This is a genomic window from Aeromonas eucrenophila, assembly GCF_000819865.1.
Taxonomy (GTDB): Bacteria; Pseudomonadota; Gammaproteobacteria; order Enterobacterales; family Aeromonadaceae; genus Aeromonas; species Aeromonas eucrenophila.
The window spans coordinates 728-116070 of the sequence record NZ_CDDF01000012.1; the positions used below are offsets into that span (position 1 = coordinate 728).

The 115343-nt window shown below is 61.5% G+C and carries 95 protein-coding genes, 3 tRNA genes and 1 riboswitch (1 of these 99 cut by a window edge); of the genes, 33 read left to right on the forward strand and 65 right to left on the reverse strand.

Annotated features, from left to right (window positions below; all coding sequences use genetic code 11):
- From BN1124_RS12535 to hypA, 6 genes are all read left to right on the forward strand, one after another.
- Positions 1-981 (forward strand): SelB domain-containing protein (locus BN1124_RS12535; protein ID WP_197066214.1); only part of this gene is annotated, 981 nt, incomplete at its 5' end.
- Positions 978-3377 (forward strand): carbamoyltransferase HypF, encoded by a 2400-nt coding sequence (hypF, locus tag BN1124_RS12540; protein WP_042642397.1) that lies wholly within the window; start codon positions 978-980, stop codon positions 3375-3377. The genes BN1124_RS12535 and hypF, both read left to right, overlap by 4 nt.
- A gap of 4 nt (positions 3378-3381) precedes the next feature.
- Positions 3382-3633, forward strand: coding sequence for a HypC/HybG/HupF family hydrogenase formation chaperone (locus BN1124_RS12545; protein WP_033130236.1), 252 nt, complete (start codon positions 3382-3384; stop codon positions 3631-3633).
- Positions 3627-4745, forward strand: coding sequence for a hydrogenase formation protein HypD (hypD, locus tag BN1124_RS12550; protein WP_042642399.1), 1119 nt, complete (start codon positions 3627-3629; stop codon positions 4743-4745). Before BN1124_RS12545 ends, hypD begins: the two co-directional genes overlap by 7 nt.
- An 85-nt stretch (positions 4746-4830) precedes the next feature.
- Positions 4831-5835: a hydrogenase expression/formation protein HypE gene (hypE, locus tag BN1124_RS12555; RefSeq protein ID WP_042642400.1), complete on the forward strand. Its 1005-nt coding sequence runs from the start codon at positions 4831-4833 to the stop codon at positions 5833-5835.
- Between the two features lie 32 nt (positions 5836-5867).
- Entirely contained in the window at positions 5868-6209 is a 342-nt protein-coding gene (gene hypA / locus BN1124_RS12560) for a hydrogenase maturation nickel metallochaperone HypA (RefSeq protein ID WP_042642402.1), read from the forward strand.
- On the opposite strand, the gene BN1124_RS21800 is transcribed toward hypA, so the two are convergent.
- Positions 6187-6474, reverse strand: a complete 288-nt coding sequence (locus tag BN1124_RS21800; RefSeq protein WP_331415507.1) for a hypothetical protein — start codon at positions 6472-6474, stop codon at positions 6187-6189. The genes hypA and BN1124_RS21800 overlap by 23 nt on opposite strands.
- A gap of 15 nt (positions 6475-6489) precedes the next feature.
- Here BN1124_RS21800 and hypB point away from each other — a divergent pair, with 15 nt between their 5' ends.
- Positions 6490-7467, forward strand: a complete 978-nt coding sequence (gene hypB / locus BN1124_RS21715; protein ID WP_331415509.1) for a hydrogenase nickel incorporation protein HypB — start codon at positions 6490-6492, stop codon at positions 7465-7467.
- Positions 7468-7815: 348 nt separating this feature from the next.
- On the opposite strand, the gene BN1124_RS12570 is transcribed toward hypB, so the two are convergent.
- On the reverse strand, positions 7816-8463 hold the full coding sequence (locus BN1124_RS12570) for an ATP-binding cassette domain-containing protein (protein ID WP_042642405.1): 648 nt from the start codon (positions 8461-8463) through the stop codon (positions 7816-7818).
- A 32-nt stretch (positions 8464-8495) separates the two neighbouring features.
- Between BN1124_RS12570 and BN1124_RS21760 the strand changes: the two genes are divergently transcribed.
- The gene (locus tag BN1124_RS21760; protein ID WP_269429050.1) at positions 8496-8624 is read left to right on the forward strand and encodes a hypothetical protein; all 129 of its coding nucleotides are present in this window, start codon (positions 8496-8498) and stop codon (positions 8622-8624) included.
- Between the two features lie 43 nt (positions 8625-8667).
- Here the strand turns inward: BN1124_RS21760 and BN1124_RS12575 are convergent, their stop codons facing one another.
- The 37 genes from BN1124_RS12575 to hcp1 form a co-directional block, all read right to left on the reverse strand.
- Positions 8668-9456, reverse strand: coding sequence for an ATP-binding cassette domain-containing protein (locus tag BN1124_RS12575; protein WP_042642407.1), 789 nt, complete (start codon positions 9454-9456; stop codon positions 8668-8670).
- A gap of 103 nt (positions 9457-9559) precedes the next feature.
- Complete coding sequence (locus BN1124_RS12580; RefSeq protein ID WP_042642408.1) at positions 9560-10372, reverse strand: ABC transporter permease; 813 nt, start codon at positions 10370-10372, stop codon at positions 9560-9562.
- Positions 10362-11372 (reverse strand): ABC transporter permease, encoded by a 1011-nt coding sequence (locus BN1124_RS12585; RefSeq protein WP_042642591.1) that lies wholly within the window; start codon positions 11370-11372, stop codon positions 10362-10364. The genes BN1124_RS12580 and BN1124_RS12585 overlap by 11 nt, the downstream gene beginning before the upstream one ends.
- Positions 11357-12952, reverse strand: coding sequence for an ABC transporter substrate-binding protein (locus BN1124_RS12590; RefSeq protein WP_042642593.1), 1596 nt, complete (start codon positions 12950-12952; stop codon positions 11357-11359). Before BN1124_RS12590 ends, BN1124_RS12585 begins: the two co-directional genes overlap by 16 nt.
- A 116-nt stretch (positions 12953-13068) precedes the next feature.
- Positions 13069-13587: a hydrogenase-2 assembly chaperone gene (gene hybE, locus BN1124_RS12595; RefSeq protein ID WP_156128336.1), complete on the reverse strand. Its 519-nt coding sequence runs from the start codon at positions 13585-13587 to the stop codon at positions 13069-13071.
- Positions 13584-14114, reverse strand: coding sequence for a HyaD/HybD family hydrogenase maturation endopeptidase (locus BN1124_RS12600; RefSeq protein ID WP_042642410.1), 531 nt, complete (start codon positions 14112-14114; stop codon positions 13584-13586). The genes hybE and BN1124_RS12600 overlap by 4 nt, the downstream gene beginning before the upstream one ends.
- The gene (gene hybC / locus BN1124_RS12605) at positions 14114-15817 is read right to left on the reverse strand and encodes a hydrogenase 2 large subunit (protein WP_042642412.1); all 1704 of its coding nucleotides are present in this window, start codon (positions 15815-15817) and stop codon (positions 14114-14116) included. The genes BN1124_RS12600 and hybC overlap by 1 nt, the downstream gene beginning before the upstream one ends.
- Positions 15814-17001 carry a Ni/Fe-hydrogenase cytochrome b subunit gene (gene hybB / locus BN1124_RS12610; RefSeq protein ID WP_042642414.1) on the reverse strand — a complete coding sequence of 396 codons (1188 nt, stop codon included), beginning with the start codon at positions 16999-17001 and terminating at the stop codon, positions 15814-15816. The genes hybC and hybB overlap by 4 nt, the downstream gene beginning before the upstream one ends.
- Positions 16994-18013, reverse strand: coding sequence for a hydrogenase 2 operon protein HybA (hybA, locus tag BN1124_RS12615; RefSeq protein ID WP_042642416.1), 1020 nt, complete (start codon positions 18011-18013; stop codon positions 16994-16996). The genes hybB and hybA overlap by 8 nt, the downstream gene beginning before the upstream one ends.
- A 2-nt stretch (positions 18014-18015) precedes the next feature.
- Positions 18016-19149 carry a hydrogenase 2 small subunit gene (hybO, locus tag BN1124_RS12620; protein WP_042642418.1) on the reverse strand — a complete coding sequence of 378 codons (1134 nt, stop codon included), beginning with the start codon at positions 19147-19149 and terminating at the stop codon, positions 18016-18018.
- 665 nt (positions 19150-19814) lie between these two features.
- Positions 19815-20576 (reverse strand): hypothetical protein, encoded by a 762-nt coding sequence (locus tag BN1124_RS21325; protein ID WP_156128338.1) that lies wholly within the window; start codon positions 20574-20576, stop codon positions 19815-19817.
- A gap of 171 nt (positions 20577-20747) precedes the next feature.
- Positions 20748-21197 carry a hypothetical protein gene (locus tag BN1124_RS21330; protein ID WP_156128340.1) on the reverse strand — a complete coding sequence of 150 codons (450 nt, stop codon included), beginning with the start codon at positions 21195-21197 and terminating at the stop codon, positions 20748-20750.
- On the reverse strand, positions 21187-23676 hold the full coding sequence (locus BN1124_RS21580; RefSeq protein WP_042642420.1) for an N-acetylmuramidase domain-containing protein: 2490 nt from the start codon (positions 23674-23676) through the stop codon (positions 21187-21189). The genes BN1124_RS21330 and BN1124_RS21580 overlap by 11 nt, the downstream gene beginning before the upstream one ends.
- A gap of 9 nt (positions 23677-23685) precedes the next feature.
- Positions 23686-25731, reverse strand: coding sequence for a type VI secretion system Vgr family protein (gene tssI, locus BN1124_RS12630; RefSeq protein ID WP_042642422.1), 2046 nt, complete (start codon positions 25729-25731; stop codon positions 23686-23688).
- A gap of 10 nt (positions 25732-25741) precedes the next feature.
- Positions 25742-26029 carry a type VI secretion system PAAR protein gene (locus tag BN1124_RS12635; RefSeq protein ID WP_042642424.1) on the reverse strand — a complete coding sequence of 96 codons (288 nt, stop codon included), beginning with the start codon at positions 26027-26029 and terminating at the stop codon, positions 25742-25744.
- Between the two features lie 300 nt (positions 26030-26329).
- Positions 26330-27751: a VasL domain-containing protein gene (locus BN1124_RS12640; protein WP_042642425.1), complete on the reverse strand. Its 1422-nt coding sequence runs from the start codon at positions 27749-27751 to the stop codon at positions 26330-26332.
- A gap of 42 nt (positions 27752-27793) precedes the next feature.
- Positions 27794-31285, reverse strand: coding sequence for a type VI secretion system membrane subunit TssM (gene tssM / locus BN1124_RS12645; RefSeq protein WP_042642426.1), 3492 nt, complete (start codon positions 31283-31285; stop codon positions 27794-27796).
- A 41-nt stretch (positions 31286-31326) separates the two neighbouring features.
- Positions 31327-32751, reverse strand: a complete 1425-nt coding sequence (gene tssA, locus BN1124_RS12650; RefSeq protein WP_042642597.1) for a type VI secretion system protein TssA — start codon at positions 32749-32751, stop codon at positions 31327-31329.
- Positions 32752-32759: 8 nt separating this feature from the next.
- Positions 32760-33374, reverse strand: coding sequence for a type VI secretion system-associated protein VasI (gene vasI / locus BN1124_RS12655; protein WP_042642428.1), 615 nt, complete (start codon positions 33372-33374; stop codon positions 32760-32762).
- Positions 33374-34912, reverse strand: coding sequence for a sigma-54 interaction domain-containing protein (locus tag BN1124_RS12660; protein WP_042642430.1), 1539 nt, complete (start codon positions 34910-34912; stop codon positions 33374-33376). Before BN1124_RS12660 ends, vasI begins: the two co-directional genes overlap by 1 nt.
- A gap of 2 nt (positions 34913-34914) precedes the next feature.
- Positions 34915-37557, reverse strand: coding sequence for a type VI secretion system ATPase TssH (gene tssH / locus BN1124_RS12665; protein ID WP_042642432.1), 2643 nt, complete (start codon positions 37555-37557; stop codon positions 34915-34917).
- 20 nt (positions 37558-37577) lie between these two features.
- Positions 37578-38357: a type IVB secretion system protein IcmH/DotU gene (gene icmH / locus BN1124_RS12670; protein WP_042642434.1), complete on the reverse strand. Its 780-nt coding sequence runs from the start codon at positions 38355-38357 to the stop codon at positions 37578-37580.
- A gap of 22 nt (positions 38358-38379) precedes the next feature.
- Positions 38380-39714, reverse strand: coding sequence for a type VI secretion system baseplate subunit TssK (tssK, locus tag BN1124_RS12675; RefSeq protein ID WP_042642436.1), 1335 nt, complete (start codon positions 39712-39714; stop codon positions 38380-38382).
- 2 nt (positions 39715-39716) lie between these two features.
- Positions 39717-40232, reverse strand: a complete 516-nt coding sequence (tssJ, locus tag BN1124_RS12680) for a type VI secretion system lipoprotein TssJ (protein ID WP_042642438.1) — start codon at positions 40230-40232, stop codon at positions 39717-39719.
- On the reverse strand, positions 40232-41467 hold the full coding sequence (gene tagH, locus BN1124_RS12685) for a type VI secretion system-associated FHA domain protein TagH (protein ID WP_042642599.1): 1236 nt from the start codon (positions 41465-41467) through the stop codon (positions 40232-40234). Before tagH ends, tssJ begins: the two co-directional genes overlap by 1 nt.
- 26 nt (positions 41468-41493) lie before the next feature.
- Entirely contained in the window at positions 41494-42492 is a 999-nt protein-coding gene (gene tssG, locus BN1124_RS12690) for a type VI secretion system baseplate subunit TssG (RefSeq protein WP_042642440.1), read from the reverse strand.
- The gene (gene tssF, locus BN1124_RS12695; RefSeq protein ID WP_042642442.1) at positions 42456-44222 is read right to left on the reverse strand and encodes a type VI secretion system baseplate subunit TssF; all 1767 of its coding nucleotides are present in this window, start codon (positions 44220-44222) and stop codon (positions 42456-42458) included. The genes tssG and tssF overlap by 37 nt, the downstream gene beginning before the upstream one ends.
- Positions 44223-44225: 3 nt before the next feature.
- On the reverse strand, positions 44226-44657 hold the full coding sequence (tssE, locus tag BN1124_RS12700) for a type VI secretion system baseplate subunit TssE (protein WP_042642444.1): 432 nt from the start codon (positions 44655-44657) through the stop codon (positions 44226-44228).
- Positions 44658-44663: 6 nt separating this feature from the next.
- The gene (gene tssC / locus BN1124_RS12705; RefSeq protein WP_042642446.1) at positions 44664-46145 is read right to left on the reverse strand and encodes a type VI secretion system contractile sheath large subunit; all 1482 of its coding nucleotides are present in this window, start codon (positions 46143-46145) and stop codon (positions 44664-44666) included.
- Between the two features lie 36 nt (positions 46146-46181).
- Positions 46182-46685, reverse strand: a complete 504-nt coding sequence (tssB, locus tag BN1124_RS12710; protein ID WP_025326628.1) for a type VI secretion system contractile sheath small subunit — start codon at positions 46683-46685, stop codon at positions 46182-46184.
- A gap of 659 nt (positions 46686-47344) precedes the next feature.
- Positions 47345-48730 carry a tetratricopeptide repeat protein gene (locus tag BN1124_RS12715; protein ID WP_042642451.1) on the reverse strand — a complete coding sequence of 462 codons (1386 nt, stop codon included), beginning with the start codon at positions 48728-48730 and terminating at the stop codon, positions 47345-47347.
- A gap of 583 nt (positions 48731-49313) precedes the next feature.
- A complete protein-coding gene (locus BN1124_RS21335) occupies positions 49314-49664 on the reverse strand; it encodes a hypothetical protein (RefSeq protein ID WP_156128342.1) in 351 nt (116 codons plus the stop codon).
- Complete coding sequence (locus BN1124_RS12720; protein ID WP_082041607.1) at positions 49661-54340, reverse strand: RHS repeat-associated core domain-containing protein; 4680 nt, start codon at positions 54338-54340, stop codon at positions 49661-49663. Before BN1124_RS12720 ends, BN1124_RS21335 begins: the two co-directional genes overlap by 4 nt.
- Positions 54337-55068 (reverse strand): DUF4123 domain-containing protein, encoded by a 732-nt coding sequence (locus BN1124_RS12725; protein WP_042642454.1) that lies wholly within the window; start codon positions 55066-55068, stop codon positions 54337-54339. Before BN1124_RS12725 ends, BN1124_RS12720 begins: the two co-directional genes overlap by 4 nt.
- Complete coding sequence (gene tssI, locus BN1124_RS12730) at positions 55058-57103, reverse strand: type VI secretion system Vgr family protein (protein WP_042642455.1); 2046 nt, start codon at positions 57101-57103, stop codon at positions 55058-55060. The genes BN1124_RS12725 and tssI (BN1124_RS12730) overlap by 11 nt, the downstream gene beginning before the upstream one ends.
- A 231-nt stretch (positions 57104-57334) precedes the next feature.
- Positions 57335-57553, reverse strand: a complete 219-nt coding sequence (locus BN1124_RS12735; protein ID WP_033130164.1) for a hypothetical protein — start codon at positions 57551-57553, stop codon at positions 57335-57337.
- Between the two features lie 59 nt (positions 57554-57612).
- Entirely contained in the window at positions 57613-58131 is a 519-nt protein-coding gene (gene hcp1, locus BN1124_RS12740; protein WP_042642458.1) for a type VI secretion system effector Hcp1, read from the reverse strand.
- Positions 58132-58784: 653 nt separating this feature from the next.
- Here hcp1 and BN1124_RS12745 point away from each other — a divergent pair.
- Positions 58785-59999 carry a hypothetical protein gene (locus BN1124_RS12745; protein WP_042642460.1) on the forward strand — a complete coding sequence of 405 codons (1215 nt, stop codon included), beginning with the start codon at positions 58785-58787 and terminating at the stop codon, positions 59997-59999.
- A 258-nt stretch (positions 60000-60257) separates the two neighbouring features.
- On the opposite strand, the gene BN1124_RS12750 is transcribed toward BN1124_RS12745, so the two are convergent.
- A tRNA-Ser gene (locus BN1124_RS12750) sits at positions 60258-60345 on the reverse strand.
- A gap of 181 nt (positions 60346-60526) precedes the next feature.
- Positions 60527-62263 (reverse strand): C4-dicarboxylic acid transporter DauA, encoded by a 1737-nt coding sequence (gene dauA, locus BN1124_RS12755; RefSeq protein WP_042642462.1) that lies wholly within the window; start codon positions 62261-62263, stop codon positions 60527-60529.
- A 576-nt stretch (positions 62264-62839) separates the two neighbouring features.
- Between dauA and BN1124_RS12760 the strand changes: the two genes are divergently transcribed.
- Positions 62840-62915 (forward strand) — tRNA-Asn (locus tag BN1124_RS12760).
- Between the two features lie 2 nt (positions 62916-62917).
- Positions 62918-62993 (forward strand) — tRNA-Asn (locus tag BN1124_RS12765).
- 39 nt (positions 62994-63032) lie between these two features.
- Here the strand turns inward: BN1124_RS12765 and BN1124_RS12770 are convergent.
- The 5 genes from BN1124_RS12770 to BN1124_RS12790 all read right to left on the reverse strand — a co-directional run bounded on the left by BN1124_RS12770 (position 63033) and on the right by BN1124_RS12790 (position 67977).
- A complete protein-coding gene (locus tag BN1124_RS12770; RefSeq protein WP_042642467.1) occupies positions 63033-63752 on the reverse strand; it encodes an ABC transporter ATP-binding protein in 720 nt (239 codons plus the stop codon).
- On the reverse strand, positions 63749-64639 hold the full coding sequence (locus BN1124_RS12775) for an ABC transporter ATP-binding protein (RefSeq protein WP_042642469.1): 891 nt from the start codon (positions 64637-64639) through the stop codon (positions 63749-63751). The genes BN1124_RS12770 and BN1124_RS12775 overlap by 4 nt, the downstream gene beginning before the upstream one ends.
- On the reverse strand, positions 64636-65928 hold the full coding sequence (livM, locus tag BN1124_RS12780; RefSeq protein WP_042642471.1) for a high-affinity branched-chain amino acid ABC transporter permease LivM: 1293 nt from the start codon (positions 65926-65928) through the stop codon (positions 64636-64638). The genes BN1124_RS12775 and livM overlap by 4 nt, the downstream gene beginning before the upstream one ends.
- A 9-nt stretch (positions 65929-65937) precedes the next feature.
- Positions 65938-66852, reverse strand: coding sequence for an ABC transporter permease subunit (locus tag BN1124_RS12785; RefSeq protein ID WP_042642474.1), 915 nt, complete (start codon positions 66850-66852; stop codon positions 65938-65940).
- 96 nt (positions 66853-66948) lie between these two features.
- Positions 66949-67977: a branched-chain amino acid ABC transporter substrate-binding protein gene (locus BN1124_RS12790; protein ID WP_231553643.1), complete on the reverse strand. Its 1029-nt coding sequence runs from the start codon at positions 67975-67977 to the stop codon at positions 66949-66951.
- A 688-nt stretch (positions 67978-68665) separates the two neighbouring features.
- Between BN1124_RS12790 and BN1124_RS12800 the strand changes: the two genes are divergently transcribed.
- From BN1124_RS12800 to BN1124_RS12840, 9 genes are all read left to right on the forward strand, one after another.
- On the forward strand, positions 68666-69151 hold the full coding sequence (locus tag BN1124_RS12800; RefSeq protein WP_042642480.1) for a YqhA family protein: 486 nt from the start codon (positions 68666-68668) through the stop codon (positions 69149-69151).
- A 115-nt stretch (positions 69152-69266) separates the two neighbouring features.
- Complete coding sequence (locus BN1124_RS12805) at positions 69267-69716, forward strand: hypothetical protein (RefSeq protein ID WP_042642482.1); 450 nt, start codon at positions 69267-69269, stop codon at positions 69714-69716.
- Between the two features lie 4 nt (positions 69717-69720).
- Complete coding sequence (locus BN1124_RS12810; RefSeq protein WP_042642484.1) at positions 69721-72696, forward strand: YncE family protein; 2976 nt, start codon at positions 69721-69723, stop codon at positions 72694-72696.
- Positions 72696-73532: an FTR1 family iron permease gene (locus tag BN1124_RS12815; protein ID WP_042642486.1), complete on the forward strand. Its 837-nt coding sequence runs from the start codon at positions 72696-72698 to the stop codon at positions 73530-73532. The genes BN1124_RS12810 and BN1124_RS12815 overlap by 1 nt, the downstream gene beginning before the upstream one ends.
- 76 nt (positions 73533-73608) lie before the next feature.
- Positions 73609-75033 (forward strand): FAD-dependent oxidoreductase, encoded by a 1425-nt coding sequence (locus BN1124_RS12820; RefSeq protein WP_042642488.1) that lies wholly within the window; start codon positions 73609-73611, stop codon positions 75031-75033.
- 114 nt (positions 75034-75147) lie between these two features.
- Positions 75148-75705, forward strand: coding sequence for a hypothetical protein (locus BN1124_RS12825; protein ID WP_042642489.1), 558 nt, complete (start codon positions 75148-75150; stop codon positions 75703-75705).
- Positions 75706-75808: 103 nt separating this feature from the next.
- Complete coding sequence (locus BN1124_RS12830) at positions 75809-77110, forward strand: hypothetical protein (RefSeq protein ID WP_042642491.1); 1302 nt, start codon at positions 75809-75811, stop codon at positions 77108-77110.
- A gap of 99 nt (positions 77111-77209) precedes the next feature.
- Positions 77210-78895, forward strand: coding sequence for a hypothetical protein (locus BN1124_RS12835; protein ID WP_042642493.1), 1686 nt, complete (start codon positions 77210-77212; stop codon positions 78893-78895).
- Positions 78896-78974: 79 nt separating this feature from the next.
- The gene (locus BN1124_RS12840; protein WP_042642495.1) at positions 78975-80168 is read left to right on the forward strand and encodes a Bcr/CflA family multidrug efflux MFS transporter; all 1194 of its coding nucleotides are present in this window, start codon (positions 78975-78977) and stop codon (positions 80166-80168) included.
- Between the two features lie 203 nt (positions 80169-80371).
- Here BN1124_RS12840 and BN1124_RS12845 read toward each other — a convergent pair whose 3' ends face one another.
- Positions 80372-80839 (reverse strand): DUF4357 domain-containing protein, encoded by a 468-nt coding sequence (locus BN1124_RS12845; protein ID WP_042642497.1) that lies wholly within the window; start codon positions 80837-80839, stop codon positions 80372-80374.
- A gap of 140 nt (positions 80840-80979) precedes the next feature.
- Between BN1124_RS12845 and BN1124_RS12850 the strand changes: the two genes are divergently transcribed.
- The 4 genes from BN1124_RS12850 (at position 80980) to BN1124_RS21340 (ending at position 86616) form a co-directional block, all read left to right on the forward strand.
- Entirely contained in the window at positions 80980-81660 is a 681-nt protein-coding gene (locus BN1124_RS12850) for an ABC transporter ATP-binding protein (RefSeq protein ID WP_042642499.1), read from the forward strand.
- Positions 81661-81684: 24 nt separating this feature from the next.
- Entirely contained in the window at positions 81685-84093 is a 2409-nt protein-coding gene (locus tag BN1124_RS12855; protein ID WP_042642501.1) for an ABC transporter permease, read from the forward strand.
- The gene (locus BN1124_RS12860) at positions 84090-85184 is read left to right on the forward strand and encodes a lipocalin-like domain-containing protein (RefSeq protein WP_042642503.1); all 1095 of its coding nucleotides are present in this window, start codon (positions 84090-84092) and stop codon (positions 85182-85184) included. The genes BN1124_RS12855 and BN1124_RS12860 overlap by 4 nt, the downstream gene beginning before the upstream one ends.
- 142 nt (positions 85185-85326) lie before the next feature.
- Positions 85327-86616, forward strand: coding sequence for a HEPN domain-containing protein (locus BN1124_RS21340; RefSeq protein WP_231553644.1), 1290 nt, complete (start codon positions 85327-85329; stop codon positions 86614-86616).
- A 161-nt stretch (positions 86617-86777) separates the two neighbouring features.
- Here BN1124_RS21340 and BN1124_RS12870 read toward each other — a convergent pair whose 3' ends face one another.
- Positions 86778-87584 (reverse strand): alpha/beta fold hydrolase, encoded by an 807-nt coding sequence (locus tag BN1124_RS12870; RefSeq protein WP_042642507.1) that lies wholly within the window; start codon positions 87582-87584, stop codon positions 86778-86780.
- 108 nt (positions 87585-87692) lie between these two features.
- On the opposite strand from BN1124_RS12870, the gene BN1124_RS12875 reads away from it, so the two are divergent.
- The 3 genes from BN1124_RS12875 to BN1124_RS12885 are packed head-to-tail and all read left to right on the forward strand — an operon-like array spanning position 87693 to position 89007.
- Positions 87693-88061 (forward strand): MmcQ/YjbR family DNA-binding protein, encoded by a 369-nt coding sequence (locus BN1124_RS12875; protein ID WP_042642508.1) that lies wholly within the window; start codon positions 87693-87695, stop codon positions 88059-88061.
- A complete protein-coding gene (locus BN1124_RS12880) occupies positions 88058-88615 on the forward strand; it encodes a GNAT family N-acetyltransferase (RefSeq protein ID WP_042642510.1) in 558 nt (185 codons plus the stop codon). The genes BN1124_RS12875 and BN1124_RS12880 overlap by 4 nt, the downstream gene beginning before the upstream one ends.
- 56 nt (positions 88616-88671) lie before the next feature.
- Positions 88672-89007, forward strand: coding sequence for a DUF3802 family protein (locus BN1124_RS12885; RefSeq protein ID WP_042642512.1), 336 nt, complete (start codon positions 88672-88674; stop codon positions 89005-89007).
- Positions 89008-89310: 303 nt separating this feature from the next.
- Here BN1124_RS12885 and msrA read toward each other — a convergent pair whose 3' ends face one another.
- Positions 89311-89943 (reverse strand): peptide-methionine (S)-S-oxide reductase MsrA, encoded by a 633-nt coding sequence (msrA, locus tag BN1124_RS12890; protein WP_042642515.1) that lies wholly within the window; start codon positions 89941-89943, stop codon positions 89311-89313.
- A gap of 272 nt (positions 89944-90215) precedes the next feature.
- Here msrA and argA point away from each other — a divergent pair, with 272 nt between their 5' ends.
- Together argA and lysC are read left to right on the forward strand one after the other, a co-directional pair.
- Complete coding sequence (argA, locus tag BN1124_RS12895; protein WP_042642517.1) at positions 90216-91544, forward strand: amino-acid N-acetyltransferase; 1329 nt, start codon at positions 90216-90218, stop codon at positions 91542-91544.
- Between the two features lie 133 nt (positions 91545-91677).
- A riboswitch (Lysine riboswitch) is annotated at positions 91678-91899 on the forward strand.
- An 85-nt stretch (positions 91900-91984) separates the two neighbouring features.
- Positions 91985-93337, forward strand: coding sequence for a lysine-sensitive aspartokinase 3 (gene lysC / locus BN1124_RS12900; RefSeq protein ID WP_042642519.1), 1353 nt, complete (start codon positions 91985-91987; stop codon positions 93335-93337).
- Between the two features lie 91 nt (positions 93338-93428).
- On the opposite strand, the gene BN1124_RS12905 is transcribed toward lysC, so the two are convergent.
- Positions 93429-94541 (reverse strand): protein kinase family protein, encoded by a 1113-nt coding sequence (locus tag BN1124_RS12905; protein WP_042642521.1) that lies wholly within the window; start codon positions 94539-94541, stop codon positions 93429-93431.
- 254 nt (positions 94542-94795) lie between these two features.
- Here BN1124_RS12905 and BN1124_RS12910 point away from each other — a divergent pair, with 254 nt between their 5' ends.
- Complete coding sequence (locus BN1124_RS12910; protein ID WP_042642522.1) at positions 94796-97072, forward strand: LTA synthase family protein; 2277 nt, start codon at positions 94796-94798, stop codon at positions 97070-97072.
- A 118-nt stretch (positions 97073-97190) separates the two neighbouring features.
- Here the strand turns inward: BN1124_RS12910 and BN1124_RS12915 are convergent, their stop codons facing one another.
- From BN1124_RS12915 to ycfP, 4 genes are all read right to left on the reverse strand, one after another.
- Positions 97191-98201 carry a S66 family peptidase gene (locus BN1124_RS12915; RefSeq protein WP_042642524.1) on the reverse strand — a complete coding sequence of 337 codons (1011 nt, stop codon included), beginning with the start codon at positions 98199-98201 and terminating at the stop codon, positions 97191-97193.
- Positions 98202-98560: 359 nt separating this feature from the next.
- Positions 98561-98878, reverse strand: a complete 318-nt coding sequence (locus BN1124_RS12920) for a heavy metal-binding domain-containing protein (protein ID WP_042642526.1) — start codon at positions 98876-98878, stop codon at positions 98561-98563.
- A gap of 274 nt (positions 98879-99152) precedes the next feature.
- Positions 99153-100445 (reverse strand): NAD(P)/FAD-dependent oxidoreductase, encoded by a 1293-nt coding sequence (locus tag BN1124_RS12925; protein WP_042642528.1) that lies wholly within the window; start codon positions 100443-100445, stop codon positions 99153-99155.
- 74 nt (positions 100446-100519) lie between these two features.
- A complete protein-coding gene (gene ycfP, locus BN1124_RS12930) occupies positions 100520-101059 on the reverse strand; it encodes an alpha/beta hydrolase YcfP (RefSeq protein WP_033129817.1) in 540 nt (179 codons plus the stop codon).
- A 443-nt stretch (positions 101060-101502) separates the two neighbouring features.
- Between ycfP and BN1124_RS12940 the strand changes: the two genes are divergently transcribed.
- On the forward strand, positions 101503-102906 hold the full coding sequence (locus BN1124_RS12940) for a nucleobase:cation symporter-2 family protein (protein ID WP_042642533.1): 1404 nt from the start codon (positions 101503-101505) through the stop codon (positions 102904-102906).
- Positions 102907-102962: 56 nt separating this feature from the next.
- Here BN1124_RS12940 and BN1124_RS12945 read toward each other — a convergent pair whose 3' ends face one another.
- The gene (locus BN1124_RS12945) at positions 102963-104771 is read right to left on the reverse strand and encodes a M3 family oligoendopeptidase (protein ID WP_042642535.1); all 1809 of its coding nucleotides are present in this window, start codon (positions 104769-104771) and stop codon (positions 102963-102965) included.
- A gap of 198 nt (positions 104772-104969) precedes the next feature.
- Positions 104970-105881 (reverse strand): DUF808 domain-containing protein, encoded by a 912-nt coding sequence (locus BN1124_RS12950; protein ID WP_042642537.1) that lies wholly within the window; start codon positions 105879-105881, stop codon positions 104970-104972.
- A 259-nt stretch (positions 105882-106140) separates the two neighbouring features.
- On the opposite strand from BN1124_RS12950, the gene BN1124_RS12955 reads away from it, so the two are divergent.
- The gene (locus BN1124_RS12955; RefSeq protein ID WP_042642539.1) at positions 106141-106743 is read left to right on the forward strand and encodes a DUF924 family protein; all 603 of its coding nucleotides are present in this window, start codon (positions 106141-106143) and stop codon (positions 106741-106743) included.
- A gap of 85 nt (positions 106744-106828) precedes the next feature.
- On the opposite strand, the gene secF is transcribed toward BN1124_RS12955, so the two are convergent.
- The 9 genes from secF to hinT all read right to left on the reverse strand — a co-directional run bounded on the left by secF (position 106829) and on the right by hinT (position 115028).
- On the reverse strand, positions 106829-107746 hold the full coding sequence (gene secF, locus BN1124_RS12960; RefSeq protein WP_197066215.1) for a protein translocase subunit SecF: 918 nt from the start codon (positions 107744-107746) through the stop codon (positions 106829-106831).
- A gap of 85 nt (positions 107747-107831) precedes the next feature.
- Positions 107832-109634: a protein translocase subunit SecD gene (gene secD / locus BN1124_RS12965; RefSeq protein ID WP_042642541.1), complete on the reverse strand. Its 1803-nt coding sequence runs from the start codon at positions 109632-109634 to the stop codon at positions 107832-107834.
- Between the two features lie 151 nt (positions 109635-109785).
- Positions 109786-110214 (reverse strand): hypothetical protein, encoded by a 429-nt coding sequence (locus tag BN1124_RS12970; RefSeq protein ID WP_042642543.1) that lies wholly within the window; start codon positions 110212-110214, stop codon positions 109786-109788.
- A gap of 109 nt (positions 110215-110323) precedes the next feature.
- Positions 110324-111184, reverse strand: coding sequence for a DUF6279 family lipoprotein (locus BN1124_RS12975; protein ID WP_042642546.1), 861 nt, complete (start codon positions 111182-111184; stop codon positions 110324-110326).
- 135 nt (positions 111185-111319) lie between these two features.
- The gene (locus tag BN1124_RS12980; protein WP_042642605.1) at positions 111320-112150 is read right to left on the reverse strand and encodes a phosphotransferase; all 831 of its coding nucleotides are present in this window, start codon (positions 112148-112150) and stop codon (positions 111320-111322) included.
- Positions 112151-112193: 43 nt separating this feature from the next.
- Positions 112194-112790: a penicillin-binding protein activator LpoB gene (gene lpoB, locus BN1124_RS12985; protein ID WP_042642547.1), complete on the reverse strand. Its 597-nt coding sequence runs from the start codon at positions 112788-112790 to the stop codon at positions 112194-112196.
- The gene (locus tag BN1124_RS12990; protein ID WP_042642548.1) at positions 112790-113188 is read right to left on the reverse strand and encodes a YcfL family putative periplasmic lipoprotein; all 399 of its coding nucleotides are present in this window, start codon (positions 113186-113188) and stop codon (positions 112790-112792) included. The genes lpoB and BN1124_RS12990 overlap by 1 nt, the downstream gene beginning before the upstream one ends.
- A 68-nt stretch (positions 113189-113256) precedes the next feature.
- A complete protein-coding gene (locus BN1124_RS12995; protein ID WP_042642549.1) occupies positions 113257-114678 on the reverse strand; it encodes a COG3014 family protein in 1422 nt (473 codons plus the stop codon).
- Positions 114678-115028, reverse strand: coding sequence for a purine nucleoside phosphoramidase (gene hinT, locus BN1124_RS13000; RefSeq protein WP_033129807.1), 351 nt, complete (start codon positions 115026-115028; stop codon positions 114678-114680). The genes BN1124_RS12995 and hinT overlap by 1 nt, the downstream gene beginning before the upstream one ends.
- 255 nt (positions 115029-115283) lie before the next feature.
- On the opposite strand from hinT, the gene BN1124_RS13005 reads away from it, so the two are divergent.
- Positions 115284-115343, forward strand: partial view of a methyl-accepting chemotaxis protein gene (locus BN1124_RS13005; protein ID WP_042642550.1) — the 5' portion only. The gene runs 1953 nt beyond the window's last position; the window shows 60 of its 2013 coding nt (coding positions 1-60); the start codon lies at positions 115284-115286; the stop codon falls past the right edge of the window.

Genomic DNA, 115343 nt, shown 5'->3' on the forward strand with positions numbered 1-115343 from the left:
GCACCTATAAAAGAGGTGCCCATCAAGGAGACCCGGCTGGCCAGGCTTATCTTTGCCAGCCCCATCCCCTGCTTCTTCGGCCAGCCGCTCGCCATCATTCGTCACGGCAGCAGCGAGCTGTTGCACGGCGCCCGCATCCTCTGGTGCGGCGACATTCATCCCGCCAGGCGCAAGGCGCTGCACGCCCTGCTGTGCGCGCTGCCATGGGATCTCGCAGGCCTCAATCTCGCCGCCCTGCAGCTCGGGCTCGATGGCTATGCCCTCGCCAGCCACTTTACCGAGCCGCCCCCTAGCACAGTGCAGGATGGAGACTGGCTCCTGCACTCCGCCTGGCTCATGGATACCCGCACCGCGCTGCTGGCCGCCCTGGCGCAGCAGCCGCTCAGTGCCGCCGAGCTGGCCGACAGGCTGCGCCTCCCGCCACCCCTCACCCAGTGTTTGCTGCTGCGGCTCAAGGAGGAGCAGCAGATCCGCCTGCATCACGAGAAGTGGCAGCTTGGCAGCGGCGAGTCGGAAGATGAGCTGGGAGAAGAGGCGCGCCTGGTGCTCAAACTGGTGCGAGATCAAGGCAAGGAGGGATATGAGCCCGGTAAACTGGGCCCCGGCGGCGTGGCCATAGATCCCGTGCTCCAGCTCACCCTGCCTCAGGGGCTGCGGCAAAAAGGCGCGCTGCAAAAGCAGCTACGCAACCTGGCGCGGCTCACCTATCTGGTACAGCTGGAAGGACCCATCTACTACGATGCCGAACTCTATGACCATATGGTACGGGCCGTGCTGGCAGGCCAGCGGGTGGGGGATCTGATCGACATGAGTGCACTCAAAGCCATCACCGGGCTGTCGCGCAAATACGCCATTCCCTTCTGCCTGCGCATGGAGATGGATGGCTGGCTCAGGCGAGAAGAGAACGACCGACGGGTGCTGCACCTGCCCCCTTGTGCGCAGCTGGCAGACAAGCAGTTCGCAGAGAGCGAGGTGGTATGACAGCACAAGCGGCCCCGATGACTCACTCGGCCATCTCTGAGCCTGCCCAACTGCGCCGCGAGTTTCAGCTCAACGGCATAGTGCAGGGGGTCGGCTTTCGTCCCTTCGTCTATGGGCTGGCGCTCTCCCATCGCCTCACCGGCTATGTGCTCAACGATGCCAACGGCGTCACCATTGGGGTGCAAGGCAGCCCGACCCAGTTGGCAGACTTTGCCCGTGAGCTACGGGAGCTGGCGCCACCGCTCAGTCGCATCGACCACTTCGGTGAGCGAGCGCTCCCCCTTGATGACGACCCCGACTTCGATGGCACCTTCCATATCAGGGCCAGCCAGCAGCAGAGCGCGGCCACGGTCGCCATCTCGCCGGATCAGGGCATGTGCGAGGCCTGCGCCCGAGACATCGCCAACCCGGCGGATCGCCACCACCGCTACCCCTTCACCAACTGCACCCACTGCGGCCCGCGCTACAGCATCATCCGCCGCCTCCCCTACGACAGGCCCCACACCGCCATGGCGGGTTTCGCCATGTGCCCGCGCTGCGCTCGCGCCTATGAGGATCCGCTAGACAGGCGTTACCACGCCCAGCCGGTAAGCTGTCCGGATTGCGGGCCTCAGTTGACCTGGCGCGGTGGCGAAGGCCTGGCGCTGGCAAAACGGGAGCAGGCCCTGCAAGCCGCCGCCCGCGCGCTGCAGACAGGCGCACTCATCGTGGTCAAGGGGATGGGGGGCTATCACCTGATGTGTGATGCCCGAAATGAATCAGTGGTAGCGCGGCTGCGCCAGCTTAAACGCCGCGCCCGCAAGCCGCTGGCGGTGATGATGGGATCCCTCGACGAAGCCAAGTTGCATGTGGAGGGCGGCGAGGATGAGTGGAATCTGCTGCGCTCCCAGCCAAGACCCATCACCTTGCTGCGAAAGCGGGCAGCCGATCCCGGCACAATTTCCCTCGCCGAAGGCATAGCCCCCGGCATCCCCTATCTCGGCGTCATGCTGCCCTACACCCCGCTGCATCAGTTGCTGCTGGAGGCTTGCGCCATACCGCTGGTGGCCACCAGCGCCAACGGCCGCGGCAGCCCCATTCTGATCGAGTGTGAGGCTGTGATTACCGAGCTTGGCGCCCAGATAGACGGCATCCTGGATCACGATCGCCCCATCTTGCATCCCTGTGATGACAGCCTGGTGCAGTGGGCGGGCGGGCGGCGCCAGACCCTGCGCCTCGCCCGCGGTTATGCCCCCTGCACCCCCAGCCTGAAGGAAGCGGTCACGCAATCCGTGCTGGCGGTGGGGGCCCAGCAGAAGAATCAGCTGGCGCTCGCCTTCGGTCGCCAACGGATCTACAGCCCCTATATCGGGGACCTGCACAGCCTGCCGATGCAGCAGCACTTCGAGCAGACCCTGGAAACCTTCCGCGCGCTCTACGATCTCAAGCCCAAGACGCTGGTATCGGACCGCCACCCCGGCTATCTCAGCCATCGCTGGGCCAGGGACTATTGCGCGGCAGAGGGGGCGACCCACCTCGAGGTGCAACACCACCACGCCCATTTGCTAGGGGTGATGGCCGAGCACGACATCAAAGGCCCCGTGCTTGGATTTGCCTTCGACGGCACCGGCCTCGGGGATGACGGCACCCTCTGGGGCGGCGAGTTGCTGATCGCCGACGTGAAGGGGTTCGAGCGAGTGGCGCACCTCAAACCATTTCGGCTGATCGGCGGCGAACAGGCCATCCGCGAGCCGGTGCGCCAGCTGCTCGGCCTGCTGTTTGAATCCCACAGCCCTGACGAGCTCAGCGCCCTCGACATTCCGGCGATCAATCAGCTGCCCATCGAGCGTATCCACAACCTGCACCGGCTGTGGCACCTCGGCCGAAACGCTCCCTATACCAGCTCCATGGGCCGGCTGTTCGACGCCGTGGCCGCCCTCTTGAGCCTGGTCGACGAGCCCGATTACGAGGGAGAGGCGGGGCTTTTGCTAGAGGCGGCAGCCCTGCGACTCGCCCCGGATGCCGAGCCCTGGCCGCTGCATTTCGAACTGACCAAGCAAGCGAGCGGCCCCCTGCTGATCGACTGGGCGCCGCTGATTGCCGAGTTGCTCAGGCAGCGCAATGAAGCACCGGTGGCGAACTTGGCCGCCGGCTTTATCCAAGCCATCGCTGAGCTTATCGCCCAACTTGCCGAACGCTTCCCAGACTATCCCGTGGCGCTGGGTGGCGGCGTCTTTCAAAACCGCGTGCTGATGGACCAGCTTGTCCCCCGCCTCGAAGCGGCCGAGCGCGAGACCTTGACCAGTCAGACCCTGCCGCTCAACGACGGCGGCATAGCCGCAGGCCAGCTCTGGTTTGCCATCCATCATCTTGCGGAGCCGGGGTCAACCACCCCGCCCGCCGTGTCGGAGTCCTGAACATATGTGCCTTTCCATTCCCTCCCAGGTGGTGCAACTGCACCCCGAAGATAACTGCGTCACCGTCGACACTCTGGGGGTGCAACGCCGGGTCAGCTGCATGCTGCTCGAAGATCCGCTGGCGCTCGGGGACTATGTGCTGCTTCACATCGGTTTCGTGATGAGCAAGATTGACGAGGAAGAGGCACAGGCGAGCTTGGAGAGCTTCCGCCAGATGGTGGCCCTGATGCCAAAGCAGGACATCTTGCCATGCTGAGTCTGAACGATCTGTTTCAGGGTTTTCGTGAGCCCCAGGTGATCCGCGCCCTCGCCGCCCAGATAAGCGAGCTGGCCGAGCAACTGCCCGAGCCCCTGCGGGTCATGGAGGTGTGCGGCGGCCATACCCACACCATCATGAAATACGGCCTGCCCCAGCTGCTGCCGGACAGCATCGAGTTCGTTCACGGCCCCGGCTGTCCGGTCTGCGTGATGCCGAAAGAGCGCATCGATCAGGCCATGGAGCTGGCGAGAGAGCCGAACGTTATCCTGGTGACCCTGGGTGACATGATCCGGGTGCCGGGCTCCAAGGGTTCCTTGGCCCAGCAGCGGGCCAAGGGCAGCGACATCCGCCCCGTCTATGACCCCCTCGATGCGCTGCGCATAGCCCAGGAAAATCCCGACAAGACGGTGGTGTTCTTCGCCATAGGTTTCGAGACCTCCACCCCCATGACGGCGGCGCTCTTGGCGGCAGCCGACGCCGCCGGGGTGAACAATCTGCTGTTTCATATCAACCATGTGCTGGTACCCCCCGCCATTCATGCAGTGATGGCCGACGGGGTCGCCAAGGTGAACGCCTTTATCGGCCCCTCCCACGTCAGCGTCATCACCGGGGCCGACATCTATCTGCCCATAGTCCAGCGCTATCGGGTGCCCGTGGTGGTGAGCGGCTTCGAGCCGGTGGATGTGATGGAGGCGCTCTTGATGATGGTGCGCCAGAAGGTGGAGGGACGCTGTGCGCTGGAGGTGCAGTACAGCCGCGCCGTCACCGCCCACGGCAACCGCGCCGCCCAGCGCCTGGTGGACAAGTATTTTGAGACCCGCGAGCACTTTCGCTGGCGCGGGCTCGGCGACATCAACGCCTCCGCCCTGCGCCTGCGAGACGCCTTCGCCGCCCGGGATGCGGAGCGCCACTTTGCCCTCAGCCAGACCCCCATCGACGATCACAAGGCCTGTCAGTGCGCCGACATACTGCGCGGGCTCGCCAAGCCGAACCAATGCAAGGTCTTTGGCCGGGGCTGCACCCCGACCCAGCCCATGGGCAGCTGCATGGTGAGCTCGGAGGGGGCCTGCAACGCCTACTACCGCTATATGGGGATCCAGGAGCAATGAGAGAAATTCAGCCAAGCCGCGGAGCCTGGATGGTGCCTGGAGATAAACCTGTCTGCTTCTGCCACATGTCGGAGTCCCAATCCAGATGAGAGAAATACAACTGAGCCACGGTGGTGGCGGTGTGGAGATGAATCAGCTGATCAACCAGCTGTTCTTCCATCACTTCGGCAACGAGATCCTGCTGCGCGGTGAAGATGCCGCCCTGCTGCCGGTCACCGGCCCCATCGCCTTCACCACCGACAGCTTCACCGTCTCGCCGCTCTTCTTCGCCGGCGGCGACATCGGCAAGTTGGCCATCGCCGGCACGGTCAACGATCTCGCCATGATGGGCGCCAAACCCGAGTATTTGAGCTGCAGCTTTATCATCGAGGAGGGTTTCCCCTACGCAGACCTAGCCCGCATCGTCGAGTCCATGGCGGCTGAATTGACCAAGAGCGGCGCCCGCATCGTCTGCGGCGACACCAAGGTGGTGCCGAGGGGGGCGGCGGACAAGATCTTCATCAACACCAGCGGGGTCGGCAGCTTCCCCCTGCCCGAACAGAGCCGGGGCATCTCGGTGCGAAACCTTCAGGCCGGTGACGCCATCCTGGTGTCGCGGGATATCGGCAGCCACGGCGCCTGCATCCTGATGGCCCGCGACGCCCTGCAGCTCGGCTCGACACTCCAAAGCGACTGCACCACCCTCTGGCCCCAGGTGGAAGCGCTGCTCAAGGCGGATATTCGCCCCCACGCCCTGCGCGATGCCACCCGGGGTGGCCTCGCCGCCGTGCTGAACGAATGGAGCACGGCTTCCGGGGTGGCCATCGAGCTGGAAGAGTCCGCCATTCCGGTGTGCGACCCGGTGCGCGGCCTGTGCGAGCTCTACGGCTTCGAGCCCCATGATCTCGCCAACGAGGGCACCATGGTACTGGCCCTGCCCGCGGAACAAGCCGAAGCGGCACTGGCGCTGCTGCAAGGATTCAATCCCAGCGCCTGCCAGATCGGCGTGATCAAGGAGAGCGCCAAACACAAGGTGATCCTCAACAACCCCTGGGGCAGCCGCCGCTATCTGGAGCTGCCACAGGGGGAGCTGCTGCCCCGGATCTGCTGAGCCATGATCCATCACCATAAGGAGTGCTGAACATGCACGAGATGTCCCTCGCCATGGCGGCCATCGATCTGGCGGCCGATCAGGCGGCCCAGCGCGGCTTTAGCAAGGTCACCGCCATCTGGCTGGAGGTCGGCAGCTTCTCCTGCGTCGACCCCGATACCATCGCCTTCTGCTTCGAGGCCGCCGCCAAGGGCACGGCCGTCGAGGGCGCCAATTTGCATTTTCAGCACCAGACCGCCGAGGGCTGGTGCTACGACTGCAGCAAGACGGTCGCTCTTAGCGAGCGCGGCCAGGCCTGCCCCGAGTGTGGCGGATACAAATTACGAGTCGCGCAGGGCGATAGCCTGCGCATCACCGATATCGAGGTAAGTTGATATGTGTAGCGTATGCGGATGCGGCCAGGCGCGAGTTGCCGGCCAGGATCACCACCATCAGCACGACCATGAACACCAGCATGATCATGACCATCATCACGATCACGATCACGATCACGATCACGATCACGATCATCACCATGGTCATAGCCATGGCCACCCTCACGACCATCATCACGCTTATGAGCATCAATCCCATAACGAACAGAGCGCCCCCCGGACCGTGATCATCCATCATCATTACCACCATCAGGGGGATGTGCATCACCACTACCATGGCATGGCCCCCAACAGCCAGTCCGCCCGGCCAGATGCCCACGAGCACGCTCATTCCCATGACCACGAGCAGGGTCACCATCATGCTCATCCTCATCCTCATCAGCACGAGCACGAGCACGAGCATGAGCATGAGCATGAGCATGAGCATGAGCATCATCAGGCTAGCGGCCATTCCCACCATCATGCCCATGATCACAGCCATGAACATAAACATGAGCATGAGCATGAGCATGAGCATGAGCATCATCACGCCCATTCCCATGACCATCAACATCAGCAGGGGGATCTGCACTACGGCAAGGGAGAAGCGGGGCTGTCGGTGCCGGGCCTGGGTCAGCGCCAGCTGATCGCCATCGAAATGGACGTGCTGGACAAGAACAACAAGCTGGCGGCCCACAATCGCGAGCACTTCGAGGCCGCCGGCCAGCTGGTGCTGAACCTGGTGTCGAGCCCGGGGTCGGGCAAGACCACCCTGCTGTGCGAGACCCTTCGCCGACTCGAGGGTAAGCGCCCTTGCGCCGTGATCGAGGGGGATCAGCAGACCAGCGCGGACGCGGATCGCATCCGGGCCACTGGGGTGCCCGCCATCCAGATCAACACCGGCAAGGGCTGCCACCTGGATGCGAAGATGGTGCACGACGCCTGCCACCAGCTGCCCGCGCAGGATGGGGGCATCCTCTTTATCGAGAACGTGGGCAACCTGGTCTGCCCCGCGAGCTTCGATCTCGGGGAGAAGTACAAGGTCGCCATCCTCTCGGTCACCGAGGGGGAGGAGAAGCCGCTGAAATACCCGGACATGTTCGCCGCCGCCCAGCTGATGCTCATCAACAAGACGGACTTGTTGCCCCATGTGAGCTTCGACGTCGAGCGCTGCATCGAGAACGCCAAGCGGGTGAACCCCTATATCCAGGTGATCCAGCTGAGCGCCACCACGGGTGACGGGATGGATGCCTGGCTCAACTGGCTGGCAACCGCCTGAGAAAAGAGGTTAAGCGCGAACGATCTATGAGGCTGCGCCTCATAGAGCTACCGCCACTGGCTGGTGTTGATAAAAATAGAGAGGGAGGCTGATGCCTCCCTCTCTTTTTATCTTCGTCACTTTGGCAGGATCATGACCATCAATGTCACCCCCTCTGATCCCCTCACCCTGGCCCTCTCCCCAGGGAGAGGGAATCCATTCGTGGGTACCGACAGCATGCCCCCGAATCTGTGCAGATCCCGAGAGTCGGTATGGACTCCGAAGCCAGCAGCTCAACGGGAATGGCACATTCCGCCCCCTTCTCCCCTTGCGGGAGAAGGGTTGGGGATGAGGGGGGGACGCACGTTTTCAGGCCGCGCTGCTGACTCTGAACACCTGCTCGCCATGCCCTTCGCCGACGTGGATCACCCGATGACACACCTGCTGCAACAGCGCCTGCTGATGGCTGAACACCAGCATGCCGAGGCCCCGACACTCACACTCCACCATCAGCTCTTGCCAGAGCTGGCGCTGGATGTGGGGATCGAGCTGGGCGGTCACCTCGTCGGCGATCAGCAGCCGGGTGCGGGGATCGAGGGCCCGCAGCAGGGCGATGCGGGCCAACTCGCCGCCGGAGAGCTGAGACGGTTTTCTGGATAGCCACTCAGGTTTGACCAGAAAGCGCGCCAGCATGGCGTCGTCCGGGCGCCAGACATTCCGCAGGGACTGGCCGGTGCTGCGATAGGGATTGAAGCTGAGCTCAGGGTGCTGGGGCACCAGCTGCACCGGGTTATAACCCCGCGTTGGCAAGGGAGCGCCGTCGAGCAGGATCTGACCGCCCTCCCCCGCAAGCGCCCCAGCCGGTTGCCAGCCCGCCAATACCCGCCCCAGGGTGGTCTTGCCATGACCGCTCGGCGCCGAGAGGCCGAGCCGCTCGCCAGCCTGGATCCTCAGATTCAATCCCTGCCATAGAGGGCCTTGCCCCTGGCGGATGGTCAGATCCCTTACCTCGAACATCAGCACACCTCCGGGTTGGCAGGGAACAGCGAATGAAACTCCGGCAGCGCCTGCCACTGAATACCCGCAGCCTGACAAGTGATCCGCTCCAGCGACTCATTCATCAGGAGACCTCCGGCATGGCGAAGAGTGAATTGAACTCCGGCAACGCCCGCCACTGAATACCCGCAGCCTGACAAGCGATCCGTTCCAGCGACTCAATCATCAGGAAACCTCCGGCATCGCGAAGAGTGAATTGAACTCCGGCAACGCCTTCCAGTGGGCACGCAGCATGGCGCTGCCCTGCCCCGCCCGCAGCTGCTGGCAGCTCAGGCTGTCGCTCACCCGCCCCTGATGGAGCGCGACGATACGATCGGCGAAGCGGGCCGCCAGCGCCAGATCGTGGGTGACCCAGAGGATGCCGCTGCCCTCCCGGGCGAGCTCGCGCAGCTGGGTGAGCAACTGGCAGGCCAGGGGTTCATCGAGCCAGGCGGTGATCTCGTCTGCCAGGATATATCGCGCCCCGCTGAGCGCGGCGGCGCAGGCCAGGATGCGTTTCGCCATGCCGCCAGAGAGCTGGCGTGGGTAATGAGTGAGAGTCTGTACCGGCAGCTGGTATCTGAGCAATTGCTGGCTGAGCTGCTCGCGAGAGCCGCTCTGACCACAGAGGCGAGCGGCGCGGCCGAGCTGGCGCTCCACCGTCAACAAGGGATTGAGGGCACTTACCCCCTGCGGCACATGGCAGAGGGTGTGACCGCGCAGCCGGGCCCGGCCCTCGTCACACAGGGGGACGCCGTCGAGGGTGATGGTGCCGCCCATACGCAGATTGTCCGGCAACAGGCTGAGGGCGCTTTGCAGCAGCAGGCTTTTGCCCTCGCCGCTGCCCCCCACCAGCGCCACTATCTCGCCGGGGGCCAGTTGCAGACTGACCTCGCTCAGCAGCGGCTGCCAGCGACGGCGGCCAAGCCAGTTGTAACGGGCCGCCTCCAGGGTGACCTGCTCGAAGCTCAACATCTTTCATTGCTCCCAAACCACAGCCGTTGCAGGGCGCGCGAGTCACCTGATCGAACAGCAGCGCCAGCCAGACTGTGCTGACGCCAGGTGGCGGTTTCAAATATCAGCATCTATCACCCCCAAACCAGAGCTGCTGCAGGGCGCGAGTAGCCTGATCGAACAGCAATACCAGCAACAGCAGCATCAGGCCGGGGAAGAGGGCCAGCCACCAGCCGCCCCCCGCCAGATAGCGCAGGGCATCGGCCAGCAGCAGCCCGAGGGACGCCTCGTGGGCCGCCAGACCAAAACCCAGAAAACTCAAGGCGGCGCTGTGCAGCACCGCATGGGGAAACATCAGCAGGGTGCCGATAAACCACTGGGGCAAGAGGCCGGGCAGCAGGTGAACCCACCAGCGCCGCAGCGGCCCCATGCCCTGGCAGCGGGCCAGCACCACGTGGTCGCTGCAGGCGATGCGCCTCGCCTCGGCCCGCAGGATCAGCGCGAGCTTGGGCCAGTGGGTCAACGCCACCGCCAGGATCACCCCGTGCATGCCGCCCCCCAGGGTGAAGCAGATGAGGATCAACAGCAGCATGTGGGGCAGCGCCAGCATGGCGTCGATGACCAGGCGCACCGCACCGTCGCATCTGGGATGCAGCAGCGAGAGGCTGGCGGCCAGCAGGGCCAGCAGGCCGCTGCACAGCGCCGTGCTGACGCCGAGATCCAGACTGGTGAGGGTGCCCTGGAAGGCGCGCTGCCACAGATCCCGCCCCATCTGATCGGTGCCGAACCAGTGCAACATGGAGGGGGCCTGATGGCGGGCCAGCAGATCCATGGGCACGTCCTGAGCCGACAGGCTCCAGCCATAGCAGGCCAGCAGGATCAGGCAGATCAGTGCAAAGCCGAGTCGCAGCAGCGAAGGCAGCGGATTAAACAGCATGACGCCCCTCCCAGCCCTGATTGATGCGGGCCAGCAACCCGCTGGCCATGCTGTTGCCCAAAAACACCAGCAGGGTGCAGAACAGCACTATGCCCATCAGCAGGGGAATGTCGCCGCGCAGCCCCGCATCCACGGTCGCCTGCCCCAGCCCCGGATAGGCGAACACCTTCTCCGCAAGGAGGGATCCACCGATCAGCTCCCCAAGGGACGCAAATTGCAGGCAGAGCGCCGGGGTCAGGGCGTGGCGCAGCACATGAAAACGCAGCATGGGCCAGCCGCCATCGCCCTGGGCGCGGGCGTAGCGGATAAAGTCGCTGCCCAGCACCTCGGCCACCCGGCCCCGGGTGTGCAGGGCTATGTTGCCCATCCCGAGCAGGGCCAGGGTCGTCACCGGCAGCACCAGATGGCGCGCCCGCATGGCCCAATCCACCTGGTCGGCGCCAAGGCCCGGGGTCCAGGCACAGCAGACCGGTAGCAACGGCCAGTGCACCGCAAAGAGGGCGAGCAGCAGCAGGCCGACCCAGAAGGTCGGCAGGGAGGCGAGCAGGTAAGCTAGGCGACAGATGAGCCTGTCCGGCCAGCGGTTGAGGTAGCGGCCGGCGCAGAGCCCCAACAGCACGCCGAGGCTGCCGGACAGCAGCCAGGCCCCCGCCAGCAGCGCAAAGGAGGCGGTGAAGCGAGTACCTATCACCTCGGTGACGGGGGCGTTGTAGAGCATGGAGTAGCCAAAATCCCCCTGCAGCACCCGGCCGAACCAGTGCCAGTAGCGCAGCCACAGGGGCTGATCCAGCCCCCAGCGGGCGGCGATCCTGGCGTATTGCTCGGGGGGCACGTGCAGCAGATCGTTGCCGATATAGGCCTTGATGGGATCGATGGGGGAGTAGCTCAGCAGCACGAAGGTGGCGAGCGACACCAGGGCGAGCAGCCCTGCCAGACGCAGCAGGGCCTTGCCCAGCGTCTTGCCGGAGCGGCGCAGGGGCGAGCTTAGCGGCACGTCCACCGCCAATCGGACAGGTTGTTCAGCAAGGACCAGCTACCGTGGATCTCCGGCGCCCCCTTGCCGAGATCGACGCAGGCGTTGGCCAGATAGCTGTGCTGCACATTGAGCAGCCAGGCCCAGGCGGCATCCCCCTGCACCCCGGCCCCGGTCTTGCCGTCCCACTCCACCTGTTGCCAGAACGGCACGGCCGCCTGCCAGTTCGGGGCATCCAGCGCCTGCTTGAGGTGGGCATCCACGGTGGCATTGCGATAGTAACCGGGATTGTAGAACTCGACCCCGGCGGCGGCGCTCTGGTAGTGGTGATAGAGCTCCATGGGATCCAGACTCCCCCAGCCCATCAGCACCGGATTGGCATGCATCTCCCGCTCTACCTGCTCCCAGCTGCCGGATTTCAGGCTCACGTCCAGACCGATGGGCTTGAGCATGGCCCGCACCGCTTCGGCCAGATCCCGCCGGGTGCTGTCGCCGCTGGTGTACCAGAGGGTGAAGGCGGCGCGAAGCTCGCCCTTGTGGCGCACCCCGTCGCTGCCCATTTTCCAGCCCGCCTTATCCAGCAGGGCATTGGCATGAGCGGCGTCCCCGTCCTTGAAGGCGCTCGCCGGGTTGTACCAGGGCAGCCCCTGCACCGCGCTGTAGGCGGGAATGGCATGGCCTTCGAGCAGTTGGTCGGCGAGCAGCTTGCGGTCGATGGCGTAGTTGATGGCGCGGCGCACGGCCACGTCCGAGGTGACGTCATTGCCCACCGGGTTGCCCTTGGCGTCTTTGTCACCGGCGGGCGGGATCGGGAAGACGATGCCGCGGTTCTCCACGCTCGGGCGCACCCAGAGTTTCAGCGACGCCGGCACGGCCGGGGCCAGGGCGGGGGCGATGCGCACCACGTCCAGCTGGTTGCTCTGGGCCGCGGCGTAGGCGCTCTCCTCGTCGATGAAGACAAACACCAACCGCTTGAAGTCGTTGCTGTCACCGGCGTAATAGGGGTTGGCCTCCACCACCAGCTGCTGCCCCGGCAGGTAGCTGCGCAGTCGATAGGGGCCGGCGCCGATGGGCTGGCGGGCATAAGACTTGGGATCGTAGTCCCGCGCCGAGACGATGCCGAGGGAGCCCAACACGTTGACGAAGGTGCTCTGGGGAGCGCTTAAGCGAATGGCCACCTCCAGCGGAGACAGGACCCTGGCGTCGACGAAGTTGCCCATGTCGATCTTGCCGCCGCCCTGGGCCGCGTGCTTGTAGGTGAAGGCCACGTCCTCGGCGGTCAGCGGCGCGCCGTTGGAAAACTTGAGATCCGGCTTGAGGCGGATGAGCCAGCCCTTGCCATCCTCGCTCGGCTTGACCGACTGGGTCAGCACTCCCTGCCAGCTCAAGTCGGCATTTTGCTTGAGCAGCGGGCTGTGCAGCAGCAGGTAGCTGCCGTGGCTCCAGCCGAGCAGGGGATCGAAGCCTTCGGTGGGCTCGGCGCCGATGGCGAGCTTGAGCTCGGCGGGCAGCGCCTGAGTGGCGGGGGCGGCCTGCGCCAAGGGGCTGGCGCCGAGCAGCAGGGCCAGCAGGGCGGCGGCGCGGGGCTCACAGGGTCGGATGGTCATCATATTCCTCGTTCATGGGTGGCCAGGTTGCGTGAGAGCGCGAGAAAAGCGGGCACCGATAGAAGCGAATGAGGGGCCGATAAGGGCCCCGTCTCTTTTTTGCCAATGCAGGCAGGCTAACGCCCGCGCGCGCCAAACAGCCGTCGACGGCCGAGATCGACCCTTCCTCCTGCCTGTTGCAGCGGCAGGGAGAGCGACATCCTGAGGGTGCTGGGCACCAGGGCCCTGCCCTCATCGGCCACCAAATGCGGGTCGAGCGGCGACATCAGCGAGCAGGCGAGCAACTGTCCGATCTCCGGCAGCTCACCCACCATGAAGGTCATGTCACCGCAGGGCAGTTGCAGGGCGAGGCGCTCACTACTGGCGCGCACGGGCCAGTGCTGATCCGGCCCCGGCAGCACCACCAGGCTCAGCATCCAGGGGGTGAGCACGCAGCCGAGCCACTGATCTTCAAACAGCAGGCACTCGGCCAGGATGGGCATGCTCGGGTGGTAGAAGGGCAGCTCGCACATCTGCTCGCGGGCGATGCGCTCATACTGGGCCACCAGCAGGGAGGCGGGGTTGGTGGCAAAACCGGCTCCCACCTGCGCTATTTCATGGGTCATTTCCAGCATATCGCTCTGTTTATCACTCATAGGGTGGTGCGCCACGCTGCCTCCCGCCCTCGCTCGGCCCGCTCTTGCGTGGAAAGGGGGATGGCCGGGCAGCCGAGCTCGGCCAGCAGGGTCAAGATCCGCGCCTTCGCCTCCCCCATGGCCGCTTCCACCACGGGGGTGAGACCGATGCGGGGCTCGAGGGACAGAGGCTCGACCCCGATCAGAGTCAGCCGTTTGGGGGACTCTCCCGTCATCAGCAACGCCGAGAGCACGTCCGCCAGCCCCAGCTGATGGGGGGATATCTTGCGGCCAAACAGCGCCGGGATCTCCTCATCCTGCAAGGTGACGACGGTGCCGGGCGGATTGCCGCTGCGCACCGCATCCGCCAGTATGATGTGGTCTCGGCTCGCCATCGCCTCGAGCAGCTCCATGCCGGCGGTGCCGCCGTCCAGCAGCTCGATGCCGGGGGCGAAACGGTATTCGCGCTCCAGCGCCTCGACGAGACGCACCCCGACGGCCTCGTCGCTCAGCAGCAGGTTGCCGACCCCCAGGATCAGGGTATTCATCACAGCACCTTCACCTGGGTCACTTCGCCATTCTGGGTATCCACCACGTGCACCGCGCAGGACATGCAGGGATCGAAGGAGTGGATGGTGCGCACCACCTCCAGCGGCTTGGCGGGATCCGCCACCGGGGTGCCGACCAGGGCCTGCTCATAGGGGCCGGGCTCGTCGTTGAAGTTGCGCGGACCCGAGTTCCAGGTCGAGGGCACCACCGCCTGGTAGTTTTCAATCTTGCCACCCTTGATGACCACCCAGTGGGAGAGCATGCCCCGCGGCGCCTCCTCGAAGCCCACCCCGCGAAACTCCTTGTCCGCCGGGATCTCGGCCTTGATGTAGGCTGTCACATCCCCCTTGCCGATGTTGTCGATGAGCGCCTGCCACTGGTGGGACAAGGTGTCCTTGAGCACGCAGCAACGCACCGAGCGGCCGATGATGCGGCCCAGGGTGGAATGCAGCTGTTCGGTCTTGATGGCCGACCCCGTCAACGCCTTGTAAAGACCGTTAAGCTGCTCGAAGTGCGTCACCGTCTCGGGGTGCTTGGCCGCGAGCTTCACCAGCAAGTCGGCCAGCGGCCCCACTTCCACCACCTTGCCGTAGAAGGTGGGGGATTTGACCCAGGAGTACTTGCCGTCATCCTGCCAGCCGGTGTAGTTCGGCTCCGTCTTCCCTTCCCAGGGCTTGAGGGGCTCGTCATCCTTGTACCAGGCGTGCTTGTTGCTCTCGGCGATGCCGTCCATCAGCCAGGCATCCTGGTGACTCTCGATGGGGCGGTAATTCGCCAGATCGCCGTTCTCGATGTAGCCCCCCGGCATCAGGAAGCTGCCGCCGTCCCCGTCGGTGGGGAGCTCGGGCACGCTCAGATAGTGTTTGGCCCCCTGCCCCAGTGCCAGCCACTCGGGGTAATGAGCGGCGATGATGGCGGCATCCACCTTGTAGACCTGCTCGATGAACTCGCCGAGCCGATCGATGAAGGTCTTCACGTAGAGCAGCCGCTCGAGGTTGAGCACGCTCGGCGCGTCCAGGTTGATGGGGTTGGCTACCCCGCCCACCGCCAGGTTTTGGATGTGGGGGGTCTTGCCCCCCAAAATGGCGACGATGCGGTTCGCATCGCGCTGGCATTCCAGGGCTTGCAGGTAGTGAGCCACGGCGATGAGGTTCACCTCCGGGCTCAGCTTCATCGCCTTGTGACCCCAGTAGCCGTTGGCGAAGATGCCGAGCTGACCGCTCGCCACCAGGGCGCGGATCTTCTCCTGCACCTTGGTGAGCTCCTCGGCGCTGTTGAGGGACCAGGTCGATACCCCCTTGAGGATGTCAGCCGCCTTCTGGGGGCTGGCCTCGAGGGCCGCCGTGATGTCCACCCAGTCCAGCGCGGAGAGCTGGTAGAAGTGGACTATGTGATCGTGGATGTTGTGGGCCGCGATGATGAGGTTGCGGATGTATTGCGCATTGACCGGCACCTTGGCACCGATGGCGTTTTCCACCGCCCGCACCGAGGCGATGGCGTGGATGGAGGTGCAGACCCCGCAGATGCGCTGCACTATCATCCAGGCGTCGCGTGGATCATTGCCCTTGAGGATCTCCTCCATCCCGCGCCACATGGTGCCGGATGACCAGGCCTTGGTGACCACGCCACCCTCGATTTCACAGTCGATACGCAGGTGCCCCTCGATACGGGTGATGGGGTCTATGGTGATACGTTGGCTCATACGTTGGCTTTCCCTCGGGCCTGATAATCTTGGTGAACACGTTCAAGCGATGGCAGCACCGGCAACAGCCGGATCAGCAGCAGATAGGCACAGACCTCGATGGCGACGAAGCCAAGGGAGATCAGCACCTCTTCGGCACTGGGGAAGTAGTGGTAGCCATTGCCAGGATTGAAGGCGAGCAGTGAGTAGTCCAGTCGCCAGAGGGCGGCGCCCAGCAACATGCTGAGGGCTCCCAGGAACAGCATGCGCGAGTCCCGGCGGCTCTTGTCCCAGTGGAACACCAGCAGCGGGAAGATCATCAGCGCTATCTCGCTCCAGAACATGATGGAGAAACGGTTGAGATCGGAGAGGTACTCCGACTTGTCGTTGATGACGATCTCGGCAAAGCGCAGCGCCACGAACAGGATCAGGAAGATGTCGATCACCTGGGTCAGCTTGTAGAACAGCGGCTTCTCGTTGGGGCCGCGCCCCGCGAGCCCGGCCTGCACCAGAGAGCCTTCGAACACCACGATGGAAAAGCCCATGATGAAGGCGGTCAGCAAGGAGAAGACCGGTAGCAGCTCATAGCTCTGCCAGAGCGGATGTATCTTCTCCCCCGCCACTATCATCAGGGAACCCATGGAGGACTGGTGCATGGTGGGCAGCAAGGCCCCGAGCGCCAGCACGAAGAACATGATCTTGTTGAGCCGGATGAGCGAGGCCTTCCAGCCGAGCTTCTCCAGCAGCACGGGGGCGAACTCCAGCGCCATGACACCTATGTAGATGGTCATGCAGACCGCCGTCTCGAACAGCACCGAGGAGGTGTTGAAGTGACCCGGCAGGTAGAAGTAAGGCAGGTTCCAGTAGCGCCCCACGTCTATGGTGATGGAGAGACCGCCCAAGGAATAACCGAACAGGCTGGCCAGCAGCGCCGGTCGCACCAGGGGGTGATACTCGCCCTTGTTGAAGACGTAAACCGCCCAGGCCAGGGCCCAGCCGCCACAGGCGAAGCCGGTGCCGATCAAGAGATCGAACGAGATCCAGAGCCCCCAGGGGTAGCCCCCGTTCAAGTCCGTCACCGAGCCCAATCCGAAGATGAGGCGTTTCAAGATCAGCATGCCGCACAGCAGGGCGAAGGGGGCCAGCACCAGCACAGGCCAGCTGACCAGCTTGCCGCCGAGCGGACGTGCCTTATGTTCACTCATGGTCGTCGCCTCCCTTCTCGTTGCCCTGACCCGGCTCGGGATCATGACCCTTCTCTTGTTTCTTGGCATTGCGCCGGATCAGCACGGAGAGACCGGTCAGCACCACCATGGGCAGCACCATCCCCTTGTAGAGGGTGTGCTGGATGTGCTCGGAGCGGGCGCCGGAGGAGAGCTCCGGCAGGTCAGGCATGTCGAGCTTGGTGTATGGCACCCCGGCCAGCACCAGCACCTGGGTGCCGCCCCCCTCCTTCTCGCCGTACACATAGGGCTGATAGCTCGGCACCTGATGGCGGTAGGGATCATTGGCAGTCAGGGTCTGGCGCGGGTAGGCATATTCGCTGCCGGGGGTCGCCAGCAGACGGCGTTTGGCCTCGGCCATCAGATCCTCTCGGGTACCGAAGATGACTGCACCGGTGGGACAGACCTCGACACAACCGGGCAGCTTGCCCTGATCGATGCGCGCCAGCCCTTTCTGGTTGCACAGCTCGCACTTGTGGATGGCGCCGAACGGGTTGTCGTAGTCGTATTTCGGCACGTCGAACGGGCAGCCCACCATGCAGTATCGACAGCCGGTGCAGACATCCGGGTTGTAGTGGACTATGCCGGTCTTGGGATCCTTCTTGAGGGCCTGCACCGGACAGACGGAGACGCAGTTGGGATCGACGCAGTGCATGCACTGCTTCTTGATGTAGGCGTAGCCATCCACCAGCTGATCCTTGCGCTCACCTGTCCCGCTCTTCCACACCTGAATGATGTTGTTGGTGTAAGGGGTCAGCTTGTCGTTGTTGGACCAGGTCTGCTCGCCAACCGGGCTGACCGGGTTGCCGTTGAGGCGCTGACACTCGGCCACGCAGGCCTGGCAGCCGACGCAGAGGGTGGAGTCATAGAGCATGCCGAGCGACCCGGGAATGGGCGGCTTGTTCTTGGCCGCCGCCAGCGCCGTGCCTGGCACAGTGGTGCCCGCCGCCAGCGCACCGACGGAGGCGAATTTGAGGAAGTTGCGTCTGTTCACGGTTACTCCTCCCGTGATGGGTGCTGCCCGGCTTCGTGGTACTTCTGCTGACGACCGAGTTCACGCACCGTCATCAGGCTGACCCCCGCCAGCGCCCCGAGGGCGCCGCCGATGAGACCGGTGGCCGTGGGCGACACATGGCCCCCCTCTTGGATGGCCACATCCGGTTTCTCAACCCGCGGGGTGGGGTTCTCCACCTTGGCGAGCTGGAAGATCCCCTTGCTGAACCCCACCCCCTGTTCGTTGCAGCCGTAGCAGGGATGGCCGATACCGACCGGCCAGATGCCGCCGCCCACGTCGCAGAACTCCAGGGTCGAGCAGTTGCCGTAGGTTTCTGGCCCCTTGCAACCGAGGTGATAGAGACACCAGCCCTGGCGGTGGCCTTCGTCCCCGAACTCCTTGGCGAAGCGGCCGGCATCGAAGTGCGGGCGACGCTCGCAGTTCTCGTGGATGAGCCGCTCATAGGCAAACAGCGGCCGCTTCTTGGCATCCAGCGCCGGCAGCCTGCCGTAGGTGATGTAGTAGGCAACCGTGGTGAGGAAGTTGTGGGGGTTCGGCGGGCAGCCGGGAATATTGATGAGGGGAGTGCCGATATTGCCGAGGGCCTCTTCCAGGCTGACGGCCCCGGTGGGGTTGCTGCCGCTGGCGGGCACCCCGCCCCAGGCGGAGCAGGAGCCGATGGCGATGACGGCGGCCGCGTCAGCGGCGGCGCGGCGGATATGATCGACGATGGGCTCGCCGGCCACCATGCAATAGACACCGCCATCCTTGAGCGGAATGGAGCCATCCACCACCAGCACATACTTGCCTTTATAACGTTCGATGGCGTTGTGCTTGTTCTCTTCCGCCTGATGCCCGAAGGCCGCCGACAACACCTCGTGATACTCCAGCGAGATGGTGTTGAGGATCAGGTTCTCGATAGTGGGGTGGGTGGCACGCAGCAGCGACTCGGTACAACCGGTACACTCCTGCGCCCCTATCCAGATCACCGGTGGCCGCTGCGGGCTGGTGAGCGCGGTGGCCATCTTGGCCACCGCGTTCTGACTTAACCCCAGGGTTGCGGCCATCCCGGCGCACAGTTTCATAAAATCACGGCGATTAATTCCATGAGCCGATAAAAAATTATCCGCGACCATTCGTCTTATTCCCGTCAGTGAGCATTGTTTGATAAATGCTTAATTGCGGGAATGCTATGCCTCCCCCTCCCCCTCTATGTTGATCTCAATCAAGTCGCGGGACATTAATCACCGATAAAACTCATCAAGCCTCGACAAAAAAACCATATGCAGCAATGAGTTATCGAAAATCATTCTCAAGCAAAAATTACCCATTAGGGGTTATTTTTAGATGATTGTGAATTAACTGCTTATAAACTTCACCGATCTCGGCCATGACTTTTACAAAAATGAAAGCGTTGTCACAGAATCATTCTTTCATGGCTGATATCGGCTATTTTCGAAACGAAGATCACAATTTCTCGCAAAAAAGATGTACGGAGGAAGATGGAATACTGGCAATGCAGGGCCAATTAATTAATCACTCAGGGTTGTTGAACGCCAGAAGTCGACAACACATTCCTGCAACCCCACCTGTGGTGGCATGTCTGGGGTGAGCCTCAAAAAGGCCCCACTCTCTCAGGGCCACTGCAAAACACGAAACAGCCGGGACCAAAACCAGGCTCAGGAGGTAAGAAACCAGGAGAAGCAATGATGTGAGAGCTGCTGTAGCTTACCCGATATAAAAACACCGGCTAAAAGCCGGTGTCGGGGATAACGAGAACTGTACAAATAAGGCACACTTCTCATGTACATGAAATGACAGATAATTGTTTACCATTCTGAATGACTGAGATCTCACCTTTAGCAGGTGATACATTGTAGATAGTATTTTTATTCTTAAAGCTAAATATCTCACCTATCAATGAAAAATCATTAAGGGACAGCTCCTTCCCCTGCTTACCATAATTATATGTTACATCGCCTGAATAAGGAGAGTAGCATAAATTTAAATTTTTCCCTGATTTTGTCTTGCAGTAATAGAATACACTTTCATCATTGTCACAAATTTTATTTCCAGTTCGTTCTGACAATGCATCTATCTCGATATATCGCATTTCATTGTATAAATCCGACACTTCACCATTACTCGCAAGATCATAAGGAACATTAATGATTTTCCTTATGATTGCTGCATCTTCACTTGCCACCCCTTTCAAATTAACGGTAGCAATTTCATTACCTTTATTTATTTCGCCAACACCACTGACTTGCTCCTCACCAGAGCTTGTGGTAATAGATGCACTACCGATATAATTAAGTTTACCCGAAGAATAAAAATAATATACTGCCTTTAATCTCGGCCTATCAGCATTAACAGTGAACTTTATAAGCCTATCATCATTTATTGTCTTACATGAGCTGTTTTCAGCTGTAAATGGAATTGTGAATACTCGTATATCTCCGTTATGCTTTATCGATAAGGTACTAATAGGCTCATCGTCTGAAGTCTTAGTGGTAACATAATAAGATACATCATAGCAGGTGCTATAGGCATATGTGTACATAGGCATTATGCAATAAAATATGATGCATAATCTTCTTAAAAAAACACTCATTAACTTTCACCAAAAAAACATTAAACCAAGTGTCGTTCACATTGATTTTTTATTTTTCAATAAAACAACACTAGAATAAGTTAACACTGCATATATTAAAATAATATTTAATTTAACATGCTATTGATTAGGGTAACATCCTAATGCATCTTCTTTATCACATTGTAGCAAGGGGATAAGATCCATAAGCTTATTTGTAATTATTTTTTCGCAAGGAATATTATATTCTTTTTCAGATATAGTTACTATTATACCCGACATTTCTTCATTTCCTTCGTAGTTACTAAAAATCGAATACTTGTATTTCCCTTTGCTAAAAGAAACCTTTCCATATTCAGTCTGATATCTATAGTAATAATTATGACTAAACCCATTAAAGCCATCCCCCAATGAGTGATAAGAAAGCTCAACCTCACCACCTTTCGAGAACTCATAGTTTAATCTATTGCCATCAACGAATAACTTAACATCACCTTTATCCGTCTCACAAGCAAAATACACTCCTTCGCTTCCATATGATGAGGTAGAAATGAAGATAAACAATGTAAACATATAAAAATTAGAACGCATTATAATTATCCTTCATTCTTTTATCATACCCTTTTTGTCTAGGGCCATTGTACACTAGTGCAAATGCCAACCAATCCTTGGCTCGAATAGCTTTAAGCAATCTGTTATCTGCCTTTATAAAGTTAACAAAGGCTTTAAGATGATTTTTTTCTGAAACACTGAGTGCACTGACGAATTCTTTTACATCCTTATATCCAGCATTCAAATGGTTGGAACCTAAGATTTGAAACTTGCCCCAAGATGCTGCTTTTAGTGCGGCATTCTTATCCAATGAGTAGGCTAGCATAAGTTTTCCATATTGAACTTTATATGTTCCATATCCCCCTCCCACAGGGTTAGATATCTCAGGGTGAGACTCATCATATTTCCCACCGGTCATATTACTAAATTTGTGTCTTTCAAACAAAATAGAAAGCACAGCATCATCCTGATCTGAGAACTTATAATAACTACCAGTGCTACCAGTTTCCGTTAATGCTACTGCCTTTATAGCATTAACCTCACAACCAAGTTCAGAAGCAGCATTGATATAATCCAACTCTTCAACTACCTCATCATTATAGAAAGACAGAAATTCGATTTCATTTAAAGTGTCATATATATATGTCTTAGGGTACCCATTTTGGGCCTTTATAGCTAACGCTATAATTCCAATAAGCGAAAGGTGCCAGATCTCTTTTTCAAGCGTTAACTTGGCAGCACTCTGCATCCACTCCAGTTTATCAATGCGCTGCTTTTCGTGATCCACAAGTTTGTCAAAATCGGGTAGGCTAATTTTAGCCATCAGCTTGTCCAGCCATAGATAACTGCTGGAGGAAGATTTCTCATACCACTCGCTAGGATGCTTGACGATAAGCTTGTTTAGCTGCTCTCTATTACCATTATTTTGCAAGGCTGCCTGGATCTCTTTGCTGTCAAGCTCTCCACTCTTGTCGGTATCGAAGCTATTGACCAGATCGGTGAAGAATGTCGGTGGTGCATCGGGATCCAGATAGCCATCAGAGCCTGATCCATCGACCTTTTTAAAACCGATCTTCAGCCAGTCGTGCTGACTCAGCAGCTCCACTTGCTCTTTCTTGACGCATTTACCAGATGAGGTGCCAACCCACTCCTTATTTACCGCATCGTTCTCTATTTTGGGCGATTCAACCAATTCTTCCAGACTCTTTCCACCGGTCGCCACCCACTGATCTTTACCATCCTGCTTTTTCTTCTCATGCAAGACGAGATCCGCCGGCACCTTGGCATAGATGGTTCCTCCCTTGGTGCCCGCCTTGTTGGCCAGCACGTCGTCGAGACGAGGATCCTGAGTGAAGAGTTCGAGATGCACCTGATGCTTGCTCTCTTTCCCCCCGATGAGGGAGCCCGGCGTTTCCACCAGGCCGAGGTACCCTATTGTCTCGCCCGCGGCGATGGCGACGGGGGATGGCAACACATAGAGCTCGCCGAGATGGGACGGCGCCCGTGCACTCACCTTGATAAATTCGTCTTCGACGCACACCCAGGCGACACCACCGCTGCCTGGCACCCCTTCAATATTTGGCGTCACATATTTGCATCTGGCCATCTTGCGCGCCTTGTCACCAATCCAATGAAACTCCAGTTGGTGCGCATCATACTGCAACTTGGTACCGGCAGGCAGAGAAACACTGCGCTTTCCCGCCACCGGACGACCTGTAGGCCCATCAACTCCAGGATCCGCACGGCCAATCATATTCGTCAGCAGCTCAGCTTCTATTTGATCAAATAGCCAGGTTGGCAGATTGGGCTTAATAACGCCGATGGCATCCGGACTATTGGCTATCCAGACTGAACTCCCTTCATTGGCCAATACCCCCGCCTTCTCGGCCTCGCTCATCTGGGTACTGGAAAGCTTGCTCTTGATGATGACCCTGATGAAGTCATACTCCTTGCCCCCTACACTTCCCTTTTGGGATGGTGTACTGCTGTCCATCTCCAGTTCGGTATCCTTGGGCAGGGCGAAATGAGGCAAGGCAGCATCTGCACGTTTCTGATCCTCATCCGGATTGGCGTGGGGCACCGAATTGCGGGCATTCCAGTTCTTTTTCAGCACCAGCTTCTCGGCGGTCTGATATTGGCTCCATGGCAGCAAATGCATATAGAGCGAATAGAAGGTGAATTCGTTTTTCGCCTTGGTTTCTGCATTGATTTCACAATATTCGTGCTGCACTAGGCAGAAGCAGTTGGAATAGCGCAGGGATTCACCCTGGAATTCGGAGGTCAGGTAATCCTCCATCATCCGAAATGCCACCACCTTGCCATCGGCAATGGCTCTGATGGGATATTTATCCTTGCACCAAGGGGCGCTCTTGTCGCTTATATGGATGCCACCGTGCCACTTGTTGTGATTGCCGAGCAGATAGTGACCTGACTTTTCCCTATTGATCAACGCAGTCAGCGCCTTGACGTCTTTGAACTCTTCCCCTTTGGCCGTGAGGATGGGAAATGCAAACTTCATGCTGCGTCCTTATTCAGAAAAGAGGTAGAAGGCTGCAGGCTTCTGCTCTTTGAGCAGCGCCTCCATCGCCTTCTCGGTGGGAACGGCTTTGAGCAGTTCTACCGCATCGGGAGCCTTGACCACTTCCACGGCCTTGGGAACGATCGGTGCCTTGCCTGCCCAGCCGGAGCCGGAGCCAGCGCTGCCGCCAGCGTTGAGCTTGATGGCGGGCCCCACCAACTTGATGCCGCTCGGGTCGACTTTGACGAAACTGCCGCCCCCCTTGAGGGTGATCTCCGCCCCCGCCTCTAGCACCAGCTTGTCCCCCACCTTGATGTGTACCTCTTGTCCGGCCTGCACCAGCAGGGATTGACCCAGTTTCTGGTGCAGGGACGCATCCACGGTCAGCGACAGGTCGCCCTTGATATGGTCCCGTTTCTCACCATTCACGGTGAGATGGTCATTGGCCTTGATCCGGGTCACCCGTTCATTGTCGATGTCCCTGTGCTCGTCGTGCTTGATGTGCCAGGCAGTGTCGTTCTCGATGAGCAGGTTCAGGTCTTTCTGGCCGTGGATGTAGATCTCTTCCTTGCCCGCCTGGTCTTCGAAGCGCAGCTCGTTGAACCCCTCTCCCTGGTGGGTCTCGGTGCGTAGCACGGTGCGAGTCTTGTTGGCCGGCAACTCGTAAGGAGGACGGTTGGTGGCGTGATAGGTGCGGCCCGTGATGATGGGCTGATCCGGGTCTCCTTCCAGGAAGCTCACTATGACCTCGTGGCCGATACGCGGGATGGTCATCATGCCGTACTGGCCGCCGGCCCAGCCCTGGCTCACCCGCACCCAGCAGGAGCTCTGATCGTTGCTCGAACCGTAACGGTCCCAAGGAAATTGCAGCTTCACCCGGCCGTGCTCGTCGCAGTAGATCTCTTCGCCATCCGGCCCGACCACTATGGCGATCTGCGGGCCGTCCACCATGGGCTTATGGAGCGCCTGTGGGCTGCCAATGCGGGCCCGCCAAGTTGTGCTCGCTTTGACCACCTCGAACTCGTTGTGATAGACGGTCGGGCCGCTGCCCCCTTCCTCTTCCAGCGCCTGGGGCTGCGAGCCTGTGTGGCTGATGCGCACCAGTTGCCAGTCGGCGTTGAGTACCCCGTTCGGGTGTTCGGTGAGAGAAAACGTCTGCCCTGGCAACAGGGCCGCGCAGTTGGATTTGCCCTGGCCGGTGACGGAATCGCTGCGCAAGGCATCGAGCCTGTGTTGGGCGAAAGCCTTGCCGCTCGGGTCCAGCTTGTAGCGGCCCGGATAGTCGAAGTGCTGGTAGGTATCGCGCTGATGTTCGAGCTCGGCGCCGAGCTGCTTGTGGGATAGGCCGTAGGCTGGGGTCTTGAAGCTGTAGTCCTTGAGCTCCACATCGCTCGGGCGCACCGCCTCCCGGTAGTGGAACTGCCTTACATAGGGGCCCTGCTCCAGCGAGCGGTTACCGAGGTTGAAGAACAGCTCGGGGCCGGCGGTCAGGGCCGCGGCATCGTCGGCAAAGACGATACGATGTTTGCCAGCCTCGAACTCATGGAAATAGAAGAGCCCCTCTTCGGCGGCGAGGCGATTGAGGAACGCGAGGTCCGTCTCCCGATATTGCACGCAGTATTCCCGCTGGACGTGCTCGTTTTTGAGCGCAAAGGCGTAGTCGGTGATGCCATGCTCTTGCAAAAGAATACTGAGGATTTCGTCCGGCTTCTGGGCCTGAAAGATGCGCGAATTCTGACGAAGGGAGAGCCGCCACAGGGCCGGCTGCACCAACAACTGGTAGCGGGTGCGGCGAAAGCCACTGTCCCCTTGGGCAAAGTCGCTCACCACACCGCACACCCGCCGCTGCAGCTCGCCGTTGTACCACACCAAGAGCTCACAGGGCTGGTCCAGCACGGCGCCAAAGTCGACGTCCGGCTGGGGGCTCGCCAAGTCGAGTCTCAACTGGAAGGGCCCGTTTAGCGTCTCTTCCATCGCAAACTCGGCCACCACGAAGGTGCTCTCGGGCAGGGCCCCCACCTTGACGGTAAATTGTAATCCTGTGCTGTCTGCCATGGTCGGCTCCTTATCCTGCCTGCCCGCTGCCCGAACCTATCACCACGCCACCGCAACCGATGGCGGTGCCGGTGACGGCGATAGGCTTGCCGTTTACCAGCACTGAGCCGACGCCCCCCGAGATGCTGCGTGGATGGGGGGGATTGCTCGGTTTGACATGGGGTGCCAGGGGATCCCCCTGGCGGGCCACCGGCTTGCCGTCGAGGAACACATTGGGGCTGGCGGCGATCACCGGGGATGGGTGGAAGCCGTCGTGGTCGGTGCCTATGTCACCGAGCAATGCAATCGTGGGGCACATCTGAATTCTCCGTGTGGGCAAAGGGGTTGCCTTGGCGCATCCCCTGCCATGACCCAGACCCACTTAGGTGAGCCTCGGCCGAGGAACAGCTGGAGAGGCTACTCAGCAGCCTCCATGCCAACACCATGATTTAATAAATATCTTTTAAATCATGTCGTTATGAGCCGACTTTCGAGCCTTGGCAGATCAGGCTGCAACAACTTGCCTGCAGCAGCACAAACACAATAAAAATCATGCTTAAGGCAGCTGATCTATCTGCCATTTGCGCAACTTATTGCGCAAGTCGGAAGATTAAACGCCTTAATTGCCCTGCTGCAGCTGATAGAGGCGGATATTGAGCGCCTTGAGGTCATTTTCCAGCCCCTTGAGATCCGCCGCCGTGATGGGTTCCTGGGCCGCCTTGCGCGCCTCCAGTTCATTGAGGCGCAGGCTGAACGGGATGTTCTGCATCAGGTTCTTTTGCACCTCGTAGAGCTGGGACTTGAGGTAGGAGATGGTCACCGTCTTGCGCTGGCGCTCCAGCTCCAGCAGTTGATCGATCAGGGCATCCACCCCGGCGCGGGCATCCAGGTAGGTCGGCACGCTGATGGGATCCCCCTGCTGACCGGCAAGGGCGTTCTGCCACTGCTTGTCCAGCGCCTTCACCGCCAGGGAATCGGGATAGAGCATCAAGAGCGAGCTGCGCAGCCCCTCCCCATAGCGATAGCCATCAAGCGGTGATGCCTGCTCGAGGCGGGCGAGTTGGGACTGATAGCGTGCCACCAGCTCGCTCTCCATCCCCTGCAGGGCCTGCTCACCCAGCACGATGCGTGCCTGGCGGATGTCGTCATAGCTGAGCACTCGCGGCAGCTCGGTGGCCGGCTGCTGCAGGCGCTGGGCGGCCAATACTTTCGCCTCCTGCTGATGCTGCCAACCAAACCAGGCCATCACGGGCAGGGCGCAGCTGAGCAGGCCGCAGCCAAACCAGAACCAGGCCGGGCGCTGCTTGCGGTGCTGCTCTATCTTGAGCACGGTCGGCTTGACCTGACCCTTCTCCCGTCCCACCAGTATGCTGCCCTGGGGCAGATGGGGGGTCGCGGTTCCCGGGGAGGAGACGGTGTCATGCTCCATGTCGGCCTTGAAGAACACCATGGGGGGGATCTGCAGCTCATCCTTGAGGCCTGGCTCGTCGGAGACGATGACGATCTCGGCCTCATCGAACAGGTGGGTGTAACCCTCGATGAAGTGCACCAGGTTCTCGACCCTGGGAATGCGGCTGAGGCCCGCGTTGTGCAACTTCTCGCTGATGAGCTGCAACGCCCGTTCGCAGCGATAGACCAGCCGCTTGTCCTCGTGGCTTATCTGGTACTGGCGAATGACGTCGCTGATGCGGGCGATGAACCAGTCCAGCATCTCGATGCGGGCCCGCTCCTGCTGCACCGGCGGCCAGAAACTGTCCCACTGGGTCACGATGAGGTTGGCCAGAAACTCGCACCCCTCGGTAAAACCGCTCAAGCCCTGCAAGCGCGAGCGCGCCAGGGTGAAGTAGATGGCGGTCTGCAGATCCACCCCGTGTTTTTCGAAGATCTGGCTCGCGAGCTGATGGATCCGAAGCCAGTCCACCTCGGGGCGCGAGGCGTGGCTGAGCTTGTTGATCTCGGCGCGCAGCGCCTCGTATTCCGGCAGCATCCTGGGGTCGCGCCCCACTTTCAGTGCCTGCTGGCCTTGCTGGTTATGTGTCATATGAGCGTCCAACGCGGTGGGGCCTGAGGCCCCACCGGATCATCAATAGAGGGATTCGGGCAACTTGAACTGACTGAACAGGCCGCCGGTGAAGGGGTTCTGCGCGCTGTCGGTATAGACGCGATAGGTCATGGAGCCCTGATCCACCGGGAAGCGCACATCGAAGGTCGCCTCGTTGACCTGAGTCAGCTCCCCCTTGTCCATCAGGCGGAACATGGCCCAGGGCCCGACGAAGCCTTCGCTGCGCGGGGAGCGCTCACGGGCAGCCGGCACCAGGGTTATCTTGCTCTCGGCCCCGTCACGCATGGTGTTGGGCCACACCAATGGGATCTTGGTGCGCCGGCCGTGGGCGTATTCCAGCAACTGACCGTCCAGATTCAACACGCTGCGCCGCTTGTTGGCGGTGAGCTCGATGGGCTCGAGGGCAAATTGCACCTCCAGGTTGCCCTGCTGGCTGAAGAAGATCTGGCGGATGCGGGCGGCGCGGTCCAGCTGTTTTACCAGCTCCGCCTGCACCGGAGAGCCGAGCTCCCCTTCCATCAGACCGCTCTCCACCATGGGCTTGAGGTTGACCTGATAGAAGCTGTCCAGGGTCCCGTTGGGTGCGAAGAAGCGCTCCATCTCAGACAGGGGAACGTCCTTGGAGGAACTAGGCTCGAACGGATAGCGCCCCGCCAGCTGGCTGTTGAAGGGGGCCAGCACCTTGTCCTGCCACTCCTGGTTAAGAGAGGACATGGCGAGATCCACCACCAGTCGCGAGCTCTGCTCGGAGAGTTGCCCGACCCAGCGATCCAGCGGCGCCGGCAAGCCGCGGGCGTACTGCTGCAGCGCAAACACGGGGTCGGCGTACTTGTTGGTCAGGCGCAGCTGTACCGCCTTCAAGGCAGACTGGCCCGGCTCGGTGGCGTTGACGATGAGCTCCAGATAGTGCTGCAGCTCCACCAGCTTCTGGTTCACCTCCTGGATGAGGGGGCCCTGCTCACCGCGACCCGCCAAGGCGGCGTTGGTGGCCATGAAGGGGCGACCGATGCGGGCCGTGATGGCCTGGGCCGGATCCCCTTCCACATCGGACAGTTTGCGAATGCGGGTGTTGTCATCGAGCGCCGCCAAGACGCGCTGGAACGGCTGATCGTTACCCGTGATGGCGGTCAGTACGTCCAGCGCCTGCTCCGGGCTCTCCAGGTTTTGCACGTCCAGGTTGGTCAGCAGGTTCTGCCACTGGTTGACGTAGTCGGTGACGTAACGCTCGTTGACCTGACGGGTGATCTCCTTGCGATCCGCCTCGCTCAGCTGACTCAGCTTGCGCTGGCCCAGCACCCAGGCATCCATGGCAGTGAGATCGATCAGTGCCTTGTCCTGTTTGAGGAAGAAATCGCTGAAACCTGGCCAGGTCAGCAGACGAGGCACCTGCCCCGCCTGTTCGCTGCGCAGGGAAAACACGGTGTCGAAGGTCGGCCCTACCTCGTCGCGCACGTTGAGATCCGGCGGCAACTGATCCCCCGCCTTCACCACCAGGTTCTGGTAGACCCTCTGGTACATGGGCAGCTTGCCAAGCTCGCGCTGGGCACCGTACACCGGCTCCTTGAAGGGGACGAAGGCGGTGATGGCGGCCTGATCCTTGGCCACCCTGGCCCCATACCAGTCGGTGTGAGCCAAGGCATAATCGAGGTGCCCCATCAACTGCTCCTGCACCGGCCCCTGACCCGGGAAGGCCTTCTGCCAGCGGCTCGCCATGTACTGCTCCACCAGCTCCTTGTTGCGGCCGGAAGCGTCGTCCAGCATCCGCATCACCCGCAGGATGGAGAGCTTCTCCTCGCTGCCGGCCGGTGCCCGCTCGAGATCATCCAGCAGCCCCTGCATCTGGGCTGGCAGGAAACGCAGACTCAACAGTTGCAGGTAGGAGCCTTCCACGTAGGGGCCGATCTCGTCCCCCTGATAGAGGCCGAGGTCAGCCACCAGCGGGGTACGCTCCCGGTAGTTGCCAAAGGAGAGGGTCGCCTCGCGAATGAGGTTCAGGCGCGGCAGCTGGCTCACCCCGAAGGCGTGATCGTCGGTCAGCTCGCGGGTACTGGTAAAGGCCTGGGCCTTGGTCAGCACGTTGCGGCCCGCCTCCTCGTTGACCCGGTAGAAATGGTGCCAACCGCCGATGAGGGCCGCCGAGAACAGGGACAGGCAACCCAGCCCTATGGTCATGCGGCGACGGCGATAGAGAGTATGGAGCCGGTTTTCCCCGGCCAGATGGGCCTCGGGGAAGATGATGCCGGAGAAGAGTTTTCGCACGAAGTAGGTGTTGGACTCCCCGCGCAGGGCCGAGTGAATGGGCTCTGGCAGGTTGTATCGGCGGGAGGCCGCCTGGGCAAACGCATCGAACGGCACCCCTTGCTGATAGACGGAGCTGATGTAGACGCCGCGCACCAGCAGCGGCTTGCTCTCCTCTATTGCCAGGGTTTCGTCGAGCAGGCTGGTCACATAGTCCTTGAGGCCCGCCAGTTGGCGCACGAAAGAAAACAGCGCGCTGCGCTGACCGGCATCCAGCCTTGCCAGCATCATTTCTGGCAGGTTCTGGTTGAGGTTGTCCACCCACTGATCCCAGAACCGGGCCAGCTCCTGCTGCCAACCGTTGCCGTCGGTCGGGTTGAAGGTCACCCCCAGCACAGCCTCGCGGGCTTCCCGATCGAGCTGCTCATACACCACATCGAAGCCGCGCAGCAGATCCAGCTTGGTGAAGGTGACATAGAGCGGCAACCGGGTATTCATGGTGGCCGACACCTCCTGCAGGCGTGATCGCATCAGCTGGGCATAGGCCTTGCGCTCGGCCACGCTGGCGTGAGACAGCCAGGCCAGATCCACCGTCAGCACCAGGCCGTTGAGGGGTTGACGGCGACGGTGCTCGCTGAGCCAGTTCAACAGGTGCAGCCAGAGCCGCTCGTGCTTGCGCGCCAGCGGGTCCAGCTCGGGCTCGGATTGGGACAAGAGCTCACCGGCGGGATCCAGCATCACCGCCTGCTCCCCCAGCCAGCAGTCGATCAGCTGATCCTGCGCGAGATCCCTGAGCTCGCTATCGAGCCTGGGATTGAGCTTGTTGGCCGGGTTGGCGCGGTGGATCAGGCTGCTCTTGCCACTGCCGGGCAGGCCCAGCACCAGATACCAGGGCATGGCGTAGAGCGCCCCTTTGCCGAGATGCTCATTGAGGGCCTGCAACCAGCGATTGAGGAACAGCCCCTGCCGATCGAGCAACCCCTTCACCGGATCCTGCTCCAGCACGACCTCGTGCTGGCGCTCGGCCTTGAGCTGCTGCATCTTGCGCCACATCCGCCAGGAGAGTACCCCCAGCAGCAGCCAGAGCCACAGCAGAGTGAACACCACCCGACCCCACAGAGGCTCAAACGGCTTGGCATCCCGGATCGCGAGGCGAGGACCGAGCCACCACACCAGGATCAGGGCGACAACCCAGAGCACGGCACCGAGCAGGGGCCAGGAGGGTTTCAATTTCGGCAGCTGTTGCCGCAGAAAGGTAAAAATGGTTTTGAACATAAAATGTGATCCAGCTCCGACTCAATAACTCATTTCGACACTTATTTCGGCAATGCCGCCTGTTGTTCCAGGCGACTGACCAATCCGGGTTCCCATTGCGCCAATCCAAGGCGACTCGCCTCTTGCCACAAGTGTTGATAGTGCTGGCGTGCCAGCGCTTCCATGCCTTCCTGCACCAGCAACTCCGCCTGCACCAACTGGGCATGGAAGCGGGCTCTGGGCTCCTTCAATTGCGTCATCCGTTCATCCAGCAAGGTCAGGGCCGCGGCCATGCCCTGCTCCCCATGGCGCAGGGCGATCTCTTCGGCCAGGCTGCTGTCACCGTCGCCCCCCGCACCGCCCCTGGCGGGTTGCAGCCAGCGGCTGCACTCCACACCAAGAAAGGGGCTGCCGTCACTGAAGCTGAGATCCCGCAGCGCCGGCAAACGCTGCAAAAAACCATCGAGCTCCTGGGCGATGGCTTGGGCCGGCACACCAAACCCCAGCTTGTCCGCCACCTGAGCCGAGAGCCGGTGGCCCTCGAACCAGTAAGGTGCCAGGGTCAGGCTCTGCTCGATGCGCTGCCAGAGCGCCAGATCCGGCGCGGCCATGGCGGCGCGGTATTCATCCACCATGTCCACCGACATGGGCGCCAGCTGGGTTTTGTTGTCCCGGGCCGTCATCGGCGGGGCCGTGATCCCGGCCCAGATGGCGTGACGGCGCAGGCGATAGCCCACCGCCGCCTCCGGCTGGCGCTCGATGAGCAGCTGCGCCACCTTGAGCTGGGTCTGGCGCCAGGCACGGTCGTTGGAGCTGTCGATCTCGATGCCCTGTGCCTTGGCGCCACCACTGAGCACCATGGCATCCGTGCCCTGACCGACATGGGACGCCGTGTTCAGGGTGCCCGACGCAGCTGAGGAGGCACCATCCGCCTCTGCCTGGGCGGCCTGTTGGCGCTGGGCCCGTCTCAGCCCCATCAGCAGCGGATCGAGCAGCTCGCCCTTGTCCGGGCACTGCACCAGCCAGCAGGCACCGAGCTGCTCGGCCTGAATCAGTAACTGCGCCAACTCGGCCGCCGAGGCGCTTTCGCAAACACGCGTCAGCACCCCTTCGAAACGCTTGACGATCTGCACCATCAGCCGCTGCTTCTGGCTGGCGTTGCCGGGCCAGGCCAGCAGCCAGTAGGCGCGGATCCAGCACTCCAACAGGCTCAGCGCCGCCCCCATGGGGGTCGCCTTGGCCGGATGTTGCAGGCAGCGCAGCAACTGGGCCAGCACCCGCATGTCCTTGGTGCGCGTTTCCAGCAGGCCGAGGCAAGCCTCCGCCACCGCATTAAGATCCACTTGGGCGTGAGCCAGGGAACCCAACTTGACCAGCTCGGTATCCACATAGTCCCAGCGCGGCTCATCGGCCAGCACGGCGCCCCTTATCTGTTCATCCGGCAGGTTGGCGAGCAGGCGGGCACACCAGGGGTGTTGATAGCTCATGGCGCCCCCTACCAGCGACACTGCTGACGCAGTGGGGCCAGCGCTTCTTTCAAGCCACTCAGATCCACCCGCAGCAAGACGCCGTTAGCTGCCCGCACCTGCAACTCGCGATGGCCCAGCCAGCGCTTGAGCTCCTCGATGGCGGGCAGGCCGCGGCCATATTCCAGCAGCAGACCCTGATCCCGGATAAACCAGCTCTGGGCACCGCTACTTGGCTGACCGTCCAGCTCGATCTGTACCCTCTCCCCGACCCAGGGGCTGTCCAACCGCAGCCGGATGTGGGTGATGCTGTCGACGCAGCCGATGGAGAGCGTCGCCCCCCGCAGGGCCGGGCGGGTCAGGATCTCGCTGCCACGAGCGGGATCGCTTTGCAGCAGGAAGGGAGGACTGTCCGGAGTGCGGCTCTGCTCCTGCTCCCAGATAGCCTGCCAGGCGGGGGACTTGGCCGTTCCGCTCACCTCGGCGGGTTCGCTCCCCTTGCCGAGGGCGTCATAACAGGCGAGGCGCACCAGAGGAGAGGCTTCACGCCGGCACTGCTGCCAGCTGGCCATGTCTGGCTGAACGCCTGGTTGAGGCGCTGCGGCGCTCGCCAGCAGCAGGGGTAACAGGGTGAGGACGCTCATCAGTTCACCTCCAGCTTCTGGCACTTGTGATCCAGGGTGCGCTTGGGAATGTTCAGGCTCTCGGCCACCAGCATGCGGTTGCCCTGGAAGTAACGCAGCCGCGCCTCGATGACGGAGGCCTCGTACAACTGCATGGCCCGGCGCAGATCGCGGATGTGGTTGTAATTGTCCAGCATCCCCGGCAGCTCCACGCAGACCCTCTCCTTGAGCTCCGGCGGCAATGCCTCCAACACCACCTCTTCTCCATGACGGGTATGGGCGCAGGCCACCTCCAGGAGGTTACGCAGTTCGCGCACGTTGCCGGGGAAGTCGTAACTCTGCAGTTGCTTCTGGAACTTGCGGTGCAGGCCGCCGAGGGCCTTGCCATCTTGTTCGGCAAACTGAGCCATGAAGTGCTGGCACAGCATGGGTACGTCGTCCATGTGCTCGCGCAACGGGGCTATCAGCAGCAGGCACTGGCAGAGGCGGTGATAGAGATCGGCGCGAAACTGCCCCTCCTCCACCTGACGGGTAAGAGGCTGATGGGTGGCGGCGATGAGGCGAAAATCGGAGTGGCTCTCCTGCTCGGCCCCGAGGGGACGATAGCTGCGCGTCTCCAACACCCGTAGCAGCTTGGCCTGCATGGCGGCGGGCATGTCTCCCACCTCGTCCAGGAACAGGGTGCCGCCGTTGGCCTGAGCCACCAGCCCGGTCTTGTTGGTGAGCGCCCCGGAGAAGGCACCCTTCTGATAACCAAACAGCTCGCTCTCGATGAGGTTCTCCGGGATAGCGGCGCAGTTGATGGCCACGAATGGCTTGCCGGCGCGATCCGAGCATTGGTGCACCAGCCGGGCGACCACCTCCTTGCCGCTGCCGGTTTCCCCCTGGATGAGCACGGTCAGCTTGTGCTGCGCCGCCTGGTGGACCTGCTCACGCAGCCCGCAAATAACAGCAGATTGTCCTACCAGTTGGTCAGCCAGCAGCTTCTCGTGCTGCCTCTTGACCTGTCCCTCCCCTTTTATCTGGCGAAGGGAGTCCCTCAGCACGCTTTGATCCCGGCGGCTACGCCCCAGATCCCGGATGAGGGTGAGCTGGTTGCAAAACACCTGGGAGAGCTGGGCAAGTTCAGGGCCATCTGTCCACTCCTGCAGTTGCTCTGCGCTGTCCATCATGGCCAGTACGGCGAACGGCTTGCCGTTGCCGTCCAGCAAGGGGAAGGCGTGCAGGCCGCACTGCTGGCCGAGATTGGAGAGCAGGCCGCGAAACTCCTTGTGCTCGATGCGCGCCCCCCCGTGCAGGGAGTCCCAGGTGCGAGACTGGGCCTTGTGCAGCACATAGGCAAGGGGGTGAGAGAAGTCATCCACCGCCAGGGAGAGACTCACGGCCTGCCCCTTGACCCAACCGCTGCACGCCAGTTGGCGACCGCTCACCTCCAGCATGCCGAGCAGCATGCCCTTTGGCTGGAAGCTCGCATGCAGCACCTGTGACCACCATTGGCACAGGTGCGGCTCGTCACGCTGCTCGGTCAATTCGAGGGCAAAAGCGAGGGCTTGTTCCATGTTCAAGCCCCCACCTCGGCCACGAACTGCTGATCGGCCACGAAGAAGCGCACCCGGTTGATGGGCTCACCGGCGGCCAGACGTTGCAGCAGCTGCAGGGAAACCGGCGGCAGCAGGGCACCGTCGATGACGGATTCCAGCATGCGGGCGCCGTTCTCGCTGCGATTGGCGCGGCGCAGTATCTCCTCGGCCACCTCGGCATCCAGCTCCACCTCGGCGCCGAAGCGCTCCTTGAGCAGCTTGACCAGACGATTGAGCTTGCCGCCCACGATCTGCACGAGCGTGTCGTGACCGAGCGGCAGATAGGGGATCACCTCCATGCGCGCCAGCAGCGCCGGCTTGAAGAAGGCGGCGAGCTCGGGGTAGAGCGCATCCAGCAGTGCGTCCGGCTGCTCGGCATGATCGACTATGGTCTGGAAGCCGAGGTTGGAGGTGAGGAAGAACACCACGTTCTTGCAGTCGATGATGCGCCCCTCGCCGTCTGCCAGCTCGCCCTTGTCAAACGCCTGATAGAAGAGGTTGAGCACGTCCGGGTGGGCCTTCTCCACCTCGTCCAGCAGCACCACTGAGTAGGGTTTCTGGCGGATGGCCTCGGTCAGCACGCCACCCTCGCCAAAGCCCACATAACCGGGCGGCGAACCAATGAGGCGAGAGACGGTGTGCTTTTCCTGATACTCGGACATGTTGATGGTGGTGAGATACTGGCGGCCGCCGAACATCAACTCGGCAATTTGCAGCACGGTTTCTGTCTTGCCGACCCCGCTCGGCCCCACCAGCAGGAAGGCGCCAAGGGGCCGACCCGGGCGGCGCAGGTCGGCGCGGGCGGTCAGCAAGTGCTTGTGCAGATGGGCCACCGCCACATCCTGCCCCTTGATGAGATCCCCCAGGTACTCCGGCAGCCGGGTCACCACGTCGAGCTCCCCCTGGGAGATGCGATTGAGCGGCACCCCGGTCCACTCGGCGATCACTGCCGCGACCTGAGTCTTGTCCACGTGGGCCGAGACCAATACCGCGTCCTGCTGCAGGGCGGCCAGCTCGCGCTCGAGCCCGGCCAGCGCCTCGGCGGCGGCTTGCGGATCCAACGGCGCATCCGCCAGATCCAGCGCTTCTCTGGTCAGCAACTCATCCTGCTCGTCGGCGAGCAAGGCGGCCCGCAGCGCCACTATCTGCTGCACCAGTCCCTGCTGCTGTTGCCACTGAGCCTCCTGCTCCACCAGCGCCTCGCGGCAGGCGGACTGGGCGGCGTGCAGATCGGCCAGGCGCTCGGTGTTGTTACCCAGGCCTATCAGGCTCTGGCGCGCCAGCTGGCGGATCTCCAGCTCCCGCTGGCGCAGCTCGTTTTGCAGGTGGCTGACGGCGCGCGGCGGCGTGGTGAGATTGATGGCGACCCGGGCGCAGGCGGTGTCGAGCACGTCGATGGCCTTGTCCGGCAGTTGACGACCGGAGATATAGCGAGCAGAGAGCTGGGCCGCGGCCTGCAGCGCCTCCTCGTCGATCAGCACCCCATGCGCTTTCTCGTAGATGCTGCGCAGGCCGCGCAGGATCACGGTGGCCTCCTCGGCATCGGGTTCCCCCACCTTCACCAGCTGGAAGCGACGGGACAGGGCCGCGTCTTTCTCCACGTATTTCTTGTACTCCCCCCAGGTGGTGGCGGCTATGGTACGCAGCTCACCCCGGGCCAGGGCGGGTTTGATGAGGTTGGAGACATCCAGACCACCAGCCTGATTGCCCGCGCCGATCAGGGTGTGAGCCTCGTCGATGAAGAGGATGACCGGGCGCACCGCGTCCTTGACTTCCTGCATCACCCCCTTGAAGCGCTTCTCGAACTCCCCCTTGACCGAGGCCCCGGCCTGCATGGCGCCAAGATCCAGGGTCATCAGCTCCACGCCGCGCAGCTTCTCGGGCACCTGACCCGCCACCATCCGCAGGGCCAGCCCCTCGATGAGGGCGCTTTTGCCGACCCCGGCCTCCCCCACGACGATGGGGTTGTTCTTGCGGCGCCGCGACAGGATGTCGATCATCAAGTCGATCTCGTGATCCCGGCATAAGACGGGATCAAGCGTGCCCTGACGGGCCTGCTCGGTCACGTTGACGGTGAAGCGGGCCAGCAGGCTGGCATCGGCCGGCAGCGCAGCCTGAATGGGGTTGCCGTTGGCGGAGACAGTTACTTGCGTCTCGGCCGATTCCTTCACCCACTCGTCGAACTGCTGGCGCAGCAGCTCGCGATTGACGTTGGCCAGCAGCCGGGTGGCCGAGCCAGGCAAATAGCGCTGGGGAGTAATCAAGAGCACCAGCAGCAACATGCCGCTGCGCAGTTGGACATGCTGCAGCTCGGCGGAGGCCAGTAGCCAGCTGTCTTGCAGCCACTCCACCAGCAGCGGCGAGAAGGAGGGGTAACCCTGGCCGTAACCGCTGTCGGCGGATGAGGGCTGCAGCAGGGTACGCAGCTCGTCCACCTCCACCTCGGCGCGTTTGAGGATCTGGCGTACATCGGACAGGGGGGTGTCCAGCATCTTCAGCAGCAGGTGCTCGATGCGGATCTCGGCCCCCTGGTGGTTGACGCAGAGGGCCGCAGCCTCCTCCAGCATGTGACGACAGATGGGATTGAGTCTTTCCACCAGTACCGGTAGCTCTATACGAATCAAGGCGTGCTCTCCTCAGAATATTATTTTAGTAATTCGCCCAGTTGACGCAGAACGTCCTGGGTCTGGTTATTCAGCTGCTGGTGATAGAGGCCAAAGATGATGGCCAGCACCACTGCCCCCCCCATGAACAGGCTGCGCAGGGAAACTTGCTTGCGCAGTTGGTAGCGAGAGGCCTGCTGGCCGAGGTCCAGGTGAAACACGCTGGGAGCCTCACCATTCACCTCGGGGGACAGCTGTTTGTGCAGCTGTTTGACGATGCGCTCGAACTCGCCTTGGCCCTTGCTCATCACCTTGTAGCGCCCTTCGAAACCAAGGCACAGGCACAGATAGATGAACTCAAGGATGTCGCGATAACGCACCGGATCTTCCTGCAGGCGGGCAAGCAGCACGAACACCTTCTCCCCACCCCAGGTCTCGTTGTGGAAGCGGGTCAGCAGGGAATGTTCCGACCATTCGCTCTGGCTGCCCCAGTCGCGCCCCATCACGGCCTCATCGATGAAGGTGCAGAGGATGTAGCGAAACGAGAGCACCACACCGTTCTCGTAGCCCTGGGCCATCAGCTCCTGCTCGATGGCCTGGATCTCGGTCACCACCCGCTGGTAGAGCTCGGGTACCCGATCATGGCGTGACAGCAGGCGCACTCGCTGCACCAGCCCGAGCAAGGGAGTCACGGCATCGATCATGGGATTGATGCTCTGGCCCCGCAGGCGGAACCAATGGTCCGAGTCCATGTCCAGCTGCTCGGCATGATCGAACAGCAGATCGCTGAGGTGCTCGTTCTTGAGAATGTCCATGGTCATCTGTGCTTATTCCTTGATGGGATCACTGGCTACGAATGGCCCAGAGCTGCATGTCGAGCTCCGGGAAATCGCCGGCAATGTGGAAAGCGAGGGTGTTGCCCACCGCCAGCATCTGCCAGGCCGGGCTCTGCCGGTCGAGCTGGAAGTAGCTGTAACCGGCGTGATAGGGCAGCTGGCGCGGGGCCACCGGCAGCGGCAGCAGCGGGATGCCGGGCAGTTGCAGGCTGATGAGCTCGCGGATCTTGTCGCTGGAGGCCACCTTGGTCTGTTGCAGCAACTGCTTGCGCAACTGTTCCTGAGGCATGCGGGCCCGCACCGCCAGCACGAAGTCGGCGCTTTGCATCAGTTCGCTCTCCCCCACCACGGCCACCATGACACCGTACTGGTGTTTGCGCAGCTGGATGGAGACGGCCCGTGGCGACAGCACTGTGCTGAGGGCCTGGCGCAGGGCCAGCATCACGGGCTCGAAGCTCAGTTGCTGATCGTCGTGACGGTAGGCGGCAAATTCCGGCGGCAGGCGCGACTCATCGGTGAAGGTCATCAGCTCGCCGCAGATCTGCACCAGGGCCTCGTGCAGCCGCTCCGGGTGCAGGGTGCCGAGGCGGGCGAGATGGGAGAGCTGAGGCTGAGCCCGGTTGAGCAGTTGCAACATCATGAACTCGGCCACGTCGGCGACCCCCTGCTGTCCCGGCGCCGCGATGCGCTGGGAGAGGCTGCGGGCCCGCTCGGCCACGAGGCCGGCGGACTCGCCGAGGAAGCGCTTGAGGGTCGGGATGGCGGAGACGCTGATGCTGCAGGGCATGAAGTTGGGGTCCAGCACCAGGCCGCCGTCCGGACGCTTGTCCAGGATGCGGGCGATGGCCAGCGACGCGTAGGCGCTGCGATCGTCGCGCTCCAGCATCAGCCGCAGGCTGACCCGGCCCACCTCGAGGGAGACCACGTCCCCCCCCTCGCTGTGCAGGTCGCGCACATCGTGACGATGGGCCTGCAGCCTGGTGGCCACCTGGCCCCCCTGATTGACCTCGTTGACCCCGCTCACCGACAGTGGCAGCGCCAGATAGACCTTCTGGTTCGCCACCGAGGCGTCGGTGACCTCCAGCGGGGTCGGCAGCACATCGTCGTTCGGAATGTTGAAGACGGTGCCGTCCGGCAGGATGCCGGTCGCCCCCACCAGGGCGATACGACCGAAGCCGAGGTAGTCCTCGTTGATGGCGAGGGACTGCAGCCCGTAGAAATAGTCGGACAGCGCGCTCAGGCGGGCGTGCAGCGCGTACTCCGAATGCCGTTGCTGTTGCTGGAAGTGCTGGGGCTTGATGAAGAGCCCCTCACGCCAGATAACCCGATTTCGACTCGACATGGTCACTCTTCTTCTTGTTGTAGTTCCACTTCATCCAGACGCAGATGAACCAGGATTTGATAGGCGCGGCCCGTGCTCTTGACCTTGATGACCTTGCGCCATTCGGCGCTCTCCGGATCGGCGTAGCGGGCGATCACCCCGATGTAGCGGGTCTTCTCGTCGAGCTTGACGGGCGGCAGGTACTTGAACTGCCCCGGCAGCAAGGTGTAGTCCTGATGATCTAGGTAGTTCTTGCCGAGCGCCTTCTCCACGTCCGCGGTCACCTGGTCATAATCGGTGGCGAGCAGCTTGGAATCTTCCGCCAGTAGCACCACCTGGAACTCGACGGGGGCCGCCTCCCCGCTCTCGTTGGGGTTGACGTCCGGCTCGGCCACCAGGCTCAGGCCCAGGGTGGAGGGCTGGTCATCGTTGCTGCCCACCTGGATGTCCGGGTCCATGGCCACGTCGGCCATCTTGCCCATGGTGGTACAACCCGCCAGGGTCAGCAGAGCTGCCCCCAGCATCAGCGCACGTGTCATCAAATCAGTCCCTGTTGCTGACGCACGGCCTGGTCATAGGCCTGGGCATACACCTGATGGAACAGCTTGTCGAAGCCCTGCTGACGAGCGGAGGTCAGCTCGCGGTAGTAGTGCTGGTACATGTTCCAGGCCCAGCCCTCGTCCGCGGCGCCCGGGGTACCGGTGCGGCGGTAGTGCTCGAAACGGCCGACCAGGGCATCCGGCGAGAAGGCTTGCAGGATGCTGTCGAGCGCTGCGCCTATGGCCTGCTGGTTCGCCACATGGTGGATGCGCACGTTGCGCAGGCTCTCGGCCACCGCCGCCGGCGCGGTCAGATGCACCGGGCTCTTCTGCTCGGCGAACATCACCGCCAGGGTCTCGTCATAACCGAGCCCCAGACGCAGCGGGTTGTCCTCGATGGGACGCAGGTGCTTGTCCGCCAACGCCGCCTGATCGCTTTGCAGCTGCAGCAAGCCTTCCACCATGGCGCGCACCGTCTTGCCCATCTCTTCGAGCATGTCGTGGGCCTGCTGGGTGTCCTGCATCTGCAGCGGCTGGCCCAGGCCACGCATCAGCGGGGTCAATGCCACGTGATCGACCCCCTCCAGTGGCGGCAGGTAATCCGGGTGATTCTCGATGGCGGGCATATCCAGAAATTCTTGGTTCATGGTGTTCTCGATGGCAGAAAAGGGGGACAGGGACGGATGTTCCATATCCGGTTGTGAGGGGAATTCGGCCTGGCGACGGGGATCCACCAGGGGCGTCAGCGCCGAGCGCTCGTGCTGCAGCGCCAGCAGGGGATCGAGCGCCAGGGCATGGGGATCTTCCTCGCGGACGGCGGGCTCGTCGCTCGCCAGCCACTCGTCCAGCTGCTCGGTGGGGCGATTGCCCAGCACCTGCTGCAGGCTCTGCTCCGGGGTGATGGCGCCGAGATAGGCCTTGAGCCGGAACGGACCGACGATGAGCTCATCCCCCTGCTCCAGGTGCACCTTGCGCGCCCGCCCTATGGGGGAAGTCGCACCATTGATATAGGTCTGGCCGCTCAGATCGCACAGGCAGAAACGACCGTCCTGCAGCTCAATCCGGGCGTGAGCCGGCATGACGGCCCCCAGCCTGTCTCGCAGGTGCCAGTCATCCTGCTCGGAGGCCCCGAGAGAGCCGCCCATCTCATCGAAGCGATACTGCACCTGCTGGTTGCCATCGAGCTGCTCACTGTTGAGCACCACCAGGGAAAGTTGCTGGTTTAGGTCGTTCACATTCACTCCTGCTCTCATTCCTGCACCTATTCCTGAACACAAATAGTCACAAACGGGTCACTTGGCGGCGCGCCGAGGAAGGTGCTCCACCCCAGGCGCGCACTCTGCTCCTCCCCCAATCGCAGCCCCCGGGCCTGCTCCTGGCCGAAGCCGAGTCGCAGATCCCAGGCCAGTTGGTCACGCAGGATGAAGGAGACAAAGGTCACCAGGGCGTGGAAATGCTCCCCGTTCGGGAGAAACCCGAGAAACTGCCCAAAACTCAGGTTATTGATCTTCAATAGAAACTTACCCGCACAGTCATTGACCTTGTCGCCGATGACGAAATCGCCCCCCAGGATGGCGCAGGCACGGCCCAGCCGGTTCTGCTGATCCTGATGGATGGGCACCCGGCGCCACTGCCAGGCATTGACCTCCACATCCGCAAGATCGAAGCAGTGAGCCACCAAACCGGCCACCACCTCTGGGGAGCGACTGGGGCTGGCCAACATGCCCGCGTAGGAGAGCATCTTGGCGCGGTTGACCGGCAAGCTGCGGCAGACGGCCTCGTTGCCAAGCCCCACCAGGGCAAACATCAAGCGGGAGAAACCATCCTCGCCGTTATCCTGAAAACGCACGTGGTAGCGATACTTGCGCCAGATCCGGTGTAGCAGGGTCAGCAATCTGTGATGGAAAAAGTCCAGGAACAGGCCGAGTTTCTGCTCCCCCTGGGCGTACTCCCACGCCAGGGAATCGAGGTAGTAACCCGGCATGGGAGACTGACTGCCATGCAGGCCGAGGAAGGCCACCTCCAGCTCGTGGCGCCCCTTGCCATCACGGCCAATCTGCAGCACATCGCTGGTAGGGAAGCCCAGAGAGGCGGTCGCCTTGAAGCGGATCCCCTCGTCGCTTGGCAGGTAGTCGAGCCCCCGCTCCTGATCGGCGCCATCCAGCCGGTTGAGCAGCTCAACCAGCTGGAAGAAATTGAAGCGAGGCGCGTCCCTGGCGGACGTCACATCAGGGAGTGTTGACCGATCTGGACTGGCCACTGGTAACGCTCCTTGTTGTCGAGATTGACCACCTCAAGCAGGTGGAAGGCATTGACGCTGGCATAGAGCGAGAAGAAGTGAGCCAGCACAGTGCTGAACAGATAGAGCTCCCCCTCGCTGCCAAAAGCGGATTGACGGACGTGCAGCACCGACTTGAGCCCGCGCACCGGCATGCCGCGCACCAACCTGTCGACCGGGGTGGTCTCGATCTCCTCGATCCCCGCCAGCCGCTTGCGCGAGGCCTGCTCCGCCTGCTTGTCGTGCAGGGCCGGGAAGTCATAGGTACGCAACACCTGTACCAGGGCATCCCGGCGCAGCAGGGAAACATAGTTGAGCGATAGGTTGGAGATAAGGGTCCAGTGCAGGCTGCCATCCAGTGCCGGGCGCAACGGTCGGGTCGGCCTGATCAGGTTGCGGAAGGTCGCAAACGAGGGAGAGCTGCCGGTCGGCACGCAGATGTTGCCCACCTTGAGGGTGGCGGCCCGGGAGCGGTTGGTGCAGGTCAGGGTGACAGAGATGGATTCATCCAGTTCCACTGTTGTGGTCTCGTCCCCGCGCACGAAGGAGAGGCTGTGCTCGAAACCGTCCCCGCTCACCGATTCGCGCACCCTCACCCGGTAATAGAGCGCCAGCCGCTGTTTGGCCCGCTCTATCTGGTGCTGGAAGCTCTCGAACGGCTGATAGATGCGCGGCGTTCCGCGAGAGCGCCCAAGGTTGCCTTCCACCCAGCCTTCCACCTCGTCGACCGAGAAGATCTCGAAACTGTCCGCGTGGCGGTAGCTCGCCTTGAGGGGGTATTCGGCCTGGCGCCCGTTGAGGTTGACCGGCTCGCTGTCGTGCTTAAACAAATTGATGGCCGGCACGCAGTTGAGCATGAAGGAGTCGGGGCGGATCTTGAGCTCAGCGGGCAGCGGCTTGTCGAAACAGAAATGGATCTTGAATTCGCTGACCGGCAGAGGTTGCCTGGGCCAGTCGCCACCACTGAGCTCGAAGAAGAGGAAGCTCTGCGGGAAGCAGAAATACTCCTGCAGGATACGGTAGCCGGAGTAGACGTTGTTCGGATAGGGCAAGAGCGCATCGTCGCGCTCGAAGCCAATGGGCTTGAGGGCCTTGGCCTCCTGGCGAAAGCGCTTGCCGTCGATCTCCAGCTCCATGTGGGAGAGCTGGTTAGAGAGCCAGAAGTAGAGCTCATAGGCGGTATAACTGTCCCCGCCGAGGAAGAAGCGCAGCTTGTCGAGCTGCAATTCACTGAGCGGCAAGGGAGCATGCAGGGCAATATCCAGGGAGATGGTGGAGAGATCATTGCCACTCTGGGCCGCGATCTGGCGGATATCGGCCGGGTAAATCCAGGCGTCGTGGCTGGTCTGGAAGTGACAAGTCACCTCATCAATGGGCAGGCTGTCGAGCTGACAACCCTGCTTGACCAGCGCAGGTTGAGTGATGGCCCCGGGGATGACCGAGAACTGCATGATGGTCATGCTGGGCACGGGGCGCAGATAGTTGGGCCAGAGCATATTAAGCAGACCGTGGGTCAGCTCGGGGAACTCATCCTCGATCTTGGCGCGCAGGTTGCCGGTGAGGAACGCGAAGCCTTCCAGCAGGCGCTCCACGTCCGGATCTGTGTTCTGCTCGGATAAGAAACGGGTGAGTTCGGGATGGCTATCTGCAAATTCGCGCCCTTGCAGGCGCAAAAAAGCCAGTTCATCCCTGAAGTAATGTTCCAGCGACATTGATCAGACCATGCGGTAGTGACGGTGACTGTCCATGTGGACGTTGAACGAGGTAACCTGTTCGATGTGCTCCAGCCTCACGTGGGCGGTCACCTGAAACGACATCTCGAGCGGGCTCGACTGATGGTCGGGTGAACGAACTTCCACATGAATGATCCGCGGTTCATAGCGACGGATGCATTGCCGGATCGCCTCACGGATCCGTCCCTTGATGTCGGCACTGCCCTGAGTCGCATCATTGAGATCGATGACACCGAGATCCGGGGCACTGCGACAATTGCCGGGACGGGTGTTGAGGATCTGATCGAGCTGCCGTTTGACAGAGTCCACCAGTTCATCAACTTCCGAGCGGGGGGAAGGATGAAGCCCCTCCCCCCGAATCCTGTCAAACAGGCTGGCCGCATTTCCTCTATCCCAAGAAGAGAGAGACGGCATCGGCCATTATTCCTTGTCCAGACGACCCACCAGAGACAGCTCGAAGCTAGCCCCCATGTACTTGAAGTGCGGGCGTACGGCCATGGTAACCTGATACCAGCCCGGCTCACCTTCCACGTCCAGCACCTTGATCTGGGCGGCGCGCAGTGGGCGACGGCTACGCACATCTGCCGGCGGGTTCTCCTGATCGGCCACGTACTGCTTGATCCAGCCGTTCAGCTCACGCTCCAGATCCTGACGCTCCTTCCAGGAGCCGATCTGCTCGCGCTGCAACACCTTGATGTAGTGTGCCAGGCGATTGATGATGAACATGTAGGGCAGCTGGGTACCCAGCTTGTAGTTGGTCTCCGCTTCCTTGCCTTCCTTGGTGTTCGGGAACACCTTGGGTTTTTGTACCGAGTTGGCGGAGAAGAAGGCCGCGTTGTCGCTGTCTTTGCGCATGGTCAGGGTGATGAAACCCTCTTCGGACAGCTCGTATTCACGACGGTCGGTAATTAGCACCTCGGTCGGGATCTTGGCCTGCAGCTGGCCCATGGCCTCGTACACATGTACAGGCAGGTCCTGGATGGCGCCGCCACTCTGCGGACCAATGATGTTCGGGCACCAGCGGTACTTGGCGAAGCTGTCGGTCAGGGAGGTGCCCATCAGATAGGCGGTGTTGCCCCACAGGTAGTGGTCGTGATCCGAACTGATGTCTTCTTGGTAGTTGAAGCCCTTGATGGGATTCTCGGTCGGGTCGTAGGGCAGACGTGCCAGGAAGCGCGGTGCGGTCAGCCCCAGGTAGCGGGCATCTTCCGATTCGCGCAGGGAGCGCCACTTGGTGTAGGCCGGGCCTTCAAACACCGACTTGAGATCCTTGATGGACGGCAGATCGGTGAAGCTGTCCACACCGAAGAAGGCCGGTGCGACGGAGGAGATGAAGGGGGCATGGGCCATGGCGCCGACTGCGCTGACATACTGCATCAGCTTGATGTCGGGGGAGCTGTGGGTGAAGGCATAATCGCCGATCACGGTACCGATGGGTTGACCACCAAACTGGCCGTAACCAGTGGAATAGACGTGCTTGTAGAGGCCAGACTGGGTAATTTCAGGGGAAAACTCGAAATCCTCCAGCAGTTCCTCTTTGGTCGCATGCAGCACCTGGATCTTGATGTTCTCACGAAAATCGGTGCGATCCACCAGCAGCTTGAGGGAGCGCCAGGAAGACTCCAGCTCCTGCAGCTCTTTGGCGTGCAGTATGACGTCCATCTGCTTGCTCAGCTTCTTGTCGAGCTCGACAATCATGCTGTCCACCAGCGCCTTGTTGACCGGCTCAGCGGTGGTGCCGCTGTCCAGAATGTTGGCGATCAGGGCGGCAACCCCCTGCTTGGCGACGCTGTAACCCTCATCCACCGGGGTGATGCGTGCCTGCGCCATGATTTCGTCCAGCAAGGACGACGAGGAGGCAACACTCGCCCCCGCTTGAACCTGTTCTTCGACCTGAGACATAGTTTTTCCTTATCGATCAGTTAATTAGTCTGCAGATCACTCGGCAGGCTTAATCAGATCCAGCTCCTTGAGCAGTTGCTCGCGAGCCTCGTCACTGGACAGCAGATCCTGCAAACGATTGCGGAAGGACGGGATATTTCCCAAGGGTCCTTTCAGGGCAACCAGGGCCTCACGCAGTTCCAGCAGCTTGCGCAACTCTGGCACTTGCTGGGCAACGCTGTCGGGGGTGAAGTCCTCCAGGGACTGGATCTTGATCGACACGGGCAGCTCGTCCTGGCTGTTCTCTTCCAGGCGATTGGGAACGGAAAATTTCAGTTCCAGTGCAGATTCTTTCATGACGGAAGAAAAATTATTCTTGTCGATGGAGACGGTTTGACGCTCCTCGATGGGGGTCTCTTCCGTGCGTCCTTTCATGTTGCCAACCACCATCATGGTCAACGGAAGCTCTATTTCAGCCTGTTGCCCACCGGTTGCCGGCACATATTTGATATTAATACGCTCTTTAGGCGCAACAGTGGCGCCATCAATTCCTTTTCCCATGCTCTAAATACCAAGTTAAGGATCCACGAAGACCCCAAAGCTTATAGCCAACGCCCACCATGGCAACTGTAAAAAATGACAGTTGACCTGTTAAACCCAGTTTCAGGCGAATGAGCGTTAGCCGACGAGGCATTTTTGATATGTATCAGGCCAAGGCCATGATAATCAAAAACGCAATGTGCTGCTTGTTACTTATACAACCGATTTTGCCTCTACTCTTCGTTAGAGGTCTGTTTGGCTTAAGAGCCATTTGCGACAGATGGTATATTCATGATTCTGATTACGTCAATAAAAAATATTTAAAAAACATTTAAATATTATTAGTGAAATAATAAATATCAATAAAATCAAACAGATAAGACAAATCATATGCTGAGAGAGAAATATCTTAAATTGGATTCCACTGCGAAATGGTGGTGCTTGATCGGCAAGGAAATCAATGAATTTTACATCAAGCTGATGGGGAAGCATTAATACTTGGCAACAGAATGACGACTCCAAAAAAGTGATAGCGCCTCTCTCATACAAAACAGCCATATAAAATACACTATAAAATTAACCCATAAAGTACAAAAAATATCCCATGGCATTCATCATCACACCATGGGATTTTTCCATCTAATATGAAAATTTAGTGTGTTTTATCATCTTGCTGAGCACTATGTATTGTCTTGTATCTTCTCAGGAGGATGGCTTTTCTCCAGCTTGATGAACCAGTGCTGGGCCAATTTTTGACCAGATGCTTTCTCCTGTTTTGTCATCCCTTTTTCCAGCTCATTGCCTGCATCGGTCGCGTCCTTGTTACCGTCGGTCGCAGCGAGCAGATACCATGCATAAGCATGCAAGCGGTTACGAGGTGCACCCCAGCCTCGCTCACGCATGGTGCCCATGCGATATTGCGCCTGTCGATGATTGGCATTGGCTGCCAGCCGATAGTGTTTGAGCGCCTGAACATAGTCCGCCTCTCCACCCAGCCCCAGCCGCAGCATCTCACCATAGGCATAGTGGGCCTCGACGTTGCCCTGCAGCGCCGCCAAGGCGAGGCTCTGGCGTGCCGCTACCAGCTCACCCCGTCCTTGTTGCAATTTGGCCAGCTCGAGTTGTGCCTGGCTCACCCCGCCTTTGGCCGCCAGCGTTAGCCAGTGCTTTCGCGCTGCCGGATCGCTCTGTGTCAGGCTCAGCTGATATTCAGCCTCGTGAGAGCCGTTGCTCGCGGCCAGCTCCAGCCAGTAACGACCGAGCGCAAGATCCTGAGCCACCACCTCCCCCGCCAGATAGGCTTGTCCCAACCACAGCTGTGCCTGGGGAGCACCGGCATTGGCGGCGCGCTGATACAAGGGGACAGCCTCGGCACCACTCGCCCGGCTGGCCAGGATCAGCAAGGCATCCGGTTGTTGCTGGGCTGCAGCCTTCTCATACCAGCGCTGAGCGAGATCGGGGCGCTTGGCGACTCCCTTTCCTTGCTCATAACGCAGACCGAGCCGATATTGCGCCTCGCGGTTACCCTGCTCGGCCGCCTTCTCCAGCCACTCGATGGCATCGGCGTCGGCACCTAGCTGCTTGGCATACCACTCTCCCAACACCAGCTGAGCGTCCGCATGATCGCGTTTGGCCGCCTGCTCGAACCAGTCGAGGCACTCATCGACCAGTTTGCCCTGATGTTGCTGCCGGCACGCCAACCCCAGCTGATAGCTGGCATCCGCATTACCCAGCTTGGCCGAGCGCTGCCACCAGTCTTGGGCCAGCTTTGGATTCTTGGGCTCACCGAGGCCAGTCTGATACCAGCTCCCCACCTGCAGCGCAGCCTTGCCTCGTACATCCGCATCGGCCGCCAGTGGTCCTGATTGATCCGCAGCCTGCTTCATCCAGCGCATCGCCTCGGGATAATCCGGCTTGGCCGCCAAACGATTGGCCAGCTCATATTGCGCCTTGCCCTGGCCCTGCTGAGCGGCTTGAGAAAGTTCAGACTCAGTGAGTGGTGTAGTTGTGGTGCAAGCGGTAAGCCAATAAACAGCCAATGCTAAGCATAAAAGGTGATATTTCATATATAGATCTTTAGATAATAAATTAACATACGTAAATAAAAATATTTACAATGGATTTTATAAAGATTTATTCTACAACGATATTTTATTTCTGAAGAAAATTATGCCTGTACCAATAATTAACCAACTGGTAGTGATTGAGCAATCTTGACTATAAGGTCATCGATGCCGATGATAAAGATCGTAGCAACTAGACTGCCTTGCCAACTGTCGAGTATCACTTTCGAATCGAAATTTTCACCACAAATGCGACAGATCACATGGTAGTAAGGCGTTTGCTGAAAACTTATTTAATATGAATGTGCAATAGCCATAGACTAACTACTCAAGCCAAGTTCTGTTGCAGGGAGAGACTAAAAAGGTAGGTACCCCAATAGCTTGTATCTTCCTCAAGAAGAATATAAAGCAACCAATGATGATGAAATTCTACAGAAACAACCTTAAGTTTATACATGAATATATACTATGATTTCTAAATAGGACAAGACATCGGCTAAGGCCGATGTCTTGAAATGATATTTTCAGTATTATTTGAATTCATTGTTTGGAAAACACTATTAATATTAACTATCACACATTTACTTTAGATAGAATCGACTGCCATTCTAAATGCTGAGAATGATACATATGCATCTGATGGGTTGGAGCTTTCTGCCTCAGTGCCTGCCAACCATTCATCCAGTTCATTATCGAAATTACTAATCACCCACTTTAAGTTGTCTTTTATAACAGGTGATGTTCTATCTATAATTTCCTCTCTTTCAAAATCATCTACCACTCCCCAAACCTCTACATATGGGATTAATGGCTTCAAACTATTTGGCACATCTGAAAAATCAATATCCGTTGTAGGAATGTTTTTCCCCAGATCTATGGCTATTTGCTCAAGCTCATTACAAGTCAATAATTTTTTAGAACTGTTCATATCATTCATTCCATCAATACCTTATTCATGCGTAAATACCAATCCCAGTATTCCTTTCTGATATCAGCTGGAACTTCAGCCGCATCAAACATTTTACCTGAAAGGGACTTGACTTCATCTTCAGTAACTTTACCCCAATCAAACTCCCCTCCCATTGATTTCCGCATGTCAGCACGCCACGTGTTATAAACACCAAAAGTTGCACGATGATTTGCTTCAGGCATTAGAACAGCAGGTGCTTGGCTAGCATCATACTCTGGGAAATTATGTTTCATCCATGCAGACATAACTCCATGATGAGAATTTAATCCAGGTCTAGGTTTAGGCATATTACCATGTTTATCAACTGTGAACTTAAAGGCATGTTTAAGACAGTTAGTCGCTTTAAGCATTAACCCCAGCGGATCCACCCAACCAGTGGGATTGGGAGCGTACTGGTAGTTATTGAGCCCACCGGCCAAGCCTATCGGGTCGGGGGTAATAAATCTACCGGTGTCGGGCTGGTAGTAACGGTGACGGTTATAGTGCAGCCCGGTCTCGGTATCATAATATTGCCCCTGGAAACGCAGAGGTGTCTCGACCTCGGCCAGCTCTTGCTTCCAGACATTGCCATAGGCGCGATAGCGTACCTGCCAGGCGCTATGGCCATCGTGATGGGTCAGGGCCAGGGGAGTGCCCAGATGATCCAGCTGGTAGTGATAAACCTCGGCCTGTTTCCCTTCTCCTTCCAGCTGAACCAGCGGTTTGAAGCTGCCCGGCTCATAGATAAAGCTGCGATAAGCCCCGTCGCTGCGGCTCTCGGCGATGAGGTTGTTGGCCTGCCACAGGAACTCGGTCACCTGCTCATCGGCGCCGTTTGTCACCGTCTTGCGAATGCGACGACCGAAGGCATCGTAGTCATAACGCGCACGGCTGCCATCGGGCAGCTCGGCCACAATCAATTGATGCTGACAGTCGTACTCATAGCGGGTAAACAATCGCTGCGCTTTGCCGCGCCGCTCGGTGGCCAGACGACCAAACTCGTCATACTCGAAATGGCGATCGCCACTAAATAGCAGCCGGTTGCCTTGAGTGCGCGCGGGTTCAAATTGGTTGCCCTGGGTCTGACTCAGCAAGTTGCCGGCGGGATCATGCATAAAGCGCTCGGTCAACTCACCGCACACCTCCAGCAACCTGTCCAGTGGATCGTAGCGATAGTGCTGCTCTCCTTGTGGATTGCCGGCCGCCACCTGAGCACTGTCATTGACACGCAGCAGATTGCCGGACCTGTCGTAACCGTAGCGCCGCTCGCGGGAGACCTGCTGGCCACGGTGCAGACGCAGTGCAGTCAAGCGACCCTGCTCGTCATACTCATACTGCTGGGTCAGTGCCCCTTGGCGACGACGCATCTCGAGGCCTGCCGCTACCTGATGGCGGGTCAGCTCGCTGCCATTAAGATCGATACCGCTTAACACCCCGTCCTGATAACGGTAATCGAGATGGTTGCCATCGGGCAGTCGCCACTGGGCGAGTTGCCCCATGACACCGTGCTTGAAATAACTGGAGGCCCACCCCTGATGCTCGGCAGTGAGGTTTCCGCCCTTGTCATATTCAAAGGCCAGCGGCCAGACACCGTCATCAACCCGGATCAGCTGGCCATAGGTGTCATAGGCAAACTGGATCTCACGGCCATCCGGCAGCTGTTTGCTGAGCAGTCGCCCCATGGCATCGCGCTCATAGCGGGTGACCAGCTCGGCCTCTTCTTTGCCGTACTCCACCTTCTCGCAAAGATGGCCATTCAGATCGTAGCGATAAGCGATGGTGCGCCCGTCAAAGCCGGTCTCCTGGGCCACCAAGCCATTGGGGTAATACTGGATGCGGTGCTGCTCGCCGTGCTCATTCTCGATTTCACTGAGAAACAGCTTGGCGTTGTCATAGCGGTACTTGAGTTCGCTGCCGTCAGGATTGATGCGCCGACTGAGCAGATGCAGGCGATCGTGGTATTCATAACGAGTCTCACGGCCCAGCTCATCCCACTCGGCCGTCACCTTGTCATAGGGGTTGTATTCGAAACGGCGACTACCGCCACCGGGCAGATGCACTGCCCGCAGGCGATCGGCTCCATCCCACTCGTAACGGGTGATAGCACCGCGGGGATCCCGGCGCAGGATCTGGCGGCCCCGCTCGTCATAGCGCCAGCGGGTGAGGCCGCCATCGGTCCCCTTCTCTTCGATAAGCTGGCCAAGGCGATTCCAGAGCAGTTCGATGCGACTGCCATCGGGCTGTGCCACCCAGCTGAGTTTGCCTTGTGCGGTGTAGCCATAGCGGGTCTGCCGCCCGAGCGGGTCAACCCGGGCAATGACATCGCCCTGTTCATTGCGCTCGAAGCGCCACTCACGCTCACCTTGCACCACTTTGCGAACCCGACCATCCCAGTAGCTGTAGGCGGTTTCACTGCCATCTGGCGCAATTTCCAGCGATAACAACCCCGCATCGTCATAGTGATAACGAGTTTCCCCTCCCAGAGCATCGCAGGCCAGTACCTTCTGTCCCTGGTCGTTGTAGTCAAATTCGGTGATTGCACCGTCCGGATCCTGCTGGCGCACCAGACGGGCATTGCTGTCATGGCGATAGACTTCGAGGCTGCCATCGACGCTCTGAACCGTCACCTCCCCCTTGTCGTCATCCCAGCCGTAGCTGACGTCGAAGCGGGCGACGTCGCTCCAGTGGCGAATGGCGCGGGCCTTATTCCCCTCCCCTTCCCACTCCCAGAAGAAGCCCGCGCCACCGGCGAGACGGCGCTCGAGGATCACCCCATCGGGCCGGTAGCGGTAGCGCTCCTGCTCACCCACCCCGTTCTCGGCGGCAACAAGCCGGCCCGCCTCGTCGTAGTGATAACGTTGCAGGGTCGATTGTGGCTGCCAGTGCAGGCCATCGAACTGCTGCAACTCGAGGGCACAGAGGCGATTGCCCTGATAGACAAGCCGCAGGGCTAGCCCTCCCTCGTTCTCCAGCCAGCAGGGGCGACCCTTCTCATCGGCGCGCACCGCCAGCCGGTTGCCGTAAGCATCGGAGAGCGCGGTCAGACACCCCTCGTTCCCATGCCAGAAAAAATGCAGGAAAGGCGACCCCGCCTTGGCCAGGATCACCTCGTCATCAGTGTCGCCGAGATAGACGGCCGCCGACGACAGCCGGTTGGTCGCCATGGGCATCCTGCCGGACGGCAGGGGCAGCTCGATGGCGAGGGATTCATCATCCCACCAGGTCAGGGTCTCGCCGTGGCGCTCGAGTCGGTGGGCCAGGGAGTGACTCCAGCCAGCCCCCATGCCGCGGTCCAGCGCCACCGCCGAGGTGCGGTAAAGACGGCCAAAGGTGAAGGGCAGCATGCCAGGCAACTGGGCATCCTCCAGTGCCAGCAACTCTTCCCCCGTTACCATGGAAACGGGGCAACCATTGGTGCAGGTCTGGGCTTCGGGCTGGTGCGCCTGATCCGATGGCGTCCTGCCCTGCTTGGAGGCATCCGGGGTGTTGTTGACCTGCTTGATCTCGGTATGAGCCTCGAACCTGCGTTTGGCGGCGGTTCCCTGCACGACCTCGGTCATGACACCGCTATCCACAAGCTTGAGATCCGCCTTCTTGGCCGGATTGAGGGGAGCTACACCGGCCACCAGCACTTTCTTGGCGCTCTGGGCATGCTGAACCAGATTGTGCTTCTTGGACATGGATATCAGGCTGGTCACAAGCACAACCATTCGAGCTTGTTTTTTGGCGGCGCCAGCCGCTTTTACGCTATATCGCACCGCCAACCCGGCCCCCCCGGTCAACACCACGCCGACGATGACGTCGATAAGCACGGTGGCGATCACCTGGGTACCGAATTCGGTCTGCTCATCCGGCGGCAGCAACTTGACCCAGCTCACCAAAGCGTAAGCGTAGAGATAAAGCAGGGCCTCATCTTGCAGCACCAGCATGGCTGCCTCCATCTGGGAGGCTCCTGCCGCAGCCATGGCGGCCGCATCAACCCCGAACTCCGCCAGCTTCTTGGCATTGCCCACCGGATCGGCCAACAGATCGTAAATGGTCTTGAGATCGTCCCAGACCCCGACCAGGGCCTTGCCGATACCGCTGACTGCGGCGAGGGAATGCGCCCCAAAACCGCCCCCGTTCATGGTGTAGCGGGCCCAGGCTGCCTTGTGTTCGCTCCCCCACTCCTTGGTGAGCCAGTCGATGAGATCCTGTTGCACGGGGGCATAGGAGGCAAAGAGTCCGTCTAGATCTGCCTTCTTCACATTGGGATAGAAGGTGACTCGATAAGATTTGCCGGGGACAAGCTTGCCCACCTCGGCGATACCCTTGGCATCCAGGGTTCCTTCCTTGGCCACGGACTCGCTGACGAAGCGCCCGCGATCCATCTTGCCCGCTTCCACCTTGTAGGGGGTATTGCCGATGGGGATAAAACGCACCGATTCGAACAAATGCACCAGCCGCAAGGTGCCGCTCAGCGGGCACTGGGTGACGACAGACTGCGCCTTCTTGCTGTTTGATGAGACAGAGACCTTCTTGTCACCCACCTTGATGGTCTGCTCCATGTCCATGCTGAGCAGATCACCCAGGAAGAAGCTCTCGGCATCCTTGCGATACTCTTTCAAGGCATTTCGATAATCGGCGATCACCTGGTTGAAGACGGCCTGACCGGCGTTGCTCATGCTTGAACCTCTTGCAGCAGCGCAGCTTCCAGCGCCGGAAATATTTCGGAGTCACTTAAGGGATTCCGCGCGACGAAGCGGGCAACCTTGAGCCGTAAATTGGCCTCGGGAAAGGACCAGTAGAGCTGACCATTCTGATCCGCAAGCTGCTGCATCAGGTTATTGATGAGGGGGCCGGGATCCTGCTTTGCAAGGCTGGTCGCCAGCGCTTCAGGCAGGCTCCACCAGGGGAAAGTCCGCGGCGCCTTGGCCTCGGACTCTGTCCAATGAAAGCCATGTCCAGCGACCCAGAGCCCGTTCAGCTCGGGCAACAGGGTGGTGAAGCCATCCCCCAGCTGCTCTGCAATGGGCACCAGATAGGCCCCCTCCCAGTGACGAAAGAACACCGTATCCCCCTGATGCCACACCTGGGTCAACCCCTGCAGATGGGCATAGAGGGTCGCCATGGGCTGCGCCGTCGACAAAATGAATCCCCAATCACGGGCGTCCGTGCTGGCGGCCCACTCGATAAAGGAGCTGCCTCGATCGAGCTCGACCAGATAGGGCATGACGGGGTGCCAGTCTTCATAAGGGGTGCCGAGATAGAGCCCGCTGGGAGTGTGGCGGCCATCCAGCCGGTAGTAGTGCTGCAAAGAGTTGGCATCGCTCGCCCCCGCCAGCACGGCATAGAGAGGGCGCTGATCACAAGCAGTGATCCACTCACTCAGAGAAATGGTCTCAGATCTCACAAGCGCCCTCCTTGCACTTCTCGCACTCTTCGCAGAAAGGCGCCGCACTCTTCATGGTGGCGAGCTGAGCCGGACTCAGCGGTACCTTGGGTGCGGGAGGGACTGTGACCCCTTGGGGGTTGATGGGAGATTTACCTGCCCAACCGGAGCCGGAACCAGGACTGCCGCCGGAGTTCATCTTGATGGTGGGGCCCACCAGGGTGACGCCGCCGCCATCTACCTTGACGAAGCAGCCGCCGACCTTGACGGTGATTTCAGATCCCGCCTCCAGCACCACCTTGGCACCGGCCTTGACGTGTACCTCCTGCCCCGCCTGGGTGAGCCAGTTCTGACCGAGTTTTTGATGCAGGGACGCATCCACGGTGAGCGACAGGTCACCCTTGATATGATCCCGCTTCTCGCCGCCCACAGTGAGATGGTCATTGCCCTTGATGCGGGTCACCCGCTCATTGTCGATGTCCCTGTGTTCGTCGTGCTTGATGTGCCAGGCCGCGTCGTTCTCGATGAGCAGGTTCAGGTCTTTCTGACCGTGGATATAGATCTCTTCCTTGCCCGCCTGATCTTCGAAGCGCAGCTCGTTGAACCCCTCTCCCTGGTGGGTCTCGGTGCGCAGCACGGTGCGGGTCTTGTTGGCTGGCAACTCATAAGGGGGCCGGTTGGTGGCGTGATAGGTGCGACCGGTGATGATCGGCTGATCCGGGTCCCCTTCCAGGAAACTCACGATCACCTCGTGGCCGATGCGCGGGATGGTCATCATGCCGTACTGACCGCCGGCCCAACCCTGGCTCACCCGTACCCAGCAGGAGCTCTGGTCGTTAGAGCTGCCATAGCGATCCCAGGGAAATTTCAGCTTCACCCGGCCGTGCTCGTCGCAGTAGATCTCTTCCCCTTCCGGGCCCACCACGATGGCGATTTGCGGGCCGTCCACCATGGGCTTGTGGGGCGCCTGTGGGCTGCCGATATGCGCACGCCAGGTCGCACTCGCCTTCACCACCCCGAACTCGTTGTGGTAGACGGTGGGGCCGCTGCCCCCCTCCTCCTCCAGCGCCTGGGGCTGCGAGCCGGTGTGGCGGATGCGCACGACTTGCCAATCGGCGTTGAGCACGCCGTTCGGGTGTTCGGTGAGAGAGAAATACTGCCCCGGCAGCAGGGCCGCGCAGTTGGATTTGCCCTGACCGGTGACGGCGTCATTGCGCAGGGCGTCGAGCCTGTGCTGGGCAAACGCCTTGCCGCTCGGGTCCAGCTTGTAGCGGCCCGGGGAGTCGAAGTGCTGGTAGGTATCGCACTGATGGGATAGCTCGGCGCCGCGCCGCTTGTGAGAGAGGCCATAGGCCGGAGTCTTGAAGCTGTAATCTTTGAGCTCAACATCCGACGTCCGTACCGCTTCCCGGTAGTGGAATTGGCGTACATAGGGGCCCTGCTCCAGGGCACGGTTGCCGAGATTGAAGAAGAGCTCGGGGCCTGCGGTCAGGGCCGCCGCATCGTCGGCAAAGACGATGCGGTGTTTGCCGGCTTCGAACTCGTGGAAGTAAAACAGCCCCTCTTCGGCGGCAAGGCGGTTCACAAAATCGAGGTCCGTCTCCCGGTACTGGACACAGTATTCCCGCTGGGCGTGCTCGTTCTTGAGTGCGAAGGCGTAGTCCGTGATGCCGTGCTCTTGTAGCAAGATGGAGAGAATTTCGTCCGGCTTCTGGGCCTGGAAGATGCGGGAATTCTGACGAAGCCCCAGCCGCCACAGGGCCGGCTGCACCAGCAACTGATAACGGGTGCGACGAAAGCCGCTATCCCCCTGGGCAAAGTCGCTCACAACACCGCACACCCGCCGCTGCAGCTCTCCGTGGTACCACACCTGCAGCTCGCAGGGCTGGTCCAGCACGGCGCCAAAGTCGACATCCGACTGAGGGCTCGCGAGTTCCAGCCTTAGCTGGAAGGGGCCGTTTAGCGCCTCTTCCAGTGCAAACTCGGCCACCACGAAGGTGCTCTCGGGCAAGGCCCCCACTTTGACGGTGAATTGTAATCCTGTGCTGTCTGCCATCGGCACGCCTCTGCGATTAATCCTGCCCCGCCAGCGGGGAGTATCAAGGTGGGTGAGAGATCAGCCATGGCCGCCGTGTTTTCGCCGCCATGGCTACCGCACGCCCTGAGGCGTGCGGTGGTATCAACGTCATGTTCTTTCTTGTGCTCGCTCAACGAGCAAACGAGCAGAAGAAAGAGGTGACCAGGACAGGCAAAGATGAGAAGCAGGCCGGTATCCCGGCCTTTGAGATCAGGCCAAGTTGGACTGAATGTATTGCGCTATCTGAATGCTGCGGTTATCACCACGCCCCTGCAGATCGACGATGACTTCCTGCACTGTGCCGCGATAGACCAGAGAGCCACGGACCAGGGTCCTGTGGTTATGGCCAATGTCGGTGAAGGTGGCGCCCCCCCGGTGCAGGTGAATGTGCGGTTCATTGGTATCGGGATAAAACGACTCTTTCGGCATAAGGCCTCCCTGTCTGAATACAGAAAAGGGAGCACCTGGACGGGTGCTCCCTCATGGCATCAAGCCTCGATCGGCGCACGCCAGTCGTCGGCACCGGAGGTACCGGCGACGGTGTGCTCCCAGTCGATCTTGCGGTAGGCCAGGGAGACCTGGATCAGCTGGGTGAAGTCGGCGTTGGCGGGGTCCTGGCAGTGGGGCATCTGGCAGTCGATGTCGACGATGGTGGAATCGGTCAACACTGTGCTGAAGAAGTGTTCCTGCTTGCCTTCGACCGAGGTGCGGTACCACTTCAGGGTCACTTTCGGCAGCATCTCACCGGAGGCCAGGGAGTTGTACATCAGCGGCACGGCTTTGTTCAGCGCGACGGTGAACTTGAACGGCTTGTGGACACGCTGGCCGGCAGGTTGGCCGGATTGCGGATCAGTCGGCACTGTGACGACGTGTTGGAATTCCTGAACCAGCATCTCGTCTTCATGGCCTTGCACGAAGATGTTGCCGACGGAGTCAGAGGTGAAGGCACCGGCGGTGATGTTGCCCTGGGTTTTACCTTCGATGCTGATGTAACATGGAGTTGGCATGGGTATGCTCCTGATTGGTTGAACGGTAATGACACTCAACCGAAACCATTAGCAGTGACCATGCCAAATATTTTTTTTCATATAAAACAATAAACTAGAGTTATATTTCTATTTTAATGCGTGCAATAGACCGCAATATTTTGCCTTATCAGCATATAAGGCCAATTTATTTTGCATTGTTGAAATTTATGACCGTAGTCAGAGCAATTAATTGCTTGTCATGGTGTTTTACACCAATTTCATCATACGTCGCCCCTATCCTGACTCTGTTCATCCCTACAGGCTTTCTTCCAGTGATGCCGCTGGCCCATGACAAGCGCAGTTCACGCACCAGCCGCGCCAAAGGGAGTAGCGAGACACAGGCTCCTCCCCGATAGAAGCCGCCTCGGACACGGGCAAGCGCTATACCTAATACCATGAGTCCCAGGTCAGGCGCATGGCGATGCACCCTCACAGCAACGGTCAAGACAACCACTCCCCCACCGCATTCCGATGGAGCCCGCATCCGTCCCACACAAGCCGCCCTGTGGTGATCGGATGGTGTTATGCCTGCTCATCATCTGTCTCCCCCTCACCGTCAACATCCGGTTCATTCATCGCCCCGGCCATAGGGCCGGGGCTTATTCGACACCAGACACACAGAGATCCCTATCATGTCGAACCATAAGCCCGTCATACCGCCCGATCCCCAGCGCCAACCCCTGTCCGACCCTTACAATTTCTCCCTGATCCTGGGAGGCCCGCTGTACCAGCTGTGGAGCCGAGCGCACCTTGGCGAGATCAAGACCCACATCCGGCGGCGGATCCTGGTGCTGAGCGGGCTCTGCTGGCTGCCCCTGTTGCTGTTGTGCGCCCTGGAAGGCAGCCTGCTACAGGGGGTGGCCGTCCCCTTTCTGCTGGATGTGGAAACCCATGTGCGCTTCCTGGTCTGCGTCTCCCTGCTGGTCTATGCGGAGCTCATCGTCCATCAGCGCATCCGGGGGATCGTCAGCCAGTTCATCGAGCGGGATCTCATCTCGCCCCTCGCCCTGCCCCGTTTCTATGATGCCATTCAGAGCGCCATGCGCTGGCGCAATTCGATCCCTCTGGAAGTAGGCCTCATCCTGTTTGTCTTCACCATGGGCTATTTCATCCGGACCAACACCTTCGCCCTGCACTCCTCCACCTGGTACGCCACCATAGAGGACGGCCATATGACGTTGACCCTGCCCGGCTTCTGGTTCTTCTGGGTGAGCAACCCCATCACCCAGTTTCTGATCCTGCGCTGGCTCTACCGGATCATCATCTGGACCCGCTTCCTCTGGCAGGTTTCCCGGATCCGGCTCGAACTCCTGCCGACCCATCCCGATCGCAACTGCGGCCTCGGCTTCCTCGGCGCATCGGCCTACGCCTATTCACCGCTGCTGACCGCCTTTGGTGCCCAGCTGGCCGGCTTCATCGCCAACCGGATCTTCTATGACGCCGCCGTGCTGACCGCCTACAAGCCCGAGATCATCCTGTTGGCGGGCTTCGGGCTGATGCTGGTACTGGGCCCGCTCGGTGTCTTTGCCCCCCACATACTGGCGGCAAAACGACAGGGTCTGCGGGAATACGGCGCCCTCGCGGCCGAATACAGCCGCGGCTTCGAGCGCCGTTGGCTGCGCACGGACGACAGGGACGGTGAACCCCTGCTCGGCGCCGCCGACATCCAGTCCCTCGCCGATCTGGGCAATGCCTATACCGTGATCAAGGAGGTCAGGCCCCTGCCGTTCAGTCGGGACATGTTCCTGCAACTGGTGCTGGCTACCGTCGTCCCCTTCATGCCTCTGTTGCTCACCATGTTTCCCTTCGAGGTGCTGCTCGATCGCCTGATCGGGGTGATCTTCTGATGGCCGAGAACGCAGGACAGTGAAAACCTGAGGGCAAATGAGAGAGCCCCTGCCGTCTTTGGCAACTCATGACATCAATGGGAGAGAAGAGGGTGTGAAGCAAGGGGCTTTACAGGGACGCCGTCATCAACGGAGGAAAGCGAAGAGGCGCCAAAACAAAGACCCCGCTCTTGCGAGCGGGGTCTGGCATTTCAAGGAGAGTCGGGACCCACGGCCCAGAAAGCAAAAAACCGCCCCTGAGGTCGGTTTTTCTAAATTTGGCGGTGAGGGAGGGATTCGAACCCTCGATACGTTGCCGTATACACACTTTCCAGGCGTGCTCCTTCAGCCACTCGGACACCTCACCAAATTTTTGTCTGTTGTTTATGGTGTTCAGCCAACACCCGTTCGTCACGCTGTTGCGCTGGAACGGGGCGTAATGTAAGGGATAGGCTCAGGCCGGTCAATCCTATTTTTCATCTTTTGCAGTCAATTGCTCAATAACCGAACCAAGTGACCAAAAACAGGCCGTTCCCTATCCCTTTCACTCAATTTTCAGCCGCTTCGTGCAAGGTTTCCCCTTTGATGGCCTCCTCCAGCGAGCCGTAGAACTCCAGCTCACCCGGGATGGGGCGCACCTTGGCGCGGGCCAGAGTCTTGAGGGGTTGGAACTGCAGCTCGGCCACCCGCACCCGGACCCCTGTCTTGGCCATCCGCTTGGCAAACTGCTGGAAGGCGGCCAGTCCGCCCGCATCCAGGATGGAGACCGCCTCCATCTGCAGCACCAGGGTCTTGTGATCCCGCACCTCGGCCAGCAGCTCGCCGAACACCCGCTCCGCCGCCGCGAAGAACAGGGGACCGTTGATCTTGTAGATCAGGGTATTGGCCGGCACCTCGCTGGCATAGCGCCTGTGTTCGGCCAGGTTGTGCAACTTGGTCATCTTGGCGACCTCTCGCATAAACAGCAGGGACGCCAGGATCACTCCGAAGGTGATGGCGATGACCATGTCGAAGATGACGGTGAGGGAGAGGCAAACCAGCAGCACCAGCACGTCCGAGCGGGGCGCCCTGCGAATGAGATCCACCACCTTGTGGGCCTCGCTCATGTTCCAGGCCACCAGCAGCAACAGGGCCGCCATAGCGGAGAGCGGCAACCAGGAGAGCCAGGGTGCCAACACCAGGATGGCGGCCAGCACCACCAGCGCATGCACTATCCCGGAGATGGGGGACGTGGCGCCGGCCCGCACGTTGGCGGCGGAGCGCGCGATGGCCGCCGTCGCGGTGATGCCGCCGAAGAAAGGGGCCAGTATGTTGCCAAGCCCCTGCCCCACCAGCTCACCGTTGGAGCTGTGCTTGCGCCCCGTCATGCCGTCCAGCACCACGGCGCAGAGCAGGGATTCGATGGCTCCCAGCATCGCCATGGAGAAGGCGGCGGGCAGCAACCGCTGAATGGCCGCCAGATCCCAGACCACAGGGGCGCCGTCGGGCCCGGGCAATGCCCAGGGCATCATCAGGGTCGGTGCTATGGGGGGGATCCCCATGCCCTGAGTGCCATCGGCCAGGGTGTAACTGAACTTGCTGCCGATGGTGGCCACATCGATGCCCATGGTATGCAACCCAAAACCGAGGCCCACCCCGACCAGCACGGCCGGCAGATGACCCGGCACCGGCAACCGCAGGCGGGGCCAGAGCAGCAACACTGCCAGGGTCGCCACCCCCACCAGGGTATCGCCCCACTGCCAGCTCGGCAGCGCCTGAACCAGGGCTTCGACCTTGCCGACATAGGTTTCCGGCATCTCTGGCACCTGCAGGCCGAAGAAATCCTTGATCTGCAGGGTCGCTATCACGATGGCGATACCACCGGTAAAGCCCAGGGTGACCGAAGGCGGAATGTACTCGATGAGGCGACCGAGTCTTGCCATCCCCATGGCCACCAGGAAGAAGCCGGAGAGCAGGGTCGCCATCAGCAAGCCACCCACCCCGAACTGCTGGGCCACCGGATAGAGGATCACCACGAAGGCGGCGGTCGGCCCCGAGATGGAGAAACGCGAGCCCCCCGTCACCGCGATGACGATGCCGGCGATGATGGCGGTGTAGAGACCGTGCTGGGGCGGCACGCCGCTGGCGATGGCCAGCGCCATGGCGAGCGGAATGGCGATGATGCCGACCGTGATGCCGGCGATGAGATCGCGACCGAAGCGCGCAACGCTATAGGGTTCGTCGAAACAGGATTGGCGCAATGCGATGGCCAGCTTCACGCCTTGTAAGGAAGCTTGATTGTGCATGTCTAGGGTAATACCAGAAGAGGGAGACAAAGGCCGGAGTGAACCGGCACCCGATCATCATCAAGGGCCGGCAGAGCTGTCGACGCGGCGATGGTATCGAGGGCAACCATACCCGAGCCGGCAAGATAATTCGATGGGCAGGATCAAGAAATGGCCATTACCCCACGGTATTGCCGTGGATGAGCGGTATATCGCCGATGTTTATCGCCATTTTAGTTATCCGCCATCATCGACGATTCGGGGCAAATCAGGGCGACCATCCAACCCCTGCCTCTGCCCGGCCCTCAGGCACTGGTGCCTTGAGAGGCTAGATGCAAACCTGCCAATCGACGCGGCGGCGAATGCCTCTCCCCCGTATCTTTGAGTCGCATTCACCCACCCAGGCGTTGCCAGACAAGGCAGCGCCCCTTGGTCGGTGCCAGATAGCTATCCCAAGCTGCTGATTGTGCTGAAAATAGTCCACAACGACCAAGTTTTGGGCAAACGGACCGAAAAGCCATTTTTTGCGCAGGGTTACGGGTTGACACCCGTCCGGGGGATCATTAATATCCGCTCCGTCTCGACGAGACAGGCAATTCCTCCTTAGTTCAGTCGGTAGAACGGCGGACTGTTAATCCGTATGTCACTGGTTCAAGTCCAGTAGGAGGAGCCAATTCCCTCGTAGTTCAGTCGGTAGAACGGCGGACTGTTAATCCGTATGTCACAGGTTCAAGTCCTGTCGAGGGAGCCATCTTCGAAAGCCCGCTTAGGAAACTGAGCGGGCTTTTTGTTATTCCGCGCCCCCCAGATAGGCTTTGCGCACGTCCTGGTTGCCCAGCAACTCCTCGCCGCTGCCGCTTAACCGGATCTTCCCGTTCACCATCACATAGCCCCGATCGGACAGCTTCAGCGCATGGTGGGCGTTTTGCTCGACCAAGAAAATCGTCATGCCGCTTTGCGCCAGCTCCCGCAGGGTGTGCAGGATCTGTTTCACGACGATGGGGGCGAGCCCGAGACTGGGTTCATCCAGCAGCAACAGCTTGGGGCGGCTCATGAGGGCGCGGGCGATGGCCAGCATCTGCTGCTCCCCCCCTGACATCGTCATCGCCCGTTGCTTGCGCCGCTCCTTCAAGCGCGGGAACAGATCGAACATGGCTTGCATATCCTGCGCCCCATGGCGATCGCCTATCGGTATGGTGCCCATCAGCAGATTCTCCTCGACCGTCATGTCGGGGAAGACTCGCCGTCCCTCCGGGGCCTGGGCAATGCCCGACGAGGCAACAGAATGTGTCGATCGATGGCTGATATCTTCACCGCAAAACAGGATCTGCCCGCTGCGGATCCGTGGCTGACCGAATATGGACATCAAGAGCGTGGATTTCCCGGCCCCATTGGCGCCGATCAACGCCACTGTTTCCCCTTGATGCACCTGCAGGCTGACCTGTGTCAGCGCCTGAATGGCGCCATAGAACACATCGACGTCACGAAACTCCAGCATCGCCTCACTCATGCGCAGACCTCGTCTTCGTCGGTGCCAAGATAGGCGGCAATCACCTTGTCATCGTGCTGGATCTGCTCGGGTTTACCCTCTGCAATCACATCACCGTGATCCAGCACTATGATGTGGTCCGAAATCTCCATCACCATGCCCATGTCGTGCTCAATCAGCAGCACTGTGATGCCGTGATGGTCCCGCAGAAACCGGATGATCTTGCTGAGGGTGCGCGTCTCCACCGGGTTCAGGCCGGCGGCGGGTTCATCGAGGCAGATGAGCTCCGGGGCCGTGCACATGGCCCGCGCGATCTCCAGCCGCCGCTGCTGGCCATAGGACATCTCCCCTGCCAAGCGGTTGGCACAATCCACCAGATCCACCACCTCGAGCCAGTAAAAGGCGCGATCCAGCGCGCGGCTCTCGGCCCGCCGGTATGCCGGGGTGTTGAGCACCCCGGCCAGCAAGTTGCGGTTCACCTGCATGTGTTGGGCGACCAGCAAATTTTCCACCACCGACATTTCCCTAAACAGGCGGATATTCTGGAAAGTGCGTGCAAGGCCGGCACGGTTCACCAGATGGGTGCCACCAAACATCTTGTAGAAGATGCGCTGCCCGAGTTGCGCCGGGTTGACCCAATCCCCTGGCTGGAATGCCTGACCGAGGACCTGGATCACATTGGTCGTTTGATTGCGTCCGTTGAAAAAGATATTGCCGCCGGTCGCCCGGTAGAAACCGGTCAGGCAGTTGAACACCGTGGTTTTGCCCGCGCCGTTGGGGCCGATGAGTGCGGTGATGGAGCCGCGCCGCACCGTGAGACTCACGTCATTGAGCGCCTTGATACCGCCAAAGGAGATCATCAGATGCTCGACATTCAGGATCATGTCGCTGAGAGGACTGTCCGTCATGGGGCCACTCCTTTTCGTACCGCGAAGCCGCTGCGGTTGATGCGGATAAGGCCTCGCGGTCGCCAGATCATCATCACCACCATCAGCATGCCAAACAGCAACACACGGTACTCGGCGAAGCCACGCAGCAGCTCAGGCGTGACCGTCAGCACGAAGGCCGCCAGCACGACGCCTATGGTCGAGCCCATGCCGCCCAGCACCACGATGGCGAGGATCAGGGCCGATTCGAAGAAGGTGAAGGAAGTCGGGTTGACGAACCCTTGATAGGTGGCAAAAAACACCCCGGCAATGCCCGCGGTGGAGGCCCCGAGCGTGAAGGCTGAGAGCTTGACCAGCACATGATTGAGCCCCATGGAGCGGCAGGCAATTTCATCTTCCCGCAGCGCCTCCCAGGCGCGCCCGATCGGCATGCGGGTCAGCCGATGTTTGACATAGAGCACCCACACCACCACCAGCACCAGAATGGTGTAGATGAAGATGAATTTAAGGTTGGGGTTGTAGCTGAGCTCAAAGAATTCATGGAAAGGCACACCGCCCTGCTCTTTCGCTCGTCGCCCGAACTCCAGCCCAAAGAGCGTGGGTGGCGGGGCAGAGATCCCGTTGGGGCCGCCGGTAAAGACCAGCCAGTTATTCAGGATCAGGCGAATGATCTCCCCGAAACCAAGCGTCACTATCGCCAGATAATCCCCGTGCATACGCAATACCGGAAACCCCAGCAGGGCCCCGGCCGCCGCCGAGATCAGCGCCGCCAGCGGCAACATCGACCAGAACCCAAGGCCGAGGTATTGGTAGCCGAGCGCGAGGCCATAAGCCCCGATGGCATAGAAGGCGACGTAACCCAGATCCAGCAAGCCGGCTAGCCCCACTACGATGTTCAATCCCAACCCGAGCAGCACATAGATCAGGCCGAGGATCGCCACCGTCAGCACATATTTGGTGGCAACGAAGGGGAAACAAATGGCCAGCGCGAGCACCAGCGGAATAATCCAGCGCAGGGGATTCTTGTAGTCGGGATCACGCACATAGACGCCCGAGTTGTCCGTTTCAAAAAAAGCGAGCAGGCGAGCCCCTGCGGCCGTGGTCAAGAAGGCGCTCATCAGAAAGCGCCCTGCCATGACGGCCAGGATGATCCACACCAATCGCTGCCCCGCGAAATTAAAGCTGTAGCCATCCAGCACCACGCCAACGATGGGGCCAAAGATGATCAGCGCCACCAGACCGGCAAGCATCGCATCCAGCGTGCAGCGCCTGAGTGAGAAACCGCCTTGCAACCTCGTCTGTGATCTCATGTCAGGGCCTCACACCTTGGTAATGACGGGGCGGCCAAGCAGCCCCTGCGGACGGAAGATGAGGATCATCACCAGTAACCCGAACGAAAACACATCCTTGTAATCGGAGTTCACCATCCCCGAGAATTGCGCCTCCGCAATGCCCAGCACCAAGCCCCCCAGCATGGCGCCGGGCAGAGAGCCAATGCCTCCCAGCACCGCGGCGGTGAAGGCCTTGATGCCAATGATGAAGCCGACATAGAAGTCGAAGGTGCCGTAGTTGAAGGTGATCAAGACACCGGCCAGCCCCGCCATGGCGGCACCAATCACAAACACCAGCGAGATGATCCTGTCCGTATTGATGCCGATGATGGAAGCCATCTTTCTGTCCTGTTGCACCGCCCGGCACATGCGCCCCAATTTGGTATTACTGATGATCCAGGTGAGCAATAACATGCCCGCAAAGGAGGCAATCAAAATAAACACCTTGGTGTAGGTCACCTGGACAAAACCGTCGTCGATATGAAAACGAAATACCCCGTCGAGCAAGGTAGGCACCCCTTGCTGGCGCGGCCCCTGGCTGATTTGCGCGTAATTTTGCAATATTAATGACATGCCGATGGCGGAAATAAGCGGCGCCAGGCGAGTTGAGTTACGCAGGGGTTTATAAGCGATGCGCTCTATGGTCCAGCCATATACACCCGTCACCACTATGGTGAATACCAGGGTGCCGAGGATCAGCAATGGAAAAGAGTGCAATCCGAAGAACGACAATAACGCCAGGCCGATGGCGCTGAGATAAGCCGAGATCATATATACCTCGCCGTGGGCGAAGTTGATCATGCCGATAATGCCGTACACCATGGTGTAACCGATGGCAATCAGGCCGTAGACGGAACCCAGCGTTAATCCATTGATCAATTGCTGCAGGAAAAATACATCCATCCTAGTACGCTCTCTTATGGGTCGCGAAGACCTGGTGTTTATAGAGCGCCGACTCCCGTCGGCGCTGAGCGTTTTCCACTGTGCCGTTATCGGGCATTATTTGACTTCTTTATAGGCGCCCTTGTCGTCCCATTCGTACACCACGTAATCGGAGACTTTCAGATCCCCTTTGCTGTCCCAGGACTTTTTACCCATCACAGTCTCAACAGTGTTCCCCTTCAGCCAGGCACTGGCCTTTGCGGAGTCAGTGCCACCGGCGGCCTTGAATGCCGCGGCAATGGTTTGCACCGAGGCGTAGGCATAGAGGGTGTAGCCTTCCGGCTCAAACTTGTTGGCGCGGAATTTCTCGATGACCGCTTTGCCGTCCGGGATCAGACGCGGGTCCTGGCCGAAGGTCATATAGATGCCCTTGGTGTACTGAGGGCCACCGGCGGCCGTGACCATCTCGGCGTTGACGATGCAATCCCCCGAGAAGAACTTGGCCGACACGCCCTGCTCACGCATCTGGCGCACCAGCGGGCCGCCTTCCGGGTGACAGCCACCGAAGAACACCACATCGGGTTTCTGCGCACCTATCTTGGTCACCAAGGCGTTGAAGTCTTTTTCGCCACGCGACAAGCCCTCGTACATCACGTCTTTCACGCCGCGCTTGGCCAGCGCCGCCTTGGTCGCATCGGCAAGCCCCTGGCCGTAGGTATCTTTGTCGTGAATGATCACCACCCGCTTGGCCTTGAGCTTGTCGATGATGAAGTCACTGGCGACTTGTCCTTGCTGGTCATCGCGTCCGCACATGCGGAACATGTCGCTCATGCCACGCTCGGTGACCAGCGGGTTGGTCGACCCCGGGGTGATGGCGATGATCCCGGCGTCGTTGTAGACCTCGGAGGCGGGCATGGTCGACGATGAGCAGAAGTGGCCGACCACCGCATTCACTTTGTCCTGATCAACCAGACGGTTGGCCACGGCGACGGCCTGTTTGGGTTCACAGGCGTCATCCCCCTGCACCAGCTTGATTTTTTCGCCATTGATCCCGCCTGCGGCGTTGATGTCATTCGCGGCCTGAGTCGCCCCGTGCCAATACTGATCGCCATAGGTAGCATTCGGCCCGGTGAAGGGGCCTGCCACACCGATCACAATATCCGCGTGGGCGGAAAATGCCGTGACCAGACAACTCGTCAACACGAGGGAAATAGGACTTCTGATGAAGGTTAGCGACATTATGCTGTTCCTTAGCAAAGTGGTTTATGTATGTGACGTTGAACGCCTCGATGGCGCGCCCAACCCAACAGCAAAAACGAGAACAATATGTACGAAGCGAACTTAATCCAGACATTATCCTGTGAGGTGGAGGTGGGGTGCTTGCGCTCGTTGCTAGCTGAAAAAAGCTAAGCAAATGATTGTCATAGTTGCAAATCGAGCTGCAATATTTTGACATGCCACAGTATAGGCGCCCTGTTAAGCGACCCGGCCCGGCGAAGTGAAATTACGGCGGGGATCACATCCGCTTAAAAATAACGAAAATGAATCATGCGGCGGTCAGAATATTTGCTACCTTGCGCCCAAAAAACGCGGATAAAAAAGCGGAAATATATATTCGGAAAAAAGATGGCATCTTCCATCAGAGAGTCAATGTCCCTTCTCAAGCGACGATGACTCTTTGCATCTGCCCTCCCCGCACGGCGTATGAAATCCCCATCACCTGCCTTCAATCCCCGTCGGCTCGCCATTCTCCGGACTTTCTCCCCGTTCAGGGATGCCATCGGGAGCGGATCCACGCCATACTCTGCGCACTTTCCCCCTGTTCGGAGTCTCCATGCGTCGTTTCAACTTCATGCTCAATGGCAGCCGGTTGATGATGTTCCCCTTCTACGTGGCCATCCTGGTCTGCGTTGCCCTGCTGATGGTGAAATTTGCCATGCAGCTCTATGTGCTGTGCCGCGACATCATTGAGATCCACTACATGGATCTCATCACCGGCGTCCTGACCCTGGTGGACTTCGTGCTGGTGGCGCAGATGCTGATCCTGGTGGCCATCTGCGGCTATGTGCAGTTCATCCAGACCCAGGAGCAACGCGAGGCGCTCGGCAACAACTGGCTCAGCAAGATCAACTTCGCCTCCCTCAAGCTCATCGTCATCAACTCCCTGGTCACCATCGCCGGGATCGAGGTACTCAAGGCCTTCCTGGATGACGGGGTCGGCAACGAGGTGGAGATGAAGTGGTCGGTGATCGTGTTCCTGGCCTTCTCGCTGGCGGCGCTCATCTATGCGATCACCGAGCGACTGGCGGATCACAAATAGCCCCCCTTCTGTTCAGGGCCTATTCATCAGTAGCGAAATTGATAACTCTTTTCATTGCGGTTACCCCATTGTAAACTTGCTTCCCCGGGCGAAATGCCCGGGCGTTGGAGCCTGTATGACAAGCCTTTTTCTCTCACCACGACACTTCTGGCGATGGCTGGCCTACCACCATCAGGCCGCCGAGGGCAGCCTCTACCTGATGTTCTTCTCCGGGCTGCTGCTGTGGGAGCCGCTGACCCCGCTCTGGTCCCTGGCCCGCTGGAACCTGTTCCTTCACGTCATGCTGTCGCTGTCCCTGTTCCCCCTGCTGTTTGGCGCCTTCTGGCTCTCTCATCGTCGCCTGCTGCGCCACAGCCACAAGCCGTTCTTGCGCACAACGGGTCAGATCATCGAGGCCCTGCTGCTGGTCTGCCTTGGCAGCGGCCTGGTGCTCGTCCTGCACGGCACCCCCGGCGACAGGCTGGGTGCCCTGGCGAGCTGGACACACTGGCTCAGCTCCCTGATGCTCACTCCCCTGGTGCTGCGCCACGCCTGGCGCTGGACCATTCTCAAATGGCGTTCCTGATCCCATGTTGAAGTTGCTCTTATCCTGTCTGCTCATCGGCCTCTCGCTGCTGGGGTCGGCCCAGGCCCAGCAGATGGGCTCGGCTCTGCTCGCCTATGAGGATGGCAAGGCTCCGCGCCTCGTCACCGCCAACCAGGGCGCAGGTTCGGTGACCCTGCTCGAGCGCGGCAGCGGCGAACGGCTCAAGGAAGCAGCCCTCGGCGGCGATCTGCGCCAGCTTGCCCGCAGCGACGATGGCACCCTGCTGGTCACCGATTACAGCGGTGATCGCCTGCTGCTGCTCGATGATGATCTCGATGTGAAGAAGGCCATTCCTACCGGCCATCGCCCTTATGGCGTCATCTTCGATCCCAAGCGGCGCTGGTTCTGGGTCACGCTGTTCGAGGCGGCACGCCTGCAAGCCTATGATGTGGATGGCCGCCTCCAGCTGGATCTCCCTACCGCCGAGACCCCGCGCGGACTGGCCCTCACCGACGACGATCGACTGCTGCTGACCCACGCCATGACGGGTCAGCTGGCCATCTACGATCTCGGCACACTCAAGGGAGCGGCAGATAAGGCGACCCTGGCCAACCCCAAGCTCATCACCCTGGCCGAGACCCACAGCGACACACCGAGCGATTCCCAGGGGCTGCCACGCCTGCTCGATGGCATCACCCTCTCCCCCGACGGCAGCGAGGCCTGGCTGCCCCATGTGCTCTGGAGCTTCGATCACCCCTTCCAGTTCCAGAGCACCGTCTTCCCGGCGGTCTCCATCATCGATCTGGACAGCGAGACGGAGCGGGTGGATGAGCGCAAGCAGCTGTTCCTGCAGATCAATCTGCCGAACGTCGGCAACCGCAGCCAGATCGTCTCCAACCCCTTCGCGGCCCGTTTCGCCGCCGATGGCAAGCGGGTCTACCTGACGCTCGCGGGCTCCGAAGATCTGCTGGTGTTCGATCTCTCCCGCAGCGGCAAGCAGAACAGCAACCGCCACCGACGCAAGAAGTTCCAGGGGGGCGCCAAGGCGACCCAGTTGCTGCGCCACCTGCCGGGCCAGAACCCACGGGACCTGCTCATCGATGGCGACCACATACTGGTGCACAACGTCATGGGCCAGGATCTGACTCGTCTCGCCAGCGGTGGCAGCGGCCCCTTCGCCCGGGTCACCGTCGATGTCCCCCACTTCGCCAAACTGGTGCAGGCCGATCCCCGTCCCGAGCCACTCAAGCGCGGTGAGCGGCTGTTCAACCTCGGCAACACCGCGGCCAATACCCGCTTCCCCATGGCGGGGGACAACTGGATGAGCTGCAACTCCTGTCACCTCGACGGCTTCAACTTCACCAACCGCTTCCTGATGCAGGCCCATCGTCAGGCCAGCAAAGACAACGCCATCAATGGCCACGCCAACCTCACCAACATGGTGGCAGGGGATTTCATCGGTGAATACCTGCGCATGACCCAACAGACCCAGGGCGGCATGGGCCATGACGGCCGCGACGGGGCCGAGACGGTGGATCCCACCCAGCCCCAGCCCGAGGTGAAAGCCATGATGGAGGATCTGCACGCCTTCGTGACAGCCGATGGCAACCTGCCCTATCTCGCCAACTGGCTGCGGCTCGATGCCCCGCGCACGGATCCCGCCAAGGCGCCGACCAGCCATCCGAAAGAGTGGCTCAACTCCGCCTCCTGCCAGAACTGCCACCAACAGGCCTTCGCGGATTGGAGCGACAGCAACCACCGGCTGATGGGCAATTCCCATCCCTATTACAAGGCGGTGCAGGCGCTGGCCAGACAGACCGAAGGGGAAGCCTTCGGCCAGTGGTGCCAGGGCTGCCACATGCCCCAGCAGGTGATGACGGGCCAGACCGACTTGCCCAAGGGCTCCCATATGCTGGAGCGGGGTGGCGCCTCCCTCATCAAAGCCCACCAGGCGGGTGAGCCCGTGGTGGAAGAAGGCACCAGTTGCCTACTCTGCCATCGCATCACCAGGCTCGAAGATGCCGGTGGCAACAGCGCCTTCACCGTCAACCTCAAGGACAGGGAGAGCTACGTGTTCGAGGATGCCCCGGGCGGCAGCGCCCGCCACTGGCTGGCCGAGCGGCAGATCAACGCGCGTCCCGCCATGCACAAGGCCTCCTACCAGCAGGACTTCTATCAAGATGCGGCCCTGTGCAAGTCCTGCCACAACGAATTCGCCCCGGGCACGGGCGCCAATATCGTCAACACCTGGGATGAGTGGCAAAACTCCAGCTTCGCCACGTCAACCGATCCGGACAAGCGTCGCGGCTGCATCGACTGCCACATGAACCCGGAGCCCGGCAACGGCGGCGCCCCGGTCGCGGGCCAGTCCACCGAGAATGGCCCCGTGAAGGCACGCCTCTATCGCCACAACTTCACCGGCGCCCAGCACCAGCTGGTGGGGCTGCGCAACCCCGAGCTCGAGCAGGAGAGCCTGGCGCTGCTGCGCTCCAGCGCTGCCCTCTCCGCCCGCATCGAAGACACGGCAGACCAGCCTCGGTTGGTGGTACGCGTCACCAACGTCGGTGCCGGTCACGCCCTGCCCACCGGGGTCGCGGATTTCCGCGAGCTCTGGCTGGAGCTGACCGTCACAGACGCCACCGGCCAGGTGGTGCTGAAAAGCGGCCAGCCGGTGGGGGGCGCCGTGCCCGAGGATGCGAGACTGTTCAGGAAAGTATTCGGCGATGCCGCGGGCAAGCCGCTGGGGCTCAAATTCTGGCGCTACGAGAAGCTCTTGGAAGACACCCGCATCCCGGCCGATGGCTGGCGTGACGAGGCCTGGCCGCTGCCCGTCGATGCCAGGGGGCCCTTTGCCGTCGACATCAAACTCAATTTCCGCACCTATCCCAAGTGGGTCAACGACATAGTGCGCGCCAGCGAGCCGCAGTTGCCGGAGCCCCCCATAGTGCTACTCAACCGGCTACAGCTGTCTCTGCTGCAGCCGACCCCACCCGTCCCTGACACGGAGCATGAACGCTGATGTTTGCAAGTTTTCTCATTACCCTGCGCGAGGGGCTGGAAGCCTTTCTGCTGGTGGGCATCTGCCTCTCCTATCTCGCCAAGCTGGGGGCGAGCCGTTACAACAAGTACATCTATTTGGGGGTGCTGCTGGGGCTGATTGCCTCCCTGGCCGTGGCCTTCCTGTTCCAGGTGGTGGTCAGCCAGTTCGAGAGCGAGCGCTACAACCACCTGCTGATGGCGGGGATCCTGATCTTCGCCACCCTGGTGCTCACCTACATGGCGGTCTGGATGCAGAAGCAGGCCAAATCACAGGTGGGGGCCATGACGGCGCGCATCGATGCGGCCATCGACGGCGGCAACCTGTTTGGCCTGGTGCTGCTCGCCTTCCTGGCGGTGATGCGTGAAGGCTTCGAGACGGTGTTGTTCTTCTCGGCGCTGCTCTACTCAGGTCAGGGGGTGAGCCTGCAGTCCGGCCTGACCGGCGCCCTGGCGGGGCTGGCCCTCTCCCTGCTGCTGGTCTGGATGCTGCTGCGCTCCACCCGCAAGGTGGCGCTCGCCCCCTTCTTCCGCTGGACCGGCCTGCTCATCATCATCATCGCCGCCGGCCTGCTGTCGTCTGCCGTCAACATGCTGCAAGCCGCCGGTGTCATCACCCTCTGGACCACGCCGGTGTTCAACATCAGCCACATCCTCGACGACAGGGGCGTATTTGGCACCTTCCTGCGGGCGCTGTTCGGCTACAATGCCTCCCCGGCCGGCCTGCAGCTCGCCACCTGGCTAGCCTACCTGGCGGTCTTCGTGACCATCTGGTATCGCAACTACAAGCCCAGACAGGTCGAAGCCAACAAGGCATAAGCCACCTTTTTTCAGTAGCGGGGCCTGCGGGCCCCCTTTTTCTCCTTGTGTCGTGGATAGCGTTGGATAGAGATTGATGGGCGATAACAGCAGTAAAAAAATTGCGGTGCTGGGGGCGGGTCCCGCCGGTCTGATGGCAGCCTGGCGCCTGCGACAGGCGGGCTTTGCTGTCACCCTGTTCGAGCAGGAGAGCGTGGTGGGGGGCATGTGCGCCACCCAGCGCTTCGCGGGCAAGGACGGGGACTACCGTTTCGACTACGGCGGCCATCGCTTCATCACCAAGAACCCGGAGCTGCTCGCCTTTATCGACGAGCTGATGGGGGAGGACCTGCTGCACGCGGAGCGCAAGAGCGTCATTCGCTTCGCGGGACGCACCTACGACTATCCCCTCAATCTGCCAAATTTGCTCAAGACCGCGCCGCTCTCCCTGATGGCGGGGGCGCTCAAGGACTTGCTGCTGCTCCCCTTCGCCAGCAAGCCCACCGATTTTGCCAAGGCGAGCTTCGCCGAGTGGATCCAGAGCCACTTCGGCCGCACCCTCTACCGCCAATTCTTCGAAGGCTACACGGCCAAGCTGTGGGGCATCAACCCGGACCGGCTCTCCGCCGACTGGGCGGGTCAGCGCATCAGCCTCATCGATCTGAAAGACGTGGCCCGCCGCCTGCTGCCAAGACGCAAGGGCAGCACCTCGGTGCGCACCTATGCCCGCAAGTACCGCTACCCCAAATATGGCTTCGGCCAGATCTTCACCACCCTGGGAGAGCGGCTGATGGCCGAGGGCGTCACCCTCAGGACGGGTGCCACCATCAGCCGGCTCGATCAGGCTGATGGCCGCATCCAGCGGGTGCATTGGTCGCAAGATGGCGCGGAGCAGAGTGAGGCTTTCGATCAAGTGATCTCCACCCTGCCCCTGCCCCTCACCTGCCAGCACCTCGGCTTGCCCTGCGAGCTGCACTACCGCGCCCTGCGCTTCGTCAACATGCCGCTCAATCAAGAGAACCTGTCGGACAACACCTGGCAGTACCTCTCGGATCCCCACATTCTCGCCACCCGCTTGCAGGAACCGCGCCGCCGCAGCCCCTTTATGGCGCCCGCGGGCAAGACCTCGGTGATGCTGGAAGTCCCCTGCAATCCGGGGGACGAGACCTGGCAGGCGCCGCTGGCCGAACTGCGCGAGCGAGTCAGCCAGGATCTGGCGAGCCTCGGCGTTGATACCGGCAAGCTTGGGGAGGAGACCTTCGAGGCCCGCAGCGAATACGCCTACCCGCTGATGGATCTCGGCTATCAGGGACGGCGGGACGCGGCCATCCAGCTGCTGATGCCCATCGACAACCTCATCATGAGCGGGCGCCAGGGCACCTTCCGTTACATCTTCACCGACACAGCCATGGAGATGGGGCTGATGGCGGCGGACATGGTGATCGACGGGGTGGACAGACGGCACGCCATCTTCAATCATCGCAACGAAAATACCGTGATCGAAACCCAAAGCGTGGCCTGATATGGCGGCAGAGAAAGCGGACAGACGCCTTGTCACCTTCAACCACAGCAACGAAAACACCGTGATCGAAACCCAGAGCGTGGCTTGAAGCCGCGCTCGATAAAGGAGAACAGGATGATCATACGCAGCGCTCTTATCACCCTCTTGTTGCTGACGACCATGGGGCAGGCTCATGCCTACTCCTACGCGGCGGCGGGCAAGGAACCCCTGATCGACGCCCGCGAACAGCTGCTGAGCGCGGCGAGCGAGGGCCAGGATGCCAGCGCCGTGCTGACCAGCCTCGACGAGGAGCTCACTTATCTCGAGCAGCATCACAAGGTGGTGCTGAAGGCGCCGCTGGCCGAGGCCATCAAGAACAAGGATGCGGCCACGACCGCCACCCTGCTCAACCGCGCCTACAAGGCCGAGATCGAGCGTCGCCTCGAGGGGGCCGGGCAGAACCTCGGGGACTACCAGACCGCCAAGGTGCTGGTGGTCAAGAGCAAGCGCTTCCTGGACTTGATCCTGCCCTCCCTCGGCGAAGCCGATCGCAAGGCCGCGGATCAGGCGCTCGCCAGAGTGCTGGATGCCATCGGTAACCCCGGCGTGTTCGGAGTGGGCGCCAAGGTCGCCGACGAGAAAGCGTTCAAGGCCGCCGAGCAGGATCTGATGACCGTGCTGGCCCCGCTCTGATCGTCCCAACCGAGTGATGCCCCCCCTCATCCCCAGCCCTTCTCCCGCCAGGGGAGAAGGGAGCTACTCTCGGCAACCGGCTAGCGCCTGCCCGTCTATCTGGTTGCTGCTCCTGCTGCAATTGGTCTGGATGGGCTGGCTCCTGGCCTTCCCCGTGGCGCTCGATTCAGACGATGCCCTGAACTTCGCCCACGGGGTGGCGCGCTTTAGCGTGCTGGAGTTCTCCCCCCACTTCCCGGGCTACCCCGCCTTTATCTGGCTCGCCCGCCTCATCAACCTCCTGACTCAGGATGCGGCAAGCGCGGTGCAGTGGGCCAGCCTGCTCGGCAGCAGCCTGCTGCCCCCCCTGAGTGCCCTGCTGGCGGTGCGGCTGTGGCGACGATCCGAGCTGCTGGCGCCAGTCTGGCTTGGGGCCATGGCGCTGCCGCTCACCCCCACCCTGGCGCTGTCCGGCCTCTCGGACGGGCCGGCCTTGGCCGCCTGGCTCGGCGCCCTGCTGGCTCTGCGCACTTCGTCATCGGTTTCCTCACGGCTCTCTTCACGCCGGCTGGCCCTCGCGGGTCTGTTGGTGGGATTGTTGCTGGCCCTGCGCCCCTCCTACTTCGTGCTAGGGCTGTTGCCGCTGTGGCAGGGATGGCAACACAGGGGGCAGCGGCTGCACTTCGTCACCCCCATAACCCTGGTGGGGCTCGCCTGTCTGCTGTTCGTCTGGCAGGCGGATGGCTGGGCCTATTTTGCCGAGGGACGGCGTTTCACCGATGGTCACTTCCACCTCTGGGGCAACACGGCGGCGGCCCACGGCTCGCGCCTGCTGAGCTGGGGCCAGACCCTGAATGCCCAGCTCAGCCCGCTCTGGCCACTGCTGATGGGGCTGCTGCTCTGGCCGCTCTGGTCAGGAGCAAAGCGCACATGTCTCGACAAAAGCTGGCCCCTCGGCTGGCTGGCCCTGCTGCTCTGGACCCTGCTCGGCCAGAACCCGGACAATCCCCGCCACCTGGCGCCGCTGGTGTATCTGGGCTTGATCCTGCTGGTCGGTTGGCTGCCTGCGGCAAGGCCTGTCGCCTCTTGGTCAATAAAGGGCGCCACGCTGGGGGCCCTGGCGCTGCTTGTCACCACCCTAATCCCGCCCAGCTTGCCGGCCATGAGTCAGGCCCGGCAAATGGCCGAACAAGGCTGTCCGGCGCTGGTGACCCAGTGGGGCGTGCGGCTGCTGCGCGAGTCCAGCCCCCTGCCCGTCACCGATGGCTGGTATGAGGGCGACGCGCGGCTGGCGCTGGCCAAGGGCGCCTGTCGCCTCAGCCGCCGCCCCCTCGCTGCCGATGCCCTGCCGGGCCCCCATGACGCCCACTGGTTTGCGCCCCGTTTTCGCGCCGAGCCCGGTCTCTGGCTCGCCCTACCCCGTTGATGTTGTGACCTTCATCCACCACATGGCGTCTTTTGGCACCAAAGATGCCCGCTGACTCGACTACACTCACTGCGCACAGGGGATGCAGGGGGATGGGAGATGAAGGGAGGCAAGCCGTGGTATCTCGCGCCACTGATATTGGCCATGGCCTGCGCGCTGCTGTTGTTGCCCGCCTGGCTACAAGGCGGGACCCAGGGGCACGATCTGTTTCACCACCTGATCTCCGGCCACTACTTTGCCCAGCAGCTGTGGCAGGGGGAGCTCTACCCGCGCTGGCTGATGGGGATGAACGGCGGCTTTGGCAGCCCCACCTTCTTCTTCTATCCCCCGTTGCCTTACTACGTCAGCGCCCTCTTTGCCGGCCCCGGTGCCCTCCCTCAGCAGGCCGTCTATCCGCTGCTCGCCAGCGCCAGCCTGGGGTTGTGGCTCTCCGGTCTGTTCGCCTATATCTGGCTGCGCGGCGTCACCACCCCGGGTCGGGCCCTGGCCGTCAGCCTGCTCTACTTGGCCCTGCCCTATCACTTGGCCATGGATCTCTACGCCCGCTTCGCGCTGGCCGAGTTCTGGGCCTTCGCCTGGGCGCCGCTGATCCTGCTGGCCCAGGATCTCACCACCCGCCGCCAGCGTCATGGCCTGCCCCTGCTGGCCCTGGGTCTGGCGCTGCTGGCCTACTCCCACCTGCCCAGCCTGTTGCTGATGCTGGGCCTCATCAGCCTGCGCGCCCTGTGGCAGGCCTGGCGTGCGCGCACCCTGCGCCCCTGCTGGCTCACCCTGGGGGCGCAGGGGCTGGGGCTCTGCATGGCGGCCGCCCTGCTGCTGCCCGCCCTGAGCGATCAGGGCGCCATCTCCATGGAGCTGATGCGCGGCGGCATGTTCGACTATCGACGCAACTTCCTCGACCGCCTGCCCGGTGGCTGGGGCGACTGGCGCTTTCGCGCCCATCTGACCTGGCAGAGCCTGTTGACCCTGGCCCTGCTGTTGACCGCCTGGGCCGCCAGCCGCGAGCCGCGCCACCCCGAGCTCTTGTGCTGGGGAGCGATTGGGGTAGCCGCCTTCCTGATGATGCTGCCCCTAAGCCAGCCGCTCTGGAGCCTGCTGCCCCCGTTGCAGCGGGTGCAGTTCCCCTGGCGGCTCAACTTCGTGCTCGCCCTGGCCACGGTCGCGGTGGTGGCCCTCGGCACCCCGGTCCATAAACCCTGGCAGTGGCTCTGGTGGGGGCTCTTGCTGCTGACCCTGATCTCCACCCTCGCCTACGTTCATTTCTCTCCGCTCACCCGGGCGCCGACCAGAGCGGCCATCGCCAGCGAATTCGACAGCAAGCGCAGCGCCCGGGAATACCGACCCAAGCAGGTGCCAAGCGGCATGTTCGCCCCCACCCTGCTCGCCTGGAAAGACGAATTCCAGCCCCCCGTCAGCGCCGATCCCCCGATCGCGAGCTGGACGGTGCAGCGCTGGCAACCCCGCCAACTGACGCTCGAGGTGACGGCCAGCGCCCCCACCCGGCTGGTCCTGCACCAGTATGATTACCCCGGCTGGCAGGCCTGGCTCGATGAGAGCCTGCTGCTGACGGTGAGCGCCAATCGGCAGGGGCTGCTGCAAGTCTGGGTGCCCGCCGGCAGCCACAGCCTCAGCCTGCGGCTGATGGCCCGCTGGCCCGAGCGGGTCGGCAACGGGCTGACACTGCTGGGCTGGCTGATCTGGCTAGGGGTAACCTGCCATCGCCCAAAACCAGCCAAGAGGGATGATTTGTCAGCCGATCTGACCTCAGGGCCGGGGTCAGGATAGTCCTGCCCCGGCCAGCCAAAGCTGATAGACTCAACACTGTCTTCCCCATTCCCGGCCTTGCCCACGACTCGGATACCCTATGCCCCAAGCCACGACCCTCTCGCCCCGCTTCCTGTTCATCCTGCTCGGCGCCCTCGCGGGCCTGACGCCGCTCGCGGTGGACATGTACCTGCCCGCCATCCCGGCCATCGCCCGGGACTTGGCCAGCAGCATCGACGGCGCCCAGCTCACCATCAGCGCCTTCCTCGGCGGCTTCGCCATCGGCCAGCTGTTCTACGGCCCCCTGGCTGACAGCTTCGGCCGCAAGCCGGTGATCCTGATGGGGCTCTCCATGTTTGCCGTCGCCTCGGTCGGTTGCGCCATGGCGGATTCCCTGCCGGAACTGCTGGCCTGGCGCATGTTGCAGGCCGCAGGGGGCGCGGCGGGATCTGTGGTGGTCAACGCCCTGCTGCGCGATCTCTTCGAGAAGGATGCGTTCTCGCGCGCCATGTCCTTCGTCATCCTGGTGATGACGCTGGCACCGCTGGTGGCCCCCGTGGTGGGCGGCTACATCAGCGCCCACAGCGACTGGCGGGTGATCTTCTGGCTGCTGGTGGGGATCAGCCTGTTTATCTGCCTGGTGTTGCAGTGGAAGATCCCCGAGACCCTCAAACCCGAACACAGGCAGCCCCTCAAGCTCGGGCGAGTGCTGCGCAACTACTGGGGGGTGCTCTCCCATCGCGGCGCCATGGGCTATGTGCTGTGCGGCGCCCTGTCGAGCTCTGGCATGTTCGCCTTCTTAAGCGCCTCCCCTTACGTCTACATCGAGTATTTCCACGTGCCGACCGAGCACTATGGCTGGCTGTTTGGCCTCAACATACTGCTGATGATGGTGGTCACCTTCGTCAATAGCCGGCTGGTGAAGGGGGTCGGCGCCGAGCGCATGCTGCAATACGGCCTGATGATGCTGCCGCTGGCCGGCGCCCTGCTCATCTACAACGCCTGGAGCCAGACAGGGGGCCTGTGGGGCATCGTCATCCCGGTGGTGCTCTTCGTCGGTCATATCAGCCTGGTGGGGGCCAACGCCATGACCGGCCTGATGGGCCAATTCCCCCAGTCGGCGGGCACCGCCTCGGCGCTGGCCGGCACCCTGCGCTTCGGGGTCGGCGCCCTGGTCGGCATTTTGGTCAACCTCAATCCCCCCGAGTCACCGCTGCCCATGGCCATCGCCATCGCCAGCTGCGGCTTTGGCTCGGCGCTCTGCTACTGGCTGCTGACCGGCAAGCAACGTTGAAATAGACAGCAGCCATAAAAAACGCGGCCCCGGCACCACTTTCATCGAGATCGATGGAAAGGGCGCCGGGGCTGTGTGCTTTGGGCCGTTCAGATCCGCCGGGAGGGCAAGATCCGTGCCCTCAGGGGCCACTATGGGCCAAGAATCCTGAAAAAAATCTTATCAACTTGGCTCAATCATTAGCAGAGCTGATAAGTTTGAGCCTATTTCTTGCCAAAACCGGACTGCTTGAGGGTGTAGCCGGCGCTGTTTTGCCAAGCGTCCAGGCCGCTTCTGTTGTTGCCCGCCACCAGGCTGGCGGCGAGGCTCGGACTGTTGAACAGCTGATCGGCGATGAACACGAAGCCCCCCTCGGCGCGAGGACCTATCACCCCCTTGCTCAACAGCTCCTGGCGCAGCTCGATCACCGCCTCGCGCAGGGAGGCTGCGTCCTCACCGTTGGCGGTGGATCCCGCCTGCACCATGAAGCCGGGGTTTTGCCGTTTGCCGACCGGATAGCCATGGGCCTCGGCGCCCTTGCCGTTGAAGTGGTAGAGCTCGCGCTCCCCCGGCTTGTTGTCGGAGAGCGCCTTTTGCAGGGTCATCAGCTCGTTGTAGATGTCGATGGGAACCACGGCAGCCTGCTTGGTGCCCTTGCTGTCGATGATAAAACTGACTTGCTTGTGTAACATCCTTGCTCATCCTGCGACCCATGGAAGCCTCTATTCTAACCACCTCTGGCGAGCGGGATCCAGCGAGGATCCTCATCCCTTTTGCAGCCGGGATCACTAACTGGCATAGTGAAAGCCATTGACCATCAACCGGTTATCCCATGCTGACCCTGCGCAATCTCAGTAAAGGCTTCCACAATGGCGGCGAGACGAGCCCCCTGTTCGAGGGGCTGGATCTCAGTCTCGGCGCGGGGGAAAGCTGCCTGCTGCTGGGGCAGAGCGGTTGCGGCAAGTCGACCCTGCTCAACCTGATCGCGGGCCTGATCCCGCCCGATGGCGGCGAGATCTGGCTGGGGGAGACCCGGCTCGATCGGCAGTCACCGGACGAGCGGGCCCGGCTGCGCGGTCGCCACTTCGGCATCGTCTATCAGGATTTCAACCTGCTGCCGACCCTCAACGTGCAAGAGAACCTCAGCCTGCCGCTCGAGATCAACGGCCTGCCCCGCGAGCCGGCCGTGCTGGATAGGCTGCTCGAACGGCTGGGGCTGACGGATAAACGCCACGCCTGGCCGGAGCAGCTCTCCGGCGGTCAGCGCCAGCGGGTGGCCCTGGCCCGCGCCCTGATTCACCAACCCCAGTGGCTACTGGCCGATGAGCCCACCGGCAGCCTGGACGAGCACAACGCCGAGCAGGTGATGGCGCTGATGATGGAGGCGGTCAGGGAGACAGGCGCCGGCCTCCTGCTGGTGAGCCACAACCCCGCCTATGCCGCGCTGGCGGACAGGGTGCTGCGCCTCGAAGGGGGTCAGTTGGTGCAGCTCAAGGGGCCACGCCATGATTGAATCCTCTCTTCCTGAGCGCATCACATGCTGCCGCTAAAGGCGCTGCTGCGGCTCTATCGCTGGCACCCCTGGCTGCTGCTGATGAGCCTGACCGGGCTGATGCTGGGGGTCTCGCTGGTGGTCGCCATCGACCTGCTCAACCACAGCGCCAAGACCAACTTCGTCGCCGCCCGCACCCAGCTGGCGGGGGATGCCAACTATCGGCTGGCCCCGAGCGGCGGACTGGATGAGTCGCTCTACGTCAAGCTGGTGCGTGGCCAGCGCGAGCTGGACGCCATGCCACAGGTGCACGCCTGGCTCAAAGACGAGCAGGGTCGCAGCTTCCAGCTGCTGGGGCTGGATCTGTTCAATCCCGGCCCCCTGGCCCCGCTCTTTACCCTGGCGCCCCAAGTGACGGAGACCCCCTTCACCCGAGCCGACAGCATCTGGCTGGCGGCGCCCGAGGCCGAACGCCTCGACTGGCGCCAGGGCCAGTCCCGCAGCTTCCTGCTGGGCGAGCGTCGACTCACCCTCAGCCTGGCGGGCACCTTCACCCCGGGCCCAGTGCCCATGGATCGGTTGCTGCTCACCGACATCGGCCTGGCGCAGCCCCTGCTTGGCAAGGATGGACGGCTGGATCGCATCCTGTTCAAACTGACGGATCCCCAGGCCCGCGCCCTGCAGGCCGCCCTGCAAGCCTATCTCCCCAATAAGCCCCTGTGGCTCGAACCCATCAGCCCGGCGCTCGATGCCAGCCAGCTCGGCGATGCCCTGGCCCTGAACCTCAGCGCCCTCTCCCTGCTCGCCATGGCGGTGGGGCTGTTTCTGGTGTTCAACGCCCAGCGCTTCGTGCAGAGCGTGCGCCGTCCCCAGCTCGCCCAGCTGATCATCCTGGGGTTGCCACCGCGCCGTGTGCTGCGCTGGCTGGGGCTGGAGCTGATGCTGCTGGCCTCCCTCGGTACCCTGCTCGGCCTGCTGCTCGGCAGCCTGCTGGCCCTGGCCCTGATGGGGCAGCTGACCCAGGCGCTGGCGGATCTCTACGGCCCCAACCCCATCGATCTGCTGCGCCTCTCCCCCATCAGCCTGTTCAAGGCTATCGCCATCGGCCTGCTCGGCACGCTGGCCGCCAACCTGCCCGGCTGGTGGCAGCTGCTGCGCCAATCCCCCCTGGCCCTTCGCGAAGGCAACAGCCGCCCCACCAGCCACCCGGGGCGCAGACGCCTGCTGGCGCTGGCCATACTGCTGCTGTGCGCGCTCTGCCTCGCCCTGCCCCAGACCGGCCTGCCGGGCGCCCTGCTTATCGCCGGCGGCTGGCTGCTGGCCATGGCGCTCTGGCTGCCGGACGCCCTGCGCTGGCTGCTTGGCAAGTTGCGCCGCCATGGCCGCAGCGGCCTGACCGCCAGGCTGGCGGTGGCCGAGACCCAATATCATCTGGATCGCACCGCCATCGCCGTGATGGCGCTGCAGCTCGCCATCGCCGCGGCCATCGGCATCGGGGTCATGGTGTCGAGCTTTCGCAGCAGCGTGGAGATCTGGCTGAACCAGCGCCTCGCCGCCGATCTCTATGTCAGCACCCCCAAGGGCGCGGCGGGCAGCAGGGGCAGCCTGAGCCAAGAGACCCTGGACGCCATCCTCGCCAACCGGTTGGTGGAGCTGGCCTCGCGCCGTGCGGTCCGGCCCGCCCGCTGGCAGGGGGAGCCGATAGAGTGGGCCCAGATGGACTTTATCCCGCCGCTCCAGGCGGCCTATCCCCTGCTGACCGGACGCTGGCCGGAAAAACACAATGAGGTGCTGGCGAGCGAGCCGCTGACGGTGCGGCTCGGGGTCAGGGTGGGCCAGACGCTCGAGATAACGGATGAGGCAGGCCCACGACAAGTTCTGGTCACCGGCGTCTATCAGGATTACGGCAGCGACAAGGGGCAGCTCCTGCATGCCTTCGAGCAGGGACCGGTGCAGTCCCTCGCGCTCTTTAGCAAGACGCCCGAGCGGCTGGCCGATGAGCTGCGCGCCCAGTTCGGCGAGCGGCTCAATCTGCTGCCCGCCCCCGCCATCCACGCCGCGGCGCTCAAGGTGTTCGATCAGACCTTCGTGGTCACCGAGCTGCTCAAGCTGCTGATCTTAGGGATAGCCTTCGTCGGGATCGGCTCCGCCTTTATGGTGTTGGGGCTGGCGCGGCGAAGCGAGCTGCAGACCCTGCAGAGCTTAGGAATGAGCCCTCGCCGCTGCCGCCTGCTGCTGGTGTGGCAAGGGGCGGGTCTGGGGCTACTCACGGCGCTGCTGGCCCTGCCGGTGGGCTATGGCCTGGCCTGGGTGCTGATCGCCGTGGTCAATCCCCGCGCCTTCGGCTGGACCCTCACCTTCGAGCCCGCCCCCGCTCACGCCATCACGGCCCTGCTGCTGGCACCGGTGTGTGGGGCCTTGGCCTCCTGGTATGCGGCAAGGAGAGTGATATGAAGTGTTTACTGCGGGCCAACCTGCTGGCCGTCCTGCTTGCCGTGCTAGGCGCCAGTGTTCAAGCCCAGGATCTCGGCAACCTGCTGGGGGATGGCGGCGATCACTTCAAAAAAGCCTTGCCCAACCAACCCATACAGCTACCTGCCGATCACGGCGCCCACCCGGACTACAGATCCGAGTGGTGGTATCTCACCGGCAACCTCAAAGACGAGCAGGGGCGCGAGTATGGCCTGCAGTGGACACTTTTTCGTCAGGGCATGAAGCGGCAGATTGCCTCGGACAACCCCTGGCTCGCCCCCCAGCTCTGGCTCGCCCAGTTCGCCATCACGGATCTCGCCACCGGCAAACACTTGCAGGACGAGCGCACCAGCCGCCAGGGGCCTGGGCTGGCGGGCGCCAGTGGCGGCGACTATTGGCTGAAGGAGTGGGCACTGACGTCCGAGGGGGCGGCGCAATCTCCGGCACTCTTCCCGGCGCGCTTAAGCGTCGATAGCGCCATCGCTCAGCTGGATCTTCAAGTGAGCAATCGCAAACCCGCGGTGCTGCAGGGCAAGGCGGGTTACAGCGAGAAGAGCCCGGGCAACGCCTCCTTCTACTATTCCTACCCGCGCCTGACGCTGGAGGGCACCCTCAGCATCGATGGCGAGGCCCGCAAAGTGAGCGGTCAGGGCTGGTTCGATCACGAGTGGAGCAGCTCTGTGCTGGCGGACTGGCAGGCGGGCTGGGACTGGTTCTCGCTGCAACTTGCCGATGGCCGCGAGCTGATGCTGTTTCGCCTGCGCACCAAACCGGGCCGCGCCAATCCCGAAAACCAGCCCGAGAACCGCTACGGCATCCTGATCGAACGCGATGGCAACAGCCGGGTGCTGTCGCCTGACTCCATCGTCCTCACCCCCGGTAAAACCTGGCGCGGCCCCAAGGGCCAGCCCTACCCCATCGAGTGGCAGCTTAAGGCCGCCGATTTGAATCTCGTTATTAAGGCGCGCCAGCCCAATCAGGCCATGACAGGCCGCTTTGACTACTGGGAGGGGGCTGTCACCGTGGAAGGGGATGCCAAAGGGCTCGGCTATTTGGAAATGACGGGGTATTGAACCATGCGATTTATTGTTGGCCCTTCCCTCTCTTCTCAACCCATTATTTCTAATTTTCCATTCTCTGGAAGAGGTTTTACTCAACAAGCGGATGCATTGTTGATACCTTATGACATCCCCTATTCTGGACTGTTTTTTGGAGATGAAATTGTATAAGGAATTGACCAACAAACAAAAAAGAATGATCGCCAGAGATATCAACACAATATTGTCACTCAAAGGAATGACATTCCCTAAAAATATTGAAGACATAAAGAAGCTGGGTTTTTTCTCACCAAGAATAAAAGTTAAGAATAGAGAAGTGTATTTATCAGATGAAGGGATATCCGCAGTACGAAGAATATGTAACATAACCAATGGTAGCTGTAAGTATAAAAACCAGCTGAATTACAACGACATATTTCAATCTGTATTGTTAGAACTCGGTAAATGGTTGAGTGATGAATTACTTCCAGATACAGATACGTTTATTTTATCTTTGGACACTGCGTTATCAAAAAATATAGAGGAATTTCACTTCACTTGCCGAATTGATGGTATATCCTTTGATGGATTAGCTGGCATTAATATTGGAGGTAAGGTGATAGCACCTTATTGCAGCACTTATTTAAATGGGGCTAGCGATGTCAGCGACAAAATAAAAGGTGTTATCAATAATGAGTATGGTGAATGTCTTATAATCACTGGGGAGGAATATGGCAGCAAGTCAGTGGCGTTGGAAAAATTTTACTTTAATGCAGAGTTGTCGCTTTCCATCCTCAGATTATATTCATGTGCACTTTCTCAACAGTCTATACACAGTGTAAATATTAGATTAATAAACGATTGCACACATTCGTACGGACCTGCGAGTTGCATAGGTCAAGAAGGCTCAAGTAAGAGCTTGATCTTTACAAGATATTTCAGATCAACCCAAGATCTAAAATTAGACAAAGGGTTGTTGGACTATTTGGGTAAAGAATTGCTTTTCGAACAACTTTCTTTATTGGTTGCTAAAGAATCTAGAAATGAACTGGAAAATGCAATTATAAAATCATTATATTGGATCGGTGAATCTCAAAAAGATAAATCAAGACCCTCATCTTTTGTAAAACTATGGTCTGCCTTAGAGTGTTTTTTCACTCTAGGAGAAGATAACATTACAGAGCGAAATGCACGTGGAATTGCAGCAATAATCATGTATGGTGACTTTCACCATAAAAAGTTCGAGAGTTATGCACAGCTTAAAAAAACAATAAAAAAATACTACAAGTTTCGATCGAAAATCGTTCATAACGCCGATTTCTCTCATATAGAAAATATACAACTTGAAGAGATGGCCTTTATCTCTTCTTGGGTCGTAATAGCAATGGTTGCCTTGCTAGAGCGTGGATATACGAGGCTCTTCGACATTGGAGTGGAAGCTCAGAGATTAGATGCGATACAGAAATAATCACAAAAATACCATATCTGAATACTATACATTAAAATGACAAAAAATTAGGGTTCTCGTTGATAACTAATTGCATTGATAATTATATTTAAATAGCACTCAAAACAACCTTTTATTTTCTGATAACAGAGACCAAATGTTATATATGAGACATACTGTGCTCAACCCAATCCCCCATTAAATGCCGTGACCGTCTGGCTGGACAAAAACGCCAACGACTGCCGATTAAAGTGCTCCGGCTGCTCCACGTTGCAGACATGGCCGCAGTTTTCGATGATCGCGAGCTGGCTGTAGGCATCCCGCGCCACCTGCTCGCGCACCGGGGCGATAAACATATGATCCTCCTCCCCCATCAGATAGAGGGTCGGGATCGGCAAGGCACGTTCGCGGAAGTAGCGCATCAGGGGGTTGACCTCGGTGGCGAGGCGGAACCAGCGTTTGAACTCCTGCTGGCACAGCTTGCGGGCCTCGCGCACGAACAGATTGCGGGACTCCTGATGGTGCTGGCGCGGCATGATGATGAAGGCGAACAACCGGTAGAGCCACATGTAGGGCAGGATGTGTTGGCCGACCCGGCCGAGCTGCACCAGCGTCTGGGAGCGGATGTCGAGTCGCAGTATGGCGCCGCCGAGCACCATGCTCTTGACCCGCTCGGGGCAAAGCTCCGCCAGAGAGCGAATGAGGATGGTGCCCAAGGAGATGCCGACGAAATGGGCACAGGGAATGCGCAGATGATCCAGCAGCCGCACTATGTCTTCGGTCACCGCCCTGAAGCTGTAGTGACCCTTGACCACCTGTTGCAGCTGGTTGGACTGGCCGTGGCCGCGCAGGTCCAGCAGCAGCACGTTGAAGTGCTCGCGATAGGCGCGCAGTTGCTTGAACCAGATGGAGGAGCTGCCACCGGCGCCGTGCACGAACACCACCCAATCCCGCTCGGGGCCAAGCTCAAAGGTCTTGTGGTACAACATCTTATGGGCTCCCGGGGGGTTGGGGGATATACTCGGCGAGCATATTAACAGAAGGGGCGCCCCGCTGAATATGCTGCCACTTATCATCGGACCAGCATGGAGTCCTGTATGAGCCTTGTCCAGTTACGTGAATTTCTGCTCAGCCTGCCCGGCGCCACCGAAGATACGCCGTTCGGCCCTGAGTTCCTGGTCTATCGCATCGCCGGCAAGATGTTCGCGCTGGTGAACTGGCAGGCCGATCCGCTGACCATCAACCTAAAATGCGAACCGGAGCTCGCCCTGCTGCTGCGAGAGATCCACCCCGAGGTCAAACCCGGCTGGCACATGAACAAGCAGCACTGGAACACGGTCACGCTAGGCGAGAGCCTCGACGCCGCGCTCTGGCAGGGCTGGATTGAACACTCCTACCAGCGCGTGGTGGCGGGCTTGCCCAAAGCCAAGCGGCCCCAGGCGCCGACCGCCCATTCCACACCATGAGCCCTTCCATGTCTGACTCTCCTGCCCCGCACTCCCTCGACCGCTATCGCGTCGTTCCCCTGGATGAGCGCCATATCCCGGCCCTGCTCACCCTGTTCGAGCAGTCGGTGCGCCAGTGCGGCCCCGAGCACTACAGCCCGGAACAGGTCGAACAGTGGGCCCAGGGCGCCCGCCATCCCGGCCTCGTCACTCAGTTGCGGGAACACCACGGCTGGGTAATTGAAGAGGTCGCTGAGCATGGTAAAGCGCAGAGAACGGAATGGGACGCGGAGCACGCCAGGCCCCTTGGCTTTGTCACCCTGAGCGATAACGGCCACCTGAGCCTGCTCTATGTGAGCCCGAACCATCAGCGCCAGGGGCTCGGCAGCCGCCTGCTCGAGACCGCGCTGCAGGCCACCCGGCGGCTCGGCCTGCGCACCCTCACCACGGAGGCGAGCGCCTTTAGCCTGGCGCTATTTCTGCGCCACGGCTTCGAGCTGGCCGGATTGGAAACCGTGGAGCGCGGCGGGGTCAGTTTTATCCGCCATCGCCTCCACTGCCGCTTGCCAAGCTAGGGCCAGCCACTAAAATACCCCCAAATTTCCCATAGCAATCAATGAAGGCAGCCATCATGGTGGTAGAGAGCGAAGGTTATATCGCGCTGGTAGAGTATCTGGTCGAGAGTCTGGGACTGTTCGAGAGCCAGCAGCAGGGCACGGGCAATCAGACCATCGAGGATCTGGTGAGCGGTCGGGTGGCCGACAACCTGATGGCCATCTGCGAGCAGAACCCCCAACTCGATCCCAAGGTGCGCTTCATGATCATGCAGGAAGCCGACGCCGTGGTCGCCGATCTGGAAGAGGTGCTCTCCGCCGTCTGGCTGCGGGCACCGACCCCGCAGCAGCAGGACTTCCTCAATGAATTCATCGATCTCATCAAGAACCTGTTCGACAGCACCATAGGCTAGGCCGCGCGCAAGCCCCCTGCCCCAAGTTCGCCCCGCCTTGCACCACCCCAAATGAAAAGGGCCGCCTCATCGGGCAGCCCTGCTTGCTATCATTTCCAATTCATCGCGCTTGTCTAAGTTGAATGAATATCGAGGCAAGAAATGTGTCTGGTCTTGGCTGCCATCCATGGTAGCTACCCTGTTAGTCAGTTGAAGTTCTGTTAAGTTCCTCGCCATGACAGATTTTTTTCAGTTTTTTTTCATTTACATGAAATACATGAAAAAGGGGCCAAATTGGCCCCTTTTTCTGCATGAACGACGCACTCAGCGGTTCAGGCTGGGTGGCAGACAGACCCCGATCCCGCCCAGGCCGCAGTAACCTTCCGGGTTCTTCTCCAGATACTGCTGGTGGTAATCTTCGGCGTAGTAGAAGGGCGCCAGCGGCAGGATGCGGGTGCTGATGGTGCGGACGTCACCGCTCGCCATCATCGCCTGCTGGTAGGCTGCCTGGCTCTGCTGGGCGATGGCCTCCTGGCTGTCGTCGTCATAGAAGATCACCGAGCGGTACTGGGTGCCGATGTCACCGCCCTGGCGCATGCCCTGGGCCGGATCGTGCTGCTCCCAGAACAGTTTGAGCAGATCCCCGTAGCTGATGACCTTGGGGTCAAACACCACCTGCACCGTCTCCGCATGACCGGTCAGACCGCTGCACACCTCCTTGTAGGTGGGATTGGGGGTCAGCCCGCCCTGATAGCCGGCGGCGGTAGAATAGACGCCGGGCTGTTGCCAGAACAGGCGCTCCACGCCCCAGAAGCAACCCATGCCAAACCAGGCAAGCTCCATGCCCTCGGGCCAGGGGCCCTGGGTCGGGTGACCATTCACCGCATGCTGCTGGCCTATCACCAGCGCCTCCCGACGACCCGGCAGCGCCTCTGCCGGTGAAATAATCTGCTCCATCTGCCCTGTCCTTGTATAAAAACGCGCGTATCGCCGCGACTGACGAAAAGGAGTATCGAAGATAACAGGTTATCTGGCCGGATCAACCGGGAGCGCGGCCGCGCTGGGGTGAGCCGCTCCCCGCCGGACTTGGCCCCTCCGCCAGGGCACCACTGCGCCCCGGCCGGATAAAAAGGAGGCAAAAAATCCGCGAAATCAATATTTAGTCTTGATTTGTGCATTTATTTTCATATATTGAGCGAATTGCTGTTTTTTTATGGAAGAAATCTCACGTGCGTGAACGCGAACCCAGCCTGGTCTATGCCTTTCGGCAGTCTACCCCCTATGTCAACGTGCACCGGGGTGCCACCTTCGTGCTGATGATGGGCGGGGAAGCCATCTGCCACCCCAATTTTGCCAACATCGTCAGCGACATCGCTCTGCTGCAGACCCTCGGCATTCGCCTGGTCTTGGTGTTCGGCTCGCGCCCGCAAAATGACGAGGCGCTGGCCCGCGCCGGCATCGAGGCGCAATACCACAGGCGCATCCGGGTCACCGACGACGAGAGCTTCGACATCATCAAACAGGTGTGTGGCGGCCTGCAGTACGACATCACGGCCCAGCTCTCCATGGGGCTGGCCAACACCCCCATGCAGGGGGCGCGCATCAGCGTGGTGAGCGGCAACTTCGTCACCGCCCAGCCGCTCGGGGTGGAAGATGGCATCGACTACTGCCACAGCGGCCGGGTGCGCCGCATCGACGTGGAGGGGATAGGCCGCCAGCTGGATCAACAGGGGCTGGTGCTCATCTCCCCCATCGGCTGCTCGGTCACCGGCGAGAGCTTCAACCTCAGCTCGGAAGAGGTGGCGCGGCGGGTGGCGGTGGATCTCAAAGCGGACAAGCTCATCTGTTTCAGCAGCACCCAGGGGGTCATGGACAGCCACGGCGAGGCCATCTCCGAGCTCTTCCCCGAGCAGGCGGAAGAGCTGCTGGTGGAGCTGGAGCAGGCCGGTGAGGAGATGTCCGGTACCGCCCGTTACCTGCGCGCCGCCATCGCATCGTGCCGCGGGGGCGTACCCCGCTCCCACTTGGTGAGCTACCAGGACGACGGCGCCATGCTGCAGGAGCTGTTCAGCCGCGACGGCCTCGGCACCCAGATAGTGCGTGAGAGCGCCGAGCGGGCGCGGGCCGCCACCATCGAAGACATCGGTGGCATCCTGGACCTCATCCGCCCGCTGGAGGAGGAAGGCATACTGGTGCGCCGCTCCCGCGAGCAGCTGGAGATGGAAATCGACAAGTTCACCATCATAGAGCGCGACGGCCTCATCATCGGCTGCGCCGCCCTCTACTGCTTCATGGAGGAGGCCATGGCCGAGATGGCCTGCGTCGCCATCCACCCCGAGTACCGCAACTCCAACCGCGGGGATCAGCTGGTCGCCAAGGTGGCCGAGCGGGCCAAACGGCTCGGGATCCGCCGCCTGTTCGTGCTCACCACCCGTTCCATTCACTGGTTCCGGGAGCGGGGCTTCGAGCCGCTGGAGGTGGAGGACCTGCCGGTCGAGCGGCAACGGCTCTACAACTGGCAGCGCCGCTCCAAGGTACTGTCCAGGACTATCCTGTAACACTTTGTACAAGCCTCGCTTGTAACTGATTGATCTTGTACCGGGTTCTGACCCATTGTTGATTTTTTTATAAACTCGATTGACAGTGCAATCCAGTGCGGGGTATTTCTACATGCACGCCACCTTCCAAGGTGGCACCAGAAGAGGAGCGCTGCCCAGGCAGCCCAAGGGAGGACGCCAGAGTCCGATGAACTTGGGTCAGGGGGAGCAGCGCCGAGACGAGGCAGGTCACTGGACACCGCCACGTCGGCTGCGGGGGCTGAATCCCCCGGGTTGTCATCGGTCGTGTGCATCCCACAGGCATCCAGTTGGATTCTTGTGGGATGGGCACCGCGGGTGGAGTGCTTCTGGCCGGGATCCTCGCGCTTTCCTGCCATTTCAGCCTCCTCCTCTCTTTTGCCTGATGAAACTGGATTTTCACCTTAAGACTGGAGTATGCAATGAGCCCGATCAACGTCGCCAAATTTGGCGGAACCAGTGTCGCCGATGCCGCGGCCATGAACCATTGCGCCGACGTGGTGCTGGCCAATCCGGTGACCCGGGTGGTGGTGCTGAGCGCCAGCGCCGGCGTCACCAACCTGCTGGTGAGCCTGGCCCAGGGTGAACTCGACGAGGCGGGCCAGGACGCCCAGCTCGCCAAGCTCGCCGGGATCCAGCACGCCATCCTGAGTGCCCTCGGCAACCCAGAGGAGGTCAGCGCCCTCATCCACGCCCAGCTCGGCGAGATCCGCACCATGGCCCGCCAGGCCAGCCAGCACACGGATGCGGAGCTGGCGGACAGGCTCATCGCCTGTGGCGAGCTGATGTCCACCCGTCTGTTCACCGAACTCCTGCACCAGCGCGGGATCAAGGCCCAGTGGCAGGATGTGCGCCAGCTGATGCGCACCGACAGCCGCTTTGGCAAGGCGAGCGTTGACTTGGCCGCCACCCGCGCGCTCTGCCAGAGCAAGATAGGCCCGCTGTTCGGCGACAGCCTCATCATCACCCAGGGCTTCATCGGCGCCGATGCCGATGGCCGCACCACCACCCTGGGCCGGGGCGGCTCCGACTACAGCGCGGCCCTGCTGGCCGAGGCGTTGGATGCGGCCAGTATCGAGATCTGGACCGATGTGCCCGGCATCTACACCACGGATCCGCGTCTGGTCACCCGGGCCCGCCCCATCCCAGAAATCAGCTTCGTGGAGGCGGCCGAGATGGCCACCTTCGGCGCCAAGGTGCTGCACCCGGCCACCCTGCAACCCGCCCTGCGCCAGGACATTCCGGTATTCGTCGGCTCCGCCAAGGATCCGGCCGCCGGCGGCACCTGGATCCGCGCCAGCACCAGCACCAACCCGCTGTTCCGGGCCGTGGCCCTGCGCCGCCAGCAGGTGCTGGTCACCCTGCACAGCCTCAACATGTTCCACGCCTACGGCTTCCTGGCCGAGGTGTTCGGCATTCTGGCCCGCCACCGCATCTCGGTGGATCTCATCACCACCTCCGAGGTGAGCGTGTCGCTGACCCTGGATCACACCGGCAGTCAGAGCAACGGCGAGCCCATCCTCAGCGACAAGGTGCTGGCGGAGCTCGGCCAGCTGTGCAAGGTGGAAGTGGAGACCGGCTTCGCGCTGGTGGCGCTCATCGGCAACCGCATGAGCGAGGCCGTCGGGGTCGGCAGCCAGGTGTTCGATGCCATTCGCGAGCACAACATCCGCATGATTTGCTACGGCGCCAGCGCCCACAACCTCTGCTTCCTGGTGAAAGAGGGCGAGGCCGGCCACATCGTCAACCGCCTCCATCAGGAGTTGCTCGACTAGTCGACTAGCCATCGCCGGCGAGCCGTCATGAGAAAGAGGGGCCTTGGCCCCTCTTTTTTTGACTCCGCACCTTTTGACGCCGCAAGCCCCGCTAGACGGTGGCGTGGCCCGCCCCCGAGGCGACCCGGGTGGATGCTGGCAGCTGGTAGGCCCGGATCTGCTCGCGCAGGCCGGCGAGTTTTTGCAAGAGGCCGGTCTGGCCGAGCCCGGCCTCGTCGGGTCCCAGATTGTCGACCAGGGCGGGGAAGTGTTCCCCCACCGCCATCTCCAGCCAGTCGAGGCGGCGCAGGGTGAGCGGGCCGCAGCTCTTGCCGCTGAGATCGTCCAGGATGTCGAGCCGATGGCTGCGATACATGTCCCGCCACCAGCTGGCGGCCAGCGCCTCGTCACTCGCCAGCGCCGCACTCCACTCCCCCACCAACCCTTGCAGCCGCGCCAGCACGGCGGCGCTGGCCCCCTCCCGGTTCAGGTATTGCAGCTCGGACTTGGCCCAGGCCAGGCAGAGCTCGCGCCAGTGGCGAAACTGTGGCATGGGATCGGCGGCGTCCAGCCAGAGACCGGACAGGGTGCGGGTCTCCAGCCGCTCAGGCACGTGAAACTCCGGGTCGGACAGGCCGTTGGAGTTGAATTCGTGGCGGGGATCGAAGGGCCACATGTAGCCAAAGTCGAACACCGAGATCTGCTGGCCGTCGTCGAGCAGGTTGCCCGGGCTCGGATCCCAGTCAAACCAGCCCCAGTGGGCGAGCTCGGCCTCGATGGCCAGCATCTGCGCCAGGTTGCGTTCATCGAGCTTGTGCACCGGATCCCCTCTGAGCCAGGGGGAGACCAGCACCCCGGCCCGGGCCGAGCCGAAGCTGGTGCAGACCACGTTGGAGAGGATGGTGGGATGCAGTTCACGCAGGCTCTCGATCTCACGGCGCCGTTCGAGCTCGGTGAGAAAGGCGGTCTGGCCATCGACGTTCGCCACCAGAGACTCCTGCCTGCGCCGTTTCAGGCACCAGTGATGATCCTCCACCTTGAGATGGAACACCTCGGCGGTGAGCCCGTGACCATAGACCTTGAGCACATCCGGGTGCCCCTCGGCCAGCCTGAGCAATTGCGCAAGCGGCAGGGGGCAATCGCGCTCGCGCCCGATCCGGATCTCCTCTTTGTTCTCCAGCATCTGGAGCAACCTTGCCTGACGTGCCGCAACCTTGGGATTCATACATGTACCTCCGTCCATATTGAGAGACTAAGCAGCAAGGTGGCGGCAGACCAGCGGCAAAGCGCCATGATGCCGCTTTCATCACAGAATGAATGTGTCCGCAGGATCGGGATCACAATTTGCACGCTGAGGTCGTCACACAATATTCATCTCGCTGTCATTGAATTGACATCGAGGAACAAGCCCAGCACCATCGGGTCAAAATAAATACAGTCGCTCGCCGCGATCCCACCCGCTCCAAGGATGAGCTCCTTATGAATGCCCCTCTCTCAGCTCGCAGCACTCCCCCCTCCTCGCCCCTGGCCAGGTTGCTGTTTGGCCTGCTGGCCGCCCTGCTGCTGCTGACCCTGGCCCTGCCGGTGCTCAACCCCGGCAACTGGCTCGGGCGGGCAGAGCCGCTGATCCTGGGGCCCGCCGATCAGCCGCTCGCCACCCTCAACCGTCACAGTCTGCTCTACAAGAGTGACAGTCGTGGTCTCTATCTGGTGGTGCGCAGCCAGTGGCAGTTGCTCAAGCCATTGCAGGCGGGGGACAAGGTGCGAGTCGAGCTGCTCAACGACAAGGGCGTTCGCATCGATCAGCTGAGCCAGGCGGTGGAGAAGCGGCAAAAGTGCCGCAAGGAGCGCTGCACCCTGGATCTCAACAGCACGCTCAGGGCGCCGGATGATGCCCTGGACAGTCGCTACCAGCTGCGCATCGGCCTGCTGCTCAAGGATAGGCCGGAGAGCGCCGAGTACAGCCAGATCCTGCAGACCCTGCCCGAACGCGGCTTCAACCTGACCTATCTGATGGTCAGCCTGCTGCTGGTGCTGCTGGTGAGCGCCGCAGCGCTGCGGGTACTGATGCCCAGGCTGCGCCAGAGCTACGGCACCCGGGTGCTTGGCAGCCTGCTGCTCGGCAACCTCACCTTCGTGCTGCTGCACGGTTTCGTGGTGTTCAAACTGGGGGAGTTTCTGCTCTGGTCCGATTTTCGCACCGAGCACTACTACCTGGCCTGGGGCAGCATGGTGCTGGGCTGGAGCCTGTGCGCCCTGGCGGGGTTCAACCTCTACATGGGGCTGGTGTTCACGGCGCTGTCCGGCATAGGCCTGCTCGCCAACTTCATGAAGATCGCCATCTACGGGGTGCCGCTTGGGGGGGACGATCTCGGCAACCTGCTGGCGCTGGTGCACATACTGCTCGATCAGCACCCGGTGCTGCCGGTGCTGGGGGCCCTGCTGTTGCTGTTTGTGTGCTGGCGCTTCGCCCTGTCGCGCTGGGTACTGCGCACCGCCGCCGCCACCGCCGCCTTCTTCGCCCTGTGCGTGTTCGCCACCCAGACCGGCAACAAGCTGCTGGGGGCCAACGTGCGCTACGTGGACAGGGCGGTGAACTACCACCGCGACATCATCCGCTCCGGCCCCGGCCTCTACCTGTTCAGCCTGGTGGACGAGATGCTGCAAAGCGGCAACATCTTTCGCTACCCCTTGCAGATCAACGAGCGCGCCCCCGAGCTCGGTCACCGGGATCCCGTCCAAACGGCCCAGCGCCAGCCTCCCCGCTTCGATCTGGTGATCGTGCTGCAATACGAGTCACTCTGGCTCGACTGGCAAGGCAAGATCTGCGCCCCCGCCCCCACCCTGAGCCTGCCCGTCGGGGTGCAACAGTGGCAAAAGACCATCCACTCCCCCACCACCGGCGGCATGACGGTGCTGGCGGAGTTCGAGATGAACACCGGCCTGCCGGTGGGCCTGCTCAAGCAGGGGGTGGTGCCCTACTACTACCTCTCTGACAAGGTGCCGGGGCTCGCCAACAGCGCCAGGCAGAGCGGCTACAAGACCCTGTTCGCCCACCCCTATGTGGAGAAGTTCTGGGGCCGCGCCAAGGCCATACCGGCGCTGGGGTATGAGGATCGCTGGTTCGATACCCGCTTCACCAGCCTCGAACACAAGGGGCTCTACATCTCGGACGATGCGCTGATCTCGCACCTGCTCAAGCGCAGCGAGCAAGACAGCCAGCCGCTCTTTGCCTATGCGGTCACCATGCAGGGCCACGGCCCCTTCGACGGGGATCGCTACCAGGCCCAGCAGATGGACAAGGCCTGCCCGGATCAGAGCGCGGCCGACCGCCAGTTGCTCAACACCTACTACACCGGGGTGGTGGATGCCATGGCCTCCCTGGAGCGGCTGCTCAGGACGCTCGATGCCTCCGATAAACGCTATCTGGTGGTGGCCTTCGGCGATCATCAGCCGTTCTTGATGTCGGCGGGCAAGGACATTCACGGCGCCAAGCCGCCGCGGGATGCCGCCTATCAGATCCCCATGATGGCCTTCACCCGCAATGATGGCGGGATCGCACTCGATCGCCAGTTCGCCCCGGTGCGCCAGCTCTACCAGATGGGCCAGGCCACCCGAGCGCTGCTGACCGGCGATCTCACCCCCATCCCGGAGGTGGCCCTGCTCCACCCGGTGCTGGGGGAGGAGAAAGGCTTCGATCCCTCGCCCCTGGTGCCTCAGATCCGCGCCAGTTTCCGAGCCGATGCATTGCCCTGATCGATTGAGACACGAGGGCCATAGATCCTTGCAATACCCTCCGAGTCGATACATTGCCCTGATCACCCCTGACGCAAACAAAAGAGGCCGCAACTGCGGCCTCTTTTTATCCCCCCGGCTAGCGCAGCCAGGATTCCATCAGGGTCAGGCACTGGTCATCGAGGTCCAGCTCGGCCTGGATACCGAGCGGCAGGGTCAGCATGGGGTGAGTGTGGGCGCAGTCGAACTCCGCCAGTATGGGGAAACGCGGCTCCCCCACCACCTCCAGCAGGATGTCGAGCGGCCGCTTGCCGCTGCCCCGATCGTCAAACAGCTCGTGCTTGCCGAGCACCAGGGCCCCAATGCGATCGAACACCCCGCACAGCTTGAGGTGGGCAAAGGATCGCTCAACGGTTTCGGCGGACAGCAGGCTGTCTTCCAGCAGCAGAATATCCCCAGCTTCAATCGATGGCATATAAGGGGAACCCCAGATCCCCGCCAGGGTGTTGAGGTTGCCGCCCATCAGCCGGCCCCGCACCTTGCCCGACCCCACCGAGACTAACCGGTTGGGCCGGCACGCCTTGGCCCGGGTCTGGTGCTCCCAATCGAGCCGCTCCTCGCTCCAGCTGCTCGGTGTCGGCAGCCGGTGGGACACCTCTGCGGCTCCGGCCATGCAGATCTGGTGAAAGCCGGCCAGGGTCTCATCCACCAGGGGCGGCAATTCGCCGAAGGAGGCCACCAGCGCAGGCCCATAGAAGGTGACCAGCCCGGTTCTGGCGTGAATGCCGAGCAAGAGCGCCGTCACGTCCGAGTAGCCGACAAGGATCTTGGGATCCCGTTTCAGCGCCTCGTAATCGAGATAAGGCAGCAGGGAGTTGGAGTTGCTGCCGCCGATGACCGACATGATGGCGCGCACCTCGGGATCGCGGATGAGCCCATTGAGCTCGGCGGCCCGCGCGGCGATGGAGCCGGAGCGCCAGTGATCCTGGGCGCCGGTCAGGCTGCCCGCCTTGAGTTCGAAGCCCTGGGCCGTCAGATAGGCCTTGGCGCGCTTGAAGCGATGCGGCGCCCAGGCGGTGGCCGCGCTGGAGGGAGAGAAAAAACCTATGGTGTCGCCGGGTTTGAGCCCGGGCGGCTTGAGCAGCGTCATGGATAAGGCCTCTGTACTAACACCTTGCTACCGAGCCTGAGGGCCCGATGTCGAGCCTCATCCTAAGCCATCTCTTGGCGCCCCAACAAGGGGCCGAACGGTGCCAATCATGCCCATTTTTGTTTAAGAAAATCGAACATGGAATGGCATTTGTTCATTGGAAGTGAACAACAAACCGGTGCGGGAGCGGCGGACAAGCGCCTCCTCAGGCCCCGGGAGAGCCGTGGGGCCCTCTTCTTGAGGCTCGGCCGGCGATGTCCAAACCCCTCATCGCGCTGTCCAGAATCCAACGCAGAACAAAGCCGATCCTGGGATCGGCTTTCGGGACTGCACGGCGCCGCCCGCTGGCGGCAAAGCGGTTAGATCACCACGGCGGTGCCGCTGATGCTGACCATCAGCATGCTGCCGTTCTGGCCCACCACCTCGTAGTCGATGTCGATGCCGACCACGGCGTTGGCACCCAGCGCCTCTGCCCGCTCTTTGAGCTCATCGAAGGCGATCTCCCGGGCGCGGGCCAGCTCCTTCTCATAGGCGCCGGAGCGGCCGCCGATGATGTCGCGAATGCCGGCGAACAGGTCCTTGAAGATGTTGGCGCCGAGGATGGCTTCGCCCACAACGATGCCGCGGTATTCGCGAATGCTCTTGCCTTCCAGGGTGGGGGTAGTTGAGAGGATCATCATAAACTCCAGCTGAGATAATGGGTTCCAGACTACCCCAAAGCGGCGGGGGGTGACATCCCCCCTGCGCTAATAGCCTGTCGCTCTATAAGGCTATCCCTCATCGGTTCAAGCGCCTCGGACAGGGATAAAAAAAGAGAGGCCGCGGCCTCTCCTCTGTCGATGTGGATGCTCTGGACGAGCCCCGTTTGCTTAGTGCAGCTTCATGCTCGGGCGCAGCACCCGGTTGAAACGCCCCACCAGCATGCGGATGCTCTGAACGAACCCCGCTTGCTTAGTGCAGCTTCATGCTCGGGCGCAGCACCCGGTTGATGCGGCCCACCAACATGATGAGGCCGGTCTTGATGTAGCCGTGCAGGGCGACCTGGTGCATGCGATACAGGCTGATGTAGACCATGCGCGCCAGGTAGCCTTCCACCATCATGGAGCCACGCATCAGGTTGCCCATCAGGCTGCCCACGGTGGAGAAGCGGCTGAGGGACACCAGGGAGCCGTGATCGTGGTAGAGGTAAGGCTTCATCTCGCCACCGTTCATCTTGGCCAGGATGTTCTTGAACGCCTGGCTCGCCATCTGGTGAGCGGACTGGGCGCGCGGCGGCACGAACTTGCCGTCCGGCTGCGGGCAGGCGGCGCAGTCACCGATGACGAAGATGTTCTCGTCACGGGTGGTCTGCAGCGTCTCTTTCACCACCAGCTGGTTGATGCGGTTGGTCTCCAGACCCGCGATGTCCTTCATGAAGTCCGGCGCCTTGATGCCGGCGGCCCACACCATGAGGTCCGCTTCAATCAGCTCGCCATCCTTGGTGTGCAGACCCTCGGCCGTGGCTTCGGTGATCATGGTGGCGGTGCGCACGTCCACCCCGAGTTTCACCAGCTCCTGGTGAGCGGCGCCGCTGATGCGCTCCGGCAGGGCCGGCAGGATGCGGGGGCCCGCTTCGACCAGGGTCACCTTCAGGCTATCGGTCGTGAGATTCTTGAAGCCGTAGGCATAGAGCTGCTCCACCGCGTTGTAGAGCTCGGCGGAGAGCTCGACCCCGGTGGCGCCGCCGCCGACGATGGCGATCTTCACCTTGTCGCCCGGCTGGTATTCGGTGGCGAACTGCAGGAAGCGGTTCATCATGCTGTTGTAGAAGCGATGAGCCTGGGAGGGGCTGTCCAGGAAGATGCAGTGATCCTTGATGCCCTTGGTGTTGAAGTCGTTGGAGACGGAGCCGATGGCCATCACCAGCACGTCGTACGCCACTTCCCGCTCATGTACCACCAGTTCGCCGTTCTCGTCGTGAATAGGCGCCAGCACGATGCGTTTCTCGTCGCGCTTGATGTCGGTCAGGCTGCCGAGCTGGAAATCGAAGCCGTGGTTCTTGGCGTGGGACTGATAGCTCAGGGCATCGATGCCTGCGTCCATGGAGCCGGTGGCCACCTCGTGCAGCAGGGGTTTCCACAGATGGGTGCGGTTGCGATCCACCAGGGTGACCTTGGCCTTGTTCTTCTTGCCCAGCTTGCGCCCCAGACTGGTCGCGAGCTCGAGCCCGCCGGCGCCACCACCGACAACGACAATATTCATCATGATAATTTCCCTTGGTTCCTCAAAACGAAAGGGAGCCACCGGCTCCCTGAAACGAAAACGGTCGACGTGCTGGCTCAGGCTTCCTTGAAGGCCTTCATCCGCTGCAGGTGATGCGAGATGTTCTTGAATTTATGGGTCTCGCGATCGTCCCACACGATGTCGTAATAATTTTTCAGCTCACGTTCAGTCTCCCGATTATCGCGGATTTCATCCTGGACGGAAAGGATGCACAGGCAGTTCCCTGAATTTTTATTACGAAACTCGGTTACACACTTGGTGCCGATGTCGTCGTACTCTTCCGGCCTGTCGATCCGCCCCTGCATGTTGATCGCCGGGTCGAGATTGGGATTGAAGATCACCTGTTTGATGCCGCACAGAAAGCCGATCCGCTCGCTCCAGTAGCCACCGAGCCCCACGCCGCAGATCAGCGGTTTGGGATCCGTGCTCATGTCGAGCTGCTTCTTCACTTCCTTGAGCAGGTGGCTCATGTCATGGCGGGGGTGAACCGTGCTGTAGTGTACGAAACGCACATCATCATCGATGAACTGCAACTGCAGCACTTTCTCATGGTTGCCGGGGCTGGTGGCATCGAAGCCATGCAGATAGATGATCATGGATAAGACCTCAGAAACTGTGACGGTTCCCTCGAACCTACTCCAGCGGCGGGCCCATGCGCCACCAAAACATCCCACTTTCTTGCTTTGGATCACGTCCCAGGTTGCGAGTGAAACCAGATTGCCCCCCTCCCTATCAAACTGAGAGCCAGCGCGCCCCGAATGATAGGCGCGCTACCAATCTGATAACCCCAACGCCCAGCCAGGTAAACGATTGGCCGCCTCCCCCGCTCACCCTTGTGACCCTCGCCACAAAACCGTCAGGGCGCATGCCGGATTGGCCCCTCTCCCCCTCTATTGAGCATGTTTTGTGCACTCTCCTTCCTGACGAGGCGATCGCCAGCCGGCCCCTCTCACCCAGCCACCCGGCGACCGCAATGAGCGGGCCTGCCAGGATCATCTTGCCCGACCGCAGACGCTCGGGCCGCAAGGAGTAAGGGTTCATGCACCAGATCAACTCCCAACAGGCCGATCAGGCCACCACGGCGCCACCCGTCGACGAAGTCGAGCGCGTGCTTCCCCTCGGCCAGCTGTTCACCCTCGGCCTGCAGCATGTGCTGGTGATGTACGCGGGCGCCGTGGCGGTGCCGCTGGTCGTCGGCGGCAGTCTGGGGCTGCCCAAGGCACAGATCTCCTACCTCATCAGCGCGGATCTGTTCTGCTGCGGGATCGTCACCCTGCTGCAATGCCTGGGGATAGGCCGCTTCGCCGGGATCCGCCTGCCGGTCATCATGTCGGTCACCTTCGCCGCCGTCATGCCCATGCTCGCCATCGGCGGCAACCCGGAGCTGGGGTTGCCCGGCATCTTCGGGGCGACCATCGCCGCCGGGGTGATCTCCACCCTGCTGGTGCCTCTCATCGGCCGCCTGATGCCGCTCTTCCCCACAGTGGTGACCGGGGTGGTCATCACCTCCATCGGGATCAGCATCATGCAGGTGGGGATCGACTGGATGGCGGGGGGCAAGGGCAATCCCGAGTACGGCAGTCCGCTCTACATCGGCACCAGCTTCCTGGTGCTCGCCTTCATCCTGCTGGTGACCCGCTTTGCCAGCGGCTTCTTCGCCAACATCTCGGTCCTGCTCGGCATACTGTTCGGTTTCGTCATCGCCATCTTCATGGGAGAGGTGAGCCTGACCGGCCTCGATGAGGCGGCCTGGTTCGCCCCCATAGTGCCGTTCGCCTTCGGCTGGCCCACCTTCGATCCCATCTCCATCGCCACCCTGACGGTGATCATGCTGATCACCTTCATCGAATCCATGGGGATGTTTCTGGCCCTCGGCGACATCGTCGGTCATCCGGCCACCCGGGGCGACATAGTGCGCGGCCTGCGGGTGGATGGCATCGGCACCATCATCGGCGGCATCTTCAACAGCTTCCCCCACACCTCCTTCTCCCAGAACATCGGGCTGGTGAGCGTGACCGGGGTGGCGAGCCGCTGGGTCTGCGTGATGTCGGGGGGGATCCTGCTCGCCTTCGGCCTCATCCCCAAGATGTCGCTGATGGTGGCCTCCATCCCGCCCTTCGTGCTCGGGGGCGCCGGCATAGTGATGTTCGGCATGGTGCTGGCCACCGGCATCCGCATCCTGGCGCGGGCCGATTACACCGGCAATCGCCACAACCTGTTCATCGTCGCCATCAGCCTGGGAATAGGCATGATCCCCACGGTGTCCGAGCACTTCTTCCAGCGCTTTCCCGAGGCGCTGCAGCCATTGCTGCACAGCGGCATCCTGCTGGCGACCCTGAGCTCTGTGTTGCTGAATCTCTTCTTCAACGGCTACCAGCCGGATCCCAGCCTGCAGACCCGCCCCCTGCTGGTGGGGCCGGTGCGACCGGGCGACCCCTCGTAAAAAAACCGCCGGGCAGACAGGCTGCCCGGCGGCTTTTCATTGCGGGATGAGCGGGCTCAGCGGCAGAGGTGTTCGAAGCGCTTCACCGCATCCTCCACCAGCGCCAGGCTCCCCTGCCAGAACGCCGCCTCGCGGATGTCCTGGCCCAGGTGTTTCTCCACCAGCGCCTCGGCGCTCATGCGGCCGGTATCTCGCAGCAGGGCGCGATAGGCCTGAGCCACGTCCGTTTCGCCTGCGGCCTTGCGGCTCATCAGCTGGTGATAGACCCCGAGGCTGAACAGATAGCCAAACAGGTAGGGGTAGTTGTAGAAACCAAAGCCCGCGATGGAGAAATGCGCCTTGGCGGCCCAGAACAGGGGGTGATAGCGCGCCAGACTGCCCTCGTACCAGCGGCCCCAGGCCTCGTCCGTCAGGGCACTGAGCCGCGCGGCCGAGACATAACCCTGGCCACGGGCGGCCACCAGCGCCTGCTCAAAGTCGAAGCGGGCCGGGATGTTGACCAGGAAGGTGGCGGCGCCGTCGGCTTCGGCCCAGGCGATGGCCTGGCGTTGCTCCACGCCGTCGGCCAGCTCGAACAGGGCGCTGCGCACCAGGGTCTCGGCGAAGATGGAGGCGGTCTCCGCCAGCGTCATGGGGTAGCTGCGCTGGCTCATGGGCAGATCGCGGATGAGCCAGTTGTGCCAGGCATGCCCCAGCTCGTGGGCGAGCGTGATGACGTTGTCCATGGTGCCCGCGTAGGTGATGAACACCCGCGGCTCCACCGGATCGGCAAACTTGGTGCAATAGGCGCCGGTGCGCCGGTTCGGGGTCGGCGCCGCATCGATCCAGCCGCGCTCGGCCATCATGCGGGCGAAGTCCCCCATCTCGGGATCGAAGCGGGTGAAGGCCGCGGCTATGATGTTGATGGCCTCCTCGAACGGGATCTCCCGACTAGTCGCGGCCGGGGGCGGCGCAAACAAGTCCTCCGGTCCCAGCTCATCGATGCCGAGCCGCTCGGCCATCAGCGCCAGCGCCCGCTGGCCCAGCCCACGGGCACGATAGGTCTCGGCCATCAGGGTATCCAGGGTGGCGCGTTCGATGTGGCTCTGATGGCAGGACAGATCCAGTGCATCGAGCAAGCGCACCTTGCCGCGCTGGCGGGCCAGCTCGAGGCGCCAGCCGTTCAGGGCGTTGAGGATGGCGGCCACCGCCTCCTGCTCTCCCTCCCAGGCGGCGCTGATGGCGTCGAAGGCCTCCCGGCGCAGGGCCCTGTCCGGGCTCGACAGCAGGTTGCTGGCCTCGGCTAGCCCCCTCTCTTTCCCATCGATGGAGAGGCGCATTTTCCCCACCAGATCGTTGTAGAGGTTGCCCCAGCCGTGCAGGCCGTCGGTGCCGAGGCCGATCACCAGCTGCTCGGCCTCCACCGGCAGGCGCTGATCCTGCAGGCGCCGCTCGTGGCGCAGGCGGTAATCCTCCTCCCCCAGCAGGGGATCCTGCATCAGTTGCTCGAACTCGGCCGTCGGCAACCCCAGCATCAGATCCTCCACCGGCGCCAGGGTCTTGAACAGATCGGCGTTGAGGGCGCGGGCGCGGGAGGCCAACTGCTTGGCCAGCGGCTCCCGGGCATCCTGACTGCCGTTGCAGGCCGCCAGCACGGCGATGTTCCAGCCGATGTTGCGAATGCGCTGGGCTCGCTGGCGCACCTCCCGCAGCAACCCCAACAGGGCATCCGCTTGCCCTCGCACCGTCGCCAGCGTGCCAATGACAACCCCCAGCTCGTCGAGACTGGCGCGGGCCAGGCTCATGTCCGCTTCCAGCACGGCGCTGTCGAGGGAGGGATAGATATGCTGGTTTTGCCACTGCTGTGGGTAGAGAGGTTGTTGCATCGAACGCTCGTTATCAGAAGGGCCTGGCCCGGATGAAAGTGGGTGGCGCCGGGCCACGGATAAGGGGGTATCAGAGGATGGCTGCGCCTCTATGCCCGCGAGGATAGTACGAAGGGGGCCGACGCTTGCCTAGCCCCCAGGCGGCTCAACGGGCCGATCCGGCGAGGGGCAACGACGACCCCTGTCGGCTGGCCACCGCTACTTGGCGGGCTTGAGCTTGCTCACCAGGGTCATGGCCAGCACCAGCACCATGCCCGCCACCACGCCTGCCAGCGCGTTGAGCAGGGTCGGCGTCACGGCGGCCAGCACGGTGCCCACGCCGGCCAGGGGGGCAAGGCTGGCGGCAGCCCCTTCAATCAGGTGATGCAGGAAGGGCCAGCCATGAACCAGGATGCCACCGCCGACCATGAACATGGCGATGGTGCCGACCAGCGCCAGCAGGTGCATCAGGCGAGGAGCCGTCACCAGCAGGCCCCGCCCCAGGGCGCGGCGCAAGGCGCTGGCATCGGGCTTTTGCAACAGGTGCAGGCCGATGTCGTCGAGCTTGACGATGAGCCCCACCAGGCCGTATACCCCCACCGTCATCAACAGGGCGATGCCCGCCACCACGGCGATCTGCAGGCCCAGGCTCGAACCCTGCACTGTGCCGAGCGCGATGACGATGATCTCGGCGGAGAGGATGAAATCGGTGCGAATGGCCCCCTTTATCTTCTGCTGCTCGAAGGCCACCAGATCGTCAGGGATGGCCTGGCCGTGCGGCTCATCGGCGGCATGGGGCAAAAATTTGTGGGCCAGCTTCTCCGCCCCCTCGAAACAGAGATAGGCGCCCCCCAACATCAGCAAGGGGGTGATGAGCCAGGGCACCAGGGCGCTGATGGCGATGGCGGCGGGCACCAGAATGAGCTTGTTGCGAAACGAGCCCTTGGCTACCGACCACACCACCGGCAGCTCCCGCTCGGCGCGCACCCCGGAGACCTGCTCGGCGTTGAGGGCGAGATCGTCCCCCAGCACCCCGGCGGTCTTCTTGGCGGCCATCTTGGTCATCAGGGCCACGTCGTCGAGCACGCTGGCAATGTCGTCGAGCAGGGCCAATAAACTGGTTCCGGCCATATCAGGCGTTCCTTATTGCTATGGTGAATTTACCCAGCAGGGTCAACAAACTGGTTCCGGTCATATCAGGTCAGGCGTTCCTTATCATCGCTATGGTGAATTTGCCCGGTAGAGCCAACAAAGGCGTTCCGCTCACAGAGGCTTCCTTGTTTCGGGCAAAAGATGGCACAGTGTAGCGAGAAGCCGCCCGTTAGGCAGCTCCCATAACAGGGTCAATTGGCCTTGTTGTTCCCTCCAGCCCCTGGCCAAAGGAATTCCCATGCAACCCTGGCAACCCCTGCTCGACTTCTGGTTTGGCGACGACGCCGATGACGCCCCCCGCGCCGCAAGACAGGCCCCGCTCTGGTGGGGGAAAAGCGACGAGACCGACGCCCTGCTCGACACCCGCTTCGGCGAGCTGGCCGAGGCGGCCGCCGCCGGCAAGCTGGACGCCTGGACCGAGGTGCCCACCGGGCGACTCGCGCTGATCCTGCTGCTGGACCAGCTGCCGCGCAACATCCATAGAGGCACGCCGGCTGCCTTCGCCCAGGACGCCAAGGCGCGCGATCTCTGCCTCAGGGGGCTGTCGCTCGGGGCGGACAAGTCCCTCTCCCCGCTGGCCCGGGTCTTCTTCTACCTGCCCCTCGAACATACGGAGTCCCGTGAGCAGCAGGCCAGAAGCGTGGCCCTGTTCGAGGCGCTGGCGAGCGAGCAGGCCCAGACGGCCGCTCAGGCCACCTTCGCCGGCTTTGCGGATTTCGCCCGCCGCCACCGGGTGATCGTCGATCGCTTCGGCCGCTTCCCCCATCGCAACGCCATCCTGGGGCGCACCGATACCCCGGAAGAAACCGAGTTTCTGCGCCAGCCAGGCTCGGGCTTCTGAGCCGGAAACCGGGATCCCGGACATAAAAAAACGGGCCAGCTGGCCCGTTTTTCATTGCGACATTTCATTACGATATAAAGAAGCGTCAGGCCGCCTCGGCTAGCGTCTCTTCCTCTTTCTTCTGATAGGCCTGGGGCGAGAGACCCAGCAGCTCCTGCACGGTGGACGCGACCGTGATGGAAGAGAGGGTCCCCACCAGGATGCCGGCGAACAGGGTGAAGGAGAAGCCGTAGAGCGCATCGCCGCCGAACAGCAGCAGGGCACCCACGGTGAACAATGTGGTGCCCGAGGTGATCATGGTGCGGCTGAAGGTGGCCTTGATCGCCACGTCGGAGCACTCATGGATCCCCATCTTGGTGCGCGAACTCAGCAAGTCCCGCAACCGGTCCGAGATGACGATGCTGTCGTTCAAGGAGTAGCCGATCACCGCCATCAGGCCCGCGATCACGTTGAGATCGAACTCGATGTTGAACAGCGCCAGCAGCCCAAGCGCCACCAGACCGTCGTGCAGCACCGACACCAGGATGCCGATGGCCTGGCGCCACTCGAAGCGCACCGCCAGGTAGACGGAGATGGCCAGGGAGGCCACCAGCACCGCCAGCATCCCCTGCTGGAACAGCTCGGCGCCCACCTGGGGCCCGACTATGGTGGTGCGCAGCAGCTCCACCGGCAGGTTGAGTTGCTGACCGAGCATCACCGCCAGCTCCTCGGCCGGCCAGGGCAGCTCGTGGGGGGGCAGCTTGATCAGCCACTCGCCGGGTACACCGGCGCCGCTCAGCTCCACCGCCCCGGCAAGAGGGGCACTGAGCAGGGCGTTGAGCTCATGGGCCTCCTTCAGGGTCTGGATGCGAAACTCCAGCAAGATGCCGCCGGTGAAGTCGAGCCCGAGGGAGAGGCCGTTGATGGCCAGCACGGCGATGCTGGCGACGGTCAGCAGCACGGACATCCACAAACCAATGTAACGCCAGCGGGTCAGGCCCATGGCAACGATCATTCTCAGCATTGTTCTACCCTCGGCAACAAGTGACGCAGGATCTCCTGCGGGAGGCAATTGGCGCGGTGCGCGGCGTGATGACGCAAGGTCATGGTCATACCCTCAGCAGCTTGGCGCTACTCTTGCCCCACAGGGGGTTGATGATGGCGCGCGTGCCCCAGATGCCGGTCACCATACTGGAGATAAGCCCCAGGATCAGGGTGATGGAGAAGCCCTGCAGCGGGCCGGAGCCGATGGAGTAGAGCACCACGGCGCAGATCAGGGTGGTGATGTTGGCATCGAAGATGGTGCTGAACGCGGAGCGGTAGCCAAAATCGATGGCGTTGGCCAGACTCCCCCCCTCCCGCAGCCTGTCCTTGATCCGCTCGAAGATCAGCACATGGGTATCCACCGCCATGCCGACGGTGAGCACCAGACCGGCGATCCCCGGCAGGGTCAGCACGGCCCCCGGCAGCACCGCCAGCATGCCTACCTGCATCAGCAGGTTGCCGATGAGCGCGGTGATGGCGACCCAACCGAACTTGCGATACCAGGCCATCATGAACAACATCATGCCGGCCATGCCGAACGCCAGGGCGGTAAAGCCCGCCTCGATGTTCTGAAGACCCAGGGTCGGGCCTATGCTGCGCTCCTCCAGGATCTTCAGCGGCGCGGTGAGGGCGCCAGCCCGCAGCAACATGGCGAGCTCCTGGGCTTCCGGCACGCTGGCGAGGCCGGTGATGCGGAACTGGTTGCCGAGGGCGGTCTGGATGGTGGCGACGTTGATCACCTCGCTCTGGGCCCGCAGCTTGCCCTGGGCATTGGTCTTGTACTCGGTGAAGACGGTGGCCATGGCGTTGCCCACGTGCTGGCGGCTGAACTGGTTCATCTTGCTGCCTCCCAGGGTGTCGAGCACTATGCTCACCTGGGGCTGACCCATCTCTCCCATGCCCGCCCGGGCATCGACGATGTGCTCACCGGTCAGCACCGGCTTGCGCACCATGCCCACCGACTGGCCGTTGCGATCCGCCATCACGAAGTTGCTGTCCGGCTTGGCCTGGTAGAAGGCCAAGGACGCGGTGGCACCTATCACCTCTTTCGCCTGCTTGGGGTTGTGCACCCCGGGCAGCTCGATGCGGATGCCGTCCTGACCCTGGCGCTGGACCGAGGCCTCGACGATGCCGAGCTCGTTGATCCGTTTCTTCAGGATCGACAGGTTCTGGGTCACGGCGTTGTTGGCCAGCAGGGTGCGCTCGGCCTCGCTCATCACCAGCCGCAGCTCATTGCCGCTGCGCTTCTGGGTCCACTGATCCTGACGGGTACCGGCGGCATCCCGGATGATGTTGAGCCAGGGGGTCTCGTCGGCCGCCTCCGGCAGGACGATGCGCACCTCCCCTTCCGCTACCCGGGCCACGTTGGCGCCCCGCAGGCGCGCCTCGCGGAACTGGGTGCGCAGGGTGTCCACCAGGTTCTTGGTCTGGTTGTCGATAACGAAACTGAGATCGACCCCGATCAGCAGTTGGGAGCCGCCGCGCAGGTCCAGCCCGAGCTTGATGGGGGCGGCGCCAAGCTGGCTTATCCAGGTCGGGGCATTGGAGTAGAACTCCAGGGTCAGGGCCGCGCTCTCGAAGCCCTGCTGCTCCAGCAGTTGCTTGGCGCGCTGCTGATCGGCCTGGCTGTCGAACACCAGCTCGACCCGCTCCGGCTGTTGCACCTCTTTGAGCAGGTTGATCTTGTGGTCGGCAAACAGGGTGCGCTGCGCCTCGGTCAGGCTGCGCTGACCGTGCAGGCCGAGGGACGGCTGCTCACCGAAGAAGGTGGGCAGGGAATAAAACGCGAAGGTCACCAACATGAGTAGCAGCAGGGCGTACTGCCACACACTCATGCGGTTCAAGATGGTATGACTCTTTTTTCTCATGGCAAAAGCCTCTGTCAGGCGAAGGCGGCGGCAGCGAACAAGCCGTTCGCAGCGCGCAAAAAAATGAAACGAGACAGCCTAACTGTTCAGTAAAACTAAACAGCTACAGAGAGGAGATGAGGTAACAGACGGCTGACTGACCCCATCGGAGTCAGGCGAGGAAACTCTGGGAGAAGCGGTACTGCAGATGTCGGCGCTGCAAGCGCCGGCTATGGATGCTGGCGAAGTGATCGCCGAAGCTGTTTCTGGGATAGAAGAGGGCGGCGTAGAGCAGCAAGCCGCACAGCAGCAACAGGATGGCCTGCTGGGACCAGCTCAGGACCAGCTCGTAGACGACATTCTGGGGGGCATTGTCGCTGCGCAGTGAGTGCTCGAGGCGCAGCAGGTGATTCTGGTGGGAGCCGACAAATTTGACGATGCCATCATCGCCGCTGCTGGCAGCGTGGACCACCAGCGCCTGCTCGGCTGCGGGCTGATCGCCAGATACCTTGAACCCCTCCACCGACAGGGTAGAGAACAAGAGTGCGAGGGTGATGAGCAGGGTCATCGCCGCCAGTTTCACTTTGTCCAACAGGCTCAAAAGGGGTATTCCTAGCTAACGTGAGCGGGCAAACTACCATAGCCCTCCAGCAAGGACAAGGGCGGCAGGCCATGTGGCCTGCCGCCCTTGTTCCGATTTGCGACCCCCATCAAGGCTTGGGGATCATCCCCTCGAAGTCCTCTGCATAGTCCTTGAGCAGGGTATAGAGGTGGGCACGCTGGGAGAGATCCATCGACTGGCTCAGATCGCTCAGCCACTGAATGGTGCGCTGGCGAGACTGCTCAGTATAGCCGGTGAAGCGCCCGTCCATCAGGCCATCACCCTGCTGCAGCAAACGGGTCAGCTCCTTGCCAAAGTCCGGGCTCTGGCGCTGTTTCATCAGCCGCTCCAGCTCCTTGGTCCAGGCCCCCTGAAACTCGAGCCAGGGGCCCATCATCTCGTATTGCCACTCGGCCCACTGGGCGATGAGCGGCTCCTGGGCCGGCTTGACCTTGCCAATCCAGAACACCAGCCGCTCGTTCATCTTCTCCCGAAAGCCCTTGAGCATCTCGGTCTTGGATTCGGTGGCAAAGTCATGCTGACGCTCCTGCTGGCGTTTCACCCGATCCCCCATGAAATGCGCCACCTGGGCATCGGTCAGGGTACGGGCCAGGCGCACGGTGCGGGGAATGGCATTTTCCAGGGTGCGGGTCAGGCTCGCCTGTGTTCTGTCTAGGTGCACGGCGACCTGCTCAGGGCTCATGGGGCTCGCCACCGCCTTGGCCAGGGCGTCGAGATCCCGGGCATAGATGGGCAGCTCGTGTTGGCGATGCCAGGCCATCAGCCCCTTCACCTCCCCATCGAGCAGCGTCTTCTGGCTGCGATCCAGCGAAAAGTAATCGTCCAGTTGCCAGACGATGGCGGAATCGAGCCAGTAGTAGATAACCCGGGTGGCACAGCCCGTCAGCAGCAGGCAGAGCAGCAGCAGGCTCCAGCTGCGGGGTTGACGCCATGAGAAGGTGGTCAGCATGCATGACTCCTGTCGGTGAAGAACCGGGCCTCGCGCCCAGAGACGAATGTTGGAAATAGTGACTCTTTTTTGATAGCTAGCCTAACAATCCATTCCTGATGCGGCGGCCCCTCGCAACGCTGGGCCCACCCTGTCTCACTCCAGTCGCCGACGATTGGTGTCGATCAATGACTGATAATCGGGCCCGGGTTGTTGCTCGCTCATCAACAGGGCCCACAGCAGGCCTATGTAATCGACCCAGGGCAGGAAGGCCTCGGCCTGAAATCCCTTGGCATTGAGCAGCTTAGACGCGCCTCCCCTGCCTTCAAGATAGCAGCTCTCCAACTGGCATTGCTGTTCTTCGCTCCAGCCATGGGTGCGCACTATGCTGGCGAGCTCGAAGCCCGGGTGACCGGCGGCGCCATACTCCCAGTCGATGACCCAGGGCCTGTTTCCCAACAAATTTGCCGGATTGAGATCGTGGTGGCAAGGGAGCCAGCAATCGTCCGGCTCCCGGCTCGCGAGCAGACCCCGCTCCAGCGCCGGCAACCAGTCGGGGCTCCGGGCCAGCCGCGCCCGATAACCGGCGGCGTGGGCGCGCACCGCCATCACCACGGTCGGCAACGCCAGCCGATGCATGCGGCCGAGCACCCCGGCCAGCAGCCGCGGCTGTGCCTCCGGCGGCGGGGGAGCCACCAGCCAGTTCGGCTCGTCGCACCAGTCCAGCAGCATCAGACCGGTGGTGGGGTCGCTGTGATGGCAGGGCAAGGCCAGCCCCTGCCCCACGGCGCCCTGATAGAGCTGCCATTCGGTGGCTCTGTCTATGCCGAGGCGCAGGGGATCCGGGTGTCCGCACCGCAAAAAATAGCTGCGCCCCGAGGGGAGGCGCAGCCGGTAGTTGCAGTTGGTCAGGCCAAGGCTCAACGGCTCCAGCCGCCCCTGGCGCCAGGGGTCCGGCAGGCTGGCCAGCAGGCTCAGCTCCGCCAGATCCCCGGACTGCCTGTCCGGACGCCCCGACGTCGTGTTCCCCTTACCAGCCAAAGGTGGACTTCTTCGCCTGCTTGCGAATTTCCTTCTGATCGGCCCACAACAGCTCGCCGTTCTCCAGATCCATCAGGTTCATGGTCATCTGGTAGTAGACATCCTTCACCTTGCCGTTGTCCTTGACGATGCTGGCCAGGTTGCCATAGACCATGTAGCGGGCACCGGTCTGCTTGCCAAGGCGCACCATGGAGGCGGGATCCACCATGCCGCTGCCCTGCTGGTACTCGAGCTGTTGCTTGACCGCGCTCACCTTGCTCATGTCGACGAAGCGGAACTTGCCCGCGCGCAACAGCTTGGTACGGATGGTGTCGGTGATGGCCTCGGTGTCGATGTGTTCCGAGGTCTTGTTGCGGATGGAGTCCATGAACATCACCGGGCGGCCGCCTGCGGTGATCTCGGCCGTCGCCGGGGAGCTCAGCATGGAGTCCGCCATCTTGTCGGCGATGGCCTGCAAGTCGGTGGAGCCGTAATCCACGGTCACCGTCTCGGTTTCGGTCGCATCGCCATAGCTGACGGTGGTGCTGGAGCAGCCGCCGAGCAGCAGGGCACCGCTCAGGATCAGCAGGGCATGGTTCATTTTCATCAGTTCGATTCCTCAATCACTTCGCGTACATAAACCCGATATCCCTGGGCACTCGCGTTCGGCGCCAGGGCAGTCAGGGTGCGGCTCTGGTGGCCGTGGAGCTTGATGGGGGTCCAGCCGCGGCCATCGCTGGCCACCTCCTGACCGCTGCCATCATACCAATAGAACAGGTACTGCAGAGGGTTGTCCCCTGACTGGGTGTTGGTCAGGATCACGTTGACCTGCAGCAGGCCGTTCTGCTCGCGCCGGCTCTGCTCGGTCAGGGTAACGTCGATATTCTGGTGCTGCTCGAGCTGGGCCGCGCCCCCCGCCGGGGCATAGAGCGCCACGCCGGAGGTGTTGGTGGCACAGGCGGACAACAGCAGCATCAGGCCAAGGGCTGCATAACAGACTTTCATCATCGTCTCCTTGGGATCGTCCCGGTCCGGGAGGATCGATAGGGCAAAAAACGGATCGGGCTCGGCCGCTAGAGCGGCATCACCCGGGTAGTCAGACCGGCGCCGAGGCGCTGCACCCACACCAGGGTGGTGCGCCCCTCGTGGATGGTCAGCGGCAACTGGCGCAGCGCGCTGCCGGCGCCGAGGCTGAGCCGCACCTCGCCGGCGGGCAGCATGCCCTGCCAGCTCGCGGCCTGAGCCGGCAGCGTCAGCCAGCTGCGGGTGTCGGCGCGCTCGGACAGGGTGTTGAAGATGCCGACCAGAATATTGCCCACATCTCCCCCCTCCTTGGCGGCGCTGCGCCGCACCTGCTCCTTGGTGAGCAGCCGCAGCGCCTGGCGAGTCAGCATGGCCGGCAGCCGCTCCTGCAGATCCTTGGCGGCCAGCGCCTCGAGTCGCACCAGCGGGCTGGTCTGCTCGCTGCGATTGCCCACGCTCACCGCCAGGGGGCCGGTGTCGCTGGCCCTGTTGTCGTAATAGGGCACCGCCACGGTAAAGGTACGAAAATCCCCGTTTGAGGTGGCGATGGGCAGCGGCAGGAAGAGTTCCCGTCGCGCCGGGATCAAGCCATCTTCAAACAGCACCACCAGCTGGCCCTGGTGCTTGGCCAGTGGCGGCGCCTTGCGACCCAGCTTCTTCTCGGTCTCTTTGATCTCGTCCGGGGAGCCGCGCAGCACCGCGAGGCGCAGCAGGGCATCCTGCAGGCTCTGGTTGTCCGGCGCAATCTGGTAACCGCGCTGATAGTCGACCCAGGCATCGTTGAGATCCCCGCTCGCCTCGTAGAGTACCCCGGAGAAGTAGAAGGTGTAGGCGTTCTGGAAGCCGTTCTTCACCTGGCCGATCAGCCGATCGAGGCTCGGCGCCCCGCGCGACATGAGCTGGCGCATCTGCCCCTCGGGGCTGCGGTCCTCCCCCTCCTGCCTGACCGCCTGCACCTCCCCCGCCCGTGCCTTGAGGGCCTGCTCCTGCACCTGGTTGGCGCGGCGCACCTCCACCAGGGCGCCCTCGGCATCCCCCCGTTGCAGGTAATTGAGGGCCTGATAGTGGTGCAGCATGGTGCGCTCGTAATCGGGTACCCGATAGGCCATGGTCTGATCGTTGGTGAGCAGGCTGCCCGCCTGGGCCAGGCCACGGCTCACCCGGTATTCGGCCTGGTTGTCCTCCCAGGCGAGGCGGCTGTCGGCGGCGGCGAAGGCCTGCTTGCTGCCCGCATCCTGGCCGGCGAGCCAGGCGATGCGCCCCTGTTCGAGGCGATCGAGCACATAGGTGTCGTCCCCCAGCTTGGAGTCGCGCACCTCGGGCAGCGCCTCGGCGCTCTTGCCCTGCAGCAGCAAGTTGCGCAGGGGCACCATCTGATCCGAATAGGAGACGAAGATGTCCTGCCAGTGGGAGGCGCAGCCCCCCAGCAGCAGACCGGTCAACAGCAGACCGGTCAAAGAGGCGGGACGCATCACAGGCTGAGCAGCGGCCCCAGCGGCTGACCGCCGACCAGATGCATGTGGATGTGGTAGACCTCCTGCCCGCCGTGGCGATTGCAGTTCATGATGAGGCGGTAACCGTTCTCGGCGATCCCGGCCTCGCTCGCCAGCTTGCGGGCCACGGTGAACATCCGGCCCAGCGCCAGCTCGTGATCCGGCTCGACGTCGTTGACGGTGGGGATCAGCACGTTTGGCACGATCAGGATGTGGGTCTTGGCCTTGGGCTGGATGTCGCGAAACGCGGTCACCAGATCGTCTTGATAAAGGATGTCGGCGGGGATCTCTTTGCGGATGATTTTGCTGAAAATGGTTTCTTGCGCCATGGGTAACTCCTTTATATGAAAAAGAAAATTCAAAACAAACCTCAAGCGACTCCCAAAAACGCCGCCGGGTGCCGTCAAGTGTGACACAAGCCGATATTTGGCACAGCCGTTGTCCCAATCCCTTCAGTTATTGTGAAGAATACCGATAGTGAGAATGACGTCCTCCGTACCGCAGGTATCGCCTACCGGCCATGCAGGGTATCAAAGGGACGGGGTACTCAGGCAAGGGACTTTTGCACAGAAAGCGGGACAATAATGAAACAAACCATGTCAGACCTCTCGATCTTACAGAGAGTCTATTTAGGCTTTGCCATC

Coding starts and splice junctions, on each gene's coding strand:
- hypF (WP_042642397.1), top strand. CDS start 978: ATGACAGCACAAGCGGCCCCGATGACTCACTCGGCCATCTCTGAGCCT.
- BN1124_RS12545 (WP_033130236.1), top strand. CDS start 3,382: ATGTGCCTTTCCATTCCCTCCCAGGTGGTGCAACTGCACCCCGAAGAT.
- hypD (WP_042642399.1), top strand. CDS start 3,627: ATGCTGAGTCTGAACGATCTGTTTCAGGGTTTTCGTGAGCCCCAGGTG.
- hypE (WP_042642400.1), top strand. CDS start 4,831: ATGAGAGAAATACAACTGAGCCACGGTGGTGGCGGTGTGGAGATGAAT.
- hypA (WP_042642402.1), top strand. CDS start 5,868: ATGCACGAGATGTCCCTCGCCATGGCGGCCATCGATCTGGCGGCCGAT.
- BN1124_RS21800 (WP_331415507.1), bottom strand. CDS start 6,474: ATGCACATCCCCCTGATGGTGGTAATGATGATGGATGATCACGGTCCG.
- hypB (WP_331415509.1), top strand. CDS start 6,490: ATGGCCCCCAACAGCCAGTCCGCCCGGCCAGATGCCCACGAGCACGCT.
- BN1124_RS12570 (WP_042642405.1), bottom strand. CDS start 8,463: ATGTTCGAGGTAAGGGATCTGACCATCCGCCAGGGGCAAGGCCCTCTA.
- BN1124_RS21760 (WP_269429050.1), top strand. CDS start 8,496: ATGAAACTCCGGCAGCGCCTGCCACTGAATACCCGCAGCCTGACAAGT.
- BN1124_RS12575 (WP_042642407.1), bottom strand. CDS start 9,456: ATGTTGAGCTTCGAGCAGGTCACCCTGGAGGCGGCCCGTTACAACTGG.
- BN1124_RS12580 (WP_042642408.1), bottom strand. CDS start 10,372: ATGCTGTTTAATCCGCTGCCTTCGCTGCTGCGACTCGGCTTTGCACTG.
- BN1124_RS12590 (WP_042642593.1), bottom strand. CDS start 12,952: ATGACCATCCGACCCTGTGAGCCCCGCGCCGCCGCCCTGCTGGCCCTG.
- hybE (WP_156128336.1), bottom strand. CDS start 13,587: ATGAGTGATAAACAGAGCGATATGCTGGAAATGACCCATGAAATAGCG.
- BN1124_RS12600 (WP_042642410.1), bottom strand. CDS start 14,114: ATGAATACCCTGATCCTGGGGGTCGGCAACCTGCTGCTGAGCGACGAG.
- hybC (WP_042642412.1), bottom strand. CDS start 15,817: ATGAGCCAACGTATCACCATAGACCCCATCACCCGTATCGAGGGGCAC.
- hybB (WP_042642414.1), bottom strand. CDS start 17,001: ATGAGTGAACATAAGGCACGTCCGCTCGGCGGCAAGCTGGTCAGCTGG.
- hybO (WP_042642418.1), bottom strand. CDS start 19,149: ATGGTCGCGGATAATTTTTTATCGGCTCATGGAATTAATCGCCGTGAT.
- BN1124_RS21325 (WP_156128338.1), bottom strand. CDS start 20,576: ATGTACACATATGCCTATAGCACCTGCTATGATGTATCTTATTATGTT.
- BN1124_RS21330 (WP_156128340.1), bottom strand. CDS start 21,197: ATGCGTTCTAATTTTTATATGTTTACATTGTTTATCTTCATTTCTACC.
- BN1124_RS21580 (WP_042642420.1), bottom strand. CDS start 23,676: ATGAAGTTTGCATTTCCCATCCTCACGGCCAAAGGGGAAGAGTTCAAA.
- tssI (WP_042642422.1), bottom strand. CDS start 25,731: ATGGCAGACAGCACAGGATTACAATTTACCGTCAAGGTGGGGGCCCTG.
- BN1124_RS12635 (WP_042642424.1), bottom strand. CDS start 26,029: ATGTGCCCCACGATTGCATTGCTCGGTGACATAGGCACCGACCACGAC.
- BN1124_RS12640 (WP_042642425.1), bottom strand. CDS start 27,751: ATGACACATAACCAGCAAGGCCAGCAGGCACTGAAAGTGGGGCGCGAC.
- tssM (WP_042642426.1), bottom strand. CDS start 31,285: ATGTTCAAAACCATTTTTACCTTTCTGCGGCAACAGCTGCCGAAATTG.
- tssA (WP_042642597.1), bottom strand. CDS start 32,751: ATGAGCTATCAACACCCCTGGTGTGCCCGCCTGCTCGCCAACCTGCCG.
- vasI (WP_042642428.1), bottom strand. CDS start 33,374: ATGAGCGTCCTCACCCTGTTACCCCTGCTGCTGGCGAGCGCCGCAGCG.
- BN1124_RS12660 (WP_042642430.1), bottom strand. CDS start 34,912: ATGGAACAAGCCCTCGCTTTTGCCCTCGAATTGACCGAGCAGCGTGAC.
- icmH (WP_042642434.1), bottom strand. CDS start 38,357: ATGACCATGGACATTCTCAAGAACGAGCACCTCAGCGATCTGCTGTTC.
- tssK (WP_042642436.1), bottom strand. CDS start 39,714: ATGTCGAGTCGAAATCGGGTTATCTGGCGTGAGGGGCTCTTCATCAAG.
- tssJ (WP_042642438.1), bottom strand. CDS start 40,232: ATGACACGTGCGCTGATGCTGGGGGCAGCTCTGCTGACCCTGGCGGGT.
- tssF (WP_042642442.1), bottom strand. CDS start 44,222: ATGTCGCTGGAACATTACTTCAGGGATGAACTGGCTTTTTTGCGCCTG.
- tssE (WP_042642444.1), bottom strand. CDS start 44,657: ATGCCGTCTCTCTCTTCTTGGGATAGAGGAAATGCGGCCAGCCTGTTT.
- tssC (WP_042642446.1), bottom strand. CDS start 46,145: ATGTCTCAGGTCGAAGAACAGGTTCAAGCGGGGGCGAGTGTTGCCTCC.
- tssB (WP_025326628.1), bottom strand. CDS start 46,685: ATGGGAAAAGGAATTGATGGCGCCACTGTTGCGCCTAAAGAGCGTATT.
- BN1124_RS12715 (WP_042642451.1), bottom strand. CDS start 48,730: ATGAAATATCACCTTTTATGCTTAGCATTGGCTGTTTATTGGCTTACC.
- BN1124_RS21335 (WP_156128342.1), bottom strand. CDS start 49,664: ATGAATGATATGAACAGTTCTAAAAAATTATTGACTTGTAATGAGCTT.
- BN1124_RS12720 (WP_082041607.1), bottom strand. CDS start 54,340: ATGAGCAACGCCGGTCAGGCCGTCTTCAACCAGGTGATCGCCGATTAT.
- tssI (WP_042642455.1), bottom strand. CDS start 57,103: ATGGCAGACAGCACAGGATTACAATTCACCGTCAAAGTGGGGGCCTTG.
- BN1124_RS12735 (WP_033130164.1), bottom strand. CDS start 57,553: ATGCCGAAAGAGTCGTTTTATCCCGATACCAATGAACCGCACATTCAC.
- hcp1 (WP_042642458.1), bottom strand. CDS start 58,131: ATGCCAACTCCATGTTACATCAGCATCGAAGGTAAAACCCAGGGCAAC.
- BN1124_RS12745 (WP_042642460.1), top strand. CDS start 58,785: ATGTCGAACCATAAGCCCGTCATACCGCCCGATCCCCAGCGCCAACCC.
- dauA (WP_042642462.1), bottom strand. CDS start 62,263: ATGCACAATCAAGCTTCCTTACAAGGCGTGAAGCTGGCCATCGCATTG.
- BN1124_RS12770 (WP_042642467.1), bottom strand. CDS start 63,752: ATGAGTGAGGCGATGCTGGAGTTTCGTGACGTCGATGTGTTCTATGGC.
- BN1124_RS12775 (WP_042642469.1), bottom strand. CDS start 64,639: ATGACGGACAGTCCTCTCAGCGACATGATCCTGAATGTCGAGCATCTG.
- livM (WP_042642471.1), bottom strand. CDS start 65,928: ATGAGATCACAGACGAGGTTGCAAGGCGGTTTCTCACTCAGGCGCTGC.
- BN1124_RS12785 (WP_042642474.1), bottom strand. CDS start 66,852: ATGGATGTATTTTTCCTGCAGCAATTGATCAATGGATTAACGCTGGGT.
- BN1124_RS12800 (WP_042642480.1), top strand. CDS start 68,666: ATGCGTCGTTTCAACTTCATGCTCAATGGCAGCCGGTTGATGATGTTC.
- BN1124_RS12805 (WP_042642482.1), top strand. CDS start 69,267: ATGACAAGCCTTTTTCTCTCACCACGACACTTCTGGCGATGGCTGGCC.
- BN1124_RS12810 (WP_042642484.1), top strand. CDS start 69,721: ATGTTGAAGTTGCTCTTATCCTGTCTGCTCATCGGCCTCTCGCTGCTG.
- BN1124_RS12815 (WP_042642486.1), top strand. CDS start 72,696: ATGTTTGCAAGTTTTCTCATTACCCTGCGCGAGGGGCTGGAAGCCTTT.
- BN1124_RS12820 (WP_042642488.1), top strand. CDS start 73,609: ATGGGCGATAACAGCAGTAAAAAAATTGCGGTGCTGGGGGCGGGTCCC.
- BN1124_RS12825 (WP_042642489.1), top strand. CDS start 75,148: ATGATCATACGCAGCGCTCTTATCACCCTCTTGTTGCTGACGACCATG.
- BN1124_RS12835 (WP_042642493.1), top strand. CDS start 77,210: ATGAAGGGAGGCAAGCCGTGGTATCTCGCGCCACTGATATTGGCCATG.
- BN1124_RS12840 (WP_042642495.1), top strand. CDS start 78,975: ATGCCCCAAGCCACGACCCTCTCGCCCCGCTTCCTGTTCATCCTGCTC.
- BN1124_RS12845 (WP_042642497.1), bottom strand. CDS start 80,839: ATGTTACACAAGCAAGTCAGTTTTATCATCGACAGCAAGGGCACCAAG.
- BN1124_RS12850 (WP_042642499.1), top strand. CDS start 80,980: ATGCTGACCCTGCGCAATCTCAGTAAAGGCTTCCACAATGGCGGCGAG.
- BN1124_RS12855 (WP_042642501.1), top strand. CDS start 81,685: ATGCTGCCGCTAAAGGCGCTGCTGCGGCTCTATCGCTGGCACCCCTGG.
- BN1124_RS12860 (WP_042642503.1), top strand. CDS start 84,090: ATGAAGTGTTTACTGCGGGCCAACCTGCTGGCCGTCCTGCTTGCCGTG.
- BN1124_RS21340 (WP_231553644.1), top strand. CDS start 85,327: ATGAAATTGTATAAGGAATTGACCAACAAACAAAAAAGAATGATCGCC.
- BN1124_RS12870 (WP_042642507.1), bottom strand. CDS start 87,584: ATGTTGTACCACAAGACCTTTGAGCTTGGCCCCGAGCGGGATTGGGTG.
- BN1124_RS12875 (WP_042642508.1), top strand. CDS start 87,693: ATGAGCCTTGTCCAGTTACGTGAATTTCTGCTCAGCCTGCCCGGCGCC.
- BN1124_RS12880 (WP_042642510.1), top strand. CDS start 88,058: ATGAGCCCTTCCATGTCTGACTCTCCTGCCCCGCACTCCCTCGACCGC.
- BN1124_RS12885 (WP_042642512.1), top strand. CDS start 88,672: ATGGTGGTAGAGAGCGAAGGTTATATCGCGCTGGTAGAGTATCTGGTC.
- msrA (WP_042642515.1), bottom strand. CDS start 89,943: ATGGAGCAGATTATTTCACCGGCAGAGGCGCTGCCGGGTCGTCGGGAG.
- lysC (WP_042642519.1), top strand. CDS start 91,985: ATGAGCCCGATCAACGTCGCCAAATTTGGCGGAACCAGTGTCGCCGAT.
- BN1124_RS12905 (WP_042642521.1), bottom strand. CDS start 94,541: ATGAATCCCAAGGTTGCGGCACGTCAGGCAAGGTTGCTCCAGATGCTG.
- BN1124_RS12910 (WP_042642522.1), top strand. CDS start 94,796: ATGAATGCCCCTCTCTCAGCTCGCAGCACTCCCCCCTCCTCGCCCCTG.
- BN1124_RS12915 (WP_042642524.1), bottom strand. CDS start 98,201: ATGACGCTGCTCAAGCCGCCCGGGCTCAAACCCGGCGACACCATAGGT.
- BN1124_RS12920 (WP_042642526.1), bottom strand. CDS start 98,878: ATGATCCTCTCAACTACCCCCACCCTGGAAGGCAAGAGCATTCGCGAA.
- BN1124_RS12925 (WP_042642528.1), bottom strand. CDS start 100,445: ATGATGAATATTGTCGTTGTCGGTGGTGGCGCCGGCGGGCTCGAGCTC.
- ycfP (WP_033129817.1), bottom strand. CDS start 101,059: ATGATCATCTATCTGCATGGCTTCGATGCCACCAGCCCCGGCAACCAT.
- BN1124_RS12940 (WP_042642533.1), top strand. CDS start 101,503: ATGCACCAGATCAACTCCCAACAGGCCGATCAGGCCACCACGGCGCCA.
- BN1124_RS12945 (WP_042642535.1), bottom strand. CDS start 104,771: ATGCAACAACCTCTCTACCCACAGCAGTGGCAAAACCAGCATATCTAT.
- BN1124_RS12950 (WP_042642537.1), bottom strand. CDS start 105,881: ATGGCCGGAACCAGTTTATTGGCCCTGCTCGACGACATTGCCAGCGTG.
- BN1124_RS12955 (WP_042642539.1), top strand. CDS start 106,141: ATGCAACCCTGGCAACCCCTGCTCGACTTCTGGTTTGGCGACGACGCC.
- secF (WP_197066215.1), bottom strand. CDS start 107,746: ATGCTGAGAATGATCGTTGCCATGGGCCTGACCCGCTGGCGTTACATT.
- secD (WP_042642541.1), bottom strand. CDS start 109,634: ATGAGAAAAAAGAGTCATACCATCTTGAACCGCATGAGTGTGTGGCAG.
- BN1124_RS12975 (WP_042642546.1), bottom strand. CDS start 111,184: ATGCTGACCACCTTCTCATGGCGTCAACCCCGCAGCTGGAGCCTGCTG.
- lpoB (WP_042642547.1), bottom strand. CDS start 112,790: ATGAAAATGAACCATGCCCTGCTGATCCTGAGCGGTGCCCTGCTGCTC.
- BN1124_RS12990 (WP_042642548.1), bottom strand. CDS start 113,188: ATGAAAGTCTGTTATGCAGCCCTTGGCCTGATGCTGCTGTTGTCCGCC.
- BN1124_RS12995 (WP_042642549.1), bottom strand. CDS start 114,678: ATGCGTCCCGCCTCTTTGACCGGTCTGCTGTTGACCGGTCTGCTGCTG.
- hinT (WP_033129807.1), bottom strand. CDS start 115,028: ATGGCGCAAGAAACCATTTTCAGCAAAATCATCCGCAAAGAGATCCCC.